At 38.8% G+C, this 115,343-nt stretch carries 87 protein-coding genes and 1 tRNA gene (2 of these 88 cut by a window edge); 37 read left to right on the top strand and 51 right to left on the bottom strand.

Annotated elements, in window-relative coordinates:
- Together ACT29I_RS16840 and ACT29I_RS16845 are read left to right on the top strand one after the other, a co-directional pair.
- Positions 1-835 carry the 3' portion of a LysR substrate-binding domain-containing protein gene (locus ACT29I_RS16840; RefSeq protein WP_430936400.1) on the top strand. The gene continues 53 nt to the left of window position 1, outside the view, so only the last 835 of its 888 coding nucleotides appear in the window; the start codon falls outside the window, past its left edge; its stop codon occupies positions 833-835.
- Between the two features lie 75 nt (positions 836-910).
- Positions 911-1,837: a YeiH family protein gene (locus ACT29I_RS16845; protein ID WP_430936402.1), complete on the top strand. Its 927-nt coding sequence runs from the start codon at positions 911-913 to the stop codon at positions 1,835-1,837.
- 667 nt (positions 1,838-2,504) lie between these two features.
- On the opposite strand, the gene ACT29I_RS16850 is transcribed toward ACT29I_RS16845, so the two are convergent.
- From ACT29I_RS16850 to ACT29I_RS16865, 4 genes are all read right to left on the bottom strand, one after another.
- The gene (locus ACT29I_RS16850; protein WP_430936404.1) at positions 2,505-2,945 is read right to left on the bottom strand and encodes an outer membrane beta-barrel protein; all 441 of its coding nucleotides are present in this window, start codon (positions 2,943-2,945) and stop codon (positions 2,505-2,507) included.
- A gap of 2 nt (positions 2,946-2,947) precedes the next feature.
- A complete protein-coding gene (locus ACT29I_RS16855; RefSeq protein ID WP_430936406.1) occupies positions 2,948-3,148 on the bottom strand; it encodes a hypothetical protein in 201 nt (66 codons plus the stop codon).
- Between the two features lie 366 nt (positions 3,149-3,514).
- Positions 3,515-8,764, bottom strand: a complete 5,250-nt coding sequence (locus ACT29I_RS16860) for a M4 family metallopeptidase (RefSeq protein ID WP_444793973.1) — start codon at positions 8,762-8,764, stop codon at positions 3,515-3,517.
- A 245-nt stretch (positions 8,765-9,009) separates the two neighbouring features.
- Positions 9,010-10,122, bottom strand: coding sequence for an AI-2E family transporter (locus ACT29I_RS16865; RefSeq protein ID WP_430936410.1), 1,113 nt, complete (start codon positions 10,120-10,122; stop codon positions 9,010-9,012).
- Positions 10,123-10,382: 260 nt separating this feature from the next.
- On the opposite strand from ACT29I_RS16865, the gene ACT29I_RS16870 reads away from it, so the two are divergent.
- Both ACT29I_RS16870 and ACT29I_RS16875 read left to right on the top strand, forming a co-directional pair.
- The gene (locus tag ACT29I_RS16870; RefSeq protein ID WP_430936412.1) at positions 10,383-11,816 is read left to right on the top strand and encodes a hypothetical protein; all 1,434 of its coding nucleotides are present in this window, start codon (positions 10,383-10,385) and stop codon (positions 11,814-11,816) included.
- Positions 11,764-12,822, top strand: coding sequence for an endonuclease/exonuclease/phosphatase family protein (locus tag ACT29I_RS16875; RefSeq protein ID WP_444793974.1), 1,059 nt, complete (start codon positions 11,764-11,766; stop codon positions 12,820-12,822). The genes ACT29I_RS16870 and ACT29I_RS16875 overlap by 53 nt, the downstream gene beginning before the upstream one ends.
- 78 nt (positions 12,823-12,900) lie before the next feature.
- Here the strand turns inward: ACT29I_RS16875 and ACT29I_RS16880 are convergent, their stop codons facing one another.
- A complete protein-coding gene (locus ACT29I_RS16880) occupies positions 12,901-13,431 on the bottom strand; it encodes a TrmH family RNA methyltransferase (protein ID WP_444793975.1) in 531 nt (176 codons plus the stop codon).
- 41 nt (positions 13,432-13,472) lie between these two features.
- Positions 13,473-14,945, bottom strand: coding sequence for a CCA tRNA nucleotidyltransferase (locus tag ACT29I_RS16885; RefSeq protein WP_430936418.1), 1,473 nt, complete (start codon positions 14,943-14,945; stop codon positions 13,473-13,475).
- 391 nt (positions 14,946-15,336) lie between these two features.
- Between ACT29I_RS16885 and trxA (ACT29I_RS16890) the strand changes: the two genes are divergently transcribed.
- From trxA (ACT29I_RS16890) to ACT29I_RS16905, 4 genes are all read left to right on the top strand, one after another.
- Complete coding sequence (trxA, locus tag ACT29I_RS16890; RefSeq protein WP_430936420.1) at positions 15,337-15,699, top strand: thioredoxin; 363 nt, start codon at positions 15,337-15,339, stop codon at positions 15,697-15,699.
- 53 nt (positions 15,700-15,752) lie between these two features.
- Positions 15,753-16,220, top strand: coding sequence for a thioredoxin (trxA, locus tag ACT29I_RS16895; protein ID WP_430936422.1), 468 nt, complete (start codon positions 15,753-15,755; stop codon positions 16,218-16,220).
- 488 nt (positions 16,221-16,708) lie between these two features.
- Positions 16,709-17,371 carry a thiamine phosphate synthase gene (locus ACT29I_RS16900; protein ID WP_444793976.1) on the top strand — a complete coding sequence of 221 codons (663 nt, stop codon included), beginning with the start codon at positions 16,709-16,711 and terminating at the stop codon, positions 17,369-17,371.
- A gap of 191 nt (positions 17,372-17,562) precedes the next feature.
- Positions 17,563-19,977 carry a TonB-dependent receptor gene (locus ACT29I_RS16905; RefSeq protein WP_444793977.1) on the top strand — a complete coding sequence of 805 codons (2,415 nt, stop codon included), beginning with the start codon at positions 17,563-17,565 and terminating at the stop codon, positions 19,975-19,977.
- Positions 19,978-20,071: 94 nt separating this feature from the next.
- Here the strand turns inward: ACT29I_RS16905 and xseB are convergent, their stop codons facing one another.
- From xseB to ACT29I_RS16920, 3 genes are all read right to left on the bottom strand, one after another.
- The gene (gene xseB / locus ACT29I_RS16910; RefSeq protein ID WP_430936428.1) at positions 20,072-20,272 is read right to left on the bottom strand and encodes an exodeoxyribonuclease VII small subunit; all 201 of its coding nucleotides are present in this window, start codon (positions 20,270-20,272) and stop codon (positions 20,072-20,074) included.
- Positions 20,273-20,376: 104 nt separating this feature from the next.
- Positions 20,377-22,023: an ATP-binding protein gene (locus ACT29I_RS16915; protein ID WP_444793978.1), complete on the bottom strand. Its 1,647-nt coding sequence runs from the start codon at positions 22,021-22,023 to the stop codon at positions 20,377-20,379.
- A gap of 410 nt (positions 22,024-22,433) precedes the next feature.
- Complete coding sequence (locus ACT29I_RS16920) at positions 22,434-23,231, bottom strand: hypothetical protein (protein ID WP_444793979.1); 798 nt, start codon at positions 23,229-23,231, stop codon at positions 22,434-22,436.
- A gap of 476 nt (positions 23,232-23,707) precedes the next feature.
- Here ACT29I_RS16920 and ACT29I_RS16925 point away from each other — a divergent pair, with 476 nt between their 5' ends.
- Positions 23,708-25,885 carry a prolyl oligopeptidase family serine peptidase gene (locus ACT29I_RS16925; RefSeq protein WP_444793980.1) on the top strand — a complete coding sequence of 726 codons (2,178 nt, stop codon included), beginning with the start codon at positions 23,708-23,710 and terminating at the stop codon, positions 25,883-25,885.
- Between the two features lie 17 nt (positions 25,886-25,902).
- Here the strand turns inward: ACT29I_RS16925 and ACT29I_RS16930 are convergent, their stop codons facing one another.
- Entirely contained in the window at positions 25,903-26,511 is a 609-nt protein-coding gene (locus ACT29I_RS16930; RefSeq protein ID WP_444793981.1) for a tRNA (guanine-N1)-methyltransferase, read from the bottom strand.
- A gap of 253 nt (positions 26,512-26,764) precedes the next feature.
- Here ACT29I_RS16930 and ACT29I_RS16935 point away from each other — a divergent pair, with 253 nt between their 5' ends.
- The 7 genes from ACT29I_RS16935 to ACT29I_RS16965 all read left to right on the top strand — a co-directional run bounded on the left by ACT29I_RS16935 (position 26,765) and on the right by ACT29I_RS16965 (position 33,729).
- Positions 26,765-27,979 carry an ROK family transcriptional regulator gene (locus tag ACT29I_RS16935; protein WP_430936438.1) on the top strand — a complete coding sequence of 405 codons (1,215 nt, stop codon included), beginning with the start codon at positions 26,765-26,767 and terminating at the stop codon, positions 27,977-27,979.
- An 82-nt stretch (positions 27,980-28,061) separates the two neighbouring features.
- Complete coding sequence (gene fucU, locus ACT29I_RS16940) at positions 28,062-28,496, top strand: L-fucose mutarotase (protein WP_430936440.1); 435 nt, start codon at positions 28,062-28,064, stop codon at positions 28,494-28,496.
- A gap of 35 nt (positions 28,497-28,531) precedes the next feature.
- Complete coding sequence (fucP, locus tag ACT29I_RS16945; RefSeq protein WP_444793982.1) at positions 28,532-29,830, top strand: L-fucose:H+ symporter permease; 1,299 nt, start codon at positions 28,532-28,534, stop codon at positions 29,828-29,830.
- Positions 29,831-30,018: 188 nt separating this feature from the next.
- Positions 30,019-31,080, top strand: a complete 1,062-nt coding sequence (locus tag ACT29I_RS16950; protein WP_444793983.1) for a zinc-dependent alcohol dehydrogenase family protein — start codon at positions 30,019-30,021, stop codon at positions 31,078-31,080.
- A 211-nt stretch (positions 31,081-31,291) separates the two neighbouring features.
- A complete protein-coding gene (locus ACT29I_RS16955) occupies positions 31,292-31,792 on the top strand; it encodes a DUF4867 family protein (RefSeq protein WP_430936446.1) in 501 nt (166 codons plus the stop codon).
- Between the two features lie 85 nt (positions 31,793-31,877).
- The gene (locus tag ACT29I_RS16960) at positions 31,878-32,903 is read left to right on the top strand and encodes an aldo/keto reductase family protein (RefSeq protein WP_430936448.1); all 1,026 of its coding nucleotides are present in this window, start codon (positions 31,878-31,880) and stop codon (positions 32,901-32,903) included.
- A 232-nt stretch (positions 32,904-33,135) separates the two neighbouring features.
- The gene (locus ACT29I_RS16965; RefSeq protein ID WP_430936450.1) at positions 33,136-33,729 is read left to right on the top strand and encodes a LysE family translocator; all 594 of its coding nucleotides are present in this window, start codon (positions 33,136-33,138) and stop codon (positions 33,727-33,729) included.
- A gap of 108 nt (positions 33,730-33,837) precedes the next feature.
- Here the strand turns inward: ACT29I_RS16965 and ACT29I_RS16970 are convergent, their stop codons facing one another.
- The 13 genes from ACT29I_RS16970 to ACT29I_RS17030 all read right to left on the bottom strand — a co-directional run bounded on the left by ACT29I_RS16970 (position 33,838) and on the right by ACT29I_RS17030 (position 49,460).
- On the bottom strand, positions 33,838-35,466 hold the full coding sequence (locus ACT29I_RS16970; protein WP_444793984.1) for a MutS-related protein: 1,629 nt from the start codon (positions 35,464-35,466) through the stop codon (positions 33,838-33,840).
- 603 nt (positions 35,467-36,069) lie between these two features.
- Complete coding sequence (locus tag ACT29I_RS16975; protein ID WP_430937015.1) at positions 36,070-36,636, bottom strand: YdeI/OmpD-associated family protein; 567 nt, start codon at positions 36,634-36,636, stop codon at positions 36,070-36,072.
- Between the two features lie 23 nt (positions 36,637-36,659).
- Positions 36,660-37,229 carry a dihydrofolate reductase family protein gene (locus ACT29I_RS16980; RefSeq protein ID WP_430937017.1) on the bottom strand — a complete coding sequence of 190 codons (570 nt, stop codon included), beginning with the start codon at positions 37,227-37,229 and terminating at the stop codon, positions 36,660-36,662.
- Positions 37,230-37,496: 267 nt separating this feature from the next.
- Entirely contained in the window at positions 37,497-38,030 is a 534-nt protein-coding gene (locus tag ACT29I_RS16985) for a PsbP-related protein (RefSeq protein WP_430937019.1), read from the bottom strand.
- A gap of 217 nt (positions 38,031-38,247) precedes the next feature.
- The gene (locus ACT29I_RS16990) at positions 38,248-40,215 is read right to left on the bottom strand and encodes a DUF2075 domain-containing protein (protein ID WP_430937021.1); all 1,968 of its coding nucleotides are present in this window, start codon (positions 40,213-40,215) and stop codon (positions 38,248-38,250) included.
- A gap of 112 nt (positions 40,216-40,327) precedes the next feature.
- Positions 40,328-40,846 (bottom strand): hypothetical protein, encoded by a 519-nt coding sequence (locus ACT29I_RS16995; RefSeq protein WP_430937023.1) that lies wholly within the window; start codon positions 40,844-40,846, stop codon positions 40,328-40,330.
- A gap of 662 nt (positions 40,847-41,508) precedes the next feature.
- The gene (locus tag ACT29I_RS17000; RefSeq protein WP_430937025.1) at positions 41,509-42,075 is read right to left on the bottom strand and encodes a peroxiredoxin; all 567 of its coding nucleotides are present in this window, start codon (positions 42,073-42,075) and stop codon (positions 41,509-41,511) included.
- A 128-nt stretch (positions 42,076-42,203) separates the two neighbouring features.
- Complete coding sequence (locus tag ACT29I_RS17005; RefSeq protein WP_430937027.1) at positions 42,204-43,700, bottom strand: ASKHA domain-containing protein; 1,497 nt, start codon at positions 43,698-43,700, stop codon at positions 42,204-42,206.
- A gap of 3 nt (positions 43,701-43,703) precedes the next feature.
- Positions 43,704-44,393 carry a vitamin B12 dependent-methionine synthase activation domain-containing protein gene (locus tag ACT29I_RS17010; protein ID WP_430937029.1) on the bottom strand — a complete coding sequence of 230 codons (690 nt, stop codon included), beginning with the start codon at positions 44,391-44,393 and terminating at the stop codon, positions 43,704-43,706.
- Positions 44,394-44,994: 601 nt separating this feature from the next.
- A complete protein-coding gene (locus ACT29I_RS17015) occupies positions 44,995-45,954 on the bottom strand; it encodes a CobW family GTP-binding protein (protein ID WP_444793985.1) in 960 nt (319 codons plus the stop codon).
- A 203-nt stretch (positions 45,955-46,157) separates the two neighbouring features.
- The gene (locus tag ACT29I_RS17020) at positions 46,158-47,516 is read right to left on the bottom strand and encodes a uroporphyrinogen decarboxylase family protein (protein ID WP_444793986.1); all 1,359 of its coding nucleotides are present in this window, start codon (positions 47,514-47,516) and stop codon (positions 46,158-46,160) included.
- Positions 47,517-47,599: 83 nt separating this feature from the next.
- Positions 47,600-48,268, bottom strand: coding sequence for a cobalamin B12-binding domain-containing protein (locus ACT29I_RS17025; protein ID WP_430937035.1), 669 nt, complete (start codon positions 48,266-48,268; stop codon positions 47,600-47,602).
- Between the two features lie 163 nt (positions 48,269-48,431).
- Entirely contained in the window at positions 48,432-49,460 is a 1,029-nt protein-coding gene (locus ACT29I_RS17030; protein WP_444793987.1) for a substrate-binding domain-containing protein, read from the bottom strand.
- Between the two features lie 445 nt (positions 49,461-49,905).
- Here ACT29I_RS17030 and ACT29I_RS17035 point away from each other — a divergent pair, with 445 nt between their 5' ends.
- Together ACT29I_RS17035 and ACT29I_RS17040 are read left to right on the top strand one after the other, a co-directional pair.
- Positions 49,906-51,135, top strand: a complete 1,230-nt coding sequence (locus ACT29I_RS17035; RefSeq protein WP_444793988.1) for an efflux RND transporter periplasmic adaptor subunit — start codon at positions 49,906-49,908, stop codon at positions 51,133-51,135.
- A gap of 3 nt (positions 51,136-51,138) precedes the next feature.
- The gene (locus tag ACT29I_RS17040) at positions 51,139-52,635 is read left to right on the top strand and encodes a TolC family protein (protein ID WP_430937041.1); all 1,497 of its coding nucleotides are present in this window, start codon (positions 51,139-51,141) and stop codon (positions 52,633-52,635) included.
- 668 nt (positions 52,636-53,303) lie between these two features.
- On the opposite strand, the gene mdh is transcribed toward ACT29I_RS17040, so the two are convergent.
- The 9 genes from mdh to ACT29I_RS17085 all read right to left on the bottom strand — a co-directional run bounded on the left by mdh (position 53,304) and on the right by ACT29I_RS17085 (position 65,882).
- The gene (gene mdh, locus ACT29I_RS17045) at positions 53,304-54,227 is read right to left on the bottom strand and encodes a malate dehydrogenase (protein ID WP_430934239.1); all 924 of its coding nucleotides are present in this window, start codon (positions 54,225-54,227) and stop codon (positions 53,304-53,306) included.
- 169 nt (positions 54,228-54,396) lie between these two features.
- Positions 54,397-55,635, bottom strand: coding sequence for an efflux RND transporter periplasmic adaptor subunit (locus ACT29I_RS17050; protein WP_444793989.1), 1,239 nt, complete (start codon positions 55,633-55,635; stop codon positions 54,397-54,399).
- A gap of 35 nt (positions 55,636-55,670) precedes the next feature.
- On the bottom strand, positions 55,671-57,161 hold the full coding sequence (locus tag ACT29I_RS17055) for a TolC family protein (protein ID WP_444793990.1): 1,491 nt from the start codon (positions 57,159-57,161) through the stop codon (positions 55,671-55,673).
- An 11-nt stretch (positions 57,162-57,172) separates the two neighbouring features.
- Complete coding sequence (locus ACT29I_RS17060; protein ID WP_444793991.1) at positions 57,173-58,534, bottom strand: ABC transporter permease; 1,362 nt, start codon at positions 58,532-58,534, stop codon at positions 57,173-57,175.
- A gap of 3 nt (positions 58,535-58,537) precedes the next feature.
- Positions 58,538-59,875 (bottom strand): efflux RND transporter periplasmic adaptor subunit, encoded by a 1,338-nt coding sequence (locus ACT29I_RS17065; protein WP_430934235.1) that lies wholly within the window; start codon positions 59,873-59,875, stop codon positions 58,538-58,540.
- Positions 59,876-60,260: 385 nt separating this feature from the next.
- On the bottom strand, positions 60,261-61,652 hold the full coding sequence (glmM, locus tag ACT29I_RS17070) for a phosphoglucosamine mutase (RefSeq protein ID WP_444793992.1): 1,392 nt from the start codon (positions 61,650-61,652) through the stop codon (positions 60,261-60,263).
- A 117-nt stretch (positions 61,653-61,769) separates the two neighbouring features.
- Positions 61,770-62,588 carry a pseudouridine synthase gene (locus ACT29I_RS17075; RefSeq protein ID WP_430934233.1) on the bottom strand — a complete coding sequence of 273 codons (819 nt, stop codon included), beginning with the start codon at positions 62,586-62,588 and terminating at the stop codon, positions 61,770-61,772.
- 854 nt (positions 62,589-63,442) lie between these two features.
- On the bottom strand, positions 63,443-64,309 hold the full coding sequence (locus tag ACT29I_RS17080; protein ID WP_430934232.1) for an NAD(P)H-binding protein: 867 nt from the start codon (positions 64,307-64,309) through the stop codon (positions 63,443-63,445).
- Positions 64,310-64,526: 217 nt separating this feature from the next.
- Complete coding sequence (locus ACT29I_RS17085) at positions 64,527-65,882, bottom strand: alkyl sulfatase dimerization domain-containing protein (protein WP_444793993.1); 1,356 nt, start codon at positions 65,880-65,882, stop codon at positions 64,527-64,529.
- 599 nt (positions 65,883-66,481) lie between these two features.
- Here ACT29I_RS17085 and mnmH point away from each other — a divergent pair.
- The 5 genes from mnmH (at position 66,482) to ACT29I_RS17110 (ending at position 71,561) form a co-directional block, all read left to right on the top strand.
- Positions 66,482-67,504: a tRNA 2-selenouridine(34) synthase MnmH gene (gene mnmH, locus ACT29I_RS17090; protein ID WP_430934072.1), complete on the top strand. Its 1,023-nt coding sequence runs from the start codon at positions 66,482-66,484 to the stop codon at positions 67,502-67,504.
- A gap of 76 nt (positions 67,505-67,580) precedes the next feature.
- Positions 67,581-68,618 carry a selenide, water dikinase SelD gene (selD, locus tag ACT29I_RS17095; RefSeq protein ID WP_430934148.1) on the top strand — a complete coding sequence of 346 codons (1,038 nt, stop codon included), beginning with the start codon at positions 67,581-67,583 and terminating at the stop codon, positions 68,616-68,618.
- A 646-nt stretch (positions 68,619-69,264) separates the two neighbouring features.
- On the top strand, positions 69,265-69,918 hold the full coding sequence (locus ACT29I_RS17100; protein ID WP_444793994.1) for a hypothetical protein: 654 nt from the start codon (positions 69,265-69,267) through the stop codon (positions 69,916-69,918).
- An 11-nt stretch (positions 69,919-69,929) separates the two neighbouring features.
- A complete protein-coding gene (locus ACT29I_RS17105; RefSeq protein WP_444793995.1) occupies positions 69,930-70,739 on the top strand; it encodes an SDR family NAD(P)-dependent oxidoreductase in 810 nt (269 codons plus the stop codon).
- A 15-nt stretch (positions 70,740-70,754) separates the two neighbouring features.
- Positions 70,755-71,561, top strand: coding sequence for an SDR family NAD(P)-dependent oxidoreductase (locus ACT29I_RS17110; protein WP_430934068.1), 807 nt, complete (start codon positions 70,755-70,757; stop codon positions 71,559-71,561).
- Here the strand turns inward: ACT29I_RS17110 and ACT29I_RS17115 are convergent.
- The 3 genes from ACT29I_RS17115 to ACT29I_RS17125 are packed head-to-tail and all read right to left on the bottom strand — an operon-like array spanning position 71,558 to position 74,262.
- Positions 71,558-72,553 carry an NAD-dependent epimerase/dehydratase family protein gene (locus ACT29I_RS17115; protein ID WP_444793996.1) on the bottom strand — a complete coding sequence of 332 codons (996 nt, stop codon included), beginning with the start codon at positions 72,551-72,553 and terminating at the stop codon, positions 71,558-71,560. The two genes, ACT29I_RS17110 and ACT29I_RS17115, sit on opposite strands and share 4 nt — an antisense overlap.
- 10 nt (positions 72,554-72,563) lie before the next feature.
- Positions 72,564-73,241, bottom strand: a complete 678-nt coding sequence (locus ACT29I_RS17120) for a CPBP family intramembrane glutamic endopeptidase (protein ID WP_444793997.1) — start codon at positions 73,239-73,241, stop codon at positions 72,564-72,566.
- Between the two features lie 16 nt (positions 73,242-73,257).
- Positions 73,258-74,262: a hypothetical protein gene (locus ACT29I_RS17125; RefSeq protein WP_444793998.1), complete on the bottom strand. Its 1,005-nt coding sequence runs from the start codon at positions 74,260-74,262 to the stop codon at positions 73,258-73,260.
- Positions 74,263-74,694: 432 nt separating this feature from the next.
- Here ACT29I_RS17125 and ACT29I_RS17130 point away from each other — a divergent pair, with 432 nt between their 5' ends.
- Positions 74,695-75,132: an ArsC/Spx/MgsR family protein gene (locus ACT29I_RS17130; RefSeq protein WP_430934063.1), complete on the top strand. Its 438-nt coding sequence runs from the start codon at positions 74,695-74,697 to the stop codon at positions 75,130-75,132.
- A 61-nt stretch (positions 75,133-75,193) separates the two neighbouring features.
- On the opposite strand, the gene ACT29I_RS17135 is transcribed toward ACT29I_RS17130, so the two are convergent.
- On the bottom strand, positions 75,194-75,388 hold the full coding sequence (locus ACT29I_RS17135) for a YwbE family protein (RefSeq protein ID WP_430934062.1): 195 nt from the start codon (positions 75,386-75,388) through the stop codon (positions 75,194-75,196).
- A gap of 516 nt (positions 75,389-75,904) precedes the next feature.
- On the opposite strand from ACT29I_RS17135, the gene ACT29I_RS17140 reads away from it, so the two are divergent.
- Entirely contained in the window at positions 75,905-76,189 is a 285-nt protein-coding gene (locus ACT29I_RS17140) for a hypothetical protein (RefSeq protein WP_444793999.1), read from the top strand.
- A gap of 43 nt (positions 76,190-76,232) precedes the next feature.
- On the opposite strand, the gene ACT29I_RS17145 is transcribed toward ACT29I_RS17140, so the two are convergent.
- Positions 76,233-76,304, bottom strand: a tRNA-Cys gene (locus ACT29I_RS17145).
- Between the two features lie 239 nt (positions 76,305-76,543).
- A complete protein-coding gene (gene folB, locus ACT29I_RS17150; protein WP_430934059.1) occupies positions 76,544-76,900 on the bottom strand; it encodes a dihydroneopterin aldolase in 357 nt (118 codons plus the stop codon).
- A 228-nt stretch (positions 76,901-77,128) separates the two neighbouring features.
- On the opposite strand from folB, the gene ACT29I_RS17155 reads away from it, so the two are divergent.
- Both ACT29I_RS17155 and ACT29I_RS17160 read left to right on the top strand, forming a co-directional pair.
- Positions 77,129-78,838 carry a glutamine--tRNA ligase/YqeY domain fusion protein gene (locus ACT29I_RS17155; RefSeq protein WP_444794000.1) on the top strand — a complete coding sequence of 570 codons (1,710 nt, stop codon included), beginning with the start codon at positions 77,129-77,131 and terminating at the stop codon, positions 78,836-78,838.
- Between the two features lie 306 nt (positions 78,839-79,144).
- Positions 79,145-81,715 (top strand): phosphoenolpyruvate carboxylase, encoded by a 2,571-nt coding sequence (locus ACT29I_RS17160; protein ID WP_444794001.1) that lies wholly within the window; start codon positions 79,145-79,147, stop codon positions 81,713-81,715.
- 98 nt (positions 81,716-81,813) lie between these two features.
- Here the strand turns inward: ACT29I_RS17160 and ACT29I_RS17165 are convergent, their stop codons facing one another.
- The 3 genes from ACT29I_RS17165 to ACT29I_RS17175 all read right to left on the bottom strand — a co-directional run bounded on the left by ACT29I_RS17165 (position 81,814) and on the right by ACT29I_RS17175 (position 83,871).
- On the bottom strand, positions 81,814-82,281 hold the full coding sequence (locus tag ACT29I_RS17165; protein ID WP_444794002.1) for a DUF4268 domain-containing protein: 468 nt from the start codon (positions 82,279-82,281) through the stop codon (positions 81,814-81,816).
- 86 nt (positions 82,282-82,367) lie between these two features.
- The gene (locus ACT29I_RS17170) at positions 82,368-82,538 is read right to left on the bottom strand and encodes a hypothetical protein (protein WP_430934055.1); all 171 of its coding nucleotides are present in this window, start codon (positions 82,536-82,538) and stop codon (positions 82,368-82,370) included.
- Between the two features lie 70 nt (positions 82,539-82,608).
- Complete coding sequence (locus ACT29I_RS17175) at positions 82,609-83,871, bottom strand: DcaP family trimeric outer membrane transporter (protein ID WP_444794003.1); 1,263 nt, start codon at positions 83,869-83,871, stop codon at positions 82,609-82,611.
- Between the two features lie 299 nt (positions 83,872-84,170).
- Between ACT29I_RS17175 and ccsA the strand changes: the two genes are divergently transcribed.
- Positions 84,171-87,242, top strand: coding sequence for a cytochrome c biogenesis protein CcsA (gene ccsA, locus ACT29I_RS17180; RefSeq protein ID WP_444794004.1), 3,072 nt, complete (start codon positions 84,171-84,173; stop codon positions 87,240-87,242).
- Between the two features lie 176 nt (positions 87,243-87,418).
- Complete coding sequence (locus tag ACT29I_RS17185) at positions 87,419-90,865, top strand: hybrid sensor histidine kinase/response regulator (RefSeq protein WP_430934052.1); 3,447 nt, start codon at positions 87,419-87,421, stop codon at positions 90,863-90,865.
- Between the two features lie 461 nt (positions 90,866-91,326).
- Here ACT29I_RS17185 and ACT29I_RS17190 read toward each other — a convergent pair whose 3' ends face one another.
- The 4 genes from ACT29I_RS17190 to dxs form a co-directional block, all read right to left on the bottom strand.
- Positions 91,327-91,953 (bottom strand): hypothetical protein, encoded by a 627-nt coding sequence (locus ACT29I_RS17190; RefSeq protein WP_430934051.1) that lies wholly within the window; start codon positions 91,951-91,953, stop codon positions 91,327-91,329.
- Positions 91,954-93,002: 1,049 nt separating this feature from the next.
- Positions 93,003-94,415, bottom strand: coding sequence for a C1 family peptidase (locus ACT29I_RS17195; RefSeq protein WP_430934050.1), 1,413 nt, complete (start codon positions 94,413-94,415; stop codon positions 93,003-93,005).
- Between the two features lie 134 nt (positions 94,416-94,549).
- Positions 94,550-96,958, bottom strand: a complete 2,409-nt coding sequence (locus ACT29I_RS17200; protein WP_444794005.1) for a TonB-dependent receptor plug domain-containing protein — start codon at positions 96,956-96,958, stop codon at positions 94,550-94,552.
- 14 nt (positions 96,959-96,972) lie between these two features.
- Positions 96,973-98,874: a 1-deoxy-D-xylulose-5-phosphate synthase gene (gene dxs / locus ACT29I_RS17205; protein WP_430934048.1), complete on the bottom strand. Its 1,902-nt coding sequence runs from the start codon at positions 98,872-98,874 to the stop codon at positions 96,973-96,975.
- Positions 98,875-99,177: 303 nt separating this feature from the next.
- Between dxs and ACT29I_RS17210 the strand changes: the two genes are divergently transcribed.
- The 3 genes from ACT29I_RS17210 (at position 99,178) to ACT29I_RS17220 (ending at position 103,274) form a co-directional block, all read left to right on the top strand.
- Positions 99,178-100,191 carry an OmpA family protein gene (locus ACT29I_RS17210; RefSeq protein ID WP_430934047.1) on the top strand — a complete coding sequence of 338 codons (1,014 nt, stop codon included), beginning with the start codon at positions 99,178-99,180 and terminating at the stop codon, positions 100,189-100,191.
- A gap of 94 nt (positions 100,192-100,285) precedes the next feature.
- Entirely contained in the window at positions 100,286-101,209 is a 924-nt protein-coding gene (locus ACT29I_RS17215) for a radical SAM/SPASM domain-containing protein (RefSeq protein WP_430934045.1), read from the top strand.
- 244 nt (positions 101,210-101,453) lie between these two features.
- Entirely contained in the window at positions 101,454-103,274 is a 1,821-nt protein-coding gene (locus tag ACT29I_RS17220; protein ID WP_430934044.1) for a hybrid sensor histidine kinase/response regulator, read from the top strand.
- 53 nt (positions 103,275-103,327) lie between these two features.
- Here the strand turns inward: ACT29I_RS17220 and frr are convergent, their stop codons facing one another.
- Both frr and ACT29I_RS17230 read right to left on the bottom strand, forming a co-directional pair.
- A complete protein-coding gene (frr, locus tag ACT29I_RS17225) occupies positions 103,328-103,891 on the bottom strand; it encodes a ribosome recycling factor (protein WP_430934043.1) in 564 nt (187 codons plus the stop codon).
- A 1,450-nt stretch (positions 103,892-105,341) separates the two neighbouring features.
- Positions 105,342-106,082, bottom strand: coding sequence for a glycosyltransferase family 2 protein (locus tag ACT29I_RS17230; protein WP_430934042.1), 741 nt, complete (start codon positions 106,080-106,082; stop codon positions 105,342-105,344).
- A gap of 375 nt (positions 106,083-106,457) precedes the next feature.
- Between ACT29I_RS17230 and ACT29I_RS17235 the strand changes: the two genes are divergently transcribed.
- The 4 genes from ACT29I_RS17235 (at position 106,458) to ACT29I_RS17250 (ending at position 110,864) form a co-directional block, all read left to right on the top strand.
- Positions 106,458-107,135 (top strand): succinate dehydrogenase cytochrome b subunit, encoded by a 678-nt coding sequence (locus tag ACT29I_RS17235; protein WP_430934041.1) that lies wholly within the window; start codon positions 106,458-106,460, stop codon positions 107,133-107,135.
- An 18-nt stretch (positions 107,136-107,153) separates the two neighbouring features.
- A complete protein-coding gene (locus ACT29I_RS17240; protein ID WP_444794006.1) occupies positions 107,154-109,091 on the top strand; it encodes a fumarate reductase/succinate dehydrogenase flavoprotein subunit in 1,938 nt (645 codons plus the stop codon).
- 60 nt (positions 109,092-109,151) lie between these two features.
- Positions 109,152-109,889, top strand: a complete 738-nt coding sequence (locus ACT29I_RS17245) for a succinate dehydrogenase/fumarate reductase iron-sulfur subunit (protein WP_444794007.1) — start codon at positions 109,152-109,154, stop codon at positions 109,887-109,889.
- A gap of 273 nt (positions 109,890-110,162) precedes the next feature.
- A complete protein-coding gene (locus ACT29I_RS17250) occupies positions 110,163-110,864 on the top strand; it encodes a hypothetical protein (RefSeq protein ID WP_430934037.1) in 702 nt (233 codons plus the stop codon).
- Here ACT29I_RS17250 and ACT29I_RS17255 read toward each other — a convergent pair.
- The 4 genes from ACT29I_RS17255 to ACT29I_RS17270 all read right to left on the bottom strand — a co-directional run bounded on the left by ACT29I_RS17255 (position 110,856) and on the right by ACT29I_RS17270 (position 114,744).
- Positions 110,856-111,788 carry a lysostaphin resistance A-like protein gene (locus ACT29I_RS17255; protein ID WP_444794008.1) on the bottom strand — a complete coding sequence of 311 codons (933 nt, stop codon included), beginning with the start codon at positions 111,786-111,788 and terminating at the stop codon, positions 110,856-110,858. The two genes, ACT29I_RS17250 and ACT29I_RS17255, sit on opposite strands and share 9 nt — an antisense overlap.
- Before the next feature lie 538 nt (positions 111,789-112,326).
- Entirely contained in the window at positions 112,327-112,794 is a 468-nt protein-coding gene (locus ACT29I_RS17260) for a hypothetical protein (RefSeq protein WP_444794009.1), read from the bottom strand.
- 147 nt (positions 112,795-112,941) lie between these two features.
- Positions 112,942-113,901, bottom strand: a complete 960-nt coding sequence (locus ACT29I_RS17265) for a glycosyltransferase (protein WP_444794010.1) — start codon at positions 113,899-113,901, stop codon at positions 112,942-112,944.
- Positions 113,902-113,964: 63 nt separating this feature from the next.
- The gene (locus tag ACT29I_RS17270; RefSeq protein WP_444794011.1) at positions 113,965-114,744 is read right to left on the bottom strand and encodes a radical SAM protein; all 780 of its coding nucleotides are present in this window, start codon (positions 114,742-114,744) and stop codon (positions 113,965-113,967) included.
- 319 nt (positions 114,745-115,063) lie between these two features.
- Between ACT29I_RS17270 and ACT29I_RS17275 the strand changes: the two genes are divergently transcribed.
- Positions 115,064-115,343, top strand: partial view of a DNA polymerase III subunit gene (locus tag ACT29I_RS17275; protein WP_444794012.1) — the 5' portion only. 857 nt of this gene lie beyond the right edge of the window; 280 of the gene's 1,137 nt are visible here — the first part of the coding sequence; the start codon lies at positions 115,064-115,066; its stop codon lies beyond the right edge, outside the window.

The raw sequence follows: 115,343 nt of genomic DNA on the forward strand, positions 1-115,343 counted from the left end.
GAAAGCTGCGGAGGAACTATTTATCAGCCAACCCGCTGTCACAAAGCACATCAAGGAACTGGAAAGTAAACTCAACAGTACCCTTTTTGAAAGGAAAGGCAATCGCATTTATCTAACCAAACCCGGAAAAGTCAATTACGAATTTCTGAAAAAGATAAAGCATCAGTACGAAGAACTGGAATTTGAGCTTGGCCGTTTAAACGACACTTTTAAAGGAACGTTACGTATTGGAGCCAGCTCTACCATCTCACAATATGTAATTCCAGAAGTTATCGCCTCGTTTTATAAACGCTATCCCAATATCGACTTGCACTTGTATAGCGGTAACTCCGTGGAAATGAAGAGAAAACTATTAGCCGACGAAGTCGACATAGCTTTAGTTGAGAATAATTCATCCATGTCGGAATTAAAGTACCTGGATTTTTTAGATGATGAGTTGGTTGTTGTTACCGGAAGCGACAGTGTTTATAGTAAACGAAAACAAATATCCATCACCGATTTAAATGAGATACCATTAGTTCTTCGTGAAAAAGGTTCCGGAACGCTCGAGGTTATTCAACAAGTATTGAAGGATAACAACATACTTATCGACGATTTAAATATTGTAACCCACTTGGGCAGTACCGAAACCATTAAAAATTTCCTAGTTAATTTTGATGGAATAGCCATTCTCTCCGAAAGATCCATAAAAAAGGAAATACAACTTAAAAGTATAGTGAAAATTAAAGTCAGAAATTTCCATTTGCCCAGAAAATTGCGAATCGTATTGCGTCAGGGAAATATTGGCAGTACCACCGAAACATTTATAAACTTCCTGAATAACTATAACTTTTAGTTATGCACTATAAATATTTTGTATTTGTTTTAGCTATTGCGTACTATTACATTTGTATCAACCAAAAGGATACAAATGCACCTCAGTCAAAAACAAATACAGCTTATTTATTTAACGGTTGCAGCATTATGCTTTACGCCGCTTTTATCACCAGCCATTGCGCTGGTGATAGGCATGGGACTTTCATTACTGGGTATTAAACTGAAAGTTTCACAAGAAAACACCTCCTATATTCTTCAAGCTTCCATTGTATTAATGGGATTTGGAATGAACCTTACCCAAGTAATTGAGACTTCGCAAACAGCATTCGTGGAAACAGCAGTTTCCGTTATAGCCGTAATGGGCTTAGGTATCTTATTCGGTAAATTTTTAAAAGTGGATTCAAAAGTCAGTTTACTTATCGCATCAGGTACTGCCATATGCGGAGGAAGCGCTATTGCTGCTGTTTCCAACGTACTCCATCCAAAAAATCATCAGGTATCATTCTCATTGGTGGTAATTTTTATGCTAAATGCTCTTGCTTTATTTATATTCCCATACATTGGTCATCATTTGCATCTGTCGCAAACCACCTTTGGTCATTGGGCGGCTATTGCCATTCACGATACCAGCTCTGTGGTTGGGGCCGGCGCCATTTACGGTGAAGAAGCGCTACGTATAGCCACAACTGTTAAATTGGTTAGGGCTTTATGGATCATTCCTGTTTCCGTGGTGATTTCCTTAGCTCAAAAAAAACAGGATAACGGAAAGGTTAAAGTACCTTATTTTATTTTTATGTTTTTGGCCGCCATTCTCATTGCATATCTATTACCTGAGGGGCAAAGTACTTATGAACATTTTAACTGGATGGGGAAAAGAGGTATGGTACTGGCGCTCTTTTTTATTGGGACAGGCATCTCTATAAAGGAAGCAAAAAAAGCAGGTTGGAAGAGTTTTGTGCTTGGCATATCTTTATGGGTTGCCATAGCTTCAACCTCGTTAATCGTACTAAACAATTTTTAAAACATCATTTCGATTTCAAATATTCATCAACTATACAATGTTCCTAGCGGAACGATATTCATCAGGTGGATTTATAGTTCACCCGATGATTTATTTTACTTGTCCAGGCAATGATCAACATTATTAGAAAACTTAAAAGCTAGTATGCCGGGGAAATAAACCAATTTCCGACGCAATGTTACTTGGCACATCTGGTAAATTGGTGATGTGTCGGTTTGATTGGCATCTTGCACCCAGGGCCTCCAGGCTATTCAACTTCGCTCCTTTGGTGCTGTATTCCCACCTTCGGCCAGATCATTCCCAAACATCAAGCCCTCTCCCAAATCCTAAATTCTTTGCTATCTGTTCCTGGGTTAAATACGGTTTCTTTCTACTACTTTTTCTTTACAGATGAAAATTTAATAATAAGAAGTAATTGATGGCCTAAACACAAATTCCCCTAAAGGTAAAGACGAGGATTATTCAACACCCGTATTTATCATACTCGCCAAATTTTCGGCAGTAGAATTGGTTATTATTTTCCCATCTTCCTCGGTAAAGGTATAGTATATACCCATTAAATGGTTTACCTGATTTACAAAGACTGAGCCTATAAAGTTGTTTTTTTAAACATTAAATGATGATTAAAATCATCGCTTTGCGTTTGCTGCGATTGTAGTTTCCGGAATTACGGTAATAACCGCCAAAAGGATAATGATATCGGATTGAGCTGCTTGTAACTTGGTACTTTTTCTCTTCTGGAGTACGTTATGCCCCAGGTGTAATTTTTGTTTACTTTTTTCTCTATTAAAGCGGAAGGCGAGTAAGTAAAAATTGTATTACTAATAGTACTGTCTAAATCGTAGATATACTGATCGAGATAATTACCTTCAACCCGCAAATCTAACGAGAAACTATATTTGGTTTTGGAACCATTCAGCACACCATATAACCCCGGTTTTACCTCATAAAACTTAAAGTATACCTCACTGTGGTCAGTGCTTTTAATACCCTGGGGCGAGTTATAAATGGTTTTATCCGATGTTTTACCTGGCTCAAAATGCCTTAAATTCAGCTGTCCCCCAATTTCAGGTTTCCAACCCTTATTTATCGGTAATTCATAATCCACTTTTAAATACCCGAACAAATTACATCATCATCCGTTCTTATATCTTCGGTAGAATTTGGCAGTTGTTCATTCGAATCCAAATCAAGGGGTTGGGTATTACGAATATAATCCATCAAAGGATTGCTTGCTGAGAATTTGGCCTGGATCAGTAATTTATGATTCCGAAATACGGCATATGTTTCTCCAATCCGTGTTACACTCATGCGTATTTTTGGTATTATCCTCTTCCCTCCTATTATCCGTAAAATGGTAAAACACAGAATCCTTATCCAACGACGAGGATACGTATTTTGATGCTAGGGGTGATGTTTTATGTTGATATAAAGCTTAAAAACTTACGTTGGACTTTTTTGAAAAGCGATACCTTGCATTTTCCCGAGCAATTTTTTTTGATCACGAACATTATGCTGTTCCTTTAGAAATTAAGGTTGAATCACTTACATTATCATGCCCGATAAAAGAGGCAAGGAAAAAAGCAATTCGAAAAAAGATTAAAAAATACGTGGCCGTATACGAAAAAGGTTTAAACTTTGTAATATAGAGTTACAGCCCAGAAGACAAAGTACTGGCTAATATTTAATTACCTTGTTTACAAACTCAGCATGGTCAGAAATTACCTTGACAATATATATACCACGCATTAAATGAGAAACATCGACTTGAGCCTTATGTAGATGTAAGGTGATATCTACCGCCAATCTGTTTCCGTTCGTATCGAAAACCTGGATATCTGCATCTTGGATATTTGTTTCGATATATAAAACCGAACTTACAGGATTCGGATACATATGAACTAATTTATTTGAGCCCGTTTTGCTTATATCCGTACTTACACCAACCGATGCATTAAAAATATGCGATTCTTCACCTCCATACCCATCTGCCGCAGTAATGCTTAACTGAACTGTACCCTGACTTAATGGCGTAATTTCCAACAGTCCTCCTTCAACCTCCTGCATTACAACACCTTCTTCACTTAACAAACATGTATAACTCAGCACATCACCATCCATATCGTTAAAATGGTTGCTCAAATCAATTACAATGGCTGGATCATTGATATTCATAAATACGTCAGCAATTTCAACCGGACACGTTGGGCTATTGTTCTTTTTAACCTGAACATTGAAGGAATGACTTACCAAGGCTTGGTGCGTGTCGGTAGCTGTTACGGTAATATTTACATACCCCTCATTCAACGGGTTGATTTTAAACACCGATCCACTTTCGAATGAAGGTAGTGCAATTGAATTATCGGACGATGTTACATCAAAAGTTAAAACATCGTTATCGGCATCGGTAAATACTTCGTTCAAATCAATGCCCTCTTTATAAGTCAGGTAAATTACTTTATCGGCAATGGGATTTGACACAATAGGTGCTGTATAAGTATCTCCGTCCAATGTAATTGTTAATGTTGGTGTATCCGGGTCTGATGAGTGGATTTCTATCGTTCCATTGTATTGAATCAACTGTGTTGGTGTAAATTTGACATCAAATAACTGAATCTCTCCAGGTTCAATTTCCACTGGAGAATATACAACAGAGAAGGCTTCATTGGAAGAACTCAAACTATTAATCGTTAAGTTTCTGGTTCCCGAATTTTTAATTTTAAATACGGATGTAGCTTCGTTATCCATCAATACATCACCAAAATCCACCGTTGCGACATCGGTTTCTATGTTCTCGATACCTACAACGTTTAATAGTAACGGAATATTTACTGCTCCGGCATCAACATCATTGCTCAGCACTTGTATGTCCACAACATATTGTCCTTCCGCCAGACCATTAGAATCGATTTTGTATTTTAAACTGTCCGTATCCTGTCCCGACACGAACATATAACCCGGATCTAGCTCACACAATGCGGTATTCAATGGGGTAATACTATATTCCAAGGCATTCATCAAAAATTGCCTGTGCCCTTCTGTGGACATATACAGGAATGATTCATCCCCCATGGTTAATATCTTTCCTTTGCCCGAAGAACTTAATGCAGCATAACAATTACCATTGGCATCATTCAATAATTGAGTTGCCGGTGCATTAACGGATAAAGTACAGTCGGCATTGACACGAATACGATAAGCATTCAAATCCTCGTTGATCTCATGATTTAATAAAACAGCATCACCTTCCTTCGCAGGTACCGAAACATAACTTATCCCCCAACCGTCCAATAGATTATTAAAATCCGTGATTCTTCCATCTCCTTGTATTATCAGGAATCCTCCTTTACTGACCCAATCTCTAATTTCATTTTTCCTGATATCCAAAAAATTGGCCGAATCATCCACGATTAAAACATCCAACGAATTAAGGGAAGTTGATATATTTTCTGATGTAACGGACAAACATATGGCCCCGTAACTGGTCAAGGTATTTTTGAGTTCGTGATAATAAAGCACATTTTTAGCCAGACCAACTCTAATACCCTCAAAATTAGGCTCAAATGAGTAATATTTGATTGGGTTATGATTGCTTCCTTTTTCGTAAGAATCCAACAGCTTGCCCTCGTAAGCCAACAACCCGTTATTCAAATTGCCGATAGAAATAAAACTATCGACCAACTCTCCACTCAACAGATTAAGTCGGATAGTGTCATTCATCACTGACAATTCAGGTTCAGCCTCAATAACCACCTGTTTTGTTATCGTATCTTTTGAGATACAATTATCCACTGTTAACCGTACTTCATGAACACCCGAAGTACTAAATGCGTATTTGGGATGCTGATCATTGGATGTAGAACCGTCTCCAAATTCCCAGTTCCATATTTTTGGTTGATATAAGGAATTATCTTCGAACTTCAATTCGTAGTTTACCGGCAATATTTCATCTACAATATTAAAATCGGCAACTACATCGTTTCCAACGCCATAAGCCACAGATTCCCAACTAGCACTGAAACCTTCGTAGGAATTAGTTTCGTTCGTTGTAAATGAAAGAAACATGCTGCCAGATGTTGCCTTTATTAACATTGGATCGCTAACCGTTCCTTTCAGCGAAGCTAGTAGAAGCCCGTTTTCGTCGGCACCATCATAAATATTCAATATGTCACAGCACCATTCCGTATTGAGCTCCTGTATTGTCAGTAAAATTTCTTTGGCACAATATGGCGCTATTAAAAAGGTTTGCTCGGTTGAATTTTCATAATCACCATCTTCTCCACCCGCATCAAAAATGTAACCCGAAGATAAATCCGTTTGAGTATGCACTCCCATAAGATGATTAGTCGCTACCCTAATTTCCCTGCTCACTGATGAAGAGCCAAACTCATTGGCTACCATAAGTTCTACGTGATAAACACCATCTTGGTGGTATGTAACTGTTGGGTATGGATCACTGGAATATTCAGGAACGCCACCTTCAAAATGCCAAATCCGACTTGTTGCAACATTCTCGCTTTTATCGAAAAAAGAAACTGATTCATGGATAAAAGCGATGGTATCGCTTACCGAGAAGTTAGCAAGCGGAGGCGCTGTGTTTTTTTCCAGTATCACGGTATAATCCTCGTATTGCCCGTATTGGGAGTCATTAATACCATCCAGCTCCGATGCGTAATCATAACGATCCGAGCCTATTCTCAGCCTGAGCGGATCTCCAAAACTTACACCAGCTGGAATTTTAACTTCTCCTTTATGAATTTCGGTAGCAATTGAAGTATATATCTTTTCATCCTGATTTGAAAAAATGCCATCATTGTTAACATCCAACCATACATTAACAGCTTCTTTAAAGTCCTCACCTGTGCGGATTGCCAACGAATATTTTTTTCCTTCCTTCAATACGGTCTCATGCCCGCAGGTAAAATCTTCATATCCTTGGTTGGACCCCTGTGATCTGTTGTTTAACTCATTCAGTTGAACACTATAAATACCGCCCGTTCCGCCATTTTCAGTGAAAGGTGCATTTACTGGAAATATTGGGGTAGCTTGGTTAGCAACAGTAATATAATTTTCAATTTCAGTTATATCACTGCTGTTACATTCAGAAGTCCCGGTCACTTCCAACTTAATACTGTATTCTCCAACACTGGCTATATTAAGTATTGGGTTTTGTTCTGTACTAACCTCTACATTATTCAAATACCATTTGTAACCATCAGCATTTGTGCTTGTATTGTTAAGCTGAACACTGGCAGGAGCACTGCAATAAAATGTTTGGTCGGAATAAAAAGTGGCAGTAACAGCAGTTTCAAATTCGGGCCCAACACCCACGGCATACCATGCATTGGTAACCTGAATCACTTCATTGGAACACTCACCATACAGGTCAACAGCTGATTGAATCGAATAAAACCGGGCGTCTTCAAAATTGCTATAGCGATTTAAATAAACAGTCAAATTCCTATAAGCTATTGCCTCAGCCGCTTCCAGGCCAATTGGTTCAACCATGTAACTATCCCCATTATCGTTGACTCCGCTGCCCCCTTCGCACAATAAATAAAACCAATAGCTTTGAACGGTTGAGTTGCTATGTACCCCCCCATGGTCTTGCGTTCCAGTTATCCAATACTTACCTTGGTAAGTATCCGGATGAAAAGCTGCATTAGGATCAGAAATGTTACGTAAATAAGAAACCCCATCTATAAAAACCTGTTCTCCTATCAAATAGTTGGCCGATGTGGGATACACATAAAAATCGATGGCAACACCAAAAATATCGGAGAAGGATTCGTTAAGAGCCCCTGATTCATATGCATATTCCAGGTCGGCACTATGAGAGGTTAGGCCATGTACAATTTCATGGCCCACAATATCCAGCGATGTAAAAGCATATTTTGAAGAACCATCCCCATCACCATACGTCATCCGATCCCCATCCCAAAATGCATTAGCGTAATTATTACCGAAATGCACATAAGATTTTAGCGCCAACCCATTACCATCAATAGAGTTTCTTCCAAACTTATTAAATAAATAATCGTAAGTCATTTCAGCTCCAAAATGAGCATCATAGGCCACTTGATCATCCGGGTTGTGCCAATAGTTATCTTCATCAACAAATTCCACAGCCTCAGAATACAATTGCCCGTAATTCAAATTATAGGTATGGATTCCATTGCCCCGCTCATGTTCGCTCAAAATATATCCACCATATCCTTCGCTCGTTTTAATCCCTACGGTTCCGTTATAAAATGATATGGCCGTTCCTTCAAAGTCAATATTATGGATTCTTGATATTCTCTTTACAATGTCGCCGGTATTGGCATCAACATATATATATTCTCTTTGCAATGGTTTTAAGGAGTACACATCCACTTTGTAACACAGCATCAATTCCTTGTTATGAGGGACAAATAGGAGTTGTGCTTTGGGATAAAATGAATTATCGTTATCCCAAATAAAAAGTTCAGAAGAAAAAATAGAAATAGCCTTTTCAACAGCTTCGCTTTCTGACAGTTGCGCTTGAGTTGTAACAGCTTCGCCTTTTACAGCTTTACCGTTTACGCTCCGAGCCATTCCATTCTTGTAATGGACCGTATACCCCATTCCTTCAACAGGAATACCAAGCAAGCTCAGTTGATACTTGGAGTGTGCATCTCCCTGTTTATCTTTAAACTCATTTGAAAGATTTAGTTTGTATATATTGGGCAGGCCTACTTTTTGACTAAGCGTGGAACCATTCACAACCAAACCGGATTTTAAGGACTGAGAGGAGAACTCGAAGTATTCAATTTGTCCGCTATTCTCGTTAACTTTAACTTTTGACGCCCCCTTAACAATCTGCTCACTTTCCTCGCCGGTATAAACTTGACCATCCGCCAAAATGGCGCCCATCAATAAAACGAATATGGAAATCAAGCTTCTCATGTGTGTTGTAAATTGTGTTGTGTCCTATATCTCTATCAAGAACATTTAAATTTACGTACAAATGAGCAATTGGCTAAAAAGTTTTGATAAACTGCCTATATGTTTTGCCTAATAACAGAAATTCCCGTCACTGTTGTTTCCAGATATTTACCCACACCGCATTAAACATTGCATTACACTGTCTTAATGCACATTACAGCATGCTGCATTATTTTTTATTCACTATAATAAAGTATTACTAGGGTTTAAATAAGATCCGGATTGTTTAATTCCTGATCGTTGCTTTTTAACACAAATCTTTTATAGTAAGAAAAAAGCAGTGTGGTCATGGGCAGTGCAATCAACATTCCTAACAACCCCAGCAAACTGCCCCAAACAGAAAGAGACAGTAAAATAATAGCAGGGTGAAGACCATATACGCGTCCCATAATTTTGGGCGTAAGAATGGTTTCCTGTATAAGCTGCACCACACCCATAACAATGGCCGCCAGTAGAATAACATGCCAGAAACTATGGTTAGTTTCCATAGCCCTAAGCAACGATAACAAAATTACAGGAATAAAACCCACAATTTGCAGATAAGGAACGATATTTAAAGCACCGATAAACAACCCAATTATTATAGCCATGGGGAGTCCAATAATCTTAAACCCAATGGCCAATAACACGCCCACAATAAGCGCAATAAGTCCCTGCGCCCTAAAATAAATTTGCATGCCTTTGGTAAGATCATCAAACACTTCACGCACAGGTTCCCGATATCTTGGTGGCACCAATCCCAGCCACCCATCTGAAATCTGTTTGAAATCGATCAGTAAAAAAACCAGGTAAATTAATATAATCAGAAGGCTTACAAGTCCTAATAAGAAATTCATGGAACCAGAGAATACCTTCCATGCCTGTCCAAAAATATTTTTAAGGGAACCGGCCACACTTTGTGGATCTAAAACTTTGGTAAAATCAGTGTTATTTACAAAATCATTGATATAGTCTATCACTTCTTTAGGTAAGATACTCGAAACAGATGCATGCTGAAGATAGTCCCGAATTAGCTGCACCATTTTTGTCATCTCGGCATAGAACTGGGGAATCAGCCAAATTACTAAAAAATATAATCCTCCAAATACCATTAACAAACTTGTCAAAACAGCTAATCCTCTGTATTTAAACCTACATTTAAACTGAAAAAAGTCGACCAGTGGATTGATCAGATAGGCCATTAATAACGCTATAAAAAATGGCACAAGAGCCCCACTTAACCGTTTTAATAAAAAATAAAATGCCAGTAAAAAAGCTATGGACAATACCATCCTAACCACCCTGTCGAAAGTATATGGCTTTGTATGATTTGTATTCATGTATGTCAGATTTTACGGCAATATATCAAAAATATATCATACTTAAATTTTCTGAATAATAAATGCAGGTGATCTTCGTTGTAATTAGGAATGGTGGCATCCAGTGTGAACGATTGTTAATTTGTGTTTTAATTTATAAATATTTAATGTGGATTTAATAGGAATTATTCAATTTATTGTTTATTTTTCAAGCTAAAACCCTTGCTAACATTTTTTACATCAAAAGCCTAATAAACAATACTCTACCATACACAAAACTTATGTGCAGACTAAAAAAATACCTAATATTACTGCTTATACCCTTAAGCTTTTGGGCTTGCGAAAGGGAGTTTGTGTTTTTAAGTAGTTCAGAAGGTTTAAATTTTTCCGTTGACACATTAATGTTTGATACCATTTTCACGTCAGTTGGTTCGGTCACGAAAAACTTTAGAATTTATAACCCCTACGACGAGGATTTAATTATCAACTCAATAGAATTGTCTGGCGGAGAAACAAGCAATTTTAGATTAAATATAAACGGACAAGCTGAAGACAGAGTTGACAACCTCAGGATAAATGCCAAAGACAGTTTGTTCGTTTTTGTGGATATCACGATCGAACCAGATAACAGTAATAGTCCGTTTGTGGTAAATGACTCCATCATATTTTATTCAGGCGAAAGAACCCAAAAAGTAAATTTGATTGCTTATGGCCAGAACGTTGAGCTGTTAAAAAAGGCCAACATTAAAACGGCCACCTTTACAGCCGACAGACCATATTTAATTTATGATTTTTTAGTGGTAGACAGCCTTGAAACACTGACTATTGAACCTGGCGCCAGACTCCATTTCCATAACGATGCCCGTCTGGTTGTTTTTGGCAGTATGCAAGTAAATGGGACACCCGAAGAACCAGTTAGTTTTTTGGGTGACAGACTGGATGATTGGTATGATGACAAACCAGGCCAATGGGGACATATACATTTTATGCCAAGCAGTTCCGACAATGTAATTGACAATGCCATTATTAAACATGGAATCATGGGTATATTTGTTGACTCCGTTGGACTTGGCGATACAGACCCTCTTAAAATCAACAACACAGTGATTAATCACATATCCCAATTTGGTATCTTAACGCAAAATTCAAAAGTAGATGTCTCCAATACGGTTATTGGTGATTGCGGATACCATTCCGTTGCACTGACCTTAGGCGGGACTTATAACTTTTATCATTGTACGGTAGCCAATTATTTCCCGAGTTGGGTATACAGAAACACACCTGCACTATTCTTAAACAATTACTTCACCGATGAAACCGGTACGGAAGTTATTAATCCTTTGATTGAGGCAAATTTTTACAATTCCATAATACATGGAAATAGATTTACAGAAATAGGCTTTGACTTTAAGGACAAGGAAGACGAAGTGGATAGCAAGAGCTGGTTCAACTATAAATTTGAAAACTGCCTGTTAAAAAGCGGTAACCTTGATGTGACAGACCCAAACAATTATGTTAGTGTTTGGGTTAACGAAGATCCTAATTTTATCGACCCATCTGAGTTTAATTACCAACTGGACACACTATCCTTTTGTCAGGATTTAGGCGATGAAGAAATTGCCGATCGGTTCCCCAACGATATTCTTAACAACAGCAGGGTTAATGATAATAATGGCCCTGACCTTGGCGCATATGAAAGAATGGAAGAAGAATAAAAGGTACAAGGTAACATTTTGGGTTTTGCTGGTTCTTGAACTTAGCTCTCCCCAACCTTTATTTCCTCAGAATTACGAACATTTAGGGCTGATGTTTTATAATGTCGAAAACCTATTCGACACAAAAAACGACAGTTTAAAACTGGATGACGAGTTCACCCCGACAGGTGACAAACATTGGAGCTACTCAAGGTATTTACGGAAACTTAAAAACATATCACGGGTTGTTCTTGAATCCGGCGGCTGGAACCCTCCCGGCATCGTTGGTTTATGCGAAGTGGAAAATCAAGGAGTTTTAAAGGATCTTGTTTGGAAAACAGGGCTAAACCACCTGGATTACCATATCATCCACCATGAATCTCCGGATGTACGCGGCATAGATGTAGCCATGCTCTATCGGAAAAATCAATTTACGCCTCTTGAATCAATTCCCATTAAAGTGGATTTTGGAGAGGGCACCAGACCAACAAGGGATATATTGTACGTTTATGGATTAATTAAAGATACCATCCCCCTGCACCTTTTTGTGGCCCATTTTCCGTCGAGGTATGGGGGCGTGCACAATACCAAACCCTTAAGATATAGGGCGGCTCAAGTATTGAGGGATACCATAACAAACATATTAGCTTACGAGCCTGACGCCAACATTATTGCCATGGGAGATTTTAACGACGAACCCGAAGACGAAAGTATGCAACACCTTATTGAAAACGGCAATATCATCAATATATCTTCATCGGCAAACAGCATTAGTAATTCAGCGGGAACGCTGAAACATCAATACGAATGGAACACCTTTGACCAGTTCCTGATATCTAAAAATTTATCCGATTCCACCCGTACCGTTTTCGTTGCAACACCAATGAAAATTTTGGATTTCCCTTTTTTATTGGAAGAAGACAAAGGTAATACGGGATTAAAACCATTCAGGACATACATTGGCTTTAAGTTTAACAATGGCTTCAGCGATCATTTCCCCGTTGCACTTGAGCTAAAAATTAAATGATGGGCATCAAAAACTTAAGTATTTTTAAGAATTGAGAACAGGAACCAAACATCGCCTTACTATTTTCTGATGTGCAGATTACTGAGGACTAATTACCAAATACTGTCTAACCCATTCATAAAGTGCCACGCTGCATGCATGAGAAACATTCATAGATTTAATGGCTCCAATCATGGGAATATGGTAAAAGTGTGAACATTGCTCCATTAGCTCAGCGGACACCCCATGAATCTCGTTCCCTAAAACAAAGGCGACTTTCTCTGGCAAAACACCATCCGACAAATTTAAAGAATTATCGGTCGTTTCGATGGCACAAACCGTGTATCCTTCCGGCAAGTGATTTTTTAACTCCTCCGGCTTACAAAACTGCCACTCGATTTGTCCTGCCGCTGCCCCGGCCACTTTTTTTATCTTACTATGCCTCACACTTTGTGAGTCTCCAATAAAAATCACCTTTGCACATCCAAAATTACTAGCTAAGCGGATGATATGTCCCATATTTTCCGGTGACTTTAATTGATCGGCTACAAGAATAGGTCCGTCGCCATCAATCGAGTATTGGACAGTAGCAAACAGAGGAGTACTTTTAGTTTGTGTGCTATTCTTCATTGGTGATAAAATTAGCAAAACTTTGATAGCCAAAACAAGTTTCAATCATTCGAATGTGTACCCTTATTTTTTGCTCCGGCCATGTCGGGGGCATCTGGCTTTTCGTTTAACCCCATTTCCTTGCCCAGCTTTAACATTAACTGGTAAGCCTGCTCTCTGTCGTTATTGATTTCTCCGTCCAATATGGCTTCTTTAATAGCAGCTTTTATATCTCCAATCTCCTTGCAAGGCCCAATGCCGAATGTCTTCATAATATCTTCACCGGATACCGGGGGCTGAAAATTTCTTACCCTGTCCTTCTCCTCAATCTCTTTCAGTTTCCTCCGTACGACCTTAAAGTTCTTCATATACTTTCTGACCTTATCCTCGTTTTTTGAGGTAATGTCAGCCTCGCACAAAGTCATCAATGAATCAATATCGTCTCCCGCATCAAAGAGTAACCTTCTCACCGCAGAATCCGTCACCACATCCTCCGATAAAACAATAGGCCGCATATGCAGATACACCATTTTTTGAACAAATTTCATTTTTTCGTTCATTGGGAACTTCATGCGTTTGAAAATCTTGGGCACCATTTTTTGTCCTATATGATTATGCGCATGAAAAGTCCACCCCAATTTATCGTCGAACCGTTTGGTTACGGGTTTGGCTATGTCGTGAAACACTGCGGCCCATCGTAACCACACATCATCGGTAAAAGGGACTATTCGGTCTAGCACCTGTAGCGTGTGATAAAAATTGTCTTTATGCCTTTTCCCCTTCTTCTCTTCTACCCCTTTCATGGCCTGAAGTTCAGGAAGTATAATCTGCAACAGCCCTGTTATCTCCAGAATTTTAAATGCCAAAGAAGGTTTATCGGACATAATCATCTTATTGAGTTCATCAACTATCCTTTCCCCCGAAACAATTCCAATGCGTTCTTTATTATTTTTGATTCCCTCAAAAGTGTCCTCTTCAATACTAAACTTAAACCTGGCCGCAAACCGCACAGCCCTAAGCATGCGCAAAGGGTCATCGGAAAAAGTAATACCTGGCTCTAATGGAGTACGGATAATACCTTTTTCCAAATCCTCTGACCCATTAAACGGATCAACCAGATTTCCAAGTGTTTCTTTGTTGAGCGATAAAGCCAAAGCGTTAATTGTAAAATCCCTTCGGTTTTGATCGTCCCTTATGGTTCCGTCCTCCACAAATGGCTTACGTGAATTTCTTTGGTATGATTCTTTTCGAGCTCCAACAAACTCAACATCAACATCTCTATATTTAAACATGGCAGTCCCATAATTCTTAAAAACAGTCACTTTAAGTCCGCCAAGTTTAGCTGCCACTTTTTCTGCCATTTCAATCCCACTGCCGCGCACCACAATATCAATATCTTTAGAAGTCTTTCCTAGAAACAGATCTCTCACATAACCTCCAATCACGTAGGTTTCAATTTTCTCTAAATCTGCCACATGCCTAATTGCATTAAAAACAGTGCTTTCTAAGTGTTTTAATATATCTTTTTCAGTCATTCTTAAAATTTAGGCTGCCAAAATTACAATTTATTTTGGCGGATAATATAATTTCTCAATTTTATTGCGCTGAGGATGGCTCGCGATTGTTTGTCGCCAATTATACAATCGGGTAACAGGAACAATTATTTTGGCTATTCAAGGGTTGCAAAAATATAATTTTAATAAAGCCTAATGATAATGAGTCACATTATTCCTTAGTTACTCCTACCAAACATCTTAGTCATTACAAATGTTTAATACCTGAATTACTGTCAGTTTTCTGTCGCTTGTCAGTCTAATATGTTAAAATTTAACTTTGGCACACATATTGATATTGACATATCAACATTTTTAGATATATTTGTATCTAAAGTAATCAAACACGAATATTCATTAAAATACAATAATCATGTTAGAACATTTGACAAAAGAAACGTTTAAAGAGAAAGTTTTTGATTTCGAAGCAAGTAAAGAGTGGAAATTTGCAGGAAACAAACCTTGTATAATCGATTTTTACGCCGATTGGTGTGGACCATGTAAAGCTATTGCTCCCGTATTAGAAGAGCTTTCGAAAGATTATGATGGCAAAATAGACATCTACAAAGTAGATACCGAGGCAGAAAGAGAATTATCGGGTATGTTTGGTATACAAAGTATTCCTTCCCTTCTTTTTATCCCAAGCGAAGGACAACCGCAAATGGCCCAGGGAGCTTTGCCAAAGGAAACTTTACAAAAAGCATTCAAGGATGTTTTAAAAGTTAGTTTAGACTAATTTATGACATTTTTTCAGCCAACCAGTAAAAGTAAATTATTAATACAATTGTTATGAAGGCATTAATTGTTTCAGGATTATTATCGGTATTTATTTTCGCCAATGTTTCATGTGCAGGCAGGGCGGAAGCCAAATACACGGGTGAGGAGACGGAAAAGAGTGGTGTGATATACCTAAACAAAGAAACGTTTAAGGAAAAGGTTTTTGACTACGAAACAAATAAGGAGTGGAAATATAACGGAAAGGTACCCGCCATCCTGGATTTTTATGCTGACTGGTGTGGTCCATGCCGACAGGTAGCTCCTATTTTAAACGAGTTACAAGCAGAATACAAAGGTAAAATTCAAGTATTTAAAGTAGATACTGATAAAGAAAAAGAGTTAGCAGCTATTTTTGGAATCAGAAGTCTACCTACCATAGTATTTATACCGGTAGATGGCGAACCTCAGGCCGCTCTTGGCGCCAGACCAAAAGCTGAATTGGAAAAGATGGTAACCGAAGTTTTAAAGGTTATCAAATAAACCGGGATCTTTCAAAAGGGATTTTTCAAATTGCTCACGAAAGCAGGCATTTGCCGTATCTGGGAAATCCAGTTATAGAAAATCTTACCTTGCGGTGTTAAGATAATGTTTAGGTTTTATTCATTGAATTGGTATTCAATGGAGTCTAATGATATTTTTGAGATAAATACCGGAATTATTATTGCGCTATACATATTTTACCCAATTAACAATAGCTGTTATAAAAGTTGATTATTTTTATAGCAGCTTTTTTTATTCGTGATTTTTACAAAAAATAATATGATGGCATTGGTAGGTATATAAACTGCTATAATTTGCTATACACCCCAAAAGTTTTTTTAAAGGTGCTGCCACACCTAGGACACTTTGGCAGCATCTCAAAAATACACCACAATTGTATGAAGTGAATCAATTCTTCTAAATCTTAACAATGCTTTTCCCGGCAAATAAAATTAACTATGTTTGTGGTAAACTTAACACACAACACTATGCAAAAAATTATTAGCCGACTTCAATTCATTACCTATCAAGAGATTGAAAAACCATCTTCGCAACAAGCCTTGGAATATTGCGCAGGAGGGGGAGATTGGATTCAACTAGGAATCAAAAATAAACCAGAAGATTATATTCTGTCCCAGGCCCGCAAATGTAATTCCATTTGCCAACATTATGGTGCCACTTTTATTATTAATGACAATCCTCACCTAGCTATTGAAGTAGATGCAGACGGTGTTCACTTAAGCAAAAACCATATAAACGTAGCTGAAGCACGAAATATTATTGGAAGTCAAAAAATAATCGGAGCTACGGCCAATACGTTCGATGACATCGTGCATCTGGCAGAACAAGGGGCAGATTACCTATTTTTAGGCACTTACGGACATACCGGAACAAGCAGGGATATAAATCCCGAACTAAACCTGAATGATTATACGGAAATTTTAAAGTGTTGTGACACCAACAACATAGACATTCCGATAATTGCCATAGGCGCTATTACTATGGAAGATTTTGCAGAATTATTTGAAACGGGCATACACGGTGTAGCCATCTCATCCTATCTTGCAAATCAAGATAATATTGGCGAATCAACATTGAACACTTTAACCGAAATTGGCAAGGCACATTCGTTTAGTTTTATAAAAAGATAACAAAAATATTTATTTTTCTTGCGTATAAGACTTAAAGGTCTTAATATTGCATCCGTTTTCTACAATGGGGTGCCTGGATTATACCGGGCTGAGATTATACCCTTCGAACCTGGACAGGTAATGCTGTCAAGGGAAAAAGATCATCTCCTATTTTCCTCATTGCAGTATTTATTCATTTAAAACTGTAATACATGCAAAAGTTATTTTTATCCATTTTAGTTAGTATTATTGGACTAACATCTATTTCGTCGCAATACCGTGTACACGGTATAGTTACCGGCCCAAATAACAATCCCCTGGTTGGAGCCACTGTTGCCGTTAAAGGTTCTTCCATAGGAACTATTACCGATGCCAAGGGTAATTATCTGATTAAGAATCTGCAAAAAGGTCAATATCAGCTGGCTGTTTCCTATTTAGGGTATGAAACCCAAATGAAATCGATACAGCTAACTTCTGACGAACAAATTGATTTTACCCTAAAACCTGGTTCAATCATGACGGGGGAAGTTATTGTTTCTTCTATCAAAGCAGGTAACAAGACGCCTGTTGCCAAAACCGATATCTCCAAAGAAGAACTGAGCAGCATGAATGCAGCTGATGACATTCCCCTCCTGTTAAGCATGACGCCTTCGGTTGTTTCTTCGACGGAATCGGGTTTTGGTGTTGGTTATAGCAGTATGAGAATTAGAGGAACGGACGCTACACGAATAAATGTAACTGTAAACGGCATTCCACTAAACGATGGGGAAAGCCAGGGGGTATATTGGGTTAACATGCCCGATTTTTCGTCGTCGGTAGATGAGGTACAGGTGCAGCGCGGTGTGGGAACATCGACTAATGGAGCTGCCGCATTCGGAGCCTCCATTAACTTTAATACCACCAGCTACCATACCAAACCCTATGCAGAAGTTAGTTCCACAGCCGGTTCATTTAACACTTTTAAAAACTCTATTAATGTTAGCACGGGTTTACTGGACGATAAGTTCTCGTTTGATCTTCGCTATAGCGACTTGCAAACTGACGGATATGTAGATTATGCTTTTTCCGACCATAAATCGCTGTACATGAGCGGTAGCATGCATCTTAAAAACAGCTTTTTAAAGGCTAACGTAATCCATGGGGATCAACGTACAGGTATTAGCTGGTGGGGTATTGACGAAGCAACTTTAAAAACCGATAGGACCTACAACCCCGCAGGCCAATATATCGACGAAAATGGCAATGAAAGATATTACAAAGACCAGACAGACAACTACCTACAGACTCACTACCAGCTATTTTTCAGTCAGAATTTAAACAGCAACTGGCTTTTAAACACCGCCCTTCATTACACCAGAGGCGAAGGCTACTACGAACAGTATAAGCAAGACGAAAGCCTGAAGGAGTATGGCTTGGAGCACATCATACGACAACCAGGCGATACGATAAAAACTACGGACCTCATCCGTCAGAAATGGCTCACCAACGATTTTTACGGGTTTACGGGTTCATTCAATTATGATACTGATGATTTGCAAATGACTTTTGGTGGAGGTTGGAACAAATATGATGGCGATCACTTTGGAGAGTTAATTTGGGCCAGATACGCCGGCAGTTCAGAAAAAGGCGAAGAATGGTACCGTAACAAGGGAATAAAAAAGGATTATAATATTTACGCCAAAGTAAATTACCAACTGGGTAAATTAAACGTATTTGGCGATGTACAATATAGAGGCATCGACTATAAGATAAATGGTACCGATGATGATTTCCCCATGCTAGACCAGCATCATACATATGATTTTTTTAATCCCAAAGCAGGTGTTTTTTATACTTTAAACCAACAAAACCAGTTCTATGCGTCCTATGCCATTGCCAATAGAGAACCTGCACGTGCCGACTTTAAGAATGCGCAAGGGGACGCAAGCTCTACACCAAAATCGGAAAGACTGAATGACTTGGAAATAGGGTATCATTACCAATCACCGAATCTGGCAGCCAACATTAACTTCTATTACATGGACTATAAAGATCAGTTAATTCCAACTGGCGAAAAAAGTAATGTAGGATATTCCATTATGACCAATGTAGAAGATAGTTACCGCACAGGAATTGAAATTGAATTAGGCGCAAAAATTTTATCTAGATTTAGATGGGACGGAAATGCCACTTTTAGTAAAAACATCATCAAAGATTTCGTGGAGACCTATGATCCCGATTTTAATCCAAATACAAATAACGATATACATATTCAACATGGGGATAATCAAATTTCATATTCTCCTAACATAGTTGCCAACAGCACATTTACGATAACACCTTTGAAGAATACTAGCATCAAATTTATCACCAAACATGTGGGCGAGCAATACTTTGACAACACGGAAAGTGATATGCGAAAACTTGATGCTTATACGGTTTTTAATGGTATCATTACACAAGCGTTCAATCCTTCGTGGATGAAAAAAATTGAACTACAACTTACTGTTAACAATTTATTTGACACAAAGTACGAAAGCAATGCTTATGGTGGCAATTGGTACGAAGATGGAGTTGAATACTCGTGGGCTGCTTACTATCCCCAAGCAGGAACACATGCTTTTATAAGAGCAAGATTTATATTCTAATAGCATAAAAAAGAAACGGTTCTTGAATATAAATTCAAGAACCGTTTTTTATTTCAATTTTAATCACGCCTACGCCTTACTCACCTATTGCTATCTATTCCTCTATTTCTTTAAGAATATTCTCCACCTCCGATTCGGTAGTGTGCAATTTATCCTTACAAATCTTTAATAACACGGATACTCGTTTTACCTTATCCGACAATTCATCGACATCCAATTCGTTATCTTCAATTTTTGATAGTATATCCTCTATTTCAGTAATGGCCTCCACATAGCCAATTTTCTTCTTGGTCATTTTATATCACTTATTAATGATGTAAACTCTATGTTATAATACCGAATATATTAATGAACGGATAGATAAAAACAACGCTCATTTCATTACACAATCGATATTTGTTAGTTCAAACTGTAATTGGTACTCAAAGGTACAGTAAATTTAAACGTACTACCCTTTTCCAGCTTACTTTCGGCACTTATAACACCCTTATTAATCTCCACAAACTCTTTACAAAGCACCAAGCCCAGTCCGGTTCCTTTTTCGTTAAATGTTCCGGTGGTAGTAATATTGGTATCTACCCTAAATATTTTTTGCAGGTTATCCTTGCTGATACCTACACCAGTATCGGTTACAGAAATTTCCATATAACTACCTTTCGTTTTGCCGGTTACACTGATAACACTGCCCACTCTTGAGAATTTAATGGCATTGCTCACTAAATTTCTAAGCACGGCACTAAACAAATCCTTGTCGGCCCAAGCTAACATATTGTTGGAGATATCCAACGAAATAACAATGTCCTTCTCTTCCGCATTAATCTTAAGAATTGAAATAATATTACTGGCCACTATTTTAACATCCAATCTTTCGGGCTTGTACTCCGTAGTTCCCAATTGTGTTCTGGACCATTGTAACAAGGTTTCCACCAATGAGTATAGTTTTCGGGTTGAATTATGAATCGACCGGCTATACTCTACAATTTCTTGCTGACTCTTACTTTCCACCTGCAACGACAGGACTTCGGAAAATCCCATCAATGAATTAAACGGACTTTTTAAATCATGTGCAAGAATCGAAAAAAACTTGTCCTTGGTTGCATTCAACTTTTCCAGCTCTACATTTTTATGCTTAAGCTTTTTGCTCAACAACATTTTTGATCGGAACAGCATAAAAAACACCAACGCAAAAACAAATAAAAGGACAATGCTTCCCCAATAAATTACTTCATCGTCTTTTAGTTTCGACAAATTAACAGATATTGCTCTTGTGGCCATTTCGGCATTTGCGTTTTCAGGCGACACATCATATATATTTCCTGTCAAATGCTGTGTGCTCGTTAATGCCGAGGCAGCTGACTTTATTATAGAATCCTGAAGGTTCACACTTTTATTTTTGTAATAAAGTGCCGATTGATAATCTCCCATGGTTTCGTACAGACAAGAAAAAACATCAAAACATTTTAATTTCAGATTATTCAACTTTAACGTTGTAGATATCGCCAAAGCTTCTTGGGCATATGACTTAGCTTCGGAAAATACCCTATTTTGAACGTTTAATTCGGCCAATACCAAAAAAGCCATAGCCTTAAGTTCGTTTTCCGACTGATGGGGCATCCTATTTAATGCATGAAATATGATACTGGAAGCATTTGTATAGTCGTTACGCTGACAATAATACTTTCCCAACGCAATATCAGCCGCAACAATCCCTATTGAATCGCCCTTACTTTCCTGATATGCTTTAAACTTTTTCAGATAAGGCAAGGCATCTTCGTAATAACCTTCAGTGAGGTATGCTATCCCGATTTTATAATTTATAATTGATTGCAACGATGAATCCGTGCAATGCTCAAGGTTATCCAACAGCAACCGAATGGCCCTTGGCGCATCATTTATTTGAAGATACAAGTCAGCTTTGGCAATAATTTCATTATTGCCGTGTACATTATGGACGTATTTTCCCTGTAGTGGACCATCATTCCCCAATAATCCAACACTAATTTGTAGCAGAAAAACTAAGATTAATCCTTTGAGTAAATAACGCATGTAAATTTATATCTAGGCTGAGATTCCTTGTAAAGATAGAAAAAGGATTTTAATACAAAAGCGGAATCTATGGATTTTAATTAAAATGCAATTTGTTGATTTTAAATAACAACAAGCTATGTTCAATATCGGTTGCTAAACAAAAAACGCCTTTATTTGCTGCGTCTCCAAAGCTAATTTCGTTATGAATCGGCATTTTCTGATGTAAAACCGGGAAAGGCTATTGTAGTGGTTAAAAAATTTTTTAACCACATTTTTAAGTATACAATTATATAAAATTCAACATAAATAATTCCTGGCAGGCAAAAAATTTTTCCTGGCAACGGAACGGATAAATCCAAAGAAAAAAGAGTGAGCACAAATACAACATCATTTGCACTAACTCTTTTCAATGTATTGCTAAAATGGCTTTAGGCTATTGGGTATTCCTCCAAACTATGTATATCGGTAATTAACCAAGACATATCATCAAGCATCCATTCCTCTAGGGTCAAAGCATCTTCACTAAAGGACTTGCTAAACTCATAAATCTCAATTTCTGCCAATTTCTCGGGCACCCAGGTACAACAACTTATCATCCAAGGCTCTAGAACTAGTTGTTCCTCTTCCGCCCATCCCAATTCTGCTAACTTATCTTTTGGAATAATCGGCACATTCCATTCTGTAGTGTTCATCATCCAACTTTCCAGTTTTATTCCGTCTTCATTTTCAAAAGATGTAACCTCTACTCCTGTATACTCATCCCAACCTTCATCATTAAGCATCCAAGGCTCAATGGCCAATTCAGGTTCCGATTCAACGCTCAAAACACTGGCAGGCCATATGGTCTTAGCTTCCCATCCCAACAGATCTGTCATCCATTCTTCCATTAACAAAGGTTCTTCCATCATATCTTCTGACCATGCCGCCAACAAACTAAAGGATGGTGATTCACGCCAAGATGACGGATTAAGCATCCATTGTTCAACAGGAAGAGTTTCTTCCATTACCTCATTGTTATAAGAATGTGTATAAAACAAATCGCCTAACTCTGAGTTTATGGATTGATTCGCATTGCCCATCATAGAATTTTCATAGATAAATTCTTTCTCATTACCATTAATCGTAAACACTTTGTAGATTCCATACCCCAACAATAGTAAAGAGGAAACTACTAATATTTTTATAATCCCAAAATGATATTCGTGTTGATTTACATGTGTTTTCATGACTCAATCCTCCATTTTCTTTGGTTTGTTATTGGAAGAAATCACTTATCGTGCCGAAATACACATATTACTCTTTTACTGCCCATTACGACACACAACCAAATCTTGACTCTCAAAATTCTGACCGATATTGCACCTTTTATTGTTCGAATTCGAACATGGAATTAATTACACAGGTTGCTGGAAATAAAAAATCGAACCCTTATCTGTTTTTGGCGCTGACCAAACTATGCCATTCCACATTTCGGTATACGTTTTAACGAGGCCCAATCCCAGTCCAACACCATGTGACACGTAATCGTCAGGCCGTTTAACTTGTTCAAGCGCTTAAAAACTAATTGTTAATTTCATTACCGTTTGTTGTCTCTCAAAAACAACCAGCTGATACAAATTGCCTCTGTTTCTCTATTGACAAAGTCTTCTTCTCCATCGTAACTTGAAGCACAATTGCATATAAACTATCAAATTACACTATCATGAAAAATATTTTATTTGCTTTCGTGGTTTCGTTAAGCTTGATTGGCTGTCAGCTGAAAACAGAATCAGCAAATGAAACACCTCCAATTGCAGCCACCAAGCCTGTAACTGAAAACTACTTTGGAAAAGAAGTAACCGACCCATACAGATACATGGAGAATCTGGATGACTCTTCCGTTATAAATTGGTTTAAAACCCATTCGGAGTATTCCAGAAATATTCTTGATCAGATACCGGGCCGACAAGGGTTAATTGATAAAATGAAAGAGTTTGATCAAAGAAAAAGTAGCAGAATTTATAATGTGAATATCACTGAAGCCAACAAATACTTTTATTTAAAACAGACTCCAGATGATGAAACCGGTAAACTTTTTTACCGTGACGGATTAAAAGGGGACGAAGTTTTGCTTTTTGATCCAGCAACATACAAAGATGACACATTACATTACTCAATATCCAGCATATCCCCTTCCATTAAAAGTGACAAAGTATGTTTTGAAGTGGCTCCTAATGGTTCAGAAAGTTCAGAACTAATGATTATGAACGTCGAAACAAGAGAGCTTTACCCCGAAGTGATAGACCGGTGTTGGTTTTCAGCAGCCTCCTGGCTACCTGACGACGAACGCTTTATATATATACGGCTCAATTCAAGCGATATTCACCATATGGAACGGGAACTGAACAGTAAATCATTCATCCATACTGTTGGACAGTCACCGGAAAACGATATCGAATTTTTTTCAAGATCAAAAAACCCGGAACTTGATATTAAACCCGAAGAATTCCCTATCGTTTTTTATGACAGACACAACCATCTTCTTTTTGCTTTACTGGTAACTGTGGACAAAAAACTTAAGATATACATGGTTTCGGCTGATGAGATGGACAATGATACAGTCAATTGGAAACAAATTGTTACTCTGGACGACCAGGTTTACAATTTCGAAACCATCAAAGGACAAATCCATTATTACACCCCCAAAAATGCCCCAAACTTCAAACTATTAAAAGCTCCATTAGATAACCCATTGTTGTCAAACGCAAAAGTGTTTATTCCGGAAGATCAAGATGCCAAACTGGCCAATTTCACATCCACCTCTGATGGCTTATATTATATATTAACTTCCTACGGTGTGCAGGAAGAACTTTACTTTCTTGCCAACCATTCCCAGAAACCTGTTAAAATCGAATTACCTACTCTGGCAGGAAGGATAGGGCTACAAACTGTTGGCATTAACACCCCTGATGTTTGGGTTACCTTAAACGGTTGGACAACCGATTATCAAAGATATCGTTACCTGCCTAAAAAGAATAAATTTGAGATTGAGAACCTTTCAGACCAGGCAAGCTATCCTGAATATACAGACTTAATTATTGAAGAGTTAATGGTTCGCTCACATGATGGTGTTACCGTTCCTTTGTCAGTTATCTACAATAAAAACATTACAAAAGACGGCAATAACCCGGTTTTTCTTTTCGGTTATGGGGCTTATGGTTATTCAATAAATCCTTTTTTTAGCCCAAATTTTCTTTTATATACTACCAAAGGTGGAATTCTTGGCATACCTCATGTTAGGGGTGGCGGCGAATTGGGAGACAACTGGCATAAAGCCGGACATAAAACCACTAAACCCAATACCTGGAAAGATTTAATAGCATGTGCGGAATATCTGATTGATCAGCAGTTTACATCCCATAAAAAAATTTCTATCTATGGAGGTAGTGCCGGTGGGATACTGATTGGAAGGGCAATGACAGAAAGGCCTGACTTATTTGCAACTGCCATTGCTGAGGTAGGCTGTATGAACACAATGAGAGGTGAGTTTTCACCCAACGGACCTGTAAATATCCCGGAGTTTGGAACGGTAAAGGACTCAGTTGAATGTATGGCCTTATACGAAATGGATTCATACCATCATATTGTTGAAAATACAAAATATCCTGCGACCTTAATTACCGCTGGAATGAACGACCCAAGGGTAATTGCCTGGCAACCAGCTAAATTTGCAGCACGCCTGCAAGCAGTCAATAGCTCGGACAAACCTATTTTATTTTTAGTAGACTTTGAAGCCGGACATGGCATAGGCGACAGCAAATCCAAATATTTTAATTCTTTGGGTGATGTTCTTGGTTTCGCACTATGGCAATCAGACCACTCTGATTTTCAGCCTAATTAACGACAAAAAAAAGAACCCTAATCGAGTCCTTTATATTTTTGTTTTAGTTTGTTGAGTTCCCTCGCCAGGGTTTGTTCCCGTTCCAAAGCCCATTTTCTGTGCGCATCAAATTCTTCTTGTTTTTCGCCTAGCGTTTCCTTAGTTTTTATAGTAATTGTATTACTACGATTAAACAAAAAGATCATAATGAGTAAAGCAACGATTAAACTAAAAATGATAGTCCAAACCATTGTACCATAGACACCTTTTGTTAAAAGCATCCCAAGAAAACTAAAGCTATCTTTTTCTTTGGTGGCCAATTCCAGCTTTTCGTTAGTTTCCCTTAAGTTAGATTTTAATACATTCACTTCCTTTTGCTGATCCTGTACTTTATTTTCAAGTGAAACTATATTTTTTTGCAACGCTTTAACCGAATCTATGGCGTTCCCTTTCAACTTGTACAACCATGATGTTCTGACCACCTTAAATGCCTCAAAGGTATTTGATTTCTTTATGGCATAATCAAACTGACTTCCGATAGTTCCCCCTTCCAGTCCTGAATTACCACTCTCCTGTGCGTTTAAAGAAATGGGTTGGCCAATAAAAAATAATAATACGAATAGAGTTGATGTAATTAACTTTTTCACTGTAATAAAATTTAATTTGTTGTGTTGAATTTGATTCTAAATATAATGCAAAAAAAGAAAAATATAAACTTACTCATCCTTTAACGCCAAACAAATATAAATAAACTCCTCAATTGTCTGCATTTTTGGCAATATAAGTTTGCTGTTTTTCTTTGTAGAATCATTCTAATTAACGTTCGCTGGCTTTTTTTTTCTATATTCGTTTGCATATTTAACTTCCCCACCTTATTTTCGTACCGTTAGAAAGTAAGAAATGAAACAAAATCACCCGAAAGGAAGCGCAGAATATATCAATCGCTTAAATAAAATTAAGGTATTGAACCTGATCAGGGAGAGTGGTGAAATTTCACGTGCGGAAATCGTTAAACAAACTGGTTTAAGTGCGCCAACCATCACACGTATTGTTGATAGTTTAATTAATACGGAAAAACTGGCTGTTCAGGTAGGCATTGGTGAGTCAAAAGGCGGTCGTCCTCCTGTAATTGTTAAATTTAATGGTGCCGACAGCTATGTTATTGGCATAGACTGGGGGCGTACCCATATATATAGCGTTCTTTCTAACCTTAATGGCGACACCTTAGCTGAAGTAGATACGAGAACAGAAGCTAGCGATAGTTTTGAATCTGATTTAGAACGGGTAATTGATTTAATTGAACAGCTTTTTGATAAGTCTGGCATCGACAAAAGCAAATTGCACGGTATAGGTGTTGCTGCCGCTGGTTTTATCAACAAAAGAACAGATAATATCGAATATTCACCCAACTTTAAATGGAAAAACGTAGACATTAAGAAACCTTTGATGAAGCATTTCATGGTACCTATTATTGTGGATAACGTTTCTCGGGTGATGGCTCAAGGTGAATTGATGTATGGTATCGGTGATATGTGCAAGGATTTTATTTTCATTAATATCGGATACGGGATTGGTTCCGGATGTATTATGAACGGACAACCATTTTTTGGTTTTGACGGAATGGCAGGTGAAATTGGGCACAATAAAATTATTGGGGCTGCTCCTGTTGGTTTAAAATGCTCATGTGGCAAAATGGATTGTTTGGAATGCTATTCTTCGGGACGAGGCATTACAGAAATAGCCAACAGACAAAAAGAACTTTATCCTGACTCGTCATTAAATAAGTTAGAAAAAATTTCGACTGAGATAATAGCGGAAGAAGCCAAAAAAGGAGACCAGTTTGCATTGCACTTATTTAATCAGGCTGCCGACTATTTGGGACAGGCTATAGCATCTGCCGCTAATCTATTTAATCCCCATGCGATTGTGCTAGGTGGAAGGGTAATGAATTCGGGTGTTTTTTTTACAGAACGAATTAAAAGCGTGTTTAAAAGAGAAGTTATTCAACAACCCCGCAGAAATATTAAATTGTTGCAAAGTAAATTGGGCAATCAAGCTGCTGTTAAAGGGGCTACCTCTCTTATTTTACACGAAGTACTGAACTTTAGAGTATAATATATTAGTGATTGGTCAATACTTGATCATTTAAAAAAAACTTAATTTCTTAATGTTGAGAAGTTATTAAAATTTATAGCACATGTTAAAAGGAATATCACCACTTATTAGCCCGGAACTTTTAGAAGTATTAGCCCGCATGGGGCATGGCGACGAAATTATTTTGGCGGATGCACATTTTCCTGCAGAGTCTTTCAACGGAAGAGTATTAAGGGCTGACGGTTTAAGAATCCCCGATTTATTGGCAGCTATCTTACCTCTTTTCGAATTAGATTCTTATGTTCCGGCTCCACTAACCATGATGGCAGCTGTTGAAGGTGATGAGCTTGACCCTACTGTTGAAGAAGCTTATTTAAAAAGCGTCCATATCACCAATCCCGACGTAGCGCCCATTGAACGTATTGGTCGGTTTGATTTTTACGACAAGGCAAGAGGTGCATTTGCTGTGGTTATGACTGGTGAAACAGCCAAATACGGAAATATCCTATTGAAAAAAGGCGTTACACCAAGCATTTAATTTTAATCTCCTGTTAATTCTACAAATCTATTTTTATGAATAAAGCAACAGCAAAAGTGGTAGAAAAGAAATATCTGGTACCTTTTATAATTATCACTAGTTTATTTGCTCTTTGGGGTTTTGCCAACGATATAACCAACCCAATGGTAGCTGCCTTTAAAACCGTAATGGAGATATCGACAGCCAAAGCAGCATTGGTTCAATTTGCCTTTTATGGAGGATATGCAACCATGGCTATTCCTGCCGCATTATTTGTACAGAAATTTAGTTACAAAAAAGGGATTTTGTTGGGACTGGCCTTATACGCAACAGGTGCTTTATTATTTTGGCCTGCTGCACAATATGAGGTATTTGGATTTTTCCTGGTTTCTCTTTACATCTTGACGTTTGGACTTGCTTTCCTAGAAACAACAGCAAACCCATTTATTTTATCGCTCGGTGCAGAAGAAACTTCGACACGAAGATTAAACCTTGCCCAAGCTTTTAATCCGTTGGGGTCTTTACTTGGCATGTATGTAGCGTCAAGAGTTGTTTTAGCATCGCTTGCTTCAGATAAACATACTGATGCAGCTGGTAACCTAGTCGATTTCTCAACACTGGACGAAGCGACAAAGGCCATAGATAGAGCACATGACTTAATGATAATTCGTAACCCATACGTAATTTTAGGCTTAGTTGTTATCGTTATGTTTGTTGTTATTTTGGTAACGAAGATGCCGGATACGGGACACCAAAACCAAATTCATCCGTGGCAATCCATTAAGCGACTAGTTGCTAATAAGATTTATGGCCATGGTGTTATTGCTCAGATTGCCTATGTTGCTGCACAAATTATGTGTTGGACATTTATTATTCAGTATGCAGGACAATTAGGCATTGACAAAGCCACTGCGCAGATGTATAACATTGTTGCTATGGGAATTTTCTTAGGTAGCAGGTTTATTAGTACCATGATAATGAAGTATGTTAACTCACGCAAACTTCTTATGTTCTTCGCAATTGGAGCTATGATTTCGTTGGGTGGAGCTATTTTAATAAACGGTATGGCTGGTCTTTATTGCTTAGTTGCAACATCTGCATTTATGTCATTAATGTTCCCAACCATTTACGGCATAGCCTTAGAAGGTATTGGTCAAGATGCGACCCTTGGTGCAGCCGGATTAGTCATGGCTATTGTTGGTGGTGCTTTAATGCCTCCTATTCAAGGTACTATTATAGACATGGGAACTGTTTTTGGTCACCCTGCCGAAAATGTATCATTTATATTGCCATTTATCAGTTTTATAGTTATTGCCCACTTTGGCTATAGAGCTTATAAAGCTAATCAAGCATAGCCTCAATATAATCAGATTATTAATTTATTTATTGTATCACTTGTAGTTATATCGGCCATTTTTGAAATGGTATTTAAGACTACTTGAGAAATAAAATCGGCTCCTTTACAGGAGCCGATAAAAAACAGCAGTTGAACTGCAAACGAGATTAAAAAAATTTATTTACTTATTTTCTTAAAGTTAGAAAGATGAAAACAATGTTAGCAGCTTACCTTCCGGGTAACAGTACTGTAGAGATGAAAGAAATACCAGTTCCGACTCCAGGTCCAGGTCAGGTATTAGTAAAAACTAAAGCTTCTACTATTTGTGGATCTGATATCCGCGCTATCTACAGAGAACACCTTGGTAAAGGTCCTGAGGCATACCAAAACAAGGTAGCTGGTCACGAGCCATGTGGTCAGATTATAGAGTGTGGTTCTGACATGAAGCGTTTCAAAGAAGGTGACCGTGTAATTCTTTATCACATCTCTGGTTGTGGTGTTTGTAACGACTGCCGTCGCGGTTACATGATTTCTTGTACCAGCCCTCAGCGTGCAGCTTATGGATGGCAGCGTGACGGAGGTATGGCAGAATACATCTTAGCTGATGAAAAAGACTGTGTATTGTTACCTGATGAATTATCTTATGTTGATGGTGCTCAGGTTGCTTGCGGTTTCGGTACTGTTTACGAAGGAATTGAGAAGTGTGGTATCTCAGGTAAAGATGCTGTTCTAGTAGTAGGTTTAGGTCCTGTAGGATTGGCAACTTTGATGTTGGCAAAAGCTTTAGGTGCTAACAAATTAGTAGGTGTTGATACTGTACAAGAGCGTTGCGATATCGCTAAAGATTTAGGTTTAGCTGACTCTGTATATTTAGCTGGTCCTGATACCTTAGAGAAAGTATTGGCCGAAACTCACTCTGGCGAAGGTTTTGAAAGAGCTATCGACTGTTCCGGTAACACACACGGTCGTCAGTTGGCTATCCGCGCTACTCGTAAGTGGGGCGACATGGTTATGATTGGTGAAGGTGGTACTGTTGAGTTCAACCCATCTCCAGACATTATCCACGACCAAATTACAATTCATGGTTCTTGGGTAACTTCTTCTTCAAGAATGGAAGAGCTAGTTGAGTTATTAGTTCGTTGGAACATTCACCCGGAAGATTTAGTACAGCACCGTTTCGAGCTTAAAGATGCTGACAAAGCATACGACCTAATGGACGGCGGTAAGTGTGGTAAAGTAGCCGTTGTATACGACGAAGAGATTAAGTAATAAGTCATCAGTCGGCAGTACCTCAGATAATAGATTAGAGATAAGAGATTATAGACCCAATAGCACTTAGTGAGCTATTCAACTTAAGTGCAGGTTCTGTTTATTTATATCATAATCCAGTATCTAACTTTACATTTAGATAAAAGTCAACAGTCTTCAGTAGGCAGTAGTTGACTGAAGACTGAGAACTGCCGATTGCAAACTGAAAAACATGAGAACAGTAAAAGTAGAACAACTGTCGTTGGAAGCCTTTAAACCATTCGGAACGTTTGCCAACTTAATTAATCCTTCGGATGAAAAGCTAGGTGCACCCCCGGTTGAGTTTTTCCGCGACCAGTTACAATTAGATGTGCGCGGTGATGTTCCTTTCAGCTATTCTTGCTGCAGGGTAGAAAAGCGTGAGCTTATCATCGACATACTTGAATATCATTCGGCATGTGCAGAGGTGAATATTCCCCTTGATAACGACATTTTGTTGCAAGTAGGGCCGGCCACTGCCAGTGAAGACGATATTCCACTAGACAAAATACGTGTTTTTTACATTCCTAAAGGCACCGTATTTACCATTAAACCTGGGGTATGGCACTGGGGTCCGTTTACACCTAACGACCAACCTGCCAACATCCTTGTCAACCTTCCGGAAAGAACGTATGCCAACGATTGCATAGTAAAAAACTTAAAGGAAGAAGATTATATTAAAATTGAACTTTAATCAGATAAGAGATAAGAGATAAGAGATAAGAGACCTTGAATTTTATCTATTATCTAATGTCCATTATCTAAATATCTTTAAAAAGATGTCAGATATTTCAAAAGAATACACAGCTATCAACCCGGCTGACGTACCTGCAAAAGTACTTCGCTCAGGTGATAAGCTTCCAACTGTGGGGTTGGGAACATTTGGCTCAGACCGTTTTACACACGAAGAAGTGGCTGATGCTGTAAGAAACGCTATCCGTTTAGGTTACCGTCATATCGACTGTGCCGCAGTATACGGAAACGAGAAGCAAATTGGTCAGGCTATCAAAGACGTGATTGCGGAAGGAGTTTGTACTCGCCAAGAGCTCTTCATCACCGGAAAAGTTTGGAACGACCGTCACCGGGAAGTAGAAAAAGCTTGTCAGGAGTCACTGGATGATCTTCAGTTAGATTATTTAGATATGTACTTAATCCACTGGCCATTCCCTAATTACCATGCACCTGGTTGTGATGGTGATGCCCGTAACCCTGATTCTAAGCCGTTCTCTGTAGACGAGTTTATGGATACCTGGAAACAATGTGAGGCTTTGGTTGAGGCCGGTAAGGTACGTAACATTGGTACTTCCAACATGACTATCGCCAAATTTGAGAAGACCCTTCCTTTAATGAAGATTCTTCCTGCGGTTAACGAAATGGAGATGCACCCTTGTTTCCAACAGCAAGAATTGTTTGATTACTGTATGAGTAAGCAGATCCAGCCAATCGGATTTATGCCAATTGGTTCTCCTACCCGCCCTGAGCGTGATATAGCAGAAGGGGATGCTGTGGATATTCAAACTCCAGAGATTCAGGCTATCGCTAAGGCTCGTGGCGTACACCCGGCTGTAATCTGCATTAAGTGGGCTATCAAGAACGGACAGGTAACTATTCCTTTCTCAGTGCACCCAATGGAGTACTTGAGCAACCTACAATCTTCATTTACTGATCCTTTGACCGACGAAGAATTTGCTTCAATTAAGAATTGTGAGTGTGGTTCGCGTTTGGTAAAAGGTCAGGTATTCCTTTGGGAAGGTGCCAAGCACTGGAAAGACCTTTGGGACGAAGATGGGGTAATCGCTCAATAACAGATTTGTGAAAAACACGCTTTTAAGATAAATAGGGCCATCTCTTTTGAACACGGGGATGGTCTTTTATTTTTTTTGTCATATAGATTACAAATACTGCGTTACGCTGGTCAGAAAAATACGCATTTACACCTATTAAACTGCGTTTCTTCAGTCTTCCACAGCCTTGTATTTGAATCCTTCTTATCAAAAAACTTGCATACCTTTTCAATTCAACACAAACCCATATGTTATGGCCTTTGAATTAGTTCCTTTTCTATCTTTTGCCCTACCTACATCCTTTTCGCCGGGTCCCAATAATATTTCGAGCATGGCTTTTAGCATGAGCAGGGGTTATGCTAAAACAATGCCTTACATATTAGGTATTTTCACAGGTACTTTGGTAATGATGATGGTATGTGCCGGACTATCATATGGTTTGGCCTCAATAGTTCCCAAGTTAACTCTATACCTCAAATATATTGGAGCAGCTTATATCCTATACCTAGCTTATAAAACGTTAAAGCTCAACATAACAAGCGAAGCAAAAGAAGGAGTTCAGGCCCGATTTTATGATGGTGCAATTCTTCAATTGGTCAACCCCAAAGCCATTTTCTATGGCATGACTGTTTACTCTACTTTCTTTCGTGTGTTTATCGAGAACAAATTACAATTGGTTTTATCTGCTCTGGGAATTGCCTTGTTTACCTTATTGGTAGTTTCAGTTTGGGCATTGTTTGGAGCCGTGATCAACAACTATCTTAAAAACCTTCTGGTCAAACGAATTTTCACCGTCATTATGTCCGGTGGTTTAGTTTATGCTGCTGTGGACATTCTGTTGAAATAACAAATTGTTTTCTCGCAGAGATTCGCAGATTTTTAACCTCTACTTCAATGCGCAGCTTAGTTGCACCTTCGGCAAGCTATACATTATTTTTTTGCTTAAACGATGTATTTATTCAGTTTCACTTTTTGAGAAATCAGGTATAATTTTAATGCCGCTCCTTTTCATAAGTTCACTTGCATTAAAATCATTGCATATACCTGGATGAAGTTCATAGCTGAAATTCATTGTGTTATCCTTAATCTCGCTATTAAAACTATAATTTGCCACCAACTTTTTATTCCCCGATAGTTTTGCAAGTTCAATATCGTGTGTTGCAATAATTCCTGATGTAAGGAGCTTACTTATTTGGTTGATCAATGAAAACCCTCCTTTATGCCTATCTTCCGAGTTTGTTCCCTTAAACATCTCATCCAACAGAAAAAATACATTGTGGCTACTTTCAATCAATTTCAGCATTTTTTCTGTCCTATCCAATTCTGCGTAAAAAGAAGAAACCCCTTCCTTCAAATTATCCTGGGTTCTCATACTGGTATGTAATTTCAGATTCGAAACCTGCCCGTAAACTGCACAACAGGGTGCACCTGCTAATGCCAACACCAGGTTTACGCCAACGGTTCTTAAAAAAGTGCTTTTCCCTCCCATATTAGAACCGGTAATCATAACAATATCACCATGCCCCTTTGAGTGAAAATTGTTACAAACACGTTTGTCTGAATTTATTAGTGGATGTCCTAACGACTCAAAATATACGTAGTTGCTCTTTTCTGTTATCTCAGGAAATGTATAGGATGGGTTTGAATAGCAAAAACCGGCCAGACTATTTATACCCTCAAATTCACTTACTACTTTGGACCATGGTTTTAAAAATGCTTTATTCTTTGATTTCCATTTCTCAACTCCAATAATCAAGTAAATATCTATTAGTAGCAAACCGTTTAGTATAGAATAAAAATGATTTCCATTTAATGGATCCTTTTTTACTCTTCTTTGATGCGAGAAATCCAATATTCTGCATAACTTATTAATTTCATTGTATGCCGAATATTTTCCTTTTATTAGTATTGATTGCAATTCGTACAATTTTTTTGACCTGAAACTTTCATTTTCAATTTTACTAATAAGTGTTCGATAAGCTCTTAAAGTACTAATATTCCCTGTTGCGGTTTTAACGATCCTCTCCGCAAAGGGATTTATTTTTCTTAATATTAAGTAATTAACAAATATAACAGCAATACAGGAAAGTAAATAAACATACCCGTTTGGTGAAGTGATATTAATCGTGAAATAATATAAGCTAAGGAATAATAGCACCGGAAGAATTATTGCCACGGCTAAATATATTCTTCGATATTTTAATAGAACGACAGGTTCTTCTACCCAATCTAACAATTTAAAATAATCGCTCTTTTTATTTTGAAAGTGCATTCCTGAAGCCTGAAAATCTTGCCTCCAATCCAATTTCTGTGATAATTCTTTTATGGCTTTTTGCCTGTTATGTATTTCATCATTAGCTGCAGGTTCAGAAAGCCATTCTGATAAGCGCATCGTGCCTGACTCTGTAGTCGCTCTGTTAACCAACTGAAACACGGAGTGTTGCCCAAAAATATCTAAATCAGATGTGTATGGGTGATTTTGATGGATAAACTTATCTCCGGTATCAAACTTTTCCAGCTTACAATTTCCTCTTAATATCTCGGATTCATTAATGCTTTTCAGAAATGAAGTGTGCTTTCTCAAAAAAGCTATTTTGTTATGGCGCTTTAAAACAAACGCAAAACATAATATTGAAATAGGCAAAACAATAAAAACGGGAGCTATTAAATTGTTACTGAACAAGTATATAAGAATGCCACCTGAAATTACAAAAACAAGTAGCCTAAGTAGAGATATTTTATTCAATATCTTCCTTAACCTTAATGTTTCGGCATTGTACTTTTTTATATTTTCTTGGTAGATTTCCATTAATTATTAATGATGTAAAATACAATAGCGAATCTTCATTGCATAGCATATGCAAGTAACACTTTATTGGTGAATTTATATTTAGCTATTGTTCTTTCTTTTCGCTTTTAATTCCTTAAAATTCTTTTTATGGGAAAAATCGTAAGCAGTTCTTAATAATTCCTTCTTGAATGGCATTTCATAAAAGTGTAAACAATGTCCCTTTAGCGCTCCCTCCTAACGTACGGCCTGTAACACTAAATGCATGAAAATTGACCCATGCCAACTTTCTATTTATAAAACAAATCAACGATCTGTCGCTGGTTGCCGAAGCCACAAAACTTTCAAAACGAGCTGGACTTCATATGCTTTATTGCGGTCTGGCAGCAATTATTATTATCAATAGTATTTATCAATTCCACCAAACCCTGTAATTAGCTTATTCTCTTTTGTCTTTTTAATGAAGTTATTCAAACGTTTATCAAATTCATCCGGTCTTTTTCTTGCACTGTCAATGTATGCAATTCTGATTCGTTTATAGGGCTCTGAGAAGTTTTGATAATTCTCCCAAACATCCGTATCCGATTTTAACCTCTTTGTTATGTCTCCCGGAAAAACGAATTCTTGTTGAATTATTTTTAAAACCTCGTTCTTAATTGCGTTGTGAATCAAATTGTTCTCAAAGAGCCATTTCAATCGTTCAATGTTTGGCTGTGAGAAAGTGGAGTTTTTTCTTCTCTTACAAAACCTTTGAATAGTAGTAAATTCGTTCAGTGATTTAACTGTACTGTCAATCCACCCGAAACATAGCGCTTCTTCGACGGCATCATTATACAAGATTCGTTTTTTACCCGTCTTCTTTAATGGATACTCCAACCAAACATCATCCTTAGTCTCAAAATTTGTTTCGAGCCACTTTCTCCATTCTTTTCTGTCAATAAAATATTTAGTAACTATTTTATTCATTTTTAATTGTTGGCGGTTCGTTTTTATTCTATCAGGTCATAGTGTTGAATTACAATCCCACTATCACACGTAATTGACTTCCGTAACTTAAGTTGTTGCCAATTATCTAGTTGGTTAAAAATAGGTACACCCTGCCCTAATGCAACGGGGTTGACAAATAAATGAAATTCGTCTATTAAGTTTTCTTTGACCAAAGCAGAGACAAATGAACTACCTCCGTAAACAATAATATCTTTACCGTTTTCATTGTTTAATTTCTTTACTTCGTTCACCAGATTTCCTTTTGCAAGTACCGTATTTCCCCACTCAGATTTTTCAAGGGTTTTCGTAAAAACGATTTTCTTTTGACGTGCTTTGATTTTTGATAATTCATACATCGGGTCGTTTTGTTTTGTCGACGTCTCAAGCCAATATGGAATATAGTCAACCGCTAATTTTCTACCTATTATTTCAGTATCGGCAGAGTCCGCTAATTCCAAGACATATTGTTTGATTTCATCCCATGCCCACGTCACCCATTGTTGCTCGTCATTTGGACCTGTTGAATTAAATCCATCCAAGGAAACTTGCATTTGTAATTTTAATTTTCTCATGAAATGAATTTTTTCTTCTAATGAACGCTAACTCTTCAGTAATCCCAGATCATATGCCTTTATATTTACTTTGGACGATTTTGCTATACTTAGTGTGGAGTTTCGAAGAACTTCTTTCACCAAATTATCACATAGCCAAATGTACGTTGTGAAATTTTACCTTAAACTTAATAAATTTTCGGGATGAAAATTTGGCGCACACAAACACCCTACAAACACCCAAAACATTGCTGCCTCTTCATTAGGCATAGCTTTTGTTGGGCTATTTTAATTTAATTTGAAGCTCTTAAGAATTTCCTCGCCAGTTTCCTTATATGAGTCAAACATATGATTTTCACAAGTTAAAGTCAAAACATAGGCTTTCTTATTTTTTACCCAATAGTATTGTTCAAATTTAAGCTTGTAAATATCTTGGTCTCCCGTATAAATTACCTTTTGAAAATAATTTTGTCCGTCATTAAGTCGTTCACTACTTATAAGTTTTCCATTTTTAACCATAGTTTTAATCTGTCCTTCAGATATTTCTACATACTTGTCCAAATCAATATTATATGCTGAAAGATCCTGTATTAGCAAATTAATATTTTCTCTAAACATATCTTCCCCTGACAGAATAGGACTAAACAATATAAAACTTGCTCCATGTAGTCCTGACTCATCTAGATCCCAATCAAAGGGGTAATTAACTGAATACTTATCCTTTTCGAGTGTTTTTATTCCAGGTTCTTTTTGTCCATGAGTATTGATATTCAATATTAGGATGAGAAATGCAAACAAATATAATTTCAAAATTTGTCTCATAAATAGTATTTTATCTTAAAGAAATTAGTTAAAAAGTTTCGTAAAACAGTACAATCTCATCTGCTTCGCACAAAATTAAACCAACGGTTAGTGCATGGTGTCGTGTAGGATTTCGAAGTGATTTCCTATCAGTTTACACCTTGCTTTTTTACGTGCCGAAACGCTCGCAAACCACTGAAAACCAAAAACACTATACACATTGTTGTGTTTTAGTGTCTTATTCTAATTCTTTTATTCCTAATTCTTTCAAATATTTATATGTGTTATCATAAAATTCATTTGGTCTTGTTTTATCTGAGTCACAGCCTTCTGGTATAAAAATGACCATACCTTGACGCGCCCTTGTAAGCAAAACTCTGTATGTATTTTTTAAATAACTTTTATCAATCTCTTTGTTAATATTTTGCCACTTAGTTCCTTTGAAACTTTGATATTTCCAGGCCGTACTATTTAAATGAAAATTTGCACCCCAAGCGACACAAGCCCAATCAATTTCAAGTCCCTGAATATCAAACTCAGTTGCAATATCTTCCATGAAATATGAAGACCGAATATCTTCGTCATTATTTAAAAACCAATTTGCAGCTTCAATTTCATTTTTCACATCAATTCCATGTGGTCTTAATCGGCGGGCACCAGATGAAGCAATAAGACCAACCCGTTCTGTTCCTTTTGCTTTGTTCTTAATCCACTTTTTAGCGAGTTCTAAATTTCGAGTTAAAACAATAGGGTAATCAGATTTTAATTCATTGTATAGTCTATTTGCAGAATCCTTTTTCAAATCCAACAACTCGTGTATAAACTCAGAAAGTTTCTCCGAACGGAATGACCTAACAGAAACAGCTAAATGTAAATCCGTTTGAATATTTGCATTAGTTGTTAACCAGACTTTAAGTTCAGTTTGTTTTAAATAATTTTTGTTTTCAGTTATTAAATTCGAATAATGTATTTCCCATTCAGAATAATGTTCTTTTAATGCTACAATCCATTCTTCTAATCCTGCTTCTCCGGTATTAATTTCTTGACCACCTCCAATCAAACAAATTATTGTACACCAATCCTTATGTCGGTTCATTACATCAATTAGGAATTCAGGTTCAGACATGTTAAAATCCTCAATTCCTTTCTTTCTTTTCATAAAAGAACTTGCTTGCTGCATTGTCCATGCTCGTTGAGCTTCGTCAAACACAACTACTTTTTCAATAGGGGCTTTTTCTGATAATAGATTGTCGTCTCTGAAATGATGAATATTCTGGATAAAAGCATTTGCTTTAATTGCAGCTTGTTTCTTTGTCATATTTTCTCCGGATTCCTTTGCCGTTTGGACTTCGTCTCTCGTTAATGCTTCTCTTAATACATCGACTAAAGGTCCATTCCCAGATAGAAAAACAGCATGTTCATTTTCGTCCGCATTCATTCGTTCATTAGCAATATTCAATCCAGCAAGCGTTTTACCAGCACCTGGAACACCAGTAACAAAACAAATGGATTTTGATTTTGAGTTTTTTGAATGTTCAACAATTTCATTTATACAATTCGCAGTTTTTGATAGGTTTATTGCGCCCGAATCTGACCGGGTAATTTCTTTTACATTATGACCTTTATACAGAGCTTGAGCGGCTTCAACAATAGTCGGAGTAGGTTTGTAAATAGAGTTTTCCCAATCATCAACGTCAATTAGTTTGTTATTTCCATTTAGGAAAGACTTTATTACTTCTTGCAGGTTATTCTTATTGGATTTTGCAGCTGAATTATAATTAATAATTTCTTGTAATTCATTGCTCGTGATTTCTGCATTTGTTGCAACAAGAATTGGAATTAGTTTTACAAAATGACTTCCTTCATGAAAATTCTTTAGGTCAATTGTATAATCAAGAACTTGTTCGATCGCATATTTTTCGTATCCACCGTCACCAACTTTAAATTCTATGATAAATGCAGTATCCTTTACGATTACAATATTATCAACCCGCTTTCCCATTCTTGGGATTGCGAATTCAAAATAGATTTGTCCTTGCAATCCATTTAATTGGTCTTTAAGAATTTCAATTTGCTTTTTCCAGGCATTAGTTTGCAACTCATCTAAGCTTCTGTTGCTATGATTCATGCTCAATTCTCCAATTATACTGGAAACTGAGTCATTTAAAAATATGTCTATTTTATTTGAGTAATATGCTCTTTTCATTTCGTTTTCTTCTGTGACACTCGGTTTCTAGGCATTTTACTTTGAACTTTCAGGCTATGAATCGTTGGCTTGTGTCGTGCCTGCGGCAAGCTTATGCTTTATGAGTCATTTGTTAGCGGTTTGTTGTTTCTTTCATCCATTTTCTTATTATCTTTCCTTCAGAGTCAAAGGACTTATATTCTACACTATCAACACATTCTGCAATCCAAATATAAACACAGCTATCCCAATTTTTCCATTTTGATTTACAAATAAATCGAGGATGATTATCTTCAAAATAAAAGTCAAACTTGAATTGGTTAACATACCAATCATTGGTATTGTAATGATACACTGTGCCAATTAGTTTATCATCATAAAAGACATCGAAATTAGGACCACCATAAGTGTCTTTAATATTATTCAGGTATTTCCCTTTTTCAAATACAGTTTCTCCTAAAATTTGAATTGTCACTTTATCTAGCTCAATTCCACCAGTTGAATTTACTAATATTGAATTACCTGCAAACACTTTGTTTATGACTTGTATTATGTCTGAGTCAGATGTACTAAATAAGCCAAGTCTTGTTAAAGTCACACTTAACAGGCAAGTCAAAACAACTAGCAATATGTAAATTCTTTTTCTGCTCACTTTGATACGTTAAGCAACTGATTACTTGCGACCTTTACCTATTATATACTCCCGTTGTTTCATCTTTTAAACTCTTAATTTCAAGGCGATAATCAACAATTCGGCATTTATAAGGGCTAATTATGGCAACTGGAGTCTTTCCATTCATTATTGTGTCGTTCAATATTTCGTTTTCGGTAAATTCAATCCAATCACCTAGTGAATATCCATCCAAGTGTTTCCATTGATTGTTTTCAATTTTTCTACAACTAGAAAATATGAAAATTGTCAATAGTATTTTAAATATATTTCTCATTAGCTTCATCTCAATAACCCCAACGCTTCAGTAATCCCATATCATATGCCTTTATATCTACTTTGAATATAGGCATGGTTTTTACCAATTATTAAATAAACCAAGTGCTTATATAATTGTGCAGATGGCATCACTTTACACATCTAAAATAAAGATTATTTTAAACGAAATATCATTTAAAGCTTTATTTCTTATCTGCACGTATTCCACTTAGCAGGAGTGCTCCTGACAATATTTATTGCTTCAATAACATGCTATATGAAAGTAACTAACGCGGGGCACAATTCTAGTTTGCACCCCGATTTGTAGAGAATATTTCCGATAATCTGAGCTTTGCAAATATTAAAATCTTAGAATTGTACTTCTGCTATAAGGAATTAAGCACCTTCAATACTTCCTCACTATCAGCGGCAGCATTTACTTGGGTAGACTTATATACAATTTTTCCTTTTTTATCGATTACAAAAGTCCACCTTGCGGTGGTTAAATTACGGGTTAAATCAAACTGAACACCTTCAAACTCCCTTTGTATTGTTTTTTCCCCTTGCTTTATGGGCACTCCAAAACTTTGGGCAATGGCTCCGTCAATATCCGATAATAAGGAAAAATTTAACTGGTTTGCTTTTTTAAATAATTCCAGATTTTCAACCTCATCTCCACTGATACCAATTACAATAGCATCAGCTGTATTTAAGTTTTCTTCGTCATCGCGGTAAGCACAAGCTTGCTTTGTACATCCCCCGGTCATAGCAGCCGGATAAAAATAAACCACTATATTTTTTTTGCCAATATATTTTTTTGATTTCCAGACTTTACCGTTGTCTGCTTTGGCTGAGAAAACAGGTGCTTTGTCACCTATATTCAGTTCTTTGTTTTGAGCACCGATACCACAAAAAACAAAAAACGATACAATTGCAATTACTAGTTTTTTCATGTTTGTTTATTTCGTCATCGTTTAAATTCAGAAACTATAACAAAATATACGTTCAGATGTTTATTATACCGACGTGTTAATGATATTAGCTTTAGGCAGCGGGATTATACTTTGATCAAATTGACTACTTACGAGAAAAACATATTCATGGCATATTCCATTTCAAAGTCGGGATGGTTGGCCAGTTCTACAAGTTGTGATTTTTGAATGACCGCGCGTGTATACTCTTCGTATTTTGTACTGATAGTGTTTAACACGGCTCCCGTGCCGGATGTGTTCCCTACCGTAATCACCTTACCTGAAAATTCATGGGGGAACAGACCAATTTTTACGGCACTCTCCGGGTTCAGGTAGTTTCCAAAACCACCTGCTAAAAAGATAGCATCTAGTTTATCGAAGTTAACACCTGCCTCCTGAAGCAATATTTTTATGCCCGTAAAAAAAGCACTCTTGGCAAGTTGAATTTCCCTGATATCCTGCGGGGTAATTACTATTTCTTCTCCGTTTCCCGAATCCTCTTTAGGAACCAGAACATAATTATCGGTTAAAGTACCATCAGAAGAAACGATTCCTTTTTCAAGTAAATAGGCCATAATATCCAACAAGCCCGAGCCACAAATCCCAATTGGTTTTTCATCGGAAATAGTCTGGTAACCATTCTTATTATAAACCGAAATGGCTCCATCAAAAGCTGCCATCCCACATTGTATATTGGCTCCTTCCAAGGCAGGACCTGCTGCAGTGGCACAACAATATATTTTTTCGGGTGTTACTACCGCCATCTCCCCGTTGGTACCAATATCTATAAACAGGTAAGTTTTAATTTCTTTTTTAGGATGAAGTGATGCTAAACCCGAAACTATATCGCCTCCCACATAAGCAGAGATAGAAGGCATAAGATGCACCAAACATTCGTTATGGACATGGATACCCAATTCCCCACTTTTTATAAACCGGGCATCTAAAAACGAAGCTTTAAATGGCGCTAAAGCCAACGACATGGGATTTACTCCTGCCAGAAAGTGTAACATGGTAGTATTAGCCGAAACGGATACCTTAACGATATGTTCGTTTAAAATTCCATCTTGCGTAACAAAATCACTAATTTGTTTGTTAATAGCATTGACAAGCTCGTGCTGCAATACTTCAACCTTTTCCTGATCGGTGCAATAGGATATTCGGGTAATTACATCGGCTCCGTATTTTACCTGGGGATTGCTTACCCCAACGCTTCTTATGATATTACCCGTTATCAAACTTATCCAATAAAAAACCATACTGGTGGTACCTATATCAATGCTTAAGCCAATGGGATAGTCCGATTGTTGGGCCAAGCCGTTAACCTGAAGCGGAAGATGCAGGGTGTATTGGTTTTGATGGGTGAGTATTTTAGCCTCTCTATCGTTCGGCAGGATCACTTCTATATCCGAGTCAGGATGATGGGTACACGAATTTACAAGCCCAACACCTTTTATCTTGACTTTACATTTGCCACAGGTCCCGTTTCCACCGCAAGGTGCCGGTATATCAAGGTTTTGTTTTTGCAACAATTGCAGCAAAGATTCCCCTTTTTCGAATTCTGATTTTAAGAGCCGCTTGTTCTGATGGATCGTAATGGTTGGCATAACTTAATGTTGGGCTGTATTTCTATACAGACAATTGACACTGCTGCAGGCATGACAAACATGCTTATGGAATTTCACATTTTCTCCTATTCCGATGATACCACTTACCGATTTTACAGGATGCATTAAGCAAGAGTCACTTAATCTCACATTACAAAACTGATCCGGAAAGAAAGAGAACAAGCTCTTTTGTTCGCTTACATCCCATGCGCAGTATCCCGGACTATAACGATTTGTTATTTTTAGACCCATGTGAGCCATTTCCATCCGTAAAGCCTCTTGCACTTTATCCATTGCTTTTTCCACAATCACAGATCCCAAAACATCCAATAAATATCCTTCTACCAGTTCGCCTTTTGAACTTAACGCTCTCGAACGTTCTGTTATCTCCTCCCCCGCCGTGCAAACAAAAACGGCAAGCTGAGTCGAATTTTTATAGTGGCGGCTGACATCTTTTCCTGTTTTAAATTCAATATTCTCAACTAACAAGCCTTCTCCATTAACGCTACCATTTTTAATAATATAACCTCCTTCCACCGAAGCAATAAACTTTAACCCGTTTATTTCGTGTTTCAGGAAACAACTGTAAGAAGGCATATCTTCGCCCATATGTGCCAGTTCTTCAATATCTTCTATGGAGATATTTAATTCTTCCAGTTGGAATGAAAAACGTTTTGCAGATTCTATTTTCACGGTACGTTAAGCTTTGATTTAAACCTATTTTTTATTTAAGGTTAAATTTACAAATTCTTTAATTTATTCGGTGTTGGCGAAGGTTATCCCGGCATAAAACCATTTTTATGAGCGGACTCTACCCCAACAGCAAACATTTCTTTATTCTTTTGGTTACTCTTGCCAATCACATCTTAAGTATTTCAGACGCTGTTTCTAGGCGTGCAATAATCAGCAATGATATATTTTCAGCGATAGAAAATGCAATTTTACCTGGAAATACACTTCCTTCTACGGTTGTATCTCTCTGCTTTTTTGATGTTTCCCTATCAGATGCAATAAACTTTAGGTGTCCCACAATAAGACCTTTATCTTCAGTCTTTTAAGAGATATTTTCCATTAAAGACACCATTGCTGACCTCCATAACGGAAACCCCATAAACGTTTTGAAAATTGGCTGCCGATTTGATAGCTCACTGATCATTTGTGATTTCACCTGCTTTCGTCCCTTCTTACGTCAACTTAACCGCTGCTCCTGGTAAGGAGGTTGCTTTGCCGCTTCAACAAAAACCATTCAATAAATATATCTTCACCTTTGCTCCCTAATTATTTTTTCAACTAATTACTTTACAAATAGCTTAAATGTCCTTCTTAATTTCCCTATTGATAATCCATTTCCAAAAGCAATTAATTCTGAAGGCCCGGTATAATTTTTCAACTCTTTTAATTCAATCTTATTGAAAACACAATGAACTGACATCACTCTACCATCTACTAAATTAAGATATCCTTTAATTCTTGGGCATTCGTGCTTTAATTCATTCAGGAAATCTATCAGATTCTCCTCACTTATTTTATCATGGGTTCTGAGTACACAAGCCACCATATCGGGCCTACCTTCCGATACCCTTCCCTGATACCTTTCTGCTGCCACCCCTTTTTGCACATGCTCCTTTGAGAAGGAAGACCAATCAATTTTGGCATAAGTGGTAGAAACAACCTCGGCAAAGGGATTCAATACCCTAAGGGATTGTATTATTTCATTTAAATCACCCTCATAAAGATCTGTTTTATTGATGATGATATGATCTGCAACCATCACCTGATGTTTAAACCGCTGCACTATACCCAAACCTTTAAAATAATTGGGTGCATCCACCAGGCAAATATTCTTATCAAGGGTTACAGTACCTTTTAACGCATCCGTCTGTAACAGCTCAACTACACTAATTGGGTCGGCCAAACCCGATGCTTCCAGAAAAATAATCTCTGGTTGATAATCATCGATTAGTTTTTGCATATTCTGCACAAAATTGCTCAGTTGGCAAACGCAAAACACCGAACCGTTGTTTATCTCCACCAATTTAAAATCGTCACTGATTTTTTGCAGTTCTTTACCGTCGATTCCCGTAGGTGCAAATTCGTTTTGAATAACAGCAATACGATTCTGTTTAGACAACTCGTTTAGCAAATTGCCAAGTAAAGTGGTTTTCCCGCTGCCTAAGAACCCAGTAATTAAGTTAAACCGACATAGCCGATGCAGATTGTTCATACTCATTAAAACATACCTTAACCCTAGCATTTAAGCCGGGATATTAAACCGATATTAACGAAGGCTTTAACTATGACCGAAAAAGACAATCATGGCTAAAGCCGATTTATATATCTATATATACCCCACCTTAAAAGGTGGGGTTCTTAAATTGATTTATCCCCATTCCTGCGACTGCTGCGGACTAATTCCCCCGGCCTCAACGCTGAAGGAAGAGCCGATTCCCGTTTATATTAATTTTTTCGTGCCAGGTATCCGTCTATCTTAGCCTGAATATCGCTAATTGGGGGAATCTGGGAAATAAAATCGATATTGCCGTCCATTACAATGGTAGGCAAGTTTTTAACACCTAACGAAGCCATCATCTGGACGCCTTCCATTTCTTTGATGCGGTGTTCTTTATACACGACTTTATCACCGTACTTCTCTGAAGCACGAGCTACAGCATCTACCATATACTGGCAAGGCGCACATGAAGAAGAATCTAATGTAATAATATCGATGATAACTTTTTTCTTATCCCAGTGGTTTGACAAATCTAATAACTCAATATTGTCCGTCGCGGCCTCTGAAGCACGCAACTCACCCTGAAGTACTTCATCGTGAATCAACTCCGAAACTGCTATTAAATTTTCTTTTGGAGTAGCCATCGCTAAGTCACAACCCGGCGCAAGGATAAATCCTTTTTTACCACCAATATCCATACACTCCAATGCATCTCTTCGGGAAGCATCCTCATCGCCCATTAGCAATACTACCGTAAGCTTTATGTTTCCGCCAAACGATACCTTGTATTTCAATGCCATGTCTCTAACATAATCCAACGGAATATTCTCATCGATGGAGATATTGTCTGGTTTTGTTTTACACATCTCCTCGATGTTTTGTTGTGCATTTCCGCAAACAAAGAACGAGCTTAAGGCATCAGCTTCACGGATAAAGTCGTTAATTTCGGTAATATAAGGCGTGACGAAAGTTTCGAAGCTCATTGGGTCAATCTGGCTGGTCATTGGATCGACAATGGCGATCACATCGGCTCCGGCCTCAATATAGTTACCCGCCATCATTTTCGCCACATCCGTCGCAAAACGCATCAATTTATGGGTTGCATCCGGATCCATCATCATTTGCATAAAGATGTCGGTACCCAACAGGTGAAGCGCTAAGGTAAATGGGCCGGTTATCAACCCATATAAAGCAACATCCGGATGTTGTTCCCTTAGTTTGCGTGTTGCATCCATCACCGTAGGAATACGACCTGCACAAGGACAAGGAACTTTCATCTCCTCCAGTTTTGCTCCTTCCATCAATGGATGAGAAACCACTGCCGGAGGATTGTCATCTGCCCAAGCTAACTTACAACCTAATGCCTCCGCTTCTATTTGCAAATCGAAAGCTACTGGTATTCCATCCGGTTTGTATGTTTCAATAGCCTTATTAACCCCTTCTACAATCTTATCTGTTGACTGCAAGTATTCTGTTGCTGTTAACCCCAATAAATTTCCGGCGTGTGCGCCTACAAAAGGAACCCAAGGAATTCTTTCGACTTCCTCAAGTTTCATGGCCTTTTTAATTAATTCTAATCCCTTCATTTTATAGTTTATTTGTCACTGGTCACTAGTCATCAGTTTATAATTAAAACAAGGACAAATGACTCATTTTCAATGACTAAAATTTACGATGCTAATGCGTTTAAAAACTCTACTACTCCCTGGGGATCCGGGTTGTAACTATCGGCCCCAATTTTATCACAGAAATCCTGATTTACAGGTGCTCCACCAATACATACTTTAAAATCTGTATTTCTTTCCTTGATCGCTGCCACAATTTTTCCCATGTTACTCATTGTGGTAGTTAATAGGGCAGATAAACCGATTACACTTCCCGGGTATTGCTCTGCTGTTTCAATAAACTTCTCGGCTTTAACATCTGTTCCCAAGTCAATCACCTCATAACCGTTACCTTCAACCATCATAGCCACAAGGTTTTTTCCTATATCGTGCAAGTCACCCTCAACAGTTCCAATAATGAACGTTCCTTTACGCTCTGCTTCGCCCGACTGGAAAAATGGCTTTAAGTGATCCAAAGCAGCACTCATGGCTTTAGCACTCATTAATACCTGAGGCACAAACACTTTGTTTTCACGGAACTTAACACCCACTTTTTCCATACCGATCATCAGACCTTTCATTAAGATATCATTTGCGGATACCCCGTCGTCTAATAATTGTTTAGCAATTTCATCCGCTCCATCCTGATCCTTCATGTTAGGAGGGTATGGAGATACTTTGTTGATTTTTCCGAATTCAACACAATTCGCTAGTCTTTCTAATAATTCATTCATGGCACTTAGATTTTATTCTTATTTTCTTTAACAATTTTAAGTCAACGCTATGATTTATTGTATAGTAGCAAAATTACAAGCTTTCACTCTAATATTTTAGAGCTATACTGACAACTATTTAGCTATATTTGCATCAATTCGAATTCAAGTATAAATAACATCGTTATGTTTCTCTGATTATTAGTTCTGGTTGAATGACAACCTGTTGATTTTTTACATTTTTGTTACAGATCAACTCACTAATACTCTCTGCCATTTTCTCATATTTGCAATCCACCACCGTTAAGGCAGGATTAAAGAGTTTCGTAAGTTCTGTATTTCCATACGAAACTATAGATACGTCATCCGGAATAGACATTCCCCAACTTTTTATTCTGCCAATCAAACGGATCGCTATCGAATCCTGAACCGACAACACGCCTGTTATACAATTTTCCTTAAAATAGTCCTTGGTTAATTCATCAATATCAGCACAATAAAACAACTTCCTATGGCTGTATTTTAAATCCAATATCATTTCAAAAGTCTCTTTCATCAGGTTGAAAACCATATTACGACCTTGCCAGTTTTCATGGCGTAATAACAAATAATTACCATCCTGTTTTTGTGCTAAATAATCTACGGCTCTTTTTACCCCTAAATCGTAACTTTGGATGGCATACTTAAAATAAGATCCTGACATGGTATAATCGGCCAAAACAATTTTTGTACTACCTGCACTCAATCTGCGGTAAAATTCCCCAGTTAATGACTCATCATAATTCGGAACCACGATAATGGCCTCATATCCTTTTTGGATCAACTGCCCAATAGTCCTCATTTCCTCATCCGGATTGTTGTAATGAAGAAAATACTCCATTTTTCGCCCGGCCGCGTTAGCTTTTATAAGCAGTTCCGAAATCAACTGCTCGTTGTTGTTGGAATAAAAAGGAATAACTACCCCCCACACCTTTATCTGTTCTGTTACATTATGCACAAAGGTGCCTCGTCCCACTTGCGACACCACCAATTTTTCCTCTATCAGTGCTTTAATTACACGTTTGGCTGTCTCTCTGGAAACCTGATGACGACTTATCATTTTATTAATAGAGTCTATTTTAGATCCAGGTTTTAATTCCTGAGTTACAATCTTATTTCTATAAAAGTCGATTAGCTTTTTATAGATAGGTACGTGTCCTTCAAACTTTAACATAGTACTATTTCAAACGATAAAAATATATCTCGAAGTTAATAAAACATCACATACCATCACACTTAATCACATATGATCACACTCACGTATATACCTAATAATTAACCCATAAGCTAACACCCGAACTAAATACCCCCTTAATTTTACATATATTAAGCATGTTCATTAACGCTATTTAAACACGTTCTAAAAAAGGCAGGTAACAAATAGACAAGTCTGTTATGAATGAGAAGCATTGAGACTATTAAAACTCTGTCCAAATAAATGAAAGGCCAAATAAAAAACTATTCCATTTATTATGCACGACTAATAAGCACGCATCTGTTACAACCAGATACAAATCACCCTAAAATTACAGAAATACGCCCCTTATTGGTGTAATTTTTGCATGCTATTTCCATCCTCTTTATGTATTTTTGAGGGAAATATCGATAATAGTAGATTTATGTTTTTTAATGGTAACCATGGCGTTAAGTTCCAAATTAAATTTGGGGCTTTTTTATTTGTTATATTTTTTATTCTGAGTGCTTGCCAGCCCAAGCAGTCAAAACTAATTGAAGGCAAATTTGAATCGTATATAGTTGACAAGGGCGATATTGAAAGCTACGAAGCGGCAGAAGGTATGGTAGAACCCGCAAATGAGGTAATCCTTTTGAGCCCTGCGTCAAGTATTGTAAAACAAATCATAAAAGGACCGGGGCAAAGGGTAACCAAAGGTGAGGTGATTCTTAAGTTGGACACAAAATCCGTAAATGATAAAATAGAACAGTTGAACGATCAGCTGGCGGTAAAGCAAAATAGTCTGGAGAAAACACGACTCAATGCGAAAGGCACACGCGCAGACCTTTCCTACAACGAAGAAACCAAGAAACTTAAAATTACCTCTATCAAATCTACACTTGCCGACCAGGAACAATTGTTTGTGGTGGGTGGTATTTCACAAGCCAAAGTTGATAAAACAAAACAAGAATTGGTATTGGCTGAAAAAGACTTAAAATTAGCCCAACAAAAAAACTCTATTAAACTGGCACAGCTTGCAACCGATGAAAAAGGCCTGCTGCTTCAAATAGAAATGCAGCAAAAGGAATTGGAGCAACAAAAAGAGTTATTAAACAAAATGGATGTCAAAGCACCTGCCGACGGGATTATTTTAAATATTCATGCAAAGGAAGGTGAAAAGATTCAAGGTGAAAGGGTTTTAGTGAATGTATCTGACTTAACACGTTTAAAAGTTGATGCTTCTATTGCAGAAAACCACAGATGGATGATTAAGATAGGCCGACGCGCTTACATAGTTGTTGGCAAACATCGTTTGCAAGGAAGGATTAGCTCTATTATGCCTATGCTGGATAACGGCAACCTCCGTTTTTCGGTGGTACTTACCGAAGATGACCAATCAAAGCTTATTCCCAACCAAAAAGTAGAATTACAAATTGTTAAAAGGGCCAGGTACGATGTATTGCGTTTGAAGAAAGGTGATTTACTAAACTTTAAGAAGAAACAAAGCCTGTATATATTGAATGGCGACAGTGCCATTAGAAAAGATTTTGAATTTGGCTTGATAACAAATGAATATGCCGAACTTAAAAAAGGAGCTACACAAGGAAGCGAAGTCGTTATCTCCTCCTCATTACCATTAAGCAAATTAAATACGATTAAAATTGAAAAGCACTAAAATATGATGGCAAAAAGGATAGTAACAGTTACTTTGGTTACCTATATATTTGGCTTAACAATTGCTCAGGATTCTAATGTACCCAAAATGAAACTGAGTCTGAAAAACGTGGTAGACTTAGCCATAAATCAATCTTCATCGGTAAAATACGAGCAAAACAGATACGAAAACTTTTACTGGCGTTGGAAAAACTTCCAGGCGCAATTTCGCCCTCAACTTGTCTTAAGCGGTGATTTACCTAATTACGAGGAGGGAACACGCCCCATTACGCAAAACGATGGTAGTGTGCAATTTCGTGAGGTTGGCTATTTTAAAAACAGTGCCCAACTAGCCGTCAACCAATCCATACCACAATTAGGAACCCAAATCTATGCTAAAAGTACCTTGTTTAGGTATGAGGATTTGGTGCATGATTACACTAACTTTCAGGGAAATCCATACTTAATTGGTGTTACCCAACCAATATTCGCCTACAACTGGATGAAATGGTCAAAAAAGACCGAACCGTTGATTTATACAGAAGCTCAAAAAAACTTCATTGAAAACATTGAAGAGATATCGCAAAAAGCAACCTCTCTTTTTTTTAAATACCTAACGGTTCAAACGAACTATAGACTGGCCGAAAACAACTTAAACAACAGTAAAGACAACCTTAGGATAGCAGAGACAAAAATTAAACTGGGCATGATCAGTGAAAACGATTATTCCAGGATAAAGTTGTCGGTCCTAACCGCACGAAAATCGTTGTCGCAAGCTAATATGGACTTGAAAAATGCCGATTTTGCATTAAAAAAATACATTGGTTTGGAGCAGAAAACCAACATTGAACTGATGATGCCTTTAAACATGGTATTGTTTACTATTGACCCGGATAAAGCTTTAAAAGAAGCCCTGGAGAACCGAAAAGAAACTACACAATACGAAAGAAGGTTGATCGAAGCCAACAGAGACCTGACCAAAGCCAAACGTAATAACGGTTTAGCTGCCACCTTAAAAGGAACTTATGGAACCACAAATATCGGAGAGGACATTCCAGGGGTGTATGAAAATACGGTTAACCAGCAGTCTGTGCGTCTGTCTTTAGCAATCCCTATACTCGATTGGGGCAAATCAACTTCTAACGTAAAACTGGCAGAGAGCCAACGCGACTTGGTTTTGTTTGATGTTCAGCAGGACCGCGAGAACTTTGAACGTAACGTGGTGGTGCAGGTAGAACAATTTGGCCTGCTGAAAGAACAACTGGAAATTGCCAAGGAAGCAGACAATGTAGCCGGGAATGGGTACCAGATTGCGCTAAAGAAATTTCAAAACGGCGAAATCAGCATCACCGACTTGAATATTTCCCTTTCGGAAAGAGACAAGGCCAAACGCGATTATATAAAATCGTTACAGACCTATTGGACATCCTATTATCTTTTGAGGGAGCTAACCTTGTATGATTTTGAGAACAATCATAAAATAAACTACGATAATCCTCTTCTGGTAGGACTAAAAAAATAACCCCATGCGTTGGGAAACAAATCTTGATTTACATTTCTTATTCACTTATTGACGTTTAACCCGCAATATGCATTAGAAATTCTATTACACATTGAAATTAATTTAAAACAAGGCACTCCGCTGCATCACTTCAACTCACCATAACGATGCTCCCGAAAGTAATCGGGACAAGTGATGCCTCGTTTCAGTAATGCCTTGTTTTATTGTACTTTCAATGTTCACGACGAGTTCTAATGCATAATCCGGGGTAATCCGACTTCAAGCAAAAGCGTTAAAAAAGAATTTTTGCGATAAGTGAGTGTAATATTAGGCTTACTTAGGTATTACCGACGGAGTAAAAATCAATAAAAGTAAAAGTTGTTTGAACCTAGTAAGGTTATTTTTTTGAGCGAAGCGTACTGATTTTTAGCTTTTTCATGCCAGCGGCGGCACAAATGGCAGTGCGATTTGTGTTTCGTTTGCAGCCAAGGCAATTGGATCGTAGCCGAAATCATAAAAACCATTGAGATATAAAAACTTAGACGAACTAAAAATGAAAAGCCCGTTGGCTTGAGACAAAAGAGGTATAGGTTTATAGGAGCGTTTTTTTGTCGGACAGTAGTAGTGTGAAAAAATAAAGGCTGTCCAAATTACGAACAGCCTTTAATGTTATCTAATTATATCAGATATTACTTATCCAATACTTTCATCACTTCCAAAACGTGCGTGCGGCTAGTCTCCAACAATGCTTTTTCTTCTTCGTTCAAGTCAAGCTCAATTACTTTTTCGATACCGTTTTTACCCAAAATTACGGGCACACCCAAATAACAGTCATCAATTCCGTATTCTCCTTCCAGCTTAATACAAACCGGAAATACTCTTTTTTGATCTCTTACGATCGCTTCAACCATTTGAGCAGCAGCAGAACCGGGTGCATACCAGGCAGAAGTACCCATTAGTTTAACCAACTCGCCTCCACCGAATTTAGTACGTTCAATAATAGCGTCCAGTTTATCGGCATCTATCAGCTCAGTAACCGGAATTCCACCTACCGTAGTGTAGCGGGGAAGTGGAACCATCGTATCACCGTGTCCACCCATTAACACAGCCTGAATATCTTTGGGGGAAACATTTAATTCCTCAGCTAAGAAAGCCCTGTAACGTGCAGTATCCAGGATTCCTGCCATACCCATCACCCTGGCGCGAGGGAATTTAGACGAAATGTGAGCCTGGTAGGTCATCACATCAAGCGGGTTGGAAACAATAATAATGATTGCCTCCGGCGAATGCTTTACTACGTTCTCGGTTACGGTTTTTACGATTCCCGCATTGATCGAAATTAGGTCATCGCGAGTCATCCCTGGTTTACGAGGAAGGCCAGATGTAATGACAACAACATCAGAACCTGCTGTTTTTCCATAATCGTTTGTAGAACCCACGGTCCGAGTATCATACAGGTTGATAGGAGCTTTTTGCCAAATATCCAAGGCTTTTCCTTCGGCCACACCTTCTTTAATGTCCAGTAAAACTACTTCATTGGCAATTTCGCGGTATGCCAAAACGTCTGCACAAGTAGCTCCAACGTTTCCTGCTCCAACTACGGTTACTTTCATAATTGTATTACTTTAAATTTTGCTATATTTTGTTGTTATGTATTTTTAAGGAGGAACAAATATATGCAGTTGATTTTAATTGCAGATATTTTTCTTCAATTATTAAACGATGTTTAACAACATCTTTACAACAACAAAAACACCAAAGAGTTGCACCCATTGTCCAAATTTAGTTAAACCCTTCAGGTCGTGAGAGTAACACCTCATCTCCGGGATCTAACCCGTGGGTAATTCTTATATGGGTCTCATTTTCCCCACCAATTTCAACCATCTTTTTAACCACCGAAACACCTTGTTTCAAAAACACTACCTGATACGAACCTTCGTTAAAAACAGCCATACGCGGGACCACCACATCATTACTAAAGCTTGCTATTAAAATTTTATTGTTGGTGGTCATACTTGGCAAGACTTTTTTGCCGTTTGTATTGATATCAATAATAACTTTAAAACCATTCATCCCAGCACCTTTAATGGGCTGCCCCATATTTGCAATTTTCATAACCTCACCCTCGAATTCTTCTTCGGGAAAAGCATCAATAACAACCGAAACCTTTTGGCCGACTTTAATTTTTGCAATATCAATTTCCTTAACAATCGCTTCAGAAACGAGAGAGTTTAGGTCGGGGATGGTTGCAATTATAGGCATCCATGGACCAACATCGTCACCTACTTTGGTTTTTCTCCCCCTCCCATCCTTACCATACACCACCATTCCCGATGAAGGAGATTTTATCTGTAATTGTTTCCTCAGCTCTTCATACAGTTTTTTTTCACGTTGCTCTTCTTCCAGCTTTCTTTCTAAGCGCTCAACCTTCATTTTTTGCCTTTGCGCTTCTTTCTCCAAATTTCTTCTCTTGTTGTTTATGTCTAATTGAGCTTTCTCCAGCATTATTTTGGCCTGGCGCTGCGTTGCTTTTGATTCAAATTTAGATTGTTCTACCTTTATTTGGGATTCCGTCAAGTCATCTTTTGTATTGATCAGCTCTTCTCTTTTTTGCATCAAAATGATCGTACTATCCAAAACTGCCGATTCCAGCGAGTTACTGTACTCATCTATCCTCTCTATGCTTCTTTTCATGCGCATATCAACGTCTGTTGGATCTAAAGAGGCCACAAAATCGCCTTTTTTCACTTTGCTGCCTTCCGCCACCATATTGCTTATCTTCAAATACCATATCCTTAATTCGCGCTTGTTGATTAAAGACGGAATATTAATATTTTCGTATTCCAATGCCTGCACTTCACCTTCCGCCGAAACCTCTAAATCAAATTGTGCAATCTCGGCCTGTGCGGTTTCATATTTAAGTGATGATGGCCAAAGAACAAAAACCGGAATCAATACCAATACACCCAATATACCCCATAGGGTATATTTTCCGGAAATATTTTTTAATGAAAATCTCATGCTCGTTTTTTGTCAAGTATTATTTGTCTGATCTATTATTTTTGCAGCAAGCTGTCCAGTTCTTTCATAAGCGTTACATTGGTTTCAAAATCATATAAGGTGGTTTTTCTGATATTAAAATAGTTGGTCCAATATGTTTGAACACTTTCAATATAACTTCGTTTGGCAGCATCCACCGAGTTTCTGGCAGCATTTAACTTGATTACATCTACCTTGTCAATTAAAAACCTTTGTTTGGTCACCTCATAACCGCGCTGTGCTATAGTATCGGCTTTGGCAGAAATTTTCACTTGCTCCTCTTGCATATTAAACTCCATCACCTGCAAAAACACGTTTTGCTCAAAGTCAATTTTAGATTGTCGAACAGTGGCTTCCTGCACCCTTTTATTAGAGCGTGCCATTTGCACCTGACCTCTTTTCTTACCCCAATCCACAATGGGTATCCCAAGGCTCAGGCTTAATCTTTGGTCATCTCCGTAAGGGCTTTGATACACCTCGTCAAACTTATCGGTGTTTTTGTTATACCCAAAATTCGCACTTACACTTGCATCAATCCCATTGTTCCCTCTGGCTTGTGCAATCCCCCTGTCGGCTTCAATAAGCTGTTGTTTGTAATTTAATATATCCGGGTTGTTTTCCAGCGCCATTGCCATCGCTTCGTCTACCTGAATTTTAAACTCAGGGATTTCCGATGGCAACACACATATAATATTAACGTTATCATCTAATCCTAAAAAAGAATTAATGGAATAACGTGCCTGTTCCAGGTCGACCTTTGATTTACTTAAGGCAATATTTGCATTCAGCAAACTTAACTCCAGGTCCAACAGTTCATCCTGTGTAACCGTGCCTATCTCAAAGCGTCCTTTACCAATCCGATATAGCGTATCGGCATTGAAGACATTGGTTTCGGCAATATTCAGGTTAATCTCTGCTTTAATTAAATTAAAGAAAACGTTTGTTGTTCTTTCCGATAATTCTTGCAAACTCTGCAAATATTCCCGCTTAGCTTGTTCGAACTTTAAAGGTTCAATTTTCGATTGCCATTTAAAATAATTGTAACCACCTATGGGTTGCGATATACCTATTGAAAACGGAATAGATGAATAGGACACATTGCCGCTTTCTAAATTCTCCAATCTTCGAAACTCACTTGAAACGGACACTTTTCCGCCTGTGGCAATTATGTTTTGGGATACATCCAGTGTTGCATCCGAACTAAATCTTTCCGAAGGCACTAAAACATCTTCACCGTCTTCGTACCTTGAAGTAATGGTGCGGTTGTAGCTAACCGGTGTGGAAGTTAAGCCCAACAAAGGGAGCTTTTCGGCCTTATAACTTCTAAAGTCCCAATAGGAGGCCAAATACATGTGCTTTTGTCGGAAACTATATATCGATTGGTTAAATGCTATTTCAATTGCCTGATCCAAAGTTAAGTTCAAACTCACTTCTTCCTTTTGGGCAGATGTAGAATAACAGCACAATACCGCGATGCATATGATTAAGGCCAATTGCTTGATTGTCATGTTTGCTATATTTAATGTCGTAAAGATTCAACGGGATCCTGGTTGGCAGCGCTGCGTGCGGGCAAATACCCAAAAACTACCCCAACAGTAGCAGATACGCCAAAGGCAATGAAAACGGACCAAAACGAAACTATCGTTTTAATATTAGCAGCCATTTCAATGACATATGCCATACTTACACCAATGATTATCCCAATCAATCCGCCCACGATACTAATCAGGGTCGATTCCGATAAAAACTGGACGATGATATCTTTGCGTGAAGCCCCAAGGGCCTGACGGGTCCCTATTTCCCGAATGCGTTCCCAAACAGAAGCCAGCATGATATTCATAATACCTATTCCACCTACCAGCAAAGAGATGCCCGCTATAGCCCCTAAAACAATGTTAAATATATCATTGGTCTTTTGCTGTTGTTTCAACAAAAGTTCAGGCACCGTCACCTGAAAATCGTACAGGTTCGAATGCCTACGCAACAACATCCTTTTAACTATATCAGCGGTGGCGCTTAAGTGTTCCGTTTCAGCTACCTGAACCACAATCTTATCCAACTGGTTTTGGCGCTCCGAAGAATTACTTTCATCATTACTACGACCTCGATTGCCTCCTCTGCTCATACGTTCAAAATCGGCAGGGTTAATCCTGGATCTGTCTTTATATCGAATTAATAACGACTGGGCAGGCACAAAGACTTTATTGTCGGACGAGCTAATTCCCATTTCATCGGAAGCAGATGTGGTAAAATCTCTTTTCTCCGCTACACCGATTACCTGAAGCCAATTTTCGCCAACCTTTATGTAATTGCCTATTGGATTATCCTGGTTAAAGAACTTGTTTCTTACATTATCACCAATGATACATACCGGTAATCCTCTTTTATCTTGTTCTGCGCTAAAAGATTTCCCGTTTTTAATGGATATGTTTAGCAATGAAAAATAATCGGCCGAGACACCTTCCAGTACGATTGGATAACTTTTACCACTTTTAACAGCATAATAATTCATCGAAATCACAGGACTCACCTTTGCTACCGAAGGAATGGTTTCTAAAATAGAATGGGCATCCTGAAGGGTCAATCCTCTTGATTTTCTCCTGCCCGTATGCTCGTTGTCATCTTCCGATTGATCACCTTCTGAATCCACGGCCTTTTGCACTGGTGTTACAATAATATTATTAACCCCTACCAGTTTAATTTGCTCCAACACTTCATTCTGGGCCCCTTTGCCTATGGCCAGCATACTTATTACCGCCGCTACACCAAACATGATACCCAAGGCGGTAAGGAGCGATTTTACCGTGTTTGCGAAAATAGCCTCGATGGCAATGATAACATTATGTATATACCTGGTATATAATTTATTGATTTCGCCCATAGCCTATTTACCTTTGATATGTAATGCTTGTTCTTGCGTTTCTACACTGCGAACGGAATCCTGTTGCAACAGGTATTCATAGATATCCAATCCTATATAACCCATTTCCGTGTTTGGCACAGGTTCATTCATCAGCACCATTTCACCTTGTCGAAGCCCTTGTTTGACTTCTGCATAATTTTCGTTTTCTGCACCGCACTCTATGATTTGCTTTTTGTTTGGCAGATCGGCTTTGTAAACATATGTGATGGAATCATTTTTAAAAACAGCTTCAAGCGGGATATATAACACATCGTTCAAGGTATTTGTGGTGATTATGTTAACCGTGGTCATGGCAGGCCTTAAATCCTTATCGTATCCATGCACTTGTATGGATACCTCAAACACTTTGGAATCACCTCCGGGTATTACCTGTCCGATATTGGCTACTTCGGTTACTTCCCCGTCAAACTCCTTTTCGGGAAAGGCATCTACACCCACCTTAACTTTTTGCCCTACCTTAATTTTGCTTATATCGACCTCGTTAATAAAAGTTTTTGAGATCATGGACGTCAGATCGGGTAATTCGGCAATTTTAGGTTCCCACCGGTTCACTATACTTCCCACCTTTATTTTATTTCCGGTTCGGTCGAAACTGTAAATTAACATCCCGGGTGCCGGAGCCTTAATATCAATTGCTTCAAATAGGTTCTCTATTTCTTGTATCCTGGTCCTAACGCTTTCGATGGATTTATAGGCCCTATTGACCTTAATGACATCTTGCTGTTTTTTTAAATCATAATTACGTAACTCCTGATCCAACTTTCGTTTTGCTTTATCCACGTCTAAACTAGCCTGACGTATCACGGAAGGCGATTCATAAACAGACTGTTTTAAAATTAGATTTTTTTCTTCCATATCAATCCTGGCAGTAATCAGGTTGTCCCGCAAATTACTTAAATTGATATTAGTATCTATTTTAGCATCTTCATAAGCTTCCAGTTTTTCGGTAAGTGTAACTAACGCTTCACTCATCTTTTCTTCCACTGCGCTATGATCAAGTGATGCCACATAATCGCCCGAATCGACCACCGTACCTTCCTCAATTAGCTTTGTTACCTTAATTTCATATATATTAATGTAACGTGCAGATAATTCGTTTGGAACATTGATAGATACAGAATTTTGTGCCTGAAGTTGCCCTGTGCTATAAACTAACGATTTAAAATCTCCTCTTTTGACTTCTGCCTGAATTGAATTTTCCGAGTATGGTGCAGGTTTTATAAAACCAAAGTAAATGATCCCAATTGTTACTATGAGACAGGCTATAATTAACCTGTTTACATTTTTTTTGTTTCTCATTAGTTTAGATTTTACAGTTCTGGACAATTGCCAATAGCAACAAATATTATGCCCATTGTGTAATATGCAGCAATAAATATTGTAACATATTTTTATATATGTACATATTAAAAAAACAGAAGGCTTATGAAAGGTATTTCTATGCCGCACAGAACATGCCATGCATACAAACTGATAGTTAGATTATTATATAGTTAGATATGTGCTTAATTTAGAAAATATGACACTTTAGTTTGCCGTAATGCATATGTTTTGAATGGGATTGGCGTATTGATGACTTTTCATGGCGTACAGGGAACCATTGTCCTTGTAATTAGATAAAATCAGAAACGTCTCTTAGTACCATCCAAAGGGACGTTTCTGGATTTAGCAAATTTGCTTCATCTTAAATACCTGCTACCTCTTTGATGTCAGCTATAATTTTTTGCGCCAGTTCATCGGCCTCAGCATCTGTTGGTGCTTCGGAATAAATTCTGATGATAGGCTCTGTATTTGACTTTCGAAGATGGACCCATCTGTCAGGAAAATCAATTTTAACTCCATCGATATCGTTTACCTGCTCATGACTATATTTCGCTTTCATATCAGCCAAAATGTTATCTACATCCAATGCCGGGGTTAGCTGTATTTTATTTTTAGAGATAAAATACCCCGGATATGTAGCTCTTAACTCCGAACAGGATTTACCTGACTTCGCCAATAAAGTAAGGAACAATCCAATTCCAACTAGTGCATCGCGTCCATAATGCGAGGCTGGATAAATGATTCCACCGTTTCCTTCACCACCGATTACCGCATTGGTTTCCTTCATTTTATTAACCACATTCACTTCACCCACGGCAGCAGCCGAATACGATCCTCCATTTTTCACCGTCACATCGCGCAATGCTCTGGTTGAAGAAAGGTTGGAAACCGTATTTCCTTTTGTTTGGCTCAACACATAGTCCGAAACAGCCACCAAGGTATATTCTTCCCCAAACATACTGCCGTCCTCGTTAACAATAGCCAAACGGTCAACATCCGGATCCACCACAAAACCCACATCGGCTTTTTTATCTTTGATCATGGCCGAAATTTCGGTTAAATTCTCTGGCAGAGGTTCCGGGTTATGCGGGAATTGCCCGTTAGCCTCGCAATACAATTCCATAACGTTTTTTACACCCAAAGCTTTTAATAACGGCGGCAAATACATACCACCCGTAGAGTTTACACAATCTAACGCTACGGTAAAGTTTGCACCTTTGATAGCCTCAACATCAACCAGTCCCAGACCGCAAACATGGTCTATATGTTTTTGCAAATAGCTGTCGTCTTGTTTAACAGAACCTAAATCATCCACCTCAGCAAATGCAAATTCTTCCGCATCAGCGATCTTTAAAATTTTTTCCCCGTCAGCTGCACTTAAAAACTCCCCTTGGTTGTTTAGCAACTTTAAGGCATTCCATTGTTTAGGATTGTGGCTGGCTGTTAAAATAATACCGCCGTCCGCCTTTTCCATGGTCACGGCCAATTCCGTTGTAGGGGTTGTAGACAAGCCAAGGTTGATCACATCAACTCCTGAGCCCATTAAGGTACCTACCACCATTTTATCAACCATAGGGCCAGAGATTCGGGCGTCACGACCGACGACTACAGTAATTCTTTCTTTTTGCGTATTTTCTTTAGCCCATACCGCATAAGCTGCCGTAAATTTAACAATATCTAAAGGACTCAGGCCCTCTCCGGGATGTCCTCCGATTGTACCTCTAATTCCTGAGATGGATTTAATTAAGGTCATAGCTTTATCATATTTGTGTTTGAATTAAACTTTTGGGTAAAGATGATAATATTTAGTAAAAAGTGTATGTATAAATTGCCGGGAAATCTAAAATACCGGCATACTTACACCAGCACTTTATTTCATTATACCCGCTTTTAAAAATGTAATTTCTTTTGAAGTCAAGAAACGCCATTTCCCACGAGGAACGTCTTTTTTGGTTAACCCGGAAAAATATACCCTATCCAATTTTACTACCTCATAGCCCAGATGTTTAAAAATACGTCGTACAATTCGGTTTTTACCGGAATGGATTTCAACACCTACCTCCATGGGATTTCCTTGCACCAAACTTATTTTATCGGACTTAATAAATCCATCCTCCAATTCGAACCCGGTGGCAATTTTGTCCAAATCCTCCTGTGTAATACCTTTATCCAAAAAGGCATGGTATATTTTACGGTGTTCGTGGCTCGGGTGAGTCAAGCGCTTGGCCAAATCGCCATCGTTGGTCAGCAACAAAACTCCCGTTGTCATTTTATCCAATCGCCCCACAGGATAAATTCGCTCGGAACATGCATGTTTTACAATATCGATAACGGTATGTTTGGCATGCGGATCGCTAAGTGTAGTCACGCAATTTTTGGGTTTGTTCAAAAGAACATAAACCAATTTCTCTGCATTCAGTTCTTTTCCTTCATAAATAACTTTGTCCGAAAGCCTGACCTTGGTTCCCACTGATGTAACTGTTTCCCCATTAACGGTTATTAGTCCTTCGGCTATCAGTTTGTCCGCTTCCCTCCTGCTACAAACGCCAGCATTGGCAATAAACTTATTTAGCCGTATTTCTTTTTTATCTGATGTTGAAGTCGCATGCTTATCCTGAAGTGATTTTAAACCACTCTCCTGCCTATTAATTTTAGGTTTTCTTCGTCCTTTAAAATTCCGCTCACTCATATTCCCTTACAATTTTGTGCAAAGGTCATAAATATTATTGAGGATTCACAATTACACCTATGGCTACTATCCTTTTTTTCAGGTTTAAGGCTTGCAACTTTCCTGGAGCCGGATTTCTTATCCACTTTTAAACTAGCATCGCCTCAAATTCAATTGTTGCTTAAAAAAAACGCAGATTAAACTTCGATATTATTCCTATTTCAAATCCGGGTTTATGTTACTTGAGAATCCAAGGGAATCGAACCTCATCTATCAAGGGCAATTAATTTTTTCCATTCAAAAAAAAACTTCGGTAAGTGCAAAGCTAATAACCGCTGATATTATTAACCGGGATGGGGTTCTATATGACTCCTATCTGAACCGAGCCTTCACGAAAGTTACTATTTAGACCGCAATATGTATTAAAAATCCTGTTACACAATAAAACCACTTCAAAACAAGGCTTTTCACTGAGTTGCTTCAACTCATCGGAACGGCGCTATGCTACGCTTCAGCAACTTCTTGTTTTATGGTATTTTAAATGCTCATTACGTACCTCTAATACATAATCGGGATAATGAATACGTTTTAATCTTCCCAGTCAACAACTATGGTATCTTTCTGAATTTCTTCTGGTTTAAAATAGGTTCCGTGTACCAAAACTCTTTATTTTAGGAAGGATCTTAAAACTAGAACCTTCCATGTATCGTACCCAAAACACGGCTACTTGGGATAGAATGGTGGATTTACTCCACCTATCCCCACGGATCCAAATCCCGTGCACTTCTTATGCGCAACAGGCTGTAAATATTAGCTCATTAGATGCAATATAATCCCAAATAAACTAGTTTTTCCAAATCAGTTGGATATTAAAATCAGATTGAATCTGTTTTTTGTTTTTGAAGATAATTGTTAATCATTTCGTCTACTGATTGATGAGCGCGTCCTGCTACCTTAAAGAAATCAGATGGCCCGTCAAATTTTCCGTATCTAATTCCTTCGTATATTCCACCTATTACAGTACCTAGGAAATCGCCGAGAGCCGCTTTACGCTGTTCCGTATACGTTTCAACTGATATGCTTTTAAAGGTCAGCTCAAGACCATATGCTTTGTTGATAGCATCGGCCAGTTGTTGTTGTGTAATGGTTTGTCCAAACAGATTAAATGTGTTGCGCAGCAAGCTATCATCAGTGAGCAACTTAAAGTAGGCATATGCTAATTCATTGCGCGACGTATAACCACACTTGCCATCTGCAGCACAGTTAACGATACCTCTTTCTTTTTTATAGTTCTCAATATACGCTAAATCAGGTTCAATATAAATGCCGTTGCGACCTATTGCCCAGGCCATACCGGAGTTTTTTATGTCCTCTTCTGTTTGACGGTTGCTCGCCACTATGGGACTAAAAGCATTTCCGGTCGCTGCGCCAAAGATGCTGGTGTAGACGATCTTTTTAACCCCATTTTCTTTGGCTGCCTCAATAACATTTCGATGCTGTTGTATTCTTTTATCCGGGTGATCCATCCCGGAGACCAGTAGAACAACATCTACCCCCTGAAGTGCTGATACAAAGTCTGCTTTATTATTGTAGTCTCCTTTTCGAATTTCTACATCCAGGAATATTGCTTTTTCCGGTGTACGTGCAATCCCGATTAAATTTTCTTTTCCAATTTCAACCTTCAGTCGTTCAACAATTGCTGAACCTAAGTTGCCGCTTGCCGTTGTTACTGCTATTTTCATATTTTATTGATTTACGGATTCTTTATGATTACTTACCCTTCTTTTAACTCCATGATATAACTATTCATATAGTTCCTACTGGCAGCTGTTACCTTATTAGCAATTCCCATTATGTCATCTGCTTTCAGCTTCATTATTTACTTGCCGCTTATATGAATAGCAAGAAGATAATCACTCCATTCAGCTGCCCATTGAAAGTCTCCTTCATTAGATGCTTTCATGGCATTCTTTCGTAACTTAACTTTTCTTCCAGCTCATATGCATACGACAGATAATAATTTCTGGCAGGTGCATTTAATTGTTGAGAAGCCAAACTCCTTAACAACTTTATTTTAGCTTCAATAACTTTGGCCTTTTCATAGTCAGTTTGCAACAGATAATCGGCCAATTGTAAACCCCATTGGTCATTACCTTCATCCAAGGCCTTACTTAGCTGGTCAAACATCTTTTTTTCTCCTCCTGCAAGTTCAATAATATTTATTGCTTCTTGCGATGCTGCAAGGGGAAAAAGGTTTGATGGGTTTCCATCGAACCAACCAACATAGTGAAAATATATTGAACGTACTCCCCAAGCAACGGAGCCATAAAACTCCCGCAAATTGGGTTGATTTACCAGCGAATCGGGTAGCTTAACATGGTCAACCGTTTGTTGGAGTGTATATCCTTTGTTCATGCAGTCGATGGTTTGTTGGTAAACACTTAAAATGGCGGTAGAATAGTTTTGTAAATTGCGATAAATCACTGATTTTCCGATAAGAGGACGCGTATGGCCTGGTACAAGATATTCCACTGGAAAAGAGCTCATTTTTTGAACCGATTCGCCCCATGCTTTAACATCCCGGTATTGGGAGCCGCGAATAGCATAGAGGTTTGGAAATGCTTTATAGTAATTGTCGCCCGCAAATAAGGCGTTTTCTCCAGGACACCACACAAATAACTGGTCATTGGTTTCCCCATCGGCAGCATACAGTTCGAAATCCAAACCTACAAGTGTAATTTTCATGGTGTCTTGAAATGTAAAATTAGGTTCAATATACCCTTGACCAACCCGGTCGGTTGAAGTTGTACCAGGTGCAACGCCTCTATTGATAATGTCTTTATGGGGTAAATTCCGCCCGAATTGCCGTGCGTTTCGTTGTTTTAAAATAGGTTCTATGGGCGAACGTTCCTGTAGCTCTTCTTTAAATCCCTTCCGGGCAATAACCATAACACCTTTGTTTTTTCCAATAAACGCCGTAGCTCCACCGGTATGGTCGGCATGACCATGCGTGTAAATAAGCGCCTTCACCGGTTTGCTCGTTATTTTACGGAACTCTGCCGCCACATTTTCGGCTGCACCCAAAGCACGAAGCGCATCAATAATAACAACCCCGTCTTCTCCAATAACCATAGAGGCATTTGAGCCATCATATCCAACAGCAACATACACATGCTCATTTAATTGAATTATGTCGGGAATAAACTCCTTGTTATGTTTTTTTAAAAGACGTGTCGCTTCTGTTTCCTGGGCATTAGCTATGGTTGAAGAAGCAAAAGCCAATGCCATAAATAATGTGAATATTCTTGTTTTCATCTTACTTGTTTTTAAATATTAACCAAATCATTATTGGATGCAGTAATCACTTTTATTTAACCCGGATTATGTATTGGAGGTTCGTCATGAGCATTGCAAGTACAATAAAACAAGGCATTACTGAAACGAGGCATCACTTGTCCCGATTACTTTCGGGAGCATCGTTCTGGTGAGTTGAAGTGATGCAGCGAAGTGTCTTGTTTTAAAGTAATTTCAATGTGTAACAGAATTTCTAGTGCATATTGCGGGTTAAAGCCAAAGAAGTTCATGCGAATGTAATTTGCATCAGTGCAATTGGTTGGCAATCACATTGGAAAGTATTGATAAAAACAAGAGTTAAAATGTAACCCGAAGAAGGAGCTTGATTCTGGGTGGCTTTCTTACATTTTATCGAAAAATGGGATGTGATATTAATTTACAGGCGGTAGTTTTATTTTATGGAAATGCGGATTAGTTAAATGATATTGAATACTTTTTGATTGCAGAAAAAACCGTATTTTAATTGGAAAATAAGGTGATATGGAAGCGGGGTATATCGAACGGTATTCATATTTATACCGGTTTATGCATAGTTCATTTTAAAGTACTACTTTTGCAAAATGACCGAAATACTAATCGAAGAATATTTCAACATATATAATTCCTATCCAATTATCGATGTCAGATCACCCGGGGAATTTAGCAAAGGGCATATTGTTGGAGCACATAATATCCCGCTTTTTACAAATGCCGAGCGTGCGCATGTAGGAACTGTTTATAAACAGCAAGGACAGGAGATTGCCATGGATTTAGGCTTGGAGTATGTTACTCCTAAATTATCCTGGTTTGTAGAAGAATCGGCCAAATGGGCGCCAAACAAAAAAGTAGTTGTTCACTGTTGGCGGGGTGGGATGAGGAGTCATGCTTTTGCCGATCATTTAGAGGAGAATGGATTTGAAGATGTAAGGGTCATACAGAAAGGTTATAAGGCATATAGGAATTTTGTGCTCGATAGTTTTAAAAAAGAAGTTGATTTAAAAATAATAGGTGGTTATACAGGAAGCGGGAAAACGCACATTTTGACCCGTTTAAATGAGCTGGGGTGTCAGGTAATCGATCTGGAAGCGTTGGCATGCCACAAAGGCTCTGCGTTTGGTGCCATCGGGGAGAATAGTCAGCCTACAGTTGAACAGTTCGAAAATAACCTGTTTGACCTATGGAGAAAGCTGGATTTTAATCAGCCCGTGTATCTCGAAGATGAAAGTCATAATATCGGTAGGGTGAAGCTTCCAATGGACCTTTTTGTCAAAATTAGAAATGCCAAGGTTTATTTTTTAGATATCCCTAAGGAAAAAAGGGCATTGGCTTTGGTTAAAGAATATGCAGGAATAGATGATGAATTATTGGAGCATGGTATTTTGACTATTGCCAAACGGCTCGGTGGACTTGTGGTTAAGGAGGCTTTGGAAGCGTTGGGAAAAAAAGACTACCTGAAGGTGGCAACATTAACGCTTAATTATTACGACAAGGCATATATGCGGGGCGTATTAAAAAGAGATAGCGATAAAATAGTTTATTTAGAGTTGGCAGATTCAGATTCTCATTTCAACGCTAAATATATTAAAAGGAAAATTGAAGGATAATATGGGATAGCATATATATTATTGTCCCATGTCCCAGTCTGTCAACAAGTAAGAAGAATCTAACGATCTGTTAATTATTATGGAAAATATTAAACTAACACAATATAGCCACGGAGCAGGATGTGGCTGCAAAATTTCGCCCAAAGTGCTTGATTCAATGTTGATAAGTAGCATAACCCCTGTTTTGGATGACAGGTTGTTGGTGGGTAATGACAGTCGCGATGATGCTGCCGTGTATGACATGGGAGACGGCACAGGCATTATAAGTACCACTGACTTTTTTATGCCCATTGTTGACCATCCGTATACTTTTGGAAAGATTGCCGCTGCCAATGCCATCAGCGATGTGTATGCCATGGGCGGAAAACCATTGATGGCGATTGCTATTTTGGGATGGCCCATCAATAAAATTCCGGCCGAAGTGGCCCGGCAGGTCCTGGACGGAGGGCGTGCAGCTTGTAAGGAAGCAGGCATTTTATTGGCGGGAGGACATAGCATTGACAGTCCTGAACCCATATTTGGTTTAGCCGTGACCGGAAAAGTGGACCTGGTAAATTTGAAACAAAACAATACCGCAACGGTAGGCTGCAAATTATATCTGACCAAACCGTTGGGTGTGGGTATACTTACCACCGCTCAAAAGAAAGGTTTGCTAAAAGATGAGCATAAAAATGTGGCACCCGACTCCATGAGCCAACTGAATAGTTTGGGACAAAGCCTGGCCGGCATACCAGGGGTTAAAGCCATGACCGATGTTACAGGGTTTGGCTTGCTGGGTCATCTTCGCGAGATGTGCGAAGGCAGTAATGTAAGCGCCCATATAAACTATGCAGAAGTCCCTCGTTTTGCAATGCTAGACGAATATTTAGCACAGGACTGTGTTCCGGGAGGCACCCATAGAAACTGGGACAGCTTTGGAGATAAAATTGAAATGAATAACCCGGAATATAAAAACCTGCTTTGCGATCCTCAAACCAGCGGAGGACTCCTGGTTGCAGTGGAACCATCGGCAATTGGGCAAGTGGAGGAATTGTTCGGGAGTAATGGAATACAGGCAAAATCTTTTGGCGAACTTAAAGAGAAAGACGATAAGTTGATAATCGTAAAATCGTAACTATGGATAATTTGACAGATATCCCGGACTGTCCCCTGGACTGATCTAATAATAAATTATTCTACTAAAAACACATTCTACTGTAAAGAAAAACAAATGCGCAATTTATAGTTCTCGAAATAGTGCATTATTATTTCGAGCTAAAAATTTCCGCTTTACTTTTTCTCCGTGCATTTTGCATTCTCATCACAAAAAATTCCATATGACAGCCGGTATCTGTTGTGCCTATTTCTGTCGGGATAGAAAATCTTATATGGGTGTGTCTAAGCAAGGTTTAGATTTTGTTCATCGAATGGGCATTTAGATGAAGTCTAATGGCAGTTTGGGGATAAATTAACCAGGCTGTATTCTATATTTGGATAAAAATATAATAATCTCAACAAAAAAAATTTTAAAGGACAGTTTAAATTTGTGAATGTCGCTATAGAATTTCATTTCTGCACCGAATTAGTATTTTCTGCAAATTAGTTTAATTGACGGTTGACCAATTGGTAAAAACAACCAATTGGTCAACTGTGGTTTGTATGCATCCGTTCGGAAACGCTTGGGTCTTGTCGTAATTTTACTTTGAAAGAAGTTGAATCATACCTCCATTTCGCATCAGGGTAAAGTCATGAATGTTTGTGGGGGCTAAAAATCTGGGCAGATGATAATTTTAGCTTATATTTTGTTAAAAATGCTTTTAGGCGGTAGTCCCGCAACGGTTAAAGGTGAAGCATTGATTAATGCCCATTGGGGGTTTTCTGATTGGGTATGTGTAAAGGATATGGACGGCATAAAATTGCTTGAGCGGTGGGTGAGGGTAAACGACACGCTTAAAGTTCGGGAACGGAAGGGGGAAATGATTGTTGAATGCAGCATGCAGGAAGCGGTGAGTTATTTGGCAGATTATTCAACGGTGAAACAATGGATGAAGGGCTTGAAATCCATTGAATTACAAGATGAGGATAGAAAATTAATCTACATGGTAATCAAATTACCTTGGCCTTTTATCAACAGAGACTTGTTTGCCAGGTATTCTCTTTATAAATTAGATAAAGAAAACGGTGTTGTAAAGGTCGAAAGTGAAAGGAATGTCCAAGCGCCCAATTCCAGATTGGTAAGAATAAGCAACTACAGGGCCAGCTGGAATGTGCAGCGCATAAGTTCCAATAGAACCAAAGTGGTTTTTACAACCTTTTCAAGTGAGCCACCTATATTTCCTCAATGGATACAGGAACCTGTGCTAAAAAGGATCTTTTATGGGAACCTTAAAAGATTAAAAGATCAACTATCTGGTAGAGCTAAGCATAACATCTAAAACATTTAACCATGAACGGGAAGTTGGCCATCATAACGGGAGCTACAAGCGGACTGGGTAAATCATATGCCCAACTGTTGGCTCGCTTGGGCTGGAATTTATTATTGACAGGAAGGAGAGGCAGTGTTTTAACAGACCTCAAGGATACCCTGCAACGAGTAAATCGCATTAAGGTGGATACGGTGGTAGCGGATTTTAACGATGAGGTTCAGTTTAAGCAACTACTGGTTAAAATTGAATCGTACCCTGCCATTGATATGTTGATCAACAATGCGGGATTTGGTTGCCGGGGTGGTTTTTTTGAGGGCTCCTATGAATCGCAGAAAGCCATGTTGAATGTTCATGTTGATGCTGCTGCCCATATTGTGCATGCAGTGGTGCCAAAAATGATTCAAGGTAATGGGGGCACGATCATTAATGTGGCCTCCTTATCGGCCTTTTTGCCTGCCGCATTAAATTATTTTTATTGCTCGTCCAAATCGTTCCTGGTTTCTTTTTCAGAGTGTTTGCATATAGACTTGGCAGAAGATAATATAAAGGTACAGGCGTTGTGTCCCGGATTTATTCGTACCAAGTTTCATGCGAGGATTGGGCTATCAGAAGAGATGGGTTATTTCAAGGATAAATTGCTTTGGATGGATCCGGATGAAGTGGTGAGATATAGCTTAAAATCATTGGGAAAAAGTAGCGTAATATGTATTCCGGGAAGGGTGAACCGTTGGATATACAGGCTTTCCAATGTTGTGCCAAAAGAGTTTTGTTATTGGGTTGCAGCTAAAGCAACAAAGCGTAAAACTAGTGAAGAGGTTTGTGTCATATAACTAATATAAAAAATCATGGATGATTATTGTAACTACGCGATGGTAACCGGAGCGGGCAAAGGACTGGGTAAATCTATTGCACGGGAACTTGCGATGAACGGATATAATTTATTGCTTCTTGCCCAAAAGGGAGAGGGATTGCCATTGTTCTGTAAGGAATTGCATCAGATTTTTAATGTAAGAGCAGAATGTTTGGAGATAGACTTTTTATGGCCTGATGCACTCAGCCAAATTAAGGCAATGTTAGGAAAGTATGAAATAAAGGTGCTTGTTAATAATGCGGGTGTTGGCGGATCCATGTTTTTCGAACAATCCAACCTTGCGTATATCGATACCATTGTGCAGGTAAATGTGAGGATGGTGGCCATGATTACCCACCTTTTAATCCCAAAGTTAAAGGAGCATACGGAATCCTTTATTTTAAATGTGGCTAGTATGGCATCTTGTTGCCCTATTGCCTATAAAACCGTTTATCCCGCTTCAAAGGCGTTTGTATATTCTTTTTCAAAAAGTCTGGCTCATGAGTTAAGGCCTCATGGTGTGCGGGTATCTGTTTTGCTGCCAGGGCCTATCAAAACCAATTCTGAGGTAGCACAACGAATCGAGAAGCAAGGATGGTGGGTTAAGGCCGGGTTGCAGACACCGCAGCAGTTGGCTGCCATAGCCATTCATAAAATGTTGCACCATAAGAAGGTGATCATTCCGGGATGGATCAATAAAATTAATTGGGTGTTGCTGAAGTTAGTTCCTCAATCGTTGAGCATATTTATGGTCTCCAGAGCAGTGAAAAACGAGATCGATATGGTCGGGCAGGTGGCCTAGATGGTTTTGCTGTTTAAAGAGGCTAACCAATGAATGGTGTCTTCCATAGCTTCAGCAAAAGGTTTTGGTTGGTAACCCAGTTCGATGGCCGCTTTATGGCAACTGACCTCCCAGTTGTTTAAAATCTTTGTGACAAAGGCTTTTGTGATAAGAGGTGGTTTTCCAGTTAGATTGGCCCTTAATAGCATGAGTTGGGCCACAACTTGCAGTAAAAAGGCAGGAACCTTGACTAGTTTGTGTTTGGTGTTTGTAATCCTTTTAACGATTTCGAAAAAGTCTCTATAGGAAAGGTTGGCGCCCGATAAAATATATTTTCCGCCAGCCCTGCCTTTTTCGTAGGCCAGGATATGACCATTAACAACATCATCGATAAAAACATAGTTACCCAGGGATTTTCCGTTGCTGGGGATAAAGTGCCATTGGCCTTTGAGATACTGGTCCACCATTCCGGTGATGCTATTGCTTGTTCCCAATACACCCGGTCCGAAAATGCGCGTAGGGTATACGATTACTGTTTCAAAAGCAGTGTTATTGTTTTCAAGAATCAATTCGTTGGCCCTTTGTTTTGTCTCTTCGTATAAATTCAGAAGGACCGTGTTGGATTGGTTTTCGTCGGTGGGAATCCCTTTGGAAGGACCAAAAATACCGGCCGTCGATGTAAAAACCGCTCTTGTAATGCCGCATTTTTTGGCAGCCATGAGCACGTTTTGGGTACCCTGAATATTTATCTCATGATAATTGGAAGGTTGTTTTGACCATATTCTTACGTAGGCAGCCGTGTGGAAGAGGCCTTCGCAGCCTTCCATCGCGTTTTCCAGGCTGCTGGCGTCGTTAAGGTCGCCATGGAAAAGACGAATATTGGCATGGTTCAATATCCTGGCCTTGGCGCTGCTGCGATATAAAGCGTGAACCTGATATCCGATTTGAGCAAGTTTTATGGCAAGTGCTGAGCCTACAAATCCGGTTGATCCTGTTATGGCAACATGTTTCATTTTGGTAATATTAATGGTTCGGGAGTAAGTCGGTACTGCTTTTGATGCAAAAAAAATCGTTGGACAGCGCTATTAAACAGTGAAGTACAAAAACGGTTGTAAAACTGTGCGTCCATATGGATATCCCACAAAACAGAATCCCTAAGGGAATGGAGCCTAAGGTTTCGAACCTACCTTTGTGCAAGTGTGCCAGCGCATAAAGCAATGTGTTAATGAGTATGGCAACAAATGTCCCCCAGGCTTCAATGCAAGAATGGAGTAAGATGCCCCGAAATAAAAATTCATACCCCAGTAAATAGGCTGCCCATGATAAGGAGTTGATGATGTATAGGCTTGTTTTCCAGTTCCCGACCCTGATTTCTGGATATTGCTCACGATGGCTTGTGTTTTTAGAAAGTTTGTAGTTGGTCAGAAGTATAACGGGCAATGCGATGAGGATGGTAAAAAGCAAATTAATAGTGTCAGGGGATTTAAATGTGAGTTGTATTAACCGTTCGTTGGTGGGCCATATTATCCCTAAAGGTATAACTCCCAATAATAACAAACCTCCCAGCCGCTGGGATACGATGCGTTGAACGGGGTTCTGAATTTTTCCCCTTGTTAGGTGCATGACTAGTAAGTAGGTGCAAAACAATAGGATGGATACGATGATGGTATATAATGCGGATAATTCTGCTGAGACATTCATGATAGAAGTGTTGGGTTCAAATTGAATAGGAAGTTTTAAACTTATTGATCGCCTCGTGTAGCTTATTAAAAAATCTATTTCTTTCCTTTTCGCCAACCTGACTGATTAAATTGGATTTGGACATGATGGCCTGATGGAGTTCTGTTATCTCATCGCAAAAGATTTTATTTGTAGAAGCCAACAAACCAAGCACATTGTATGTTAAAAATGCTATTTTCCGATCCTTTTCTTTAATGACGATTGAATTGTCGTTTAATACAATTTCATTTTCATAAAGTTTGTAGGACCCTTCAATGCCTTTGGGTGGGTGGCCGGATAAAAAACGCATACCATATTCCGCTTCTTTTTGATTGTGGTTGAGCCACTGTTCTATTTTTTCGAGAAGTAGTTTTAAGTCTTCCGGCGAGCTGAAGTAACCCGAAACCCAATAATGCTCAACTTGCCTGATTAGTATTTTAAAGGTGTCTTCGTTCCATATTTCGGTGGTCGGTATTTTTAGCGAAATGGCGGCTATTTTTTTGCATTTGTCAACGATTTCCGGATTGAGATTATGTATGTCAAATTTCTTTTCTTCAAGGTCGCTCGCTTTGAATAAGGTTTTTTCCCAGAAGAAGAATTTAAACGCCGCGATTTCGGGAAATTGAAAATAATTAAATATTGGAGGATCTTTGGCTGCATACACTAACTCTTGTAGGTTTGAGTTATTATAATGATTTAGGTTCGACAGTATCATGTCCAGCCATGTGCTCCCGCAAAATTTCCCCGGCTCAACATGGTAGCATTTAAACGTAACATAGTCTTTGTCGATTTGACATAACGCATCCAGGGAAATGTCGAATTGTTTGCTAAGGATAATAGCTTCTTCTAAGCTTATTTGTTTTTCCCCCCTAAGTCTTCTGTAGGAACTGTCGTAACTAATCTGGAGAGCTTCAGATATTTCATGGACGAGAGATAGGTTAGGTTCTAGCTTATCTTTAATTTTTTCAAAAAAATCGTCCTGTATATGCTTGAAAACTCCCATTCTATAAAGTTACGTCAATTCAATTCCATAATCAACGTTTTTTTTGATCGTAAAACAAGCATACTACAATAGGAAGTAAACCCGCGCGCGGAAAATATCAAATGAGTTTTATAGAGAAACGGGTTGGGTCGATTACACAAACCAAACACAATGATTGAAAAAGTGAAGGAAACGGTGTTGAGCGATCACTTGTTTATTGTCCATCCTGTGAGAATACAGTCATGACCATATTCTGAAATTCGAACTCCCCAAAAAGTTTTTTTTGATGTTTTTATGGTTGGTAGTATGACTTATAAGTCTGTTTTTTCTGTCTGTAAATACAGAAATGTAATGTTTTGGGCTGTGTAAAATTCTGTAACGATCACATTTATAGGGCTATTGTATTTTGGGAATTATTTTTGATATAAAAAGAGAAACGAAATTTTAAATCAAATGGCATCAATAACATTCTACGAAAAAACAGGTTGTATCAACAATACCAAACAAAAGGAAATTCTGGAATTGGCCGGACATGCGGTTAACCCCGTTCATATAGTTCATCATGATTGGACTAAATTAGAGTTGCTAAGTTTTTTTGACGGTTTACCTGTTAAAGACTGGTTTAATAAAAATGCGCCATCGGTTCAAACAGGTGAGGTTAAACCGGAGATGTATAATGCAGAAGAGGCCATTGAGCTGATGTTGCACGATCATTTATTAATTCGTCGACCCTTGTTAGTGATAGATGAGGATAAAATTGTTGGTTTTGATAAAGCTTACCTGGAGGAAAGGATTGGGTTAAACCCTGCATCAAATCCCAAGATGCTCACTTTGCTCAACGAAAACTTAAATGACTGCCCGCAAAAAGCAACAAATACACAGTGCGAATAAACAAAAAACTCCCGACTTTCAAATGAAAATCGGGAGTTCAATCTCTTACAATAAAAGAACCTTAAAGCTTTATCAATTTTACTCTTCCAACCTGACCGCTTTTTAGTTTGCACTCGATACCTTTCAGGTGAAATGAAACTTCGTCAACAACATCCTGAACTACGCCATGCGTTAAATGCCCCGAACGTTCGTCTTGTTTTTGCAAAATTGCAACTTTTGTTCCCTTTTTAATGTGTTTTCTTTCTCTTCCGTCCATTACTTATCACTTATATAATACATCGTTCCGTGTTAAAATATTAGATGATCAAGATAGGGTTTTGATGTGGCTGAAAATAATACTCAAATTTCGTCAGTAATCTTTTGGTTAACCTCTTTTTTTACGAAAATGGGCTACAAATATATTGTAATAGCGGATAAAATACAAAAATAATTTTGATTTAATACTTATTTAACAAATGTGTTAAAACTTCCAAACGTATTTTATGGATGGTTGCATGTTGCTTTGCCAGAGGGTATTGAAAAATATTAAATTAAAATATGGATATAGATTTAACTAAATTCCATAATTTGTATAAGAGGAACTGTGCAATAGTTAGTCACTTGTGCAAATGAATATATTGTTAGAGCTGGGTTTGTTGCTTACCATAGGAAGATATTTAAGATTATAGAACGATATACGGAAGATCTGGTGTTCCTGTTCTTTTTTCTGCTCAGCGGACTGCATTTGAATGTATCTACAATACCACAGGCCCTTCCGTTCATTATATTGTTTGTGTTATTCAGGATTGCAGGTAAATACCTGGGCGCTTATTGGGGGGCAAAAATAGCAAAGGCTGATAGCTCGATTGTAAAACATATGGACGGAGGTTTAATTCCTCAGGCCGGTATAGTCATTGGTTTGGTGCTCAATGTTTATAAGATGGAGGCTTTTGGGGATATAGCCGAACTGCTGTTGGGTATAGTTATGGGGACAACGATAATTAATGAACTACTGGGTCCTGTTATGACCAAATATTCGTTGAGAAAAGCCGGGGAGATTAAAAAGAAAAGCGAATGATTCTTAAGGTCTTAAAAATCACTCGCTTGAGTTTTGTTCTGAGAGGTTCCTGGCGGATTCGAACCGCCGTACCTGGTTTTGCAGACCAGTGCCTAAGCCACTCGGCCAAGGAACCTTTCTGTTTCGGGATGCAAAATAAGCAAATAATTCTCTCACTCGCAAAAAAAAATAGGCATTAAATGTGATTTTTTAATCGTGAGAGATGTAAGCCTTGCCCGATTAGTAAATTTATTTATCAATTACGGGTCATGGGTTGTTTTGCACAAAGCAAAATCCCGATCCCTACCGTTTTATTACGACGGGAAGTCATTCGCCATTTGTAAGATGGATATTGACCAATAACTGCTGACTAATTTACCGTTTCATCGTCACGCTTACGGCCTTCATTTGTCCACCCATAGGGGGATTCATTTTTGATACCTTAACTTTTACCCAATCCACGTAGTTAAATTTCTGGTGGATGGCATGCAGAATTCGTTCCGTCAAATGTTCAACTAGGTGAGCGTTCTGTTGAATCTCCTGCCGGGTAAGTTCATAAACGCTTACATAATTTAAGGCATCATTAATATTGTCTGATTGGCTGGGTTTTTCCACATCCACCTGAATGGCAATGCTGACCATAAATCTATTTCCCACCACTTGCTCCTCTTTAAAGCAACCATGGTAGGCATAAAACTCCATTTCTTCCAGCTCAATAATTCCTTTTTGCATATTTGTATAATTAATTGCGTAAATTTAAGGTTTAGACAAAAGAAATAAGACAAAAGGAAAAAGTTTTTGTTTAAATGTTCAGATTAGAACTGAAAAAGTGGTTCGGTTAACACAAAACCTTTATTTTTGTGGGTTTCAAATCGAAATGTACGTAGAGGTATTATCTCCCGAATCAAGTTCGGAAAGTAGGTGTCTCTTATGTACGATCTAATTGTTTAGAAAGCACCTATGAACAAAAACAATAAAGAAAATACTGCAGAGGAAGTAAAATCAAATTTTATCCATCTGGAGATTGACAGAGATTTAGCCGAAAATAAAAACGGGGGAGCTGTCTTAACACGTTTCCCTCCGGAACCAAACGGTTACTTACATATTGGTCATGCCAAATCCATCTGTTTAAATTTTAGCCTGGCCCAAAAGTATGGTGGCGGTTGTAACCTGCGTTTCGATGATACCAATCCTGTGAAGGAAGATGTGGAGTATGTCGACAGTATTCAGGAAGATGTTAAGTGGTTGGGTTTTGATTGGGAAGGTGATGTGAAATATGCCTCCGATTATTTTGGGCAATTATACGAATGGGCCGTCAAGCTCATTAAAAATGGCAAGGCATATGTCGATGATCAAAGTGCCGAGGAGATTGCTAAGCAAAAAGGGACGCCAACCGAGTCGGGAACAGAAAGTCCATTTAGAAACCGCTCGGCAGAAGAAAACCTGGATCTGTTCGAGAGAATGAAGAAGGGCGAATTTGCAGCGGGCGAAAAAGTACTGCGGGCAAAAATCGATATGGCTTCGCCCAATATGCATATGCGCGACCCCTTGATGTATCGTATTATTCACCAATCGCATCACCGTACAGGCGACAAATGGTGTATTTACCCCATGTACGACTTTGCGCATGGGCAGGAAGATTTTATTGAAGGGGTTACGCACTCCATCTGTACGCTGGAATTTGAAGTACACCGTCCGTTATATGATTGGTTCTTAGATCAGATAATGGCTGTGGATACTAAAGTGCAAAAGAACGTTCGTCCGCGACAGATTGAATTTGCACGTTTGAACCTGAATTATACCGTAATGAGCAAGCGAAAATTATTAGAGCTAGTGCAAAAAGGTATCGTTTCGGGATGGGACGATCCGCGCATGCCCACCGTTTCGGCATTGCGCAGGAGAGGATATACGCCGGAGTCTATCCGTGCCTTTGCAGATAGGGTGGGAGTGGCCAGGCGAGATGGTGTGATCGATGTGGCATTGCTTGAGAGTTGTGTCCGTGATGATTTGAACAAACGTGTGGCTCGCGTAAACGCTGTTGTGGATCCCATTAAATTAATCATCACCAATTATCCCGAAGAACAACAGGAGATGGTTGAGGTCATCAATAACCCTGAGGATGAGGCAATGGGTAGCCGTCAAATGCCATTTGCCCGGGAGGTATATATCGAACGAAATGACTTTATGGAAGAACCTCCTAAGAAATTTTTCCGATTGGGGCCCGGACGCGAGGTCCGTCTGAAAGGAGCTTATGCGGTAACTTGTACGGATTATAAAAAGAATGAGGCCGGGGAAATTGAGGAGATATACTGTACGTACGATCCGGAAACCAAAAGTGGTGCCACAACGGTAACGCGTAAAATAAAGGGAATACTGCATTGGGTAGAAGCCAATAATGCACTGGACGCAGAGGTAAGAATGTACGATAGATTGTACAATCACGAAGCACCGGCGGCTCAAAAGGATAAAGATCATCTTGATTATATCAACCCTGAATCGCTAAAAGTGGTTGTTGCTAAGGTGGAACCATCGCTAAAAGATGCGAAGGCATTGGATAAGTTCCAATTTCAGCGTGTAGGTTATTTCTGTGTTGATAAAGATACAACCGACAACAAACTAATCTTTAACCGCACTGTTGCCTTGAAAGATAGCTGGACAAAGAAAAAGTAATTAATAGATTGCAAAAAAAATGATCGAAGGGTGCTTTTAATAGTGCCCTTTGTCATATATATTTTCTCTTAGCAGAGAACAGATTCGGAATTTAGTTGTTTTAATTTGTATCTTAACCTGCATAATTCATATATTTCCCAAAATATAAATTAACCCGAATTAGAGAAACCCAATTGGGGGTTGTCAAAATGGGATGTGCCTCCTAGCTGCTGCTGAAAGCAGTGTTTATTGGTTAATAATTGGGGTTAAAGTACAGGGCATTGATTCACTTATCTAAATTGTAAAAGTCTATAATAGAAAAACACCATGGATAGTCAAATTGTAAAATCATACCAGGAGGAGATTGAACTAAAATACCAATTGTACAACAGTCTGTTTTTATCGTTGCAGCTCGAAGCGGTAGAAAAGGCAGGTAACCTGATTCCTTTGTTATACGAGGCTTGTAACACCGGCCTGGAAAACGGTAAGGATCCGATTACCATTCTTCAAAAGTTTTTTAAGAACCATAAATCGGAACTCTCGCCCGAAGATCAGAACGATTTTCTGTTTAAAGTGATTCAGTATATCGAACGTCAGATAGTGCTGATCGACGCCTTGGAAGATGCTGCCTATAATAAAATACACCGTGTAAAAGGAGAGAACTCGTATGCTTCGATGAGCGACAGGGTGCAAAAGGCCAACCTAAAAGATAAAATGGCCGAAGCGGTAAAAGAGTTTGGCGTGCGCGTAGTACTCACAGCTCACCCAACCCAGTTTTATCCCGGGCCTGTATTGGCGATAATTACCGATTTAATGATGGCCATCAAAAACGGGGAGGTAGCCCGGGTTAGAGACCTGCTGCAGCAATTAGGCAAGACCCCGTTCTTCCAAAAAATTAAGCCTACACCATTAGATGAGGCCAACCGCCTTACTTTTTATTTGCGCGACACTTTTTATCCCGCTATCGGTCAACTGCTGGATAAGACTGCAGAGGATTACAAAGATGCCTTGGAGCAAAACAACCAGTTTATCTCACTGGGCTTTTGGCCCGGGGGCGACCGCGATGGAAACCCATTTGTAACGGTAGATACAACCAAAGAGGTGGCGGCCCGGCTTCGGAATACAGTAACCAATTGTTACTATAGAGACGTTAGAGTGTTAAAGCGCAGAATAACCTTTGCAGGTGTTCATGATAAGGTGGTGGAGTTGGAGGCATTGCTGAAAGCTGAGCTTGGAAATGCTTCGGGAAAATCAAATGTTGATTTAAAAGAGTTTTTAGCACGCATCGACGATATAGAGACTTTGATTATTGATGAGCACCAGGGCTTGTTTGTTGAGAAATTGCAGTCGTTGAAACGTAAGGTTCAGCTATTCGGATTCTACCTGGCATCAATCGATATCCGTCAGGATAGCAGGGTGATTGCAAAGGCATTAAAGGAAGTAATAAAGGCGTATCCCGAAATTCTTCCGGCGAATATTTTTGACATGGAAGAGAAGGAGCAGATGCAGTTGTTGATGAATGCCAGAGGCGCAGCCGATGCGAATATTTTTGAAGATGATGTTGTGAAGGATACCGTCGCTTCCTTTGGGGTTATCAAAGATATTCAGCGAATGAATGGGGAGCGGGGTGCACACCGTTACATTATCAGCAATTGCCGTGGCCCCATTGATGTGGCCAGGGTGTTGGCCATGTTTAGGATTTGTGGTTGGGGATATGATGAGCTTACGGTGGATATAGTGCCGTTGTTTGAAACCATCGACGACCTTAAATTGGCAGGTGAGGCCATGCGAACATTATATTCGAACCCGACTTACCGGAAACATCTTAAAAACAGGGCAGACCGACAAACCGTGATGCTTGGTTTTTCGGATGGAACCAAGGACGGTGGTTACTTAATGGCCAACTGGGCTATTTTTTCGGCGAAGGAAAACATCACGCTCAAATCGCGCGAGAGCGATGTGGAAGTGGTATTCTTTGATGGCCGGGGAGGACCACCGGCACGAGGGGGTGGAAACGCACACCGTTTTTATGCTGCCATGGGTAAAAATATCGATAGCCGTCAGATTCAGATGACTGTGCAAGGACAAACCATTAGTTCGCACTATGGTATAGAAGAAGCTGCTGTTCATAATATGGGATACCTGTTGTCGGCAGGCCTGTCCAATAAGTTGTTTAGCAAGCCACAAAACCAATTGCAGGAAACGCAACACGATTTTATTGAAGAAATGGCGGAAAGCAGTTATCAAAAGTACTTGTCGTTAAAAGAGCATCCTTTGTTTGTTCCTTATTTGGAAGAAATCAGTACTTTAAAATATTATGGCAAAGCCAATATTGGAAGTCGACCGAGCAAGCGAGGAGGCGGGGATAAAATCAATTTCGAAGATTTACGAGCCATTCCTTTTGTAGGTGCCTGGAGCCAGCTAAAACAAAACGTTCCCGGATTTTATGGTTTAGGCACTGCCTTAAAGGAACAAGAAGAAAAAGGAAACCTGCAGGCCTGTATAGATTTATATAATGATTCTATCTTTTTTAAGACTTTGCTGTCCAATAGTATGCAGAGTATGAGCAAAACCAACTTTGAACTGACCCGTTATCTCGAAAAGAATGAGCGTTTTGGCGAGTTCTGGAAGATGTTGTATAAAGAGTATGAGCTGACTAAGGAAATGTTGTTGAAAGTTTCCGGTTTACCTGAGCTTCTTACCGATAATCCACGAAGCAAAATGAGCATTAGGCTAAGGGAGCGAGTTGTGTTGCCCTTGTTGTTGATTCAGCAATATGCCTTGATGAAAATTCAGGATGCCAAGGCGGGAAACGGAAACGTTCCGGTTGAGGTATATGAAAAAATGGTCATCCGTGCCATGTTCGGTAATATCAATGCCAGCAGGAATTCAGCGTAACAGTTAACAGTCGGCAGTCCGTGGTCTCCAGCCAAGAAAATAGGCCGATGGCCGGAGACTGCTGACTGAAACCATTGTACTGAAGCCTGAAAACTGAATCACTGTCCCAGTTCATCATACTTTAAAAAATCCTTTACTTCCAGAAAAGCTTTTTCCATTCTGAGCATTTTGTCTATCATAAAACTAAAGATGGCAGGCCATTGCTCCTGCGCCAGGTAATCCCCATCCATTTCTTTGTAAACCCGGCATACCTCTTCTCCATATTCTTTTTCGTAGGCAAAATCCCAAATAAGTTCTTCGCCGAATTCATTTTCGAAAATTTTTTTTGTGGCCTCCAGTTTTTCGTACAAAGCCAACCTTCTGGTTTCGTACTTTACATTTATTTCCAAGGCAACAGCAATCTTCTTTCTGCCCACATCAAACCTGAGGTCTACACCTTTAATGTTGGTTCGGTCGCCAATCCATGTTTTCACTTTCCCTCGTTGGCCCGGAATTTTTCTGGTGCGGTTTCCAAGTTTGCGCCAAAACGCTAATTTAAGCTCTTTCTCTTCCTCTTTTGAATACATTCTGATAAGATTTAAAATCTTAAATTCTCAAACATTAAAAATTTGCTTTATGTAATGTTTGAGGTTTAAGTATATGCTGATCGGTATTAACCCTTATTTTTATTCTTGCCCGAAGCGTATAATAGATACATTAGTGTCAGACTTCCCAGCCCAATTAAACTTCCTCCAAATATCTCCGCATTTTTATACGAGCCATGAATCATTCCAAATCCAAGTACGATAAATAGCGCAGCTGTAATGCCAAATGTTTTTTTCATGATTTGTGTATAAATAAAAAGCCCGCAAGATTTTCTTACAGGCTTCAAAATTATATTTTTTGTCGAGCTTTTAAAAATAGTACCTAAAACCTAGCACCAAACGTGTGTTGCCATAATCTTTTGTGTTGATAGGCTTTGATTTTTCATTGTATCCGCTGCCGTAAGATGCTACTGTACGGTTGATTTCCAGTCCTAGTTTTAACGGACCGGAAGTAAAGGTAATTCTTGGGGAAATAATGTAAAGTTTTTCAATATTGCCACCCAATGTGTAAATTGATTCGTCAATTTCATATCCGGGAGTTGAGGGATCAGTGTCAGCCTTGTAGATTACGGATTCGCCTTCCGTTCCATGGTTGTTGGAAATTGCCGCGAATACCCCGAACTGAACATTCTTGCCGTTGGTATGGATGTCGGTCCAAATGGAGGATGTCCTGATAGCCTCATATTCCGCATTAACCGGATTCCCATTCCTGGTTTTTCGTGCCAGTCCACCTATCATAACCATGTTGGTCATGTTACCACCATACACCCCCTCTGCCTTAAAAGTTACCGCGGAAGTGGTGTATCTTAATGAGAGGTTACCATGCATGGAGGTGAGTTTGTTCTTGGTAACTACCATATTGTCATTTAATGGGGTTGGCTGAACCTGTTTGATGCCTAATGTAGCCCCTATCCAGAAATCCTTTGTGGAACCGTATTTTAATTGAGCAGTAAGTTCCGGAAAGTCCGACATTTCAACTTGTTCTATGATACCTTTGTTGATAAAATCACCTTGGGATAGGGCAAATAACGCAATCGAAAAATTATCTGCGGGTTTAACTGTATATCGCAACTGAGGAGCACGGCTTAACGGGTGAAAAGGAACGCCTACCACAAAGTTTACTGTAGCCGGGAAGTTTTCCGGAATGAACATAGGATGCCAGGTTTGTCCGGCCAACAGAGATGATTTTCCCCAATCTAAATTGAAAAATGCTTGTCTAAGGCGTACTGCGAAATCCCTGTTATTACCAGAGGTTCCTGCAAAGTCGGCTTCGATTTTTGCGGAGGTTGCAGCGCCAAAAGCATCCGGGCCTTTTATGGCAAAGCCAATACGGGTAATACTTGCGGTAAAATCGAATTTCGACCGGTTGTTAATATCATTACCATTGTCGTCCATTTCGGGGCCCAAAGGGTAAATCAAACCCGACCCTCGCACGTTTAGGCTGGCACGCGAGTCAACAAAGGCGTCAAAGCCAATAAAGCCATATGTTTTTACGGTGATTTTTTTTTCGGTTTCCTGGGCGTTGGTCAATAATGAACCAAAGGCCAAAAGGCTTAAAATTAATTTCTTCATCGTGATTATAGGATTTCTGTTTTTGCTGTGTTTTTGTTGCTAAAAAACAATATTTAATTATATATGTTGTATACGCAAGTAATTCCACTGGGTTATGTAGTTGTGTAACCGCATTAACCCAATATGAAAAAGATTTGTGATTGCAGTGGTGGATAAAATTCGTTTTGCTTTTTTATTCGGGCGCAAATATAAATGATAGTTTCGAAAACATAGTAAATAATTATTACATTCACATAATTTAATATTTAAATATAATTGGGAAAGCCAAGTTGTATTGGTTTTTGTGTAACGAACATATTATGAAGAAGATAGTTGCGTTTTTGTCCGCGCCGTATTTAATGGGTACCTTGTTTTTAGTATTGGCAGCCTCCATGGGGGTAGCTACATTTGTTGAAAATGACTTTGGAACCAATGCCGCTAAAGCCCTGTATTATGATGCCTGGTGGTTTGAAGGGATATTTGTATTGTTGGGTATTAATATGTTGCTAAATCTGGCCAAGCCATTTTTATGGACAAAGGGGAAGCTGCCGATTCTCTTATTTCATATGTCGTTTCTGATAATCGTTATTGGGGCCGCACTCACTCGGTATATCGGTTATGAAGGGATGATGCATATTCGAGAAGGACAGGCTACCAACCAATTTCGATCGTCGAAAAACTATATTTCAGGAACGGTAGAAAAGGGAGGAAATGAAGTCAGCTTTGAACAGGCTGTGTTGATGTCGGAAAAAAGTGAAGATTATTTTAAGGAAACGGTGAGTATAGACGGGAGTCGAGTAAAGCTACAAAGTGTTTCGTTCATAAAAAACACGAATCTGGTTCCTGTAGAGGATCCCAATGGCAGACCCATGCTGTCTATGGTGGTTTCGGCGGGGGGGGGAAGAAATAACCTAACCCTATTTAAAGGCGAACATATACAAGTGGGGCAGTATTCCATAGGTTTTGATACCGAAGTGGAGTGTGATTTTAATATCTACCCAAGCGATGATCAGTTGTATTTTACGGCCAAACATAATGTGTTTATCACCAATATGGGGACTCAAGAGAAAACAGAAGTGGATTTGTCGGAGCCGAAACCGTTTTATTCCAATGTGTTATATGGAACGGGGAGTTTTTTTATGGTTCAGACCAACTACATGGACAGTGCAGTGTTGAACGCCGTACCTGCCAAAGAAGGAGAGCAAGGCAGTGGTTTGGAAGCTGTAGTCGTACGCGTCGATGCGGACGGATGGCAAAAGGAGGTGACCTTGCAAGGACGTGGCGATTTAGTGGGGGAAGATAAAACGGTTGAAATAGGGGATGTTACAATAACTCTCAGGTACGGATCGAAGATATTAACCGCGCCATTTAAAATAAAGCTAAACGATTTTCAATTGGAAAGATATCCGGGATCGGAAAGTCCTTCTTCGTTTGCAAGTGAGGTAACGTTGGAAGACCAAAGGAATGGAGTGGTGAAAGATTTCCGGATCTTCATGAACAACATTCTAAATTATAAGGGATATCGTTTTTATCAGTCATCTTACGATACCGATGAGTTAGGTACGGTGCTGTCGGTAAATAATGATTTGTGGGGGACGCTGATCACCTATTTGGGGTATTTTCTGATGACCCTTTCTATGATCTTATCCCTGATAACTTCAAAAAGCAGATTCCGTCAATTGGGCAGGCAGATTGCTGAGATAGGAAAGCAGAAAAAGGCCTTGTCATTTGCTTTAGTTGTTGGACTTTCGACCGGGATGCAAGCGCAGGATATTGATGCATATATTAATGTTACGCAACAGCAGGCGGAGCAATTTGGGAAACTCTGGGTGCAGGATAATGGTGGACGCATTAAGCCAATGAACTCTATGAATGGCGAAGTATTAAGAAAACTGGTAAAGCATAACAGTTTTAAAGGGTATTCTGCCGATAGAGTGGTGTTGAGTATTTTAAGCAATACCGAAGCATGGAAAAATGTTCCTCTCATTACCGTAAAAAAGCAACCCATGAAAGGGATTGTGGGCAATACAGGAAAGAAAGCTTCTTTTTCCGATTTTTTCGGGGCGACGGGAAATTATAAATTGCATAATCAGGTAGAAGAAGCCTACCGGACAAAGCCGGCCTATCGCACTAAATTCCAAAACGAAGTAATTAAGGTGGATGAACAAGTAAATGTTTTCTACCTGGTGCAATCGGGGCAATTGTTAAAGATGTTTCCCATACCGGGAGATGTAAATGCCACGTGGTTAAGGCCGGGGGAAAATGTGTCTTCCTTAAACGAAGGCGATAGTCTATTCGTTAAGAATGTGTTTTCGGTATATCTGCAAGCGTTAAAAGAAGGGAATTACGAGCAAGCCGGTACATATCTGGATGCTGTTTCTAAGTTTCAGGCTAAGTTCGGTAACGAAATATTACCTTCCGATGGAGTTCGTAAATTAGAGATTATGTATAACAACACAAATATATTTTTATTGATGGCTCCCGTTTTGTTTGTGTTGGGTTTTTTACTGCTTATCTTTCAGTTTGTCTATTTGTTTTTACCCAAAAAATCACCCAAATATGTGAATCGCGGAGGTGTGGCTTTGTTGGGTTTGTTTTTCGTGGTTTATACGGCAGGGATGGCTTTGCGTTGGTATATTTCAGGCCATGCCCCCTGGAGTAACGGTTACGAATCTATGTTGTTTATTGGTTGGTCTATCCACTTGGCCGGACTTGTTTTTAGCAAAAAGTCGCCTATAGCCCTTTCCGTGGCCGGGGTATTTGCCGGAATTGTATTGATGGTGGCTCACTTGAGCTGGATGAATCCTGAAATTACCAATTTGGTGCCCGTGCTTAAATCGTATTGGTTAACCATTCATGTTGCAGTTATCGTGGCCAGTTATGGCTTTTTGGGTTTAAGTGCATTGATGGGCTTTTTTAATTTAATATTGATTGGACTTAAAAAGGATTCCAACGAAAAGAAATTAGACCTCTCTATTGTTGAGTTAAGCAGTATAATGGAAATGTCGCTAACTATTGGCTTGTACATGATAACCATTGGAGCCTTCTTAGGTGGCGTATGGGCGAATGAGTCTTGGGGTAGATATTGGGGGTGGGACCCCAAAGAAACATGGTCGCTGGTTACGGTTATGATTTACGCTTTTATTTTACATATGCGTTTTATTCCAGGGTTAAAAAGTGTGGTGGCCTTTAATGTAGTGTCTGTTATTGGGTTCTTTTCTGTAATAATGACTTATTTAGGTGTTAATTACTATCTGGCAGGAATGCATTCCTATGCTAAAGGAGACCCGGTTCCGGTGCCTGATTTTGTGTATTATACCGTTGTGACTGTGTTTGTTGTGGCTGTGTATGCCGTCTATAATTCCAATAGGTTGAAAAAGTTTAATACATAATTTCCAATTTTGGTAATGGTGTGTTTATGATATGTTGATAATATTAAGTTTAAAACATTTTTCCTAAAAACATATATATGTATTTTTGAAATCGGGGAAGATGTATCTCGTGCATAGCATATTATTTGTGAAAGATACCAGGTATAGTCATTATTTAAAATTGGTAGTGAAAAAGAATGGCAAGCGATAGTTTGGAGAATACATCCGGGCTTCAGTCGTTAGAGGCGGAGAACAGGCATCTGAAAAGTATGCTTAATAGGTATGTGTCCTCCAAAAAGGAGGGAAGTGAGGATGTTGCGTCGTTGGTTTCAAATCAAATTGAAAAAATACTTACTGATGCAAGTGATTTTGATATCGCTATGTCATCGTGTCTACGAGTCCTGGGCAACAACTACAGTGTTGATCGTGTTTCTGTTTTTGCTTACAACGAAGGGCAGGACGCTTATGTGGCGCAAAAACAATGGGTTAATAGCAGTGTGCAAGAGTACCACCCCGCTGACTTAACCATTGCCTCGGAAGAAAATCCTCTTACCAACACCAACATAGGGAATTGCTTTGCCAGTTCCGAATTTAAAGATGAAATAAGCAGGTCGCTTACCGATAAGTTTGAAATATTCGGGGTTCAGTCGCTACTGATTGTTCCGGTTAATTTTTCGCAGTATAAAAAAGCGATGCTGGTAATGGAATCATGTGCTTTTAAAAGGGAGTGGTACCATTTTGAAGTGAAGGAGATAGAACGGGAAGTTTCGTTGATGGCTGCCCGGATCGATGCTTTATGGCATAAAAGCAATGCTGCCAGGCTTTGGTATTTAAACACGCTCCGAAATCAGATTCTACATAAGATTAAGAGAGGCAAGCGTACGAAGAAATCCCTTAACGAAGCTTTAAAAACAATTGGTATCGAGTTAGGTCTGAGAAGTGTTTACTTTGTGGACAAATCAAGTTTTTCAAATGGGCACGAACTGTCGTGGACCCAAACGGCAGAGCACGAGGAAGAGCTGCTCTCAAATCAGGATCTTGAAAAGCTGGATTTAAATTGCGAGGAAAACACAGGTCGATATTTTGATGCTAAAACCATAAAATCTGCCGGGATTGACCTGGTACAGGGGACTTCGTTTTTATTAATCAACAGGGTTGTTTTGCAAAGTGAATTTGGAGGTTGGCTAATTGGAGAATTTACCAATTATACCCACTATATTTCGCAAGAATTGATTCAGTTTTGGGACTCAATTGCAATTACCTTATCCGATATTATGGGTAATACCAATAGAGAGCTGGAGCATAATGATCGTTATTCTGAATTGTTGGAACAAAACCGTGACCTTGTTATCAAGGAAATTCTTTTGGAGAAAGTGCTTGATGATTCCCCATTGGCTGTATTGATTGTTGAGAAAGGTAAAATTAAGTTTGTTAACAAGCAGGTTACCGAGTTGTCAGGATATTCGGAGCGAGAGATTGTAGGTAGAAATACCACGGAGTTTTATGGAAGTAGTCGTGAGCTTGAAGATAAAATAAAAGGTTTTTATCAAGGTATCAATAGCGCAGGATATAAAAAGGATGAGATTGAGCTACCTTGTAAAAACGGAGATAAAAAACGCTTTAGCATCTATGGTTTCAAAGGTGTGGACGGAAATGAGGAAAGTTACCTCATATATGCACAGGATATTACAGAGGCTTATCAAGAGCAGGAAAAAATAAAAACCAGTAATGAGCGATACAAAACAATAACGGAGTCTTCATTTGACGGGGCACTGATTATTGATGTCAACCACGCTATCCGCTATGTGAACAAAGCTACTTGTTCTATTGTAGAGCGGGATTTTGATGAGTTGGCCTTATTGTCCGCTAGCGATATTGTTCATAAAAAGTCTTTAAAAGCCTTTGAGGAGGCCGTTCATGCGATTGGTGTTGGCGAGGGATATAAAGGCGATCTGGTCATGTGCACAAAGGCCGGAGCTGAGGTTGAGGTGGAGTTGGCGGGCACTTTAATTTATATGGATAATCAATCGTATTGTTATTTTACGGTTCATGATATATCAAACCGAAAGAAAAATGAAAAGGCACTAAGCGATAGTGAGAGAAAATTCCGCACGCTGGCCCAAAATTCGCCGGATATTATACTGCGTTTGAACGAAGCCGGCGAAATTAAATTCTTCAACCAGGCATTCATCAATAGGTTTAATGTTTCGAATGCCGATAATGTTTTAGGCAATACTCTGCAAAACCTCGAGGTGCTTGATGAGGTGGTTATGGAGGCGTGGCTCGCCAAGATCAAAGATGTGTTTGCAGTTGGCGAAACTGTGTCTTTGGAACACGGCTTTGGCCATGCGGTGAAGGAGTTATATGTAGATTGGAGACTCACCCCGGAGACGAATGAAAACGGAACAATAGAAACGGTTTTGGCCGTTGGTCGTAACCTGGCCACCCATAAAAATACAGAGAAACAGCTGGTCTTGGCCAAGGAAAAGGCCGAAGAGTCGGATAAGCTCAAATCGGAATTTCTGGCCAATATTAGTCATGAGTTGCGTACTCCTCTAAATGCCATTGTAGGGTTTTCCTCTTTGTTGCGAGGAAGTCACATAAAACCCAATGAAGTAGATGAGTATGTGGATGTGATCCATAAAAACTCGGATAGCTTAATGAACCTGATCAACAATATTATTGATGTGGCCAAAATCGAAAGGGGTAAAATCTCCGTTGTTAAAGATAATGTAATACTCGATGATTTGTTGCAAAGTATCTATGATGACTTTGTGCCGAGGGTTGAAGTAGAGCATAAGGGGCGGGTGAAATTATACTACTCTAAACCGGAAGAGGCCAGGGTAAAAATAATGACGGACTCTATACGTTTGCGGCAAATACTGGTAAATTTGTTGGGCAATGCCATGAAATTCACCATAAAAGGTTTTATTGAGTTTGGGTTTGCCATTGAAAACAATAGGGTTAGGATTTATGTAAAAGATACCGGTATCGGAATATCTGAGGCAAAACAAAAAATTATCTTCCAGCCTTTCCGTAAAGGACATGAGGAAGATGCGGATAGATTGTATCGTGGAACAGGCATTGGATTGGCCATTTGTGAGAAACTGATCAGCGCGCTTGGCGGAGAAATAGGTTTGATTTCTGAGAAAGCAAAAGGTTCCGAATTTTATTTTACGCATCCAATGGGTTTTGATATAGCGGATAAAACTAAAGCCACATTGACCAAGCATATACTGAGCCCGATATTGCGAAAAAATTATAGCTGGACGAATAAAATGATGCTGCTGGTGGATCAGAACAGCAGTGCTCATTTGCAAATGCGCAAGTATATCGAAAAAACTGGAATTACTTTAGTGTCTGCAAGGACGGCTGCCGGAGCAAGTAAATTGTTAATGAACCGTACCGATATTCATCTGGTATTAATGGATATGTCTTTCCCCGATTCAGATGGATATGAATTGGTTAAAATTATCAAGCGCCTGAATAAAAATATACCTGTAATCGCACATACTTCAGATGCGATTAATGGTCAGGATTTACATGTGTCAGAGAGCGGTTTTGACGCCTGTATTGCCAAACCTGCCGAAAAAGATGAGCTACTTGCCCTGATGGATCAGTTTTTGGTAGAGGCACAGGGGTAGATCTTGAGCATCAGCCGGAGTTCATTAGTCATTAAAAGGAAAACTTCCAGGTACATAAAATATACTTCGAAACGTGGCCATGTTTTTTTCGTGCTAAATATTGAGCGGCGCCAAATTGTTAGGGATGCAATAGTTAAACCCGGATTATGTATTGGGGGTTCGTCATGAGCATTGCAAGTACCATAAAACAAGGCATTACTGAAACGAGGCATCACTTGTCCCGATTACTTTCGGGAGCATCGTTCTGGTGAGTTGAAGTGATGCAACGAAGGGTCTTGTTTTAAAGTAATTTCAATGTGTAATAGAATTTCTAATGCATATTGCGGGTTAAACATATTAGGTGGAGTTTGGCCTAAAAATCTCAGACAAAAAAAAATGTGTATCTCTAAAACATTTGAGATACACATTTATAAAATGAGGTGCTCGGCGAAAGTACAAGTTCGCCTGGGTCGTTCTGGTCACTATTTTCTGAAAGCATAACTGTACTCTTTATTCCCTGAGTTAATACTTACTTTATACTCACCATTTGGTAATGCTGAAATATCAAACTTACCGGAATAAGTTGAATTTCCGTCAAATCCCTTTTCAAAAACTTCGTCACCAAGAGCATCTGAAATCGAGATACCAAATGTGTTGCTTCCAAAAGAAATGTGACTTACGAAAAGCGTGTTGTCAACCAGGTTAAAGAAAGCTCTTAGCTCTTCTTCCGAAACTATTTCCTCTTTTTGGCTTACCAATTTGTGGTTTTCTATAGAAAAAGTCTCGGAAATTTCTTCTGAACCTCTGGCTTTTAATATCGCGGTGTACTTGCCATCTTCCAGGTTAGAAAAATCAAGAATCTTTTGAGCAAAGCCTGCTTTGTTTACCCACTCTTTGTATACTGTTTCACCTTCTGCATCTTTAATACTAAAAATGGCAGCTTTGTCGGCTTGGTTCGATAACGAAACAATCGAATAGTCTGTATCCAAATAAGGAAGGATCGATACGTTTCCGGCAGCTTTACCGCCTTCTCCTGCAAATGTTGCTGTGGTTACAAAGACAAGCATCACTCCCAATACCCATCTTTTCATCATTTTTGTTGTTTTCATACTTTTTGGTTTTAATTAATTAATACATGTGTCAATGTTGTTTCTTGTTGACATTGTAAAAGTATGTACTTCTTTTGAGGTGATTGCAAAAATAGGGGGTGTTGAACGTTTCATTTTAAATATATTTAAGAGATGGTTCTAAAAAAGGGGGTATCTAACGAAAAATAAAGATTCGGATAACATTGTGTTAACATTACAAACAGTAGTTAACATTAAGCCTTTGTTTTAACAATTTGTCAATATTTGTCCACCCCTATGTTAAAAAACACAGGAAGTTTTTATCGTTTGTTAAGGAGTGTTAGAGACGAAACCAGACGTATTTGCTGATAAACAACAATATTTCAGAGTAGTAGCTCTTTTTTTATAGGTAATAAACATAATGAACAAATTCAATATTTTGTCCGGAGATACCAACGATGGATTAATTATGCCGAATACTTCGGTAAAAGGGATTTCTTTTTTGTTGAAAAAATAATTAAACCCGGATTATTTATTAAAGGTATGTAATCAGCATTAAAAATACCATAAAACAAGGGGTTGCTGAAACGAAGCATAACTTGTCACGATTACTTTCGGGAGCACCGCTCTGGTGAATTGAAGCAACTCAGTGAAACACCTTGCTTTGAGTAGTTTAATTGCGTAAAAGGATTTCTAATGTATATTGCGGGTTTAAATCAAATAACGGTTCGTAGGAATTAGGGCTAAGGGGTCTACACTATCTGCCCGGCGGACAGGCCTTTCATCCCGAGGCAATAGCTTTCCTCAGTTGTGTGAACAAGTAATCCCATAAGCTTTGGAGCAGTTGGAGTAGAGTTCAATGTCAAAAAAATGGAGATGGAGGTGAATAAGTTGATAGCTTACGATTTGTAAGTTTTCTTTAAAGTAAAATGCTTTTGATACGGCCTGTTGAGGGAATATGAGATTGGGCTTTAGCCATGATTTGAAAAGTACAGACTATTTTAGCCTAAGGTAATCATAGCTAAAGCCAATTCGATGTATTCTGTGACCTTAATAAAGCGAGTGCTGAGCGTTATAATACGACGGTGAAATTATTCATCCATTTGAAACATTGGATCCCAAGGTGGCAATAAAGTTGCTTCGGTATCTAATATTTTTAAGATATCCTCACTAATAAACTTTTTATGCGGAACAACCCTGAACATGTATTCTGTAAACCAATCATCAGTAAAGGTCAGGTAACCGTTATGTCCGGCTTCTGTTCCCCAGCTGTTTTCGAATTGCCACATGGTGGTTTCTTCGTTTTTATCAACATCAACCGCTATTAAGGCCATACCGTGCGACGAGCCACTTTCGCCAGTCATGATACGTTCTTTTTTGTCCATCCCAAATGTAACACCTAATAATTGTCCGTATTGATAATTGTCCAGAGCGCAAAGTCCTTCTTTGTTGTTGAGTTGCTTGCCCACATCGCAGGAAGCATATAAGGCTTCATTGGCTTTTATGGATGCCAGGGCAATCTTCTTTACCTCTTCTGCCGGGAGGTTGACGTATTTCCAGTTTCTTCCTTCCATTACATTACGGTCGTACGAAATTTCGTAATGGATATAATAAGGGCGGGAAGGGTCGTTCATTAGCATGATATAATCGTCGAGCTCAACACCTACAACTTCGTTGTAAAATTCAACGGGCGTGTAATTCTTATTCTCACTAAGATTGCCTTCTTTATCGGTATAGCGCCAATCGAATGATTTAGGCGGCTGACCCAATGTAAGCGTGAGGATTCGATAGATGTTTTTTAGCATGTCCTGTTTTAACTCTCTGGCAGCTTTGTCGTTATCAGCCTCGCGTAGCCTCAAGCCATCTTCTCTGAGCTTTCTGCGCAAAAGTTTGTTCAAATCCGATGTTTTTTCGCTATGGAAAGTTTCGGGCATGACTTTTTTGGGCACTACGCCATATTTTTCGGCCAGGTTTACAAAGCTGTTCCATACGCCACCGTCACCAATCGGGTTCTTGAAAAGGTAAGTAACCGTTTGACCACTTTCCTTTTTACCCATTTTAGCTACATAAGGACCAATGTCCTCGTTCATTTTTATTTTGCGAGTCAATATAACCTGCTCGTAAAACAAATTCGATTTTTCCAATAAATCATAGAAATAAAGGTAGTTGGTCGAAAACTCAAAGCTCGACAAATTATATTTCTCCATTACTTTAGGGCGTAAAATGTTTAAGCTGGTAAACATCCAGCAGCGGCCCGAGCTTTTTTGGTTGGTAATACCATTCACATCCACTTTATATTTAAAGGCATGGTCGTTGGTGGCAATATTATTTCGGTTTAAAGCCAGGGTTTTTAGGTCGGAACCTGTAATGGCATTAATTAAAGCTTTGTCTGTAGCAGTATGTCCTACTTCCTGGTCAAAGGACCGCAACATATCGGTAGTGATGTTCTGGGCTTTCAGACCCCAGACCGACAATAAAAGAACGGATATGATTGTTTTCTTCATGTAAAAGTTGTTTTAGGATGCTAAAATATAAAGAGAAAAGGAGTTATTCTAAGATAAAGGTCAGTTTTAACCCGCAAAAACCGATGGTCAATTTATATGGCTTTGCTACTGTCAACGGGGAACTGCTGGCTGTTTTAAAACCTTCCCGTCAACGACAGGATCAAGTTTCTGCCGGGAGCACTAATGCCTGAAGCAAAAGTCTTGTAGTGTCTGTCCAGGATGTTTTCAACCGAAGCCTGAAGGGTAAGGGTGTTAAATAACTGATATTGTATAGCCATATTGTAGGTTTGCCAGGCGGGAAAGCCATCTTCTGTTCCCTCGTCTTCGTTATCTTCTCCATACGGCGACATATCTTCATATTTTTTTTCGCCCTGATAATTCATATAAAACTCCACTCTGAATTCTTTGTGTCTGTAATTGACGGCTGCTTTACCAAATACGGGCGTAATGTGCCCCATGGGTTCATTGGTATAGCTCACCTGCCCGTGCGTGTAATTGATAGTGGCATTAACGGATAAGTTATGAAACGGTTGGGCATGCATTCCGGCAGAGAGCCCTTTTACGATTGCTTTTTGCTGATTGCTGTTTATGTACATGCGGTACGTATCGCCATCATATTCTATGGAATCACTTCCTTGATAGGTATAATATTCGCGGACAATGGCATCGTGCAACCAAGTATTGTACAGGGTAATATTGATAAGTAGGTTTTCGTTGTAAAAGCTTTTTGTGGCTGATAATTCAGCGTTAAATGCATATTCGGGTTTCAGGAAAGGATTAGGCATACTGATCTCATCATTTTTAGCCCTGATCTTTCCGTAGTCATCTACGTTGGGGACACGGTAGCCTGAAGATAAAACGCTTGAAAACTTCCAGGTATCTGCAGGTATGTATACGAGACCAACGCTAGCCGATGGGGCTTTGTTGCTCATAATCAAGTCGGTTACGATTGGTTTAAACAATTCATCCTCCATAAACTTTGAGTTAAAACGGAAATATCCAAAACGCGCCCCGAAGTTTGCGCTGAACCTTTTGTTAAACTTTGTATGGTAATTAAAGTATGCGGAATAAGCCTGAAAAAAACTTCCGCCATTGGGATACCTGCTTGTAGCAGTTGATAATTCTCTGGTTTCTATGTTTGTATATTTTCCGTGAGAAGCCATGTCATTATAAAGGATTTCTATTCCATAGTTAATTTTGGATGATGGGTTGAATTCTTTGGCCAAATCCAAATTTAAGCTGTAAATATCCAAATATTCTTCTTGAGATAGTTTATTATCGCTGTTGAACTTTCTACTAAATCTCGATTCTTTTATGTTTTGGTAGGCTACAATAGTATTTACGGATGAAAACAACTTGGTTTCTTTTTTGTAACGGCTGTTGACCGAAGCAAATAGTCTTTCTTGCGGACCATAATAATACTGCGCATACTTGAGCAAATCATCCTTATAATCGTTTAGCGCATCGAAACGGTTTATGTTTGATGTTGTTGAATACTGAAAGTTAAATAGCAATGAGTGCTTGTGCGATGGGGTAAACTTAAATTTCTGCAACAAGTCGTATTGTTGATATCCGGTATTGGGTTGTGTGTAAGGATCAGCATTCACCATCATGCTATCCTTTCCATTTATTCTTTTTGCATAATGAAAAACTTTACCCCAATCTTCCGGAACATTACTTGCCCGGTTTTCTCCCATTTTTATATTGCCGAAGTCGCTGTAGGTAAAACTGGTAAGTGAGGCCCAATGTTTAAATCCGGCATTTACGTTAATGTTTACCTTGTTGGAACTGGAGGCGCTCATGCTTTGAATCGAAGACTCAATAGCCATAACTGCCATGGAATCATTTGAAAGAACAGGATCTTTGCTAAAGTAACTGACAACACCCCCCAGGGCATCGCTACCGTACATCACCGACGAAGGCCCAAAAAGTATTTCCGTTTTGTCAAGTATATTCGGATCTATCGTGATGCTGTTCTGTAGGTGGCCGCTTCTGTAAATGGCATTGTTCATCCTAACGCCATCCATCACCAACAATACGCGGTTGGCTTCAAACCCGCGCAAAATAGGGCTGCCACCGCCGCCCTGGCTTTTCTGAACCGCAACATAACCACTTCCGGTTAAAATATCGGCTCCTGTTGGTGCGTTATTAAATTCGATAGAGCGCGGTTTGATCGTCTCTAAAAAATAGGGTATATTTTTTTTGTTTTCTCGCGTTCGCGATGCGGAAACAACAAATTCGTCCAGTGTAAACACTTTGGGACAGAGTGATATGGCTTGGGGCAGTGGGTTCTTTCTGGAAAGAAAAAACAGTTCGTAAGCAGGGTGTTTGAACCAGAGGGCGGCATCTTCTTCGAAAATGGAGATATTGACTAGGCCGTTATCGTTGGTTCCGGCAATGATGCTTTCCGATTCGTCAAAAACAATAACATTTGGAATCGGCATGTGTGTTTCCGAATCAAATACTTTTATTTTTTGGGAAAAAGAAGTGGTGAATATGAATATTGAGATAAGCAGTAAGCCGTGTTTATATAGTTGGTACATTGTTGAAATTACAGTTATTGAAACATGCTTTTTGCGGTTTCTATCATTCCTTGTTTGTCAAAACCGCATTCATGCTGTAATTCTGTTTGTGTTCCATGCTCAACAAACCTATCGGGAACACCTAGTTTTTTAACTTGTGCCGAATATCCGTTTTCAACCATGAAGTCAATTACAGCGCTACCTATACCTCCAATAATCGTTCCATCTTCAACAGTTATTACTTTTTTAAATTTATTAAACACTTCGTGCAGGAGATCCTCGTCCAAAGGTTTGGCAAATCTAAGGTCGTATAATCCGGCGGAAATACCTTCCGTATCCAGCTTCAAGCAAGCCTGCAATGCTTTATTGGCCAATGGTCCAATGGTGAGGAAGGCCACATCTTCGCCGTCTTTTAATTTTTCGCCTGTACCAATCTCAATCTTTTTAAAGGGAGTTTCCCATTCGGTAGTTGTGCCAATGCCTCTGGGGTAACGGATGGCAAATGGTCCCATATCGGGCAATTGGGCTGTGAACATGAGGTTACGCAATTCTTCTTCGTTTCGGGGGGAAGAAATAACCAGGTTAGGAACGGGTCGGAAAAAGGCCAGGTCGTACACACCGTGATGGGTTGCCCCATCGGCGCCAACAAGTCCCCCTCTATCCAGACAAAAAACCACATTTAGGTTTTGCAGGGCAACGTCGTGTATCACCTGGTCGTAGGCCCTTTGCATAAACGACGAATATATGTTGCAAAACGGAACCATTCCTTCTATAGCAAGGCCGGCAGAAAAAGTGACCGCATGTTGCTCTGCAATACCCACGTCAAAAGCTCTGTCGGGCATTTTCTTCATCATGATGTTTAAAGAACATCCGGAGGGCATAGCGGGAGTGATACCCACGATTTTTTCGTTTTTTTCGGCCAACTCCACAATCGTATGCCCAAAAACTTCCTGGTATCTGGGAGGCTTGGGCTTTGTAGGAGCGCTGTCTAATCTTGCACCGGTATTTTTATCAAACTTGGCACCTGTTGCATGCCATGCTGTTTGGTTTTCTTCAGCTAGTTTAAAACCTTTTCCTTTTATTGTCTTGCAATGCAAAACCTTGGGGCCCGGAATGTTTTTTAGATCCTGTAAAACTTTTACCAGATGGTTGATGTCATGCCCGTCAACAGGACCGAAATACCGAATATTTAAGCCTTCGAAAATATTGGTTTGCTTGGTCAATAAAGATTTAATACTATTATTGATGGCAACAATTTTATCCCTGGAATTTGGACCGGTAATCTTCAGCTTTTCGAGCCCCCTGATTACTTCCTGCCTTATTTTATTGTAGGTGTGAGAGGTGGAAATATCCACTAAATAATCACTTAAGCCTCCCGTGTTCGGGTCAATAGCCATGTTGTTATCATTCAAAATAATCAACATGTTTGACTTAAAACTGCTTAAGTTGTTCAGGCCTTCAAAGGCCTGACCTGCGGTCATACTGCCGTCGCCAATAACAGCTACTACTTGTTTGTCTTTTTCGTTGTTTCTTTGTGCAGCAATGGCCATCCCAAGAGCCGCGGATATAGATGTAGAAGAGTGGCCAACCCCAAAAGCATCGTATTCGCTCTCTGTAATGTTCGGAAATCCACTTAAGCCTTTGTATTTTCTATTGGTATGAAAACGGTCTTTGCGAGCAGTGAGAATTTTGTGCCCATATGCTTGATGACCAACATCCCATATTATTTTATCAAAAGGTGTATTAAAAACGTAATGTAACGCAACCGTCAGTTCGACCACCCCCAGGCTGGCACCAAAGTGACCCGGGTTACAAGAGACAGCATCAATAATATAATCCCTTAACTCAACACAGATTTGGCCGAGATCTTTTTCGCTGAATTTCTTCAAATCATCAGGGGTATTAATCTGCTGAAGCTTGCTGTTCCCTTTTTTCATTCGCATCTATTTGTAATATCCAGATAATCGGCTCAACGTTTTATTGCGTGTTTATGCTGCGTGATTATTTGCTCCCTGCTTTTGGTAAACAGGCGGCCATGCCGGTTTCAATCTCTGTTATTGGGTAAAAATTTGTTGGCCACAAATATAATACTTTGGGGTGAATTAATACATGTCGAATGCTTGCATTTTGCATGAACCTTTATTAATAGATTTCGATGCGCTCATCAATCAAGGATTTTTAATCTTTCAAAAATTATGGTCATATTTGAACCAAAGAAATAAGGCAAAAATAAAACGCGCATGAAAATCAACTTTATAGTACTGATTATAGCCATGTTAGGGCTGTCTTCTTGTGTTCCGCTAAAGCAATTTCAAGAGTTGCAACAAAGCGAAATGGACAACAAGGAAGAACTTAGGCGACTTGAGGCTGCGTTTCAGGATTTGGAAGTAGATAACAACGAGCTTATTGCGGATATGAAGCGAAAGGAAAAGGTTGTTGCTATGTTAGAAAAAGATACCATACGACTGGCTAAACAAAATTGGTCTTTAAAAAATCGGAATAAAGAGTTGCTGGTACGATACAACGAATTTTTGGAGAATTCATCTATGAAGAATGCCTCAACTGAATCAGCAGAACTGTTGTCGCATTTACAATCCTTACATGAGCAACTGCAAAAAAGAGAAGATGCTTTATTGGATGCAGAAAAAGAATTGGCCGAGAAACAACATAACCTGGAAGCTGCCTCGTCTGAATTAAATTCGATGGAAGGGGAACTGGAGTTGAGAAATAAGCGTCTTTTTAAACTGGAGCGCGCCCTTACCGAAAAAGATTCAATGATGAATGCTTTGAAAAATACTGTGGCCAATGCTTTAACTGATTTTGGTAGCGATGAACTTGAGGTGCACATCAAAAACGGTAAGGTATACGTTTCTATGGAGGAAAAGCTATTGTTTGGTTCGGGAAGTTACCAGGTAAGTTCAATAGGAATAGATGCCTTGAAGAAGATTACGGGCGTGTTGGAACAGAAACCGGACATAAATGTGCTGGTGGAAGGACATACCGATGATGTACCTTATAAAAGTGCCGTGTTGTTGGATAATTGGGACTTAAGTGTAAAAAGAGCCACTTCGGTTACCCGGATACTGCTCGAAAACGCAAATATTCAGTCATCACGGATAACGGCAGCCGGCAGAAGTGAGTTTGTGCCTGTTGATTCGGCAAAGACGTCGGAGGCACGGAGGAAAAACCGAAGAACGGAAATAATATTATCACCTAACCTTAATCAAGTATTTGATCTCCTCGAAACAAATTAAAAAACTAAAGGTAGCATGCACCCTGGCATGGCTGTACCTGCGAACAATGAGTTTGGTTCGGCTAATAAACCTAGCTAAACTGAAATTGTCGTATGTGTATAGTGCCATACTAAAACGGGCTTATATTTGGGGTACAGCTTGGGCTGTAAGTATAGAGCCGCTTAATATTTGCAACCTGCAATGTCCCGAATGCCCAACGGGAATGAGGATGCTCAGCAGACATAAAGGTATGCTGACCGTAGGTACATACCGAACGATGCTGGGGAATTTGGGGAAAGCGGTGTGGCATATAAATCTGTACTTTCAAGGGGAGCCGTATATGCATCCTGATTTCTTTACCTTGGTGGAACAGGCTAAAAAAGCGAGACTGATTGTTGAAACATCCACGAACGGGCAGTTTTTATCATACCCAAAAGCGTTAAGAACAGTGCAAAGTGGCCTGGATGTTTTAGTGGTTTCGTTTGATGGCATAACGCAAAGCGCATATGAAAAATATCGGATAGGCGGCGAATTGTCAAAAGTTACAAATGGAATAATAAATTTAGTAAAAGCGAAAAAAGAGGTGGGATCAGACAAACCAATTATTCGGGCGCAATTTCTGGCATTTAGGCACAACCAACATCAAATAAAAGAGTTTGAGGGAATGGCTTGGGCGTTAGGAGCGGATATGGTTGAGGTGAAAAAAGCCCAGTTTTATAATGTGCAAAGGAAGAAACATATGTTACCAACGGAAACGGGTTTGTCACGATACCGGATAAACAATGACGGATCTGTTGATATTAAAGGAAAATTTAAGAATAAGTGTTGGAAACATTGGAGTTCTGCTGTAGCTACCTGGGAGGGGGATCTTGTGCCATGCTGTTTCGATAAGGATGCCACGTACATAATGGGCAATATACAAGAGAAAACCATTGGGGAGCTGTGGAAGGCGCACGGTTATAACGAGTTTAGGCAAAAAGTGATTAGTAATCAGCATAATATTGATATTTGCAATAATTGTCCGTTAAGTCGAAAATGACATTCTCGGTATTGAATATCAATTGTTTAGAATAATTGTAGCAAAGGATCGTTCAATTCGTTTGGCGGGCAATTGAATATAGATCAAGGTTAAGTTTAATAGCGTTATTTTTTTGTACAAATAAATGATTATTTTTGATGAATATAAATTTGATATAAAGTTGAAAGTTCTACCTTTATAGCTCAATTTGGGGAGGAAAGATTTTAGAGCGCAGGTTATGTTTTAAACACCCTGCTTTTTTTTTATGACTAAAGAAAGAAGTAAAACCATACGACGGATAAATGTTTGGGTTAAAAGGAAGTTGGGTCCAACAACTGTTCCTTCAGGGGGAGGTTTTCACTATTGGAGAGAGAGAGTGTTCCACTATTTTACCCTGGCGCTGATAGCCATAGGGCTAATTGCATATTTATACTACACTGTTTCGTTTTTGCAAAACGGTAACTATCCCTCAGCAATTTTCAGTACTGTTATTTTCTTAAGTTCGCTTTTTGCAGCCGTGGTGCGAACGATCCCTTTTCGCATTAGGGTGATCTGGATATCGGCATCAGTCTATCTCTTGGGAGGATTTTTGTTTGTTGAAAACGGTCCTGCTTCATTGGGTCTTGTGTTGTTGCTTTCGTACTCTATGTTGGCAGGCATGATGCTTGGGAGAAAGGGGGCTATCAATTCTATATTTCTTAATTGTGCATTGTTTTTGGCTGCAGGATTTGTGCATTATGCAAATATTTTTGAGGTTAAACTGTTGCAACAGATTAGCCTTGCAATTTATGCTAATTTGTGTGTTCTGTTTGTTTTTGTGAATATCGCTACTCTATTCCCTTTGGTTTCGTTTATCAATGGAATGAGCTTTAGTTTTGAGAAGGAACTTAGGTATCAGAACATCTTAAGTAAGGAACGTGAAAAGTTGATGCGTGCTATTGTTAAAGCAGAAGAGTCGGATGTGCTGAAAAATTCTTTTTTATCCAACATGTCGCATGAAATACGCACACCCATGAACGCCATACTTGGCTTCAGTAATCTGTTATCACACAAAGAAATAAGCAATCCTGAGAAAGAAGAGTTTGTAAATCTGATTAACCTAAATGTAAAAAACCTGTTAACTATTGTAGAGGACCTAATTGATATTTCCAAAATAGACAGCGGCCAGCTGCAAATACGTAACACCACCATCTGTTTGCACGATGTATTAGAGGATGTTTACAATAATTTTTCGAATGATATTCAGCGTAGGGGGCAAATGAATATTAAATTGTATTTGAAAGAGGGTATCTCCGATAAAAATACGATGATATTAACCGATGGGGCAAGGCTAAAGCAAGTGCTCGCAAATCTGGTGGGGAATGGTATTAAGTTTACCGACCGTGGTTTTGTGGAATTCGGGTATGAACTTAAACATGAGGAAGTGCTTCAGTTTTACGTAAAGGATACCGGGATAGGTTTGCCTGTAGGTAAGGAAGATAGAATATTTGAACGTTTTTATAAATTCTCCGCAGGACGACAAATGTTGTACGGGGGGACAGGTATCGGCTTGTCGCTGGTAAAAGACTTGCTTGACTTAATGGGCGGTAAAATATGGATTGAATCGGAACCGAAAGTAGGAACCACGTTTTACTTTACCATACCGTACCACAAGGTGAATAATGCTAACGCAAAATACAAGGCTCAAAAGAATACCAATATATTCAATTGGGAAGGAAAAACCTTCTTGATTGCCGAAGATGAGGAAGATAATTTTAGATATCTCGAAGTGGCCTTGTCCATTTCCAATGCCAGTTTAATATGGGCACGTACGGGAGTCGAAGCTGTTGATATCTTTAAGCGAATCGATAATATCGATTTGGTGTTGATGGATATTAAAATGCCGGAAATGGATGGTTATGACGCTACGCGTGCAATCAAGAAGCAAAACCCTAATGTGCCTGTTATTGCCCAAACGGCCTATGCTATGTCAGAGGAGCGTGAAAAGTCTATCGTGGCGGGATGCGATGATTATATTGCTAAGCCGATAGGTTACGAGGATTTATTGAGTACGATAAACAAATATGTTCCGGGAAGTGATGAGTAGAAAAAGGTCAGCTAGTGATAACCGACCCTTTGTAGATATTTTATAAAAGGAGGTTATATCGTAAGTATATCCTTTTCCTTCTTGTCTATATGTTGATCTATTACCTTTGAATACTGATCGGTCAGCTTTTGAACATCAGCCTCTGCATCTTTTTCCATATCTTCGGAAAGACCGTCCTTTTGCATCTTTTTAAGTTCGTCGTTACATTCTTTTCTTACGTTTCTTAAGCTTATTTTTGCATCCTCGGCTTCTTTTTTCACTTGTTTTACCAGGTCTCTACGACGCTCTTCCGTTAAGGCAGGAACATTGATGCGAATCATTTCTCCATTGTTTTCAGGGTTCAAACCTAAGTTGGCCAACATAATAGCCTTTTCAATAGGTTCGATCATCGATTTTTCCCAGGGCTGCACGGCTATGGTTCTTGGATCGGGTGTGTTCACGTTGGCCACTTGTTGAAGTGGTGTCATCGATCCGTAATAATTTACCATGATTCCTTCTAGCATGCCAGGGCTGGCTTTACCCGCTCTAATTTTTACAAGTTCGTGCTCAAGGTGGGAGATGGCTTTGTCCATCTTGTCCTTGGCCATTTCCATCAATATTTCAATTTCTTCTGTCATAGCCTAAAATAATTTACCGTATAAAAGTTTCCGTTATGCAATATCAACAAAGTTTGCGGATAATGCTCACTTGCTCATGCAAAAATATAAAACTTTGGGTGAATTTAAAAAGTGCTTTTTACGATATTCATGCCTTAACCCATCTATTCGTTCTTTTTAGGGCTCAATATGATTTGTAATCTATGTGTTCAAAATTTATAATGCAATTGAGCTGTATTGAAGTAGCAAAACGCTTAGAATAATTTTCAAACTTTTAGACACAAGCCTGTGTTGTGTGCTCGACTTGATGCTGTCTGCGCCAAAGCTCAAATTGTCTGATGTGTCTGCTTGTTGTTTAAAATTGAGTTTTTTAATAAATAGAAGGTGAAAAAAGGTAAACAGAAAATGAAATATGAAATATCTATTTTACTGTTAATGTATGATTCGATAAAGCCATATTTGAAAATGTGGTAGATGGAATATGTTAAAATTGCGAAGAAGAGACTTATGCCGCTGAAAAAGTATTTGTCGTTTGTGTTTTTTACGAGTAAGGAACAGCCCAAGGAAAAGGATATGAAAATCATGATATAATGGGTAGGAACAAGAAATGAAGATTGTACTATAAAGGGATTCATTATCCAGAACTCTTCGCTAAAGGCAATTAATAAAGGAATAAAGGTTGAAATAAAGGCAAGCCCTGCTACACTTAAAAAAGTAATTAATTGTTTGGTACTGTTTTGCTTACTAATTAAATCGGGCAGAAAAAAGATGATATACGCTAGAACGTAAACACTCCTTGTGGATAAAGCAAGTCCGGTTATCACTGCGGATAAATAAAATTGCACGGCTTTGTTTCTGTCAACTGTTTGATAATGGTAAAGAGCTAGCAGTGCAAGTATGCTATATGAAAAAATATTGCTACGGGTAGTTATTTCCCAAATCATAAAAAAGGAAACAAGATAAATAACAGGGAAATAACTCAGGTCGGTTTTATTGTTTTTAAGTTGTTTTAAAATGATGAATGTTAGTATTAAGTAACCCAAAGAGCTTAATAGACTCAGTTCCCCAACCAAATAAAACGGCAATGCTATTAGAAAATATATAGGCATAGGTCCTGGAGGATTTCCTACGTTTGATTCAGCAAGGTATGGATAATTACCTTTAAATAGCTCTGTTAAAAAAGACGAAATGATACTCCACCTATCCACATTTAGCGATGTAACCGGAATATTAAAGATAGCTATTGCATTCAATAAAAATATAAAGGTTATGAGTGAAAAGGTTAGTAGCTTAATGTATGTCAGATGCAGATTTAACTTGGGTATAAAATAGAAAGATAAGTATTGAACTGCACAAACTAAAATCGTTATCGTAAGAGCAAAATCCGTTATTCTGGAGAGATATTTATAACCAAAAACGAAATTAACAAAGATTATGAGCAATAGGGAAATGCTGGTTTTGTGTTTATTCATTAGTTAAATATCTTAGAATTAATATTAAACGTTTTTGAAAAAAAGTAAAGGAATGATGTATGCAGCACGCCAAGGCCATATATACAACTTCTTTTAAAATTAATGGAAGAAGCTTCTTTGAAGTATTTGGTGGGGCAAGTTATTTCTGCTATATCGTATCCTTTATGGCATATTTGGGCCAGCATTTGATTGTCAAAAACAAAATCGTCAGAATTCACCATGAAATTAATGTTCTTCAAAACTTCCGATGAGAAGGCTCTGTATCCTGTATGGTATTCAGATAATTTTTGATTCATCAGAATGTTTTGAGACAAGGTTAGTATACGATTGGCTATATATTTATATGTCGGCATTCCCCCCTTTAGTGCTCCTCGGCCCAGTATGCGAGATCCAAGAACCACATGGTACAAATTATTGGCAATTAAATAACACATGGAGTCCATGAGTTTTGGAGTGTACTGGTAGTCAGGGTGTAACATGACGATTATGTCAGAATTTAATTCCAAAGCTTGTTGGTAACATGATTTTTGATTTCCTCCATAGCCTTTGTTTGTATCATGTTCGACAATAAACTTGATACCTAATTTTTTAGCTACTTGAATAGTTTTGTCCGTGCTGTGATCGTCAACTAAAATAACATTGTCAACAATGTTAAATGGAATTTCGTTATAGGTTTGTTCCAGGGTGCTTTCTGCATTGTAAGCGGGAAGAACAACAGTAACAATCTTGTTTTTGATCATAAATAATTTAATTTGCCACAGGTTTTACAAGACGCTAAAAATAGCATTTCAAAATTAATTTTGAAGCGTAAATAATTAGTTTAATGGATGAGTTTCTTTTTTTGAGGGATAGAATGATTGAGAAGAGCTGCGTGGCATAATACAGACCAGACCAGATGTTAAATAATGTTACCGCATTGTGTTTTAATCGGCTTTGCTGGGCGCTGTAGGTGGCTAACTGCTTAATAAATAGTAGATTTATAATAAGTGCTTAGACAGATTTTAAATAAAGATTTATTTCTTTATTTCCATTGATATAAAGTGCCAACAAACTACCTTTGCACTCGCAAATACAAGAATTATAATATAATTTAGAGATTTTAATATTTTAACTGTATGAGTAATTTATTTTGTTCCTCAATTGGAAAAAAGCTTTTGATGAGTTTGTCAGGGCTTTTCTTGATTATCTTCCTGATAGTCCATCTCGCCATTAATTTAACTTTATTGGTAGATGATACTGGTGATACTTTTAACCTTGCGGCAAATTTTATGGCTTTACCGCTAATTAAATTTGGTCTTCAACCTGTTTTAGCGTTGGGATTTATTGTGCACATCTTTTATGGAGGTTTGTTAACTGCACAAAACAACAAAGCTCGTGGAAGCGGCAAGTATGCTTCAGGTAACAATACCAAAGAAGTAATGTGGGCATCTAAAAATATGTGGATTTTAGGTCTTACAATCCTTGCTTTTTTAACAGTACACATCATCGATTACTGGGTGCCTCTTCAAATTACTCACGGTGCAGAATCGGTAACAATTGGAGGTGTAGAGATGCACGACACCTATGCTTTGGTGAAAGCAAATTTGCAGAATCCTGTTAAAGCAATTCTTTACATTATCGGTTCTTTAGGATTGGCGTTGCACTTAACGCATGGTTTCTGGTCGGCATTTCAAACTTTAGGTGCCAGCAACACAATCTGGCGTAAACGTTGGACTGTTATTGGAACTGTGTTTGCTTGGGTAATAAACCTTGGTTTTATTGTGATCGCAGTTTATTTTATGTTATTTTCTTAATCTTTTAATTCTTAAGAAATGAAGTTAGATTCAAAGATACCTGAAGGGCCATTGGCTCAGAAATGGGACAATTATAAAGCTGGCCAAAAGTTGGTTAACCCTGCAAATAAAAGAAACCTGGATATTATTGTTATTGGTACCGGATTAGCCGGCGCTTCTGCTGCCGCTTCTTTTGGTGAAATGGGTTTTAAAGTGAAAAACTTTACTATCCAGGATTCTCCACGTCGTGCGCACTCTATTGCGGCTCAGGGAGGTATTAATGCTGCAAAAAACTATCCAAACGATGGTGATTCAGTTCATCGTTTATTTTATGATACAGTAAAAGGCGGTGATTACCGTGCTCGTGAGGCTAACGTTTATCGTTTAGCTTCTGTAAGTAATGATATTATCGACCAGTGCGTTGCTCAAGGTGTACCTTTTGCGCGTGAGTATGGTGGTTTATTAGATAATCGTTCTTTTGGTGGTGCGCAGGTTAGTCGTACTTTTTATGCCAAAGGACAAACAGGTCAGCAGTTATTAATTGGTGCTTACCAGGCGTTAATGCGTCAGGTAAATGCGGGTACTGTTGATATGTACACGCGTACAGAGATTGTTGATTATGTGATTGTTGATGGTAAAGCCCGTGGTGTTATTGCCCGGGACCTTGTAACCGGTGAGTTCTCCCGTCACTTCGGTCATGCTGTTGTAATGGCTACAGGAGGTTATGGAAACACATTCTTCCTGTCAACAAATGCAATGGGATCTAATGGTTCTGCTGCAATTAAGGCATACGAAAAGGGAGCTGCTTTTGCTAACCCTTGTTATGCTCAGATTCACCCAACCTGTATTCCGGTGCATGGTGAGTTCCAGTCAAAACTTACTTTGATGTCGGAGTCGTTACGTAACGATGGACGTATTTGGGTTCCTAAAAAGAAAGAAGATGCTGAGGCTATTCGTGCAGGTAAAAAGAAAGCAACAGATCTTTCGGAAGACGAACGCGATTATTACTTAGAAAGAAGATATCCTGCTTTTGGTAACCTGGTGCCTCGTGACGTTGCTTCACGTGCTGCTAAAGAAAGATGTGATGCAGGTTTTGGTGTTGGCGCTACTGGTTTAGCTGTTTATCTTGATTTTAAAACGTCAATAGAGCGTTTAGGCGAAGATACGATCCGTGCCCGTTACGGAAACCTATTCCAGATGTATGAAAAGATTGTAGATGACAATCCATATCAAGAACCAATGATGATTTATCCGGCTATTCACTATACAATGGGTGGTATTTGGGTTGATTACGAATTGCAAACTACAGTTCCTGGTTTATTTGCGGCAGGTGAAGCTAATTTTTCCGATCACGGTGCTAACCGTCTTGGAGCTTCTGCTTTGATGCAAGGACTGGCCGATGGGTATTTTGTTCTTCCTTATACGATTCAGAATTATTTGGCTGATGATATTCGGACACCGCGTATGACGGGTGAAGAAAAAGAATTTGTGGAAGCAGAAAAAGCAGCTAAAGCGAAATTCGAAAAATTATTGGCCATCAAAGGTGAGCGTTCTGTAGATAGTTTGCACAAAGAACTTGGTTTGGTAATGTGGGATTTCGTAGGAATGGCACGTAACAAGAAAGGTCTTGAAGAAGCCATCGAGAAAATCGCGGCTATCAAAAAAGAATTCTGGACTAACGTTAAAATTCCTGGATCGGATAAGGGAATGAACGTAGAACTTGAAAAAGCTTCTCGTTTAGCTGACTTTATTACAACGGGAGATTTAATGGCACGTGATGCCCTGAGCCGTGAAGAATCGTGTGGTGGTCATTTCCGCGAAGAGTACCAAACAGAAGAAGGGGAAGCGCTTCGTCAGGATGACAAGTTTGCTTATGCGGCTTGTTGGGAGTATCAAGGTGAAGATAAAGCACCAGTAATGCATAAAGAAGACCTTAAATTCGAAGTGGTTAAAGTGGCACAACGTAACTACAAATAATCAGGTAGGTTAATTTAATGTTCAATAGTTAAACAGAGAAAGATGGAAAATAATATAAGTTTGACTCTAAAAGTTTGGCGTCAGAACGATGCAAAAGACAAGGGTCGTTTTGAAACATACAAACTAGAGGCAGTATCTACCGATAGCTCATTCCTTGAAATGATGGACATTTTGAATGAACAGTTGATCGGGGAAGGAAAAGAGCCAGTGGCATTTGATCACGATTGTCGGGAAGGTATTTGCGGGATGTGTTCATTGTACATCAATGGACGTCCACATGGACCTGACGATGATGTTACAACTTGTCAGCTACATATGCGTAAGTTCAAAAATGGTGAAACAATCACTATTGAGCCTTGGCGTTCTGCTGGATTCCCAGTGATCAAAGATTTAATTGTAAACCGTTCCGCTTTTGATCAGATTATTGCAGCAGGAGGTTATACTTCTGTTAGTACCGGCGGTGTGCCTGATGCTAACGCAATTCCAATTCCTAAGCCCGATGCAGACGAAGCCATGGATGCCGCTTCTTGTATTGGCTGTGGGGCTTGTGTGGCTACATGTAAAAACGGATCGGCGATGTTATTCGTTTCTGCAAAAGTTAGTCACTTGGCACTGTTGCCGCAAGGTAAAGTTGAGGCGGCTCGTCGTGCCAAAGCAATGGTTGGTAAAATGGATGAGCTAGGTTTTGGTAACTGTACCAACACAGGTGCTTGTGAGGTTGAGTGCCCTAAAGGAATCTCAATTTCGAATATTGCCCGTTTAAACCGTGAGTTCCTATGTGCTAAACTACAGGACTAAGGCCTAAAAAGATAATGTTTAAAACGGCTGCCTTGTTATTCAGGGTGGCCGTTTCTTTTTTGAAAAATTCGTCTTTGCGTAAAAAAAAAAGTATAAAATAATTTTATTATTTTCAACCTGTAAACATCACAAAGTCAGTTGTATAATAAAAGATAGTGAATGGATTGAAAATAAAATCATTGGATATACTGAAAGAATGTTAACAGTTGGTTTGTAGTTACTTATAATTTTTTTTAATTTAGATGCGAATGCTTCACCAAAAAACTTTTATTGATGCCCTACAGACGATTGCCCAATACTGACCAGGCTCGGTTACGTGCATTAAAAGCTGCTTTAGAAAAAGGCAGGCAAAACTATCCCTACGATTTGGCATATTCCCAACAATTATATCACAATATTCAGGGTGTTTTGCCTCAATTTGAACAAGCGGTTTCCCAGTACAGTTTTAGTAAGGATCGTCAGGCAAAATATGGCAAGCTATTGACCGACCAATTTAAGGAAGCCCGAATTTATGTTTCACATTTTATTCAGGTGTTGAATTTTTGTATCATACGCAAGGAGATTAAACCGGACGCCAGGAAGCTTTTCGGGTTGGATGTGGATGACAAATCAGTTCCTGACCTCGGTACCGAGCAGCTTTTAATAAAATGGGGCAAGAAAGTCTTGGAAGGCGAGGAGCGAAGAATGATGACAGGAGGATCAAGGATATACAATCCATCCATCGCCATGGTAAAAATCAAGTTCGAAAAATATTTGGAGTATTATAATACCCATAAAAACCTGCAAAACACTACACATAAAATGCACCGGAAGGTACTTGAGATGCGAGATAGGATAGATAGCCTGATAGTAAACATATGGAATGGGATTGAGGAAAACTATCAGCATTTGCCAGGTGACGAGAAACGGAGCGCTTGTGCTGAATACGGGGTGGTTTATATGCACCGCAAGGACGAAAAATCTACCTCAGAATAAGTTGGCAGAGCTGTTGCTGGTGTGTTTTTTTTCAACTATCCAATGGCACAGGTATAGAATCGCTATTGTTCCCAATAGGTTGAATATTACCCAAATTATATCAGGATATTCATGTCCTGCATCAAGCGGGTTGGATTTGGTTATGTTATCGTTTGTATAACTCTGATATATAATAAAAGCCATAAAATTATTGGTGAAATGTGCAATTATAGGAAGCCAGATATTTTTTCCGTATACCATCAGGTAACCAAAAATAACTCCAAGCACAAAACGGGGCAGAAATCCAAAAAACTGAACATGAATAGCGCTGAATAGCACGGCGGTAATGATTACTGCCAGATGTTTGTTATTAAATATGGTTTGAAAAACACGTTGAAGAGAACCTCTAAACATTAATTCTTCCCCGATAGCAGGAATGACGGCTATAATTATTGCGTTTAATAGGGTATGGGGCCAGTCCGAAGCAGAAAGAAATACTTCTGTCGCTCTTTGGGCATCTGCTTCTTTGTCTCGCATCCACTCTTCAATATGCACAAAAAAGTCTGGAAATTCAATTCCATTATTAAATACACCTAATAGGCTGATGAAAGGTTGCGCTGCAATAACGGCAAGAATGGCCAAAGCCAAGAGCGTGTATGAAATCCTGATTTTGCGGAAGTGATTAAGTGCTATATTGCCGCATGTAAGAAATTCGAACAATATTGGGGGAATAATAAATAGCCCAATACTTTGAACTACCTGAAAGTACTTTAGAAAAGCTATGTTGTTGAGTAATTCACTCGTATTTGTAATGGCTTCATGTCCCCAAAAAAGCATGGCAACAATTGTGCCGGCAAAAGATATCACAAACCAGCAAGAAAACGTTACAATAACCAATAAAAGAAGTTGTTGTACCGGTGGCGTATGCTTAAATAACTGTTTCACGTTAAATCTAGATTTATGCCGGCAATATAACGTCAATTTTTAATGTATCAAACAGAATATGCATTGGTTTTCGCTTGCATTTAGAGATGCTGAAGCATTTAGGATCAAAAAAGATTTACGGAATCTGTTTTTGTTCACAGAGTATCGTTTTTGCCTCACTGCTATATTTTGCCTTTTCGCATTTTTCGACATTGGGGTATTGTCCGAAATTGGGGGATCTTTTTTTTATTTTGTTATTCCGATATAGTTAGTTGAACCCGGATTATGTATTGGGGGTTCGTCATGAGCATTGCAAGTGCAATAAAACAAGGCATTACTGAAACGTGGCATCACTTGTCCCGATTGCTTTCGGGAGCATCGTTCTGGTGAGTTGAAGTGATGCAACGAAGTGTCTTGTTTTAAAGTAATTTCAAGGTGTAATAGAATTTCTAATGCATATTGCGGGTTGAAAGGCAGCAGATATAAACCTGGGATAAATAAAAACCCAACCAGAAATCTCTGGTTAGGTCCTTAATTGTGTATGTATTTAGTTCTAGAATTATGCGAATTTTTGTGGGATAAGCTTACCAACAAGTTGGGCTTTTATTTTCTTCTCAATTCGATTCCCTGGATTTACACGATTATCGCTGCCTATGTCGCTATGGATCTTTGGGTAGTTTAAAAATGTTTCGTAAAACTTTACTTGCTCAAAATAATTTAATTTTACCTTTGTAGGTGTTGTTAAATACATCTTTACCCAAAAATTCATAGGGCGGTTTATATTTAAAACCTGCAATCCCTTAATCTTGTAAAAGTAATCCATTACTAATTCGTCGCTAAGCCTATTGTTGGTTAGCTGGTGAATATCTTGGATAATTTGTGCTTTATTTTGTTCGCCCTGCGGAAATAAAATGTCTTCAATTATAGGAAGAGCTCTTTTCTCGGCGATCACCCTTATTATAGATTTTTGGGTTAGTACAATCGTGCTAGCAATTACGATTACCAATGCGATAACTATATAAATCATTTCTTTAGTATTGAATTAAATGTCCTCTCCGGTCTCAACTGATTGCTTGTACCAGTTTGGTGGTTAAATGTTATTTATTATTGACTAACATCATCTGAAACGAAACTAACGATTGAAAAGTTACAGTTAAAGCTGGTTTAACATTTGTTATTTGTTTGCACCAAACGATTTGCCAATCATACCAAGCAGATGGGAGCCGATTTTTTTTTGAGGAACAACCTTGAAACGGTCTTTTAGATGATGGGCCAGATATTCCTGCTCGGTTTGGCCTGGTGTTGGAATTAAAATGGCATTCAGGTTTAGGTATGCGATGTCCATTATGGAGCTATAGCCCGACCTGCAAAGGCATAGCTTGGATTTTAACAAGACGTATTTTAATTGCGATGCCCGTAGGTGGGGGATAACATGTAAATTTTTGTGTTGCTTTAAAATTGCTTCTTCCCTGGGTTTCCCCTGGATGATAATTGCAGCACGTTCAGTTGCAAGAAGTATTTTTTTTAATTCTTCCTCAAGTTGTGTACGCGTTGGTTCCGGGCCGGAAAGCACTGCTACTATATCGTAAATATATTCAGTGGCCAGCTCGTTTATACAACTGAACCTGCTTAAGGGCCCTATGAATTTGGACGGGAACGTAACGTTATGCTTATGACTCAAATCACCGCTTAAAGCTATCCCATGATCAGCATAATCAGGTATCCAGCATTCGTTGAATAGGTTGATGATCAATTTTATCACTTGATGTAACATGCCCTCTAACAAACTAAAAGGTGCAGGGAGCTTTACCATAAGTTGGTGGGTCACCAAGATGGATTTAATATTCTTATTCCACAAACCGTATCTGTTGTCCGAAATAATAACATCTATTGTATTGGTGTCCGCAAGCTTTTTTAAAAAATAATGTTCTCTTACGGATGATATAAGAATTTTAGGAATTAGTCGAATCAGGTTTAAGGTCATTTTGTTTTTGGAGAAGCGAACCTGAATATCCGGAATCCGAATAGTATCGAGCTCGGGAAATTCGTCGGAAATAAGTTGAAGGGCATCCCCATCTCCACCAAGAATCACTTTATTGCCTTTTTGCAATAAATCATGAACAATGGGAATCATTCTACTGGCATGTCCCAGGCCCCAATTTAAAGGGCAAACTAAATATGTTGGCGGGTTACACAATTATCCCGAAACTTGAGTTGAAATCCCCATATCTTCCACTCTGCGGGCAATTTTCTTTAGCTCAACCAAAGGTATTTTAACCAAGCCATCAACTGGTGTATTCCTTTCAATCGTATATATCATAACACTTTTTGGTGATGCTTTTTTTACCAGTTTAAGCCATGAATCGATATCAGCATCAGTGGTGTTGTCTATTTGGTTGCCTTTATACGTGCCCCTAACAAACATAGTTTGAATGATCAGTTGTCCATTGAATTTCATCAGGTTGTCAATCAATTCGTTTAACGAAAATCCGGGGTTGGGCTGATCCAATACCTGAATAGTTTCCTCCAGCCCGGAATCAAGCTTGAGTATATTATCGTCAACTTTTATTAGCGCATCATAAACACTGGTTTTATGAATTAATGTAGCATTGGATAAAACGGCAATTCTGGCTTCAGGAAAATAAGCATTGCGTAGTACAATGGTGTCATTAATAATACCTTCAAAATCCTTGTGAATGGTTGGTTCACCGTTTCCTGCAAATGTAATTACATGGGGAGCCTGCCCTTTGCTTTGCATTTGTTTCAGTACTGTTTCAAGCTCGGTTTTTACCTGTAAGCGCGATGGCATTTGGGTTGTCGCCGATGCATTGTCACCGTTAAAACCACACTCGCAATAAATGCAGTCGAAAGTGCAAATTTTTTTATTTACCGGGAGTAGGTTAATACCTAACGAAATGCCGAGTCGTCGGCTTTGAACAGGGCCGAATATTATTTTATCGAAAAGAAATGTTCCCATTTAATTGTTTTGTTTTAGGTTACAAATGTACTTGAAAAAAGAATAAAAATCAGAGTAACACATCGCATAATTGGGTCGATGGATTCTAACGTTGCCAATAAAAACCGGTTCACAGTAATTGTTTTAAGTTCTGCACGGATTTAATTGACCAGCTATTCCTGTTTTGATGACATTTATGTTTTGAGGGCAATTTACCTGAAACCATCATTCAGGGAGAAAACTATTTGGTGGTTGCGTTCTTAGTTCTTTGAGGCTTCGCTTCAATTCTTTTCCCGAAATTGTTATCTTTGGCAGATTGCAAAATTAACGCAGAATATTCATGTTGTTTAAACAAGTGGTAGGTCAGGAGGATATTAAATCCAGGTTAGTGCGCATGGTTAATGATAACCGTGTTAGTCATGCATTGCTTTTTACCGGGCCGGAAGGAAATGGAAAGCTCGCTATGGCCATAGCCTTTGCGCAATATCTAAATTGTTTAAATCCAAATGAGAGCGACTCGTGCGGCGAATGTACTTCCTGTAAGAAGTACGCCAAGTTAGTACATCCCGATTTGCATTTTGTATTTCCCGTTATCAAAAGCAATACAACAAGCAGTCCGG

This window comes from Saccharicrinis sp. GN24d3 (assembly GCF_052400645.1).
Taxonomy (GTDB): Bacteria; Bacteroidota; Bacteroidia; order Bacteroidales; family Marinilabiliaceae; genus Saccharicrinis.

Excerpts from the sequence above, each read along its gene's own strand:
- ACT29I_RS16990 (WP_430937021.1), bottom strand. The coding sequence starts at position 40,215 with ATGAAAAGAGCATATTACTCAAATAAAATAGACATATTTTTAAATGAC.
- ACT29I_RS17160 (WP_444794001.1), top strand. The coding sequence starts at position 79,145 with ATGGATAGTCAAATTGTAAAATCATACCAGGAGGAGATTGAACTAAAA.
- ACT29I_RS17100 (WP_444793994.1), top strand. The coding sequence starts at position 69,265 with ATGATAATTTTAGCTTATATTTTGTTAAAAATGCTTTTAGGCGGTAGT.
- ACT29I_RS17055 (WP_444793990.1), bottom strand. The coding sequence starts at position 57,161 with ATGACAATCAAGCAATTGGCCTTAATCATATGCATCGCGGTATTGTGC.
- ACT29I_RS16960 (WP_430936448.1), top strand. The coding sequence starts at position 31,878 with ATGTCAGATATTTCAAAAGAATACACAGCTATCAACCCGGCTGACGTA.
- ACT29I_RS17075 (WP_430934233.1), bottom strand. The coding sequence starts at position 62,588 with ATGAGTGAGCGGAATTTTAAAGGACGAAGAAAACCTAAAATTAATAGG.
- ACT29I_RS16975 (WP_430937015.1), bottom strand. The coding sequence starts at position 36,636 with ATGAATAAAATAGTTACTAAATATTTTATTGACAGAAAAGAATGGAGA.
- ACT29I_RS16980 (WP_430937017.1), bottom strand. The coding sequence starts at position 37,229 with ATGAGAAAATTAAAATTACAAATGCAAGTTTCCTTGGATGGATTTAAT.
- ACT29I_RS17120 (WP_444793997.1), bottom strand. The coding sequence starts at position 73,241 with ATGAATGTCTCAGCAGAATTATCCGCATTATATACCATCATCGTATCC.
- xseB (WP_430936428.1), bottom strand. The coding sequence starts at position 20,272 with ATGACCAAGAAGAAAATTGGCTATGTGGAGGCCATTACTGAAATAGAG.
- ACT29I_RS16915 (WP_444793978.1), bottom strand. The coding sequence starts at position 22,023 with ATGCGTTATTTACTCAAAGGATTAATCTTAGTTTTTCTGCTACAAATT.
- ACT29I_RS17250 (WP_430934037.1), top strand. The coding sequence starts at position 110,163 with ATGCCCTACAGACGATTGCCCAATACTGACCAGGCTCGGTTACGTGCA.
- ACT29I_RS17080 (WP_430934232.1), bottom strand. The coding sequence starts at position 64,309 with ATGAAAATAGCAGTAACAACGGCAAGCGGCAACTTAGGTTCAGCAATT.
- frr (WP_430934043.1), bottom strand. The coding sequence starts at position 103,891 with ATGACAGAAGAAATTGAAATATTGATGGAAATGGCCAAGGACAAGATG.
- ACT29I_RS17130 (WP_430934063.1), top strand. The coding sequence starts at position 74,695 with ATGGCATCAATAACATTCTACGAAAAAACAGGTTGTATCAACAATACC.
- mdh (WP_430934239.1), bottom strand. The coding sequence starts at position 54,227 with ATGAAAGTAACCGTAGTTGGAGCAGGAAACGTTGGAGCTACTTGTGCA.
- ACT29I_RS16865 (WP_430936410.1), bottom strand. The coding sequence starts at position 10,122 with ATGAATACAAATCATACAAAGCCATATACTTTCGACAGGGTGGTTAGG.
- ACT29I_RS17210 (WP_430934047.1), top strand. The coding sequence starts at position 99,178 with ATGAAAATCAACTTTATAGTACTGATTATAGCCATGTTAGGGCTGTCT.
- ACT29I_RS17035 (WP_444793988.1), top strand. The coding sequence starts at position 49,906 with ATGTTTTTTAATGGTAACCATGGCGTTAAGTTCCAAATTAAATTTGGG.
- ACT29I_RS17170 (WP_430934055.1), bottom strand. The coding sequence starts at position 82,538 with ATGAAAAAAACATTTGGCATTACAGCTGCGCTATTTATCGTACTTGGA.
- ACT29I_RS16925 (WP_444793980.1), top strand. The coding sequence starts at position 23,708 with ATGAAAAATATTTTATTTGCTTTCGTGGTTTCGTTAAGCTTGATTGGC.
- ACT29I_RS16880 (WP_444793975.1), bottom strand. The coding sequence starts at position 13,431 with ATGAAGAATAGCACACAAACTAAAAGTACTCCTCTGTTTGCTACTGTC.
- ACT29I_RS17020 (WP_444793986.1), bottom strand. The coding sequence starts at position 47,516 with ATGAAGGGATTAGAATTAATTAAAAAGGCCATGAAACTTGAGGAAGTC.
- ACT29I_RS16885 (WP_430936418.1), bottom strand. The coding sequence starts at position 14,945 with ATGACTGAAAAAGATATATTAAAACACTTAGAAAGCACTGTTTTTAAT.
- ACT29I_RS17060 (WP_444793991.1), bottom strand. The coding sequence starts at position 58,534 with ATGGGCGAAATCAATAAATTATATACCAGGTATATACATAATGTTATC.
- ACT29I_RS17220 (WP_430934044.1), top strand. The coding sequence starts at position 101,454 with ATGACTAAAGAAAGAAGTAAAACCATACGACGGATAAATGTTTGGGTT.
- glmM (WP_444793992.1), bottom strand. The coding sequence starts at position 61,652 with ATGACCTTAATTAAATCCATCTCAGGAATTAGAGGTACAATCGGAGGA.
- ACT29I_RS16965 (WP_430936450.1), top strand. The coding sequence starts at position 33,136 with ATGGCCTTTGAATTAGTTCCTTTTCTATCTTTTGCCCTACCTACATCC.
- ACT29I_RS17125 (WP_444793998.1), bottom strand. The coding sequence starts at position 74,262 with ATGGGAGTTTTCAAGCATATACAGGACGATTTTTTTGAAAAAATTAAA.
- ACT29I_RS16845 (WP_430936402.1), top strand. The coding sequence starts at position 911 with ATGCACCTCAGTCAAAAACAAATACAGCTTATTTATTTAACGGTTGCA.
- ACT29I_RS17015 (WP_444793985.1), bottom strand. The coding sequence starts at position 45,954 with ATGCTAGGGTTAAGGTATGTTTTAATGAGTATGAACAATCTGCATCGG.
- dxs (WP_430934048.1), bottom strand. The coding sequence starts at position 98,874 with ATGAAAAAAGGGAACAGCAAGCTTCAGCAGATTAATACCCCTGATGAT.
- ACT29I_RS16875 (WP_444793974.1), top strand. The coding sequence starts at position 11,764 with ATGATAATAATGGCCCTGACCTTGGCGCATATGAAAGAATGGAAGAAG.
- ACT29I_RS17185 (WP_430934052.1), top strand. The coding sequence starts at position 87,419 with ATGGCAAGCGATAGTTTGGAGAATACATCCGGGCTTCAGTCGTTAGAG.
- ACT29I_RS17135 (WP_430934062.1), bottom strand. The coding sequence starts at position 75,388 with ATGGACGGAAGAGAAAGAAAACACATTAAAAAGGGAACAAAAGTTGCA.
- ACT29I_RS17270 (WP_444794011.1), bottom strand. The coding sequence starts at position 114,744 with ATGGGAACATTTCTTTTCGATAAAATAATATTCGGCCCTGTTCAAAGC.
- ACT29I_RS17110 (WP_430934068.1), top strand. The coding sequence starts at position 70,755 with ATGGATGATTATTGTAACTACGCGATGGTAACCGGAGCGGGCAAAGGA.
- mnmH (WP_430934072.1), top strand. The coding sequence starts at position 66,482 with ATGACCGAAATACTAATCGAAGAATATTTCAACATATATAATTCCTAT.
- ACT29I_RS17155 (WP_444794000.1), top strand. The coding sequence starts at position 77,129 with ATGAACAAAAACAATAAAGAAAATACTGCAGAGGAAGTAAAATCAAAT.
- ACT29I_RS17235 (WP_430934041.1), top strand. The coding sequence starts at position 106,458 with ATGAGTAATTTATTTTGTTCCTCAATTGGAAAAAAGCTTTTGATGAGT.
- ACT29I_RS17190 (WP_430934051.1), bottom strand. The coding sequence starts at position 91,953 with ATGAAAACAACAAAAATGATGAAAAGATGGGTATTGGGAGTGATGCTT.
- ACT29I_RS16985 (WP_430937019.1), bottom strand. The coding sequence starts at position 38,030 with ATGAGACAAATTTTGAAATTATATTTGTTTGCATTTCTCATCCTAATA.
- ACT29I_RS17050 (WP_444793989.1), bottom strand. The coding sequence starts at position 55,635 with ATGAGATTTTCATTAAAAAATATTTCCGGAAAATATACCCTATGGGGT.
- ACT29I_RS17030 (WP_444793987.1), bottom strand. The coding sequence starts at position 49,460 with ATGTTAAAGTTTGAAGGACACGTACCTATCTATAAAAAGCTAATCGAC.
- folB (WP_430934059.1), bottom strand. The coding sequence starts at position 76,900 with ATGCAAAAAGGAATTATTGAGCTGGAAGAAATGGAGTTTTATGCCTAC.
- ACT29I_RS16950 (WP_444793983.1), top strand. The coding sequence starts at position 30,019 with ATGAAAACAATGTTAGCAGCTTACCTTCCGGGTAACAGTACTGTAGAG.
- ACT29I_RS17115 (WP_444793996.1), bottom strand. The coding sequence starts at position 72,553 with ATGAAACATGTTGCCATAACAGGATCAACCGGATTTGTAGGCTCAGCA.
- ACT29I_RS16870 (WP_430936412.1), top strand. The coding sequence starts at position 10,383 with ATGTGCAGACTAAAAAAATACCTAATATTACTGCTTATACCCTTAAGC.
- ACT29I_RS16900 (WP_444793976.1), top strand. The coding sequence starts at position 16,709 with ATGCAAAAAATTATTAGCCGACTTCAATTCATTACCTATCAAGAGATT.
- trxA (WP_430936422.1), top strand. The coding sequence starts at position 15,753 with ATGAAGGCATTAATTGTTTCAGGATTATTATCGGTATTTATTTTCGCC.
- ACT29I_RS16955 (WP_430936446.1), top strand. The coding sequence starts at position 31,292 with ATGAGAACAGTAAAAGTAGAACAACTGTCGTTGGAAGCCTTTAAACCA.
- ACT29I_RS17175 (WP_444794003.1), bottom strand. The coding sequence starts at position 83,871 with ATGAAGAAATTAATTTTAAGCCTTTTGGCCTTTGGTTCATTATTGACC.
- ACT29I_RS17065 (WP_430934235.1), bottom strand. The coding sequence starts at position 59,875 with ATGAGAAACAAAAAAAATGTAAACAGGTTAATTATAGCCTGTCTCATA.
- ACT29I_RS16855 (WP_430936406.1), bottom strand. The coding sequence starts at position 3,148 with ATGAGTGTAACACGGATTGGAGAAACATATGCCGTATTTCGGAATCAT.
- ACT29I_RS16905 (WP_444793977.1), top strand. The coding sequence starts at position 17,563 with ATGCAAAAGTTATTTTTATCCATTTTAGTTAGTATTATTGGACTAACA.
- trxA (WP_430936420.1), top strand. The coding sequence starts at position 15,337 with ATGTTAGAACATTTGACAAAAGAAACGTTTAAAGAGAAAGTTTTTGAT.
- ACT29I_RS17000 (WP_430937025.1), bottom strand. The coding sequence starts at position 42,075 with ATGAAAAAACTAGTAATTGCAATTGTATCGTTTTTTGTTTTTTGTGGT.
- ACT29I_RS17265 (WP_444794010.1), bottom strand. The coding sequence starts at position 113,901 with ATGATTCCCATTGTTCATGATTTATTGCAAAAAGGCAATAAAGTGATT.
- ACT29I_RS17105 (WP_444793995.1), top strand. The coding sequence starts at position 69,930 with ATGAACGGGAAGTTGGCCATCATAACGGGAGCTACAAGCGGACTGGGT.
- fucP (WP_444793982.1), top strand. The coding sequence starts at position 28,532 with ATGAATAAAGCAACAGCAAAAGTGGTAGAAAAGAAATATCTGGTACCT.
- ACT29I_RS16920 (WP_444793979.1), bottom strand. The coding sequence starts at position 23,231 with ATGAAAACACATGTAAATCAACACGAATATCATTTTGGGATTATAAAA.
- ACT29I_RS16860 (WP_444793973.1), bottom strand. The coding sequence starts at position 8,764 with ATGAGAAGCTTGATTTCCATATTCGTTTTATTGATGGGCGCCATTTTG.
- ACT29I_RS16935 (WP_430936438.1), top strand. The coding sequence starts at position 26,765 with ATGAAACAAAATCACCCGAAAGGAAGCGCAGAATATATCAATCGCTTA.
- ACT29I_RS17085 (WP_444793993.1), bottom strand. The coding sequence starts at position 65,882 with ATGAAAACAAGAATATTCACATTATTTATGGCATTGGCTTTTGCTTCT.
- ACT29I_RS17240 (WP_444794006.1), top strand. The coding sequence starts at position 107,154 with ATGAAGTTAGATTCAAAGATACCTGAAGGGCCATTGGCTCAGAAATGG.
- ACT29I_RS17025 (WP_430937035.1), bottom strand. The coding sequence starts at position 48,268 with ATGAATGAATTATTAGAAAGACTAGCGAATTGTGTTGAATTCGGAAAA.
- ACT29I_RS17230 (WP_430934042.1), bottom strand. The coding sequence starts at position 106,082 with ATGATCAAAAACAAGATTGTTACTGTTGTTCTTCCCGCTTACAATGCA.
- ACT29I_RS17195 (WP_430934050.1), bottom strand. The coding sequence starts at position 94,415 with ATGAAGAAAACAATCATATCCGTTCTTTTATTGTCGGTCTGGGGTCTG.
- ACT29I_RS17005 (WP_430937027.1), bottom strand. The coding sequence starts at position 43,700 with ATGCCAACCATTACGATCCATCAGAACAAGCGGCTCTTAAAATCAGAA.
- ACT29I_RS17200 (WP_444794005.1), bottom strand. The coding sequence starts at position 96,958 with ATGTACCAACTATATAAACACGGCTTACTGCTTATCTCAATATTCATA.
- ACT29I_RS17165 (WP_444794002.1), bottom strand. The coding sequence starts at position 82,281 with ATGTATTCAAAAGAGGAAGAGAAAGAGCTTAAATTAGCGTTTTGGCGC.
- fucU (WP_430936440.1), top strand. The coding sequence starts at position 28,062 with ATGTTAAAAGGAATATCACCACTTATTAGCCCGGAACTTTTAGAAGTA.
- ACT29I_RS17040 (WP_430937041.1), top strand. The coding sequence starts at position 51,139 with ATGATGGCAAAAAGGATAGTAACAGTTACTTTGGTTACCTATATATTT.
- ACT29I_RS17260 (WP_444794009.1), bottom strand. The coding sequence starts at position 112,794 with ATGATTTATATAGTTATCGCATTGGTAATCGTAATTGCTAGCACGATT.
- ccsA (WP_444794004.1), top strand. The coding sequence starts at position 84,171 with ATGAAGAAGATAGTTGCGTTTTTGTCCGCGCCGTATTTAATGGGTACC.